The organism is Mixta theicola (assembly GCF_002895925.1).
Lineage (GTDB): Bacteria > Pseudomonadota > Gammaproteobacteria > Enterobacterales > Enterobacteriaceae > Mixta > Mixta theicola.
In genome coordinates this window covers 57,672-173,014 of sequence record NZ_NWUO01000006.1, presented here as the reverse complement: position 1 = coordinate 173,014, position 115,343 = coordinate 57,672, and the positions used below count along the sequence as shown (strand labels likewise).

The following is a 115,343-nucleotide window of genomic DNA, read 5'->3' as shown; positions in this document are numbered from 1 at the left end:
ATTTGCGGCAGGCCCGCTGCGGCTTGCGTAGCCGATGGCAATATCGGTCCCAGACAAAACAGCCCGATTAACAGGCAACGCGGCAAGCTCATTTAATGAATCCTCCCTGTTCAACAAACTCCCGTGCCATTTGGCGCGAGCGCTGGTTATCGATAGCGTCGAAATTGAGAAAGCGGGCCCAGGTAGAGGTGCGCTGAAAGTCCGGCAACATCACCTGATGGCTGCCGATCGGCTTCACCAGGCTGACCGTCGCCACCACCATCAGCTCGCTTCGGACGCGCTCGGTGCTGGTGTTGCGAAATAGCGCGCCTAACACGGGCACATCGCCAATAAAGGGCAGCTTAGCGAGCTCTTCACGCTCGTTGTTGCTGATCAGGCCGCCCAGCAGGAAGCTGTCGCCGTCGGCCAGTTCTACCGTGGTGCGCGCCCGGCGCGTCTGGAAAGTGGGGAAACTTTGCCCGGCGCTGGTGGTATAGGTGCTGCTGATGCTGCTCACCTCTTCGCCCAGCGTAACGCGGATGCGTTTATTGCTGTTTACCCGCGCGCCGACATTAAGCTTGATGCCGAAATCTTTGTACTGCACGCTGATGCCGTTGTTAGAAGAGCTCACTACCGGCACCTCGCCGCCCACCAAAAACTCGGCGGTTTCACCAGAAATCACTGATAAATTGGGCTCGGCCAGCACGCGGGCCACGGTATCGTTGCTGATGGCGTGGACCAGACTAACCAGCTTATCGGCGTTAAATTTTACAAAGGAGAAGGAGCCGGGCAGACCGTCAGCGTTGCCCCAGTCAATTCCCACGTTATCGGTAAAGGATTTTGTCACCTCCACTACCGTGAGTTTGACGTTGACCTGATTGGTGGCCGGAATCTGCAGCTGATTGATAACGTTCGGATAGCTCACCTCATTCAGCCAGCTGGTGCCGCTATCCTGACCACCGCCTGCGTCGGCGTTGCCAACTGCCGCCGGTGATTTATTCGTGACTGTCCGGCTGGCGCCAATGCCTTCCCCCACTATCCGATAGATTTTTTCACGATCTTCTTCGTTAGCGGCGGTGCCGTTAATCACATAACTTTTACCCAGCCTGGTAATGGATACCTCGCTGTCCGGCACCAGCCGGGAAATCTGTTTCTGTACCGCGCTCAGCAGCGGATCGATAACCAGCGTGACCTTGATCAGTTGATTGCCGCTGTTATCAAACACCAGCAGATCGGTGCGTCCTGACGCTTTGGCATAAACCATTACGCCGTGTTCACCGATCAGTTCATAATCCGCCACCTCCGCAGAGGAAATAAATACGGTGTCGATATTATCCTGTACCTTGACGACATGGGTATCGCCCGGCTCCATATAGATTTCCCGCGCCTGAGAGCAAAACGTCAGCAGCAGCCCGACGGTCGCCAGCAATAACCGCACCGCAGTTATTTTTGCGGGCAGAAATAAAGTTAAACCTGCAGGGTAATTCACTTCCCACCTCTTAATTCTTTTACTACGCGGAATTGCTTTAATACCTCATCCATACTGAGTTTTTTGTAGCTCTCTTTATCGCCATCCGCCGGGAACAGCAGAACTTCTCCGGCCTTCTCCACTACACGCAGCTCAGCAAGCTGCTCGCGACTGATGCGCAAAACAACGCTGCCTACCGTTTCATCGTGGCTATAGCCGCCTCTTTCCTCCTGATTTTTACCTTTTTTAATCTCAATAACGCTTAACGGACCGGAAATACGACTGATAACATATTTCTGTATATTTTTATTCAGAGCGGAGCCGGTTTCCGACGCGACAGCCGCGCTGCTTAGCTGTCCTTTTTCATTTTCAACCAGGCGAAGATAAAGAGACACTTTATCGCCAACGGATAAGCTCGTGAGCAGGCTTTCATCCTGGGTTCGAACCCGATAATCATAAGGAATCTCATTCTCTTTCAGGCTGTGTAATATAAATGTCTCGCTGTTCGGCGCCTCTACCATATCCGGCAAAATAGCGCTATTTTTCGGCAAATTATGCAGAATAAGATAGCCATTAAGGTTATTGGTACCTAACGGAGAAATATTTCGAATATCCTGAATTTCTTCATCAATTTCGATAGCCCTTATTTGATAATCTTTCTCACTTAAAATATCGTGAGTTTTAATCTCTCTTAGCGTTTCGGCTATCACGATAACCTTCTTTTTTCCTTGCTGATGAACAACCGGTGCATTTTCATCCGTGGAAAACTGTTTTTTTTGCATAAAAATGCCGGTAAGCCCGACAGCAATAATGATTATTGAGAGGAAAAAAAGTATTTTATGATTCATTCAATCGTCCTAATCGAATTATCAGAAATCGTGGTGACAGGGAATAAGGAAAATAAAGGCAAGTGAAATAGCCACGCCATAGGGAACCCCGTGCTCACGGATCTGCCGCCGAAAAAAAATCAGACCAAATAAGACTATCGCGCCGCCAATAAAGGCGGTAAGTAATAAAAAATCCGTAAGCATTTTTTCAGGCATAAAAAGCGCAAGGAGCGCCATCAGCTTTACATCGCCACCGCCAATAACCCTGACATAAAAAAGAACAAAGCCAATAATAAAAATCAAAATCGCTGCGAAAAAATTTAACTGCCAGTTTGGCAAAAATAATAAAGGAAGCAGGCAAAAAAACAAACAAAGCAGGCTACGATGAGTAATCGTCCGTAACAGGATGTCCTGCCATGCTATAAACAGCAGTACAAGCATTATAATAATAAAATTAACATCGAACAGCCAAAGCATGTCTGTGACTCTTATAGATCATTATTACAATAGATAAAAACTGCGAGAATACCGTTGGGTATTCTCGCAGCAGTATCAGCGCAGGTGAATTATGATCCCTTGCTCGCTCCAAGGGTAACGCCGGTAATCGCGTCAGAAATCGCCGTAAAGGTTTTATTCAGCGCGCCGAGGAAACCAGAGTCCTGATTGCCCAGGATTAAGGCCAGCAGCGTTGCCATTGCAACGGCAATCAACGCATATTCAATAGCGGTAACGCCACGGCTATCTTTACCAAACTCAGCCATACGAAGACGGGTTGCAACATAGCATTTGATCATTAAATTGTTCATCTATTTTCCATACAATAACTAAAATTTTTAGAGGGTATTGTCATTAGCCTACCTGCTGGTAGGAGACGCAATAATTAAAGCACCTCAACGTCTCTGGAGTCCTCAATGAAATCCTATTGTTTCTTATAAACTATCAACGTAAAATTAATTACCGTCACTTTAAAAAAACAGGTAAATAATCGCGACAAATAACGTAGTAAGCCAGCATACCGCCAGCACGGCCAGAATAGAGATAAGCAGGTTCCAGCGCTTACTGTGAAACAACTCATTATGCGGCGCGCTTTTCCGCGCTCCCTGCGGCCCGCTCCCGGCAGGCTTTAACTCATAATTAATCTTAAGCGACTCCTGCGGCAGACAATTCTCCCCATCCACCGTTTGCGCATTGCACATTTCTACTTCAAGATCAGGGTCGGCCTTTATCTTCCCGACCTTCCCCATATATTTTACGCCCTTGCGCGGAATCGTTTTGATGAGCGAACTGGATAGCCCGACCAGCTCGAATGCTTTGCGCAGCATATATATTTGGCCGTAATAGCTACTATCGCTTACCGACCCACGCTGTTCATGCCATACCTGATTAATAATGTTTTGCTTATCCGTTTCACCGTTCAGTAACAGTAATAAGAAGCGGTAGTTATTTTCAGACAGGCTGATAACCGTACCGGTTTGATTGATAATGCATCTTTTTCCGGGTAAAAATTGTATTCCGTCATTCAGGATAAAACTAAGTTCATCATTATCCATGACGTTATCACAGGCTTCTTCCATTTGCCTCAAGCTCCAGTGACCCTTTATATAGCGTTTTGCATCTCTTTCAGGATGCCTCTGTTATAACCTTATATATGATTATATAATTTTTCGCGCAGCACAACCTTTCGCCTGCCGCTGATTGTTAAAGCATAAAAAATCTTATTTTAATTAAGTTAGTTTGATAAAACCTTATTCACATAAACCCCCTCCTCCTTTACTGGCCTGATAAAAGCTTAAAAAAACACGCTAAATGTTAATAATTCTTATAAAAACCCGCTAAAAAACGCCCGCTGTAATTTCACTCAAATAAAATTAACCCAGCCTGCTCCGGGTGAAAGCCAGAATAAATAACTTTTCTACGCCATTAGGTTAACGCTTAAGCACCATTTTCCGGCTTAAGTCGGCCAGACTAAACGTTAAGGAAGGTTGCCCGGTAAGCAGGCGTTTGGGCGGTGAGATCGGGCGAGGAGAAATAGCCGGCCCGGCGATAAAAGCCGGGCCGCTAAAGGTTACTCTACAGTCGGATCGGTGAAATATGCCAAATCTCGTCAGCGTATTCCTGGATGGTACGGTCTGAAGAAAAATATCCCATATTGGCGATATTCAGCGCCGCACGTCGCTGCCACTCTTCCGGCTGACGATACAGCTCATCGACTTTATCCTGCGTATCTACGTAGCTGCGATAGTCAGCCAGCAGCTGATAATGATCGCCCAGCCCAATCAGCGAGTCGTAGATGTTGTGATAGCGTCCCGGCTCCTGCGGGCTGAACACGCCGGTGGCAATCTGCGTCAGCGCCTGGCGCAGCTCTTCATCCTCTTCATAATACTGTCGCGGGTTGTACCCTTCGCGCCGCAGCTTTTCCACCCGATCGGCAGTATTGCCGAAGATAAAGATGTTCTCTTTCCCTACGTGTTCAAGCATTTCGACGTTCGCGCCATCCAGCGTGCCGATGGTTAACGCGCCGTTGACGGCAAACTTCATGTTGCTGGTGCCGGATGCTTCGGTGCCTGCCAGCGAGATCTGTTCGGAGAGGTCGGCGGCCGGGATAATAATTTGCGCCAGGCTTACGCTGTAGTTGGGAATAAAGACCACCTTTAGCTTATTTTTCACCTGCGGATCGTTATTAATCACCTGCGCCACATCATTAATTAAATGAATAATATGCTTCGCCATATAGTAGGCGGAGGCCGCCTTACCGGCGAAAATATTCACGCGCGGCACCCAGCTGGCGTTCGGATCGGCCTTAATGCGGTTATAACGCGTGATCACATGCAGCACGTTCATCAGCTGACGCTTATATTCATGGATACGCTTAATTTGCACATCAAACAGCGCGTTAGGATCGAGCACAATATCCATGTTTTTCGCCACCCAGGCCGCCAAACGCTTTTTATTCTCCAGCTTGGCATCGGCGATTTTTTCAATAAAGGCGGGGAAATCGATTTGCGGCTTGATCTCCTCCAGCTGGCTAAGATCGGTGCGCCAGTGCCGTCCAATGCTCTCATCCAGCACTTCAGAGAGCGCCGGATTAGCCAGCGCCAGCCAACGGCGTGGGGTAATGCCGTTGGTTTTATTGCAGAAGCGTCCTGGAAACAGTCGGGCAAAATCGGCAAACAGCGACTGTACCATCAGATTAGAGTGCAGTTCCGATACGCCATTAACCTTGTGGCTGACCACCACCGCCAGCCAGGCCATACGCACCTGACGACCGTTATTTTCATCAATGATCGAAATACGCGACAGCAGTTCCCATTCGTCCGGATAGTGCTCCTGAATGGTACGCAGGAAGTAGTCGTTAATTTCAAAGATGATTTGCAGATGGCGCGGCAGAATCTTGCCGATCATATCCACCGACCAGGTCTCCAGCGCCTCGCTCATTAAGGTGTGGTTGGTATAGGAAAAGACCTGACATACCACTTCAAACGCATCGTCCCAGCTGAACTTATGCTCATCAACCAGCAAGCGCATCAGCTCCGGGATCGCCAGCACCGGGTGGGTATCGTTCAGATGGATAGCGATTTTGTCGGCGAGATTGTCAAAGGTCTGATGCATCTCCCAGTGACGGTTAAGAATATCCTGCACCGTCGCCGAAACGAGGAAATACTCCTGGCGCAGACGCAGCTCGCGGCCAGAGTAGGTAGAATCATCCGGGTAGAGCACGCGCGATACGTTTTCCGAATGGTTTTTATCTTCTACCGCAGCAAAGTAGTCGCCCTGGTTAAACTTCCCCAGGTTGATCTCATTACTGGCCTGCGCGCTCCACAGCCGCAGCGTGTTGGTGGCGTCGGTATCAAAGCCGGGAATAATCTGGTCATAGGCCATCGCCTGCACTTCTTCGGTTTCCAGCCAGCGCACCTTTGCGCCTTCATGCTGTAAACGTCCTCCGAAGCGGACTTTGTAGCGGGTGTTATAACGCTGAAACTCCCACGGGTTGCCATACTCCAGCCAGTAGTCCGGCGACTCCGCCTGGCGTCCATCCACGATGTTCTGCTTAAACATGCCGTAATCGTAACGGATGCCATAGCCGTGCCCCGGCAGCCCTAAAGTTGCCAGCGAATCAAGGAAACAGGCCGCCAGGCGCCCTAAACCCCCATTACCCAGCCCCGGATCGTTCTCTTCTTCAACCAGCTCCTCCAGATCCAGCCCCATCTCCTCCAGCGCGGTGCTGAGATCCTCATAGATCCCCATCGCCAGCAGCGCATTGGACAGGGTGCGGCCCATCAGGAACTCCATCGACAGGTAATAAACCTGGCGCACATCCTGCGAAAGCTGGGCGCGGCTGGAGCGCAGCCAGCGCTCCACCATGCGGTCGCGCACCGCCAACAGCGAGGCGTTCAGCCATTCGTGTTTATTGGCGGCGGATGGATCTTTACCCAGCGTGAACATCAGCTTATAGGCAATAGAGTGCTTTAACGCTTCAACCGTTAGCGTAGGTGAGGCATAGGTAAAAGGTGCGTTCATAGCAAGTATCCTAAATCAGGTTACAACAACCGTTGATAAAGATCCCGGTAGGCCTGTGCAGCCACCTGCCAACTAAAGTCCATCGCCATCGCCTGTCGCTGAACGTAGCGCCAAAGAGAAGGACGAGACCACAACACGAACGAACGTCGAATAGCGCGCAGCAGCGACCAGGCGTTGCTGTCCTCAAAGGTGAAGCCGCTGGCGATGCCGTCCGCCAGGTTCTCCAGAGAGCTGTCATTAACCGTATCCGCCAGCCCGCCGGTGCGTCGTACCAGCGGCAGCGTGCCGTACTTCAGGCCATAAAGCTGCGTCAGGCCGCAGGGTTCAAAACGGCTCGGCACCATGATGACATCCGCTCCGCCCATAATGCGGTGGGAGAACGCTTCGTGATAACCAATCTGTACGCCGACGCTGCCGGGGTTTTCCGCCGCCGCCGCCAAAAAGCCCTGCTGCAATACCGCGTCGCCCGCGCCCAGCAACACCAGCTGTCCGCCCTGCTCCAGCAGGCTCGGCAACGCTTCCAGCACCAGATCCAGCCCTTTCTGCTTAGTCAGACGGCTCACCACCGCAAATACCGGCACGCTGTCGTCAACCTTTAAGCCCATCGCAATTTGCAGCTGGCGTTTGTTCTCCGCCTTGGCATCCAGCGTATCGCGGTTGTAACGCGCGTTGAGCAGCAGGTCATGCGCCGGATCCCAGATCAGCGGATCGACGCCGTTAAGGATGCCGCTCAGGCGCCCTTCCCGCATCCGCTCCGCCAGCAGCGACTCCATGCTGTTGCCATATTCCGGCAGGGTTATCTCACGCGCATAGGTCGGGCTGACCGCCGTAATATGATCGGCAAAGAACAGCCCGGCCTTGAGGTAAGAGATCTGGCCGTAGAACTCCAGACCGTGCATATCGAAAAACGACCACGGTAGCTGGATTTCATCCATATGATGCGCGTAGAACAGCCCCTGATACGCCAGGTTATGCACGGTAAACACCGACTTCGCCGGACGTCCACGCGCCGCCAGATAGGCGCAGGTTAAACCGGCGTGCCAGTCATGCGCATGCACAATATCCGGACGCCAGCGGGTATCCAGCCCGCAGGCAAGCTCACATCCCATCCAGCCGAGCAGCGCAAAGCGCAGATAGTTGTCTGGATAATCGTACTGATTTTCATCGTGATAGGGGCTGCCCGCGCGGTCATATAACCCCGGAGCCTCGATAAGATAAATGCCGACCCCATTAAAATGTCCAAAGTGCAGCGTAACGAAGCCTGCGAAAGTTTGCAGCTCAGCGACGACTTCCGTGTCGGTAATTCCCTTGCGCAGATCCGGAAACGCCGGGAGTAAAACGCGCGTATCCATTCCTTCTGCAATCTGTGCTGCCGGTAATGCCCCCACCACATCAGCTAACCCGCCGGTTTTTAACAGCGGGAAAAGTTCTGAACAGACATGTAAAACCTGCATTCTCGGCTCCTTTAACGGAAATCTGGCGCGATCCTCGCGCAGATTGCGTGTATTACTGTTTTGTCGGTCAGGCGGAAGTGTCGGCCAATCTGGCCAGCATTTCGCGCGTTACCAGCACGATGCCCTCTTCGGAACGATAAAAACGGCGGCTATCTTCGTCAGGGTTTTCGCCGATTACCATGCCTTCCGGAATAACGCAGGCGCGATCGATGACGCAGCGGCGCAGACGACAAGAGCGTCCCACCACTACGTCAGGCAGCAGCACTGCAGAATCAATATTGCAAAATGAGTTCACGCGCACGCGTGAGAACAGCACGGAATGGACCACCACCGAACCGGAGATAATGCAGCCGCCGGAGACCAGCGAGTTCATGGTCATGCCATGACTGCCGGAGCGATCCTGGACAAACTTAGCCGGCGGCAAAGGCTCCATATGGGTGTGAATCGGCCATTCATGGTCATACATATCCAGTTCCGGCGTGACGGAAGCAAGGTCGAGGTTGGCGCGCCAGTAGGCTTCCAGCGTTCCCACATCACGCCAGTAGGGCTCCGCGTCGTCATCGTTTTGCACGCAGGAGAGGTTAAAGGAGTGCGCCAGCGCTTCGCCGCTGGCGACGATTTTCGGCAGCAGATCTTTACCGAAATCGTGGCTGGAGCCAGAGAGCTCCAGATCCTCTTCCAGCAGCTGATAAAGGTAGTCGGCGTTAAATACGTAGATGCCCATGCTGGCCAGCGCTTTGCTGTCATCGCCCGGCATTGACGGCGGCTGCGCCGGTTTTTCCACGAAATCCACCACGCGGTTTTTTTCGTTTACCGCCATAACGCCAAAGGCCGTCGCCTCATGCAGCGGCACCGGCAGGCAGGCGATGGTGCAGCGCGCATTGTTATCGACGTGGTCCAGCAGCATACGCGAGTAATCCATTTTATAGATATGGTCGCCCGCCAGGATCACGATATATTGCGCATCGTAACGCCGAACAATATCCAGGTTTTGCGTGACCGCATCGGCGGTGCCGCGATACCAGTGCTCGGTGCTAAAGCGCTGCTGCGCCGGCAGCAGATCGACAAACTCATTCATCTCTTCATTGAAGAATGACCAGCCGCGTTGAATATGCTGCACCAGCGAGTGGGACTGATACTGCGTAATCACCCCAATGCGCCGGATGCCGGAGTTGATGCAGTTCGACAGCGCAAAATCGATAATGCGAAATTTGCCGCCAAAATGCACCGCAGGTTTAGCGCGCGTCGCGGTCAAATCTCTCAGGCGCGTGCCGCGTCCGCCTGCAAGAATGAGGGCCACAGTTTGTGTTGGCAGCTGTCTCGCCAGCATCAGATGTTCGGTACGTTCTAACTTGACCATGTCTGACTCCTTATACTCGCTTTTGGAACACACACGCGTCGTGCGCAGGCCCATGCCAGACAGTCGACGAGACAGGATTATCTTCCCCGGCAAAAGGGGGAACCGCGCGCCATTCTCCGTCTGTTAGAGGTATTTCGCTCACGTCTTGCGTGGCATTAATCGTGATCAACCAACGTCCGGAAAGCAGGATTTGCAGCTTATGCTCTCCCTGCTCCCAGTCTTGCGCATTCATCGGCTCTCCCTGACCGTTAAGCCACTGAACGCTCCCGTCGCCTTCCGTCCACCAGCGATCCTGCGTCAGCGCCGGGATCTGCTGGCGCAGATGAATCAGAGCGGCGGTAAAGGCGTACAGCCCTTCATCCTGGTTTTCCCAGTCAAACCAGGTCAGTTCGTTATCCTGACAGTACGCATTATTGTTGCCGTGCTGCGTATGCCCGTGTTCATCACCGGCCAGCAGCATCGGAGTGCCCTGCGCCAGCAACAGTGAGGTTAGCAAGGCGTGCGCGCTGCGACGGCGGCGCTCCAGCACATTAAGCGATACCGTTAATCCTTCGCTGCCGTGATTGTGGCTAAAGTTGCCGTTGTGTCCGTCGCGGTTATCCTCGCCGTTGGCCTCATTGCGCTTACGCGTAAAGCTCAACAAATCGCGTAGGGTAAAGCCGTCGTGGGCGGTAATCAGGTTCACCGTGGCGGATGGCTGGCGGCCATCATGCTGGAAGGCGTCGCTGGAAGCGGCGAAACGGCGCGCAAAGTCGCCGTTGGATAACTCGCCGAGCAGCCAGTAGCGGCGCATATCGTCGCGGAAGCGATCGTTCCAGTCGGCAAACGGTGACGGAAAGCGCCCCATCTGATAGCCGTGCGGCCCAATATCCCACGGCTCGGCGATCAGCTTCACCGCTGAAAGAATCGGACAGGCTTTTAGCGCCGCGAGGAAAGGCGCATCGGCGCGAAAATCGGGCGTTCTTCCCAGTACCGACGCCAGGTCAAAGCGAAAACCATCGACGTGGCACACCGTAACCCAATAACGCAAACAGTCGAGCGCCCAGCTCATCACCTGCGGATGGCTGAGATTGAGCGTGTTACCGCAGCCGGTCCAGTTGTGGTAATGCCCGTCGTCGGTTAACCAGTAGTAGCTGGCGTTATCTATGCCGCGCATCGACAGCGTTGGACCAATCTCTTCCAGCTCGGCGGTATGGTTAAGCACCATATCCAGCACCACTTCAATGCCCGCCGCGTGCAGGGCTTTTACTGCCTGCTGGAACTCCTGTAGCGCGCTGCGTCCGCCCTCGCCGGAGGCGTAGCGCGGCTCTACCGACCAGAGCGCATACGGGTTGTAGCCCCAATAGTTACGCAGCCCCAGCTGCTGCAGACGCGGCTCATCGGCAAACTGCGCTACCGGCTGCAGCTGCAGCGTGGTGATACCCAGCCCTTTGAGGTAATTGACAATAGCAGGATGCCCCAGCGCAGCGTAAGTGCCGCGCTGCGTTTCCGGAATTTCCGGATGCCGCCGGGTTAATCCACGCACGTGCGCTTCATAGATCACCGTATTACCCCAGGGCACGCGCGGCGCGACGTCATCGCCCCAGTTAAAATCTTCCGCGACCACCACGCTTTTCGGCGCAATCGCTGCGTTATCCTGCTCATCGCGCTGCCATTCGCCGCCGTTAAACAGCGGGCTATCCACCACCTCGCCCTTGACGGCGCGCGCGCAGGGATCGATTAACAGCTTAGCCGGGTTAAAGCGATGCCCCTGCTCCGGCGCCCAGGGGCCATGTACCCGATAGCCGTAGCGCTGGCCCGGTTTGAGTCCCGGTACGTAGCCGTACCAGATGTTATGGGTGCGCGACGGCAGGTCATAGCGCGCTTCCTGCCCGTGTTCATCAAACAGGCAGAGTTCCACGCGCTGTGCGTGTTGAGAAAACAGCGTGAAGTTAACCCCGTTACCATCCCAGCTGGCGCCAGAAGGAGCGGGATTACCCGTACGCAAATGACTCATTCCGCCTCCCGGACCAACCAAATCGTCGCCAGCGGCGGCAATGTCAGCATCAGCGAATGCTCACGGTTGTGGCTGGGTAACGGATCGCTCCACACCACGCCGCCGTTGCCAGCGTTGCTGCCGTGGTAATGAACGGAGTCGGTATTGATGATTTCGCGCCAGCCGCCCGGCTGGTTGATGCCAAAGCGGTAGTTGGTGCGCGGAACCGGCGTAAAATTGCTGGCAACAATGATTTCGTTACCTTCACGATCGCGGCGCGCAAAGATAAATACCGAATTCTCATAGTCATCCACCACCAGCCATTCAAAGCCGCTGCCCTCGAAATCGCACTGATGCATCGGCGCATGGTGCCGATAGATAAAGTTAAGATCGCGCACCAGACGCTGTACGCCGTGGTGCCAGTTATCCTCGCCTTCCAGCAGGTGCCAGTCGAGGCTGGCGTCATGGTTCCACTCACGCCCCTGGGCAAATTCGCCGCCCATAAACAGCAGCTTTTTACCGGGGAATGCCCACATCCAGGCATAATAGGCGCGCAGATTAGCGAACTTCTGCCAGGCATCGCCCGGCATACGATCGAGGATCGAACGCTTACCGTGAACCACCTCATCGTGCGAAAGCGGCAGCACAAAGTTTTCGGTGTAGTTGTACAGCATACCGAACGTCATCAGGTGATGATGGTGGCTGCGATAAACCGGATCGAGCTTCATGTAATCCAGCGTGTCGTGCATCCAGCCCAGGTTCCATTTGTACCAGAAGCCCAACCCGCCCATTTCCAGCGGACGCGACACGCCGTGAAAATCGGTGGACTCTTCGGCGATAGTGACCGCGCCGGGTGCGGTGTTTCCCAACATCCGGTTGGTGTAACGAATGAAATCAATCGCTTCGAGATTCTCACGGCCGCCAAAGTGGTTCGGCACCCATTCGCCCTGCGGACGGCTGTAGTCGCGGTAGATCATCGAGGCCACCGCATCCACGCGCAGGCTGTCAATGCCAAAGCGCTCTACCCAGTAAAGCGCGTTACCGGCCAGGTAGTTGCTGACTTCACGGCGCCCGTAGTTATAAATCAGCGTGTTCCAGTCCTGATGAAACCCTTCGCGCGGGTCTTCATGTTCATACAGCGCGGTGCCGTCAAACTGCGCCAGGCCGAAATCATCGGAAGGGAAGTGGCCGGGCACCCAGTCAAGGATCACATTCAGCCCGGCGGCGTGCGCGGCGGCGACAAAATGGCGGAACTCATCGCGCGTGCCGTAGCGCCGGGTCGGCGCGTACATGCCCACCGGCTGATAGCCCCAGCTGCCATCAAACGGATGCTCGTTAATTGGCATCAGTTCGATATGGGTAAAGCCCATCTCTTTAACATAGGGAATAAGCTGTTCTTCCAGCTCTTTATAGCTCAGCCAGAAGTTGTTATCGGCATGGCGCCGCCAGGAGCCAAGGTGAACCTCATAAATGGAAATCGGCGCGTCAAAGGCGTTTGCCGCCTTGCGATCCTCGCGCATGACGACCTTTTCCGGCAGTCCGCAGATCACCGAGGCGCTGTCAGGCCGCATTTGTGATTCAAAAGCAAACGGGTCCGATTTCAGACGCAGCTGCCCTTTATTATCAACCACTTCAAATTTGTAGAGCTGTCCGGTGCGCGCCGCGGGCACAAACAGCTCCCAGACGCCGATTTCACGGCGGAAGCGCATCGGGTGACGACGGCCATCCCAATAGTTAAAGTCGCCTACCACCGAGACGCGACGAGCGTTGGGCGCCCAGACCGAGAAACGGGTGCCGTTAATGCCGTCAATCACTTCGGCATGAGCGCCCAGCGTTTCATAGGGGCGTAAATGGGTGCCTTCCGCCAGCAGCCAGCTGTCCAGTTCCTGCAACAGCGGGCCGAAACGATAGGCATCGTCAATCAGATTCTGCTCGCCATGCCAGGTGACGGCCAGCTGATAGCGGAACGGGTTTTTACGACGCGGGATAACGCCGTGAAAAAAGCCGCGTGAATCGAGACACTTCAGCTGAGCGCATTTACGTCCGGTGCTGGTTTCGATCACCCACACTTCAGTTGCATCAGGCAACAGCGCCCGCACCTCAAGTTTGTTACCGGTCTGATGCATTCCCAATAGTGAAAACGGGTCAGCATAGTGACCTTCAATAATCGCATTAATCGCCTGGCGATCCGGGAGCTCTGACATGACTTTCTTCCTGTGATGTATGGTAGCCGAAACGTTACGTGAGAAGACGTTAGCCTGACTACTCTTCAATGAGCCATGCGCACGCCGACAGAGCCGCACCTTTCCATGGAAAAAGCGTTGCCGCGCGCATCAACTTTTAATATTCAAAGCAGAAAAACAAAACAGTCTTGCTAAGCATAGACAAGGCAAACAATAAGCCTGCAAACTTTGCATAAAATAATTAGCACAATGCTGAAAAAGAGGATACGGATCACCTGACGGTTAAATTTACGCCAGCCTGATGAAAAAACAGGGAAAGAATGAAGCAATAAAGTGCGGATTAATAAGCGGGTGCTTGCGCGGGGAGTTCAGCCGATCGTAAAAACGCAAAAACCGTCATCCCTGACGGTTCGGCCCGCGCCGTTTATCTGAGCGCTGCCCCATCCGTAGGCCGAATGGGGCAGTAACCGCTTAATCGACCAGTAAGCGCAGCATGCGGCGCAGCGGTTCGGCCGCGCCCCACAGCAGCTGATCGCCAACGGTAAAGGCGGAAAGATATTCCGGCCCCATGTTCAGCTTACGCAGACGACCTACCGGCGTGGACAGCGTGCCGGTTACCGCCGCCGGCGTCAGCTCGCGCATCGTCAGCTCACGATCGTTGGGCACCACTTTGACCCACTCATTATGCGATCCCAGCAGCTGTTCGATCTCCGCCAGCGGCACATCTTTTTTCAGCTTGAGCGTGAAGGCCTGGCTGTGGCAGCGCAGCGCGCCAACGCGCACGCACAGACCGTCAACCGGAATGGTCTGCTGTGTACTAAGAATCTTGTTAGTTTCCGCCTGGCCTTTCCACTCTTCACGGCTCTGGCCGTTTTCCAGCTGTTTATCAATCCACGGGATCAGGCTGCCCGCCAGCGGCACGCCGAAATTATCCACCGGCAGCGTGCCGGAACGGGTGAACTCGGTGACTTTGCGTTCGATATTCAGAATCGCCGACGCCGGATCCTGCAGCTCTGGCGCAACGTGATCGTGCAGCATCCCCATTTGCGTCAGCAGCTCGCGCATATGACGCGCGCCGCCGCCGGAGGCCGCCTGGTAAGTGGCTACGGAAGCCCATTCAACCAGGTTGTGCGCAAACAGGCCGCCCAGAGACATCAGCATCAGGCTCACGGTACAGTTGCCGCCCACAAAGGTTTTAATACCTTTATCCAGCCCTTCGCGGATCACCTGATGGTTAACCGGATCGAGAATAATAATCGCATCATCCTGCATACGCAGCGTGGAGGCCGCGTCAATCCAGTAACCCTGCCAGCCGCTGGCGCGCAGCTTCGGATAGATCTCACTGGTATAGTCGCCGCCCTGGCAGGTGATAATAATATCCAGCGCGCGCAGCGCCTCGATATTAAACGCATCCTGCAGCGTACCGCCGTGGCCGCCAACCGTCGGCGCGGCCTGGCCGTGCTGGGAGGTGGAGAAAAAAACCGGACGAATCGCGTCAAAGTCACGCTCTTCACTCATGCGCTGCATCAGCACTGAGCCGACCATACCGCGCCAACCAATAAGACCTACATTTTTCATTGAACACCTGCTACAGGCTACCGGTGCGATGACTGCATCACCAGAGTAGCGCCTGACCGTCTGAAGAGTGAAAATATCGGTTCGCCAGAAAGCGAAGCCCGCCAGAGAAAATGGGTTTACCTGTAACCCTCAACTCTACAAAATGCAGCTCTGCTGGCAAGTGAATTAATTCGATTGAGTTAATCTTTTCAACAGCATTGCTAATAACGGCGCTGCTGACTCAAGAGTAAAGAGCAAAATAAATGACTGAAATGATCTCTGCGACCATATTATTGTTGTTGATTATGGATCCGCTCGGCAATTTGCCGATTTTTATGTCGGTTTTAAAGCATCTGGAGCCGAAACGGCGCCGCATCGTTCTGATCCGCGAAATGCTCATTGCGCTGGCGCTGATGCTGCTTTTTTTATTCGCTGGCGAAAAAATTCTGGCGTTTCTTAACCTGCGGACCGAAACGGTATCGATCTCCGGCGGCATTATTTTATTCCTGATCGCCATTAAAATGATTTTTCCGTCGGCGGAAAGCAGCAGTACCGGCCTGCCGGTCGGCGAGGAGCCGTTTCTGGTGCCGCTGGCGATCCCGCTGGTGGCCGGGCCTTCGCTGCTGGCGACGCTAATGCTGCTTTCGCATCAGTATCCGCATCAGATGGGCTATCTGGTCGGCGCGCTGCTGTGCGCCTGGGGCATTACGGTGGTGATTTTACTGCTTTCCGGCCTGTTTTTGCGGCTGCTGGGCGATAAGGGCGTCAATGCGCTGGAACGCCTGATGGGGCTGATTCTGATTATGCTGGCGACGCAGATGTTCCTTGATGGCATCCGCGCCTACCTGAAGATTTAGCGTACCGGGGATAAGTCACGGCAGAAGCGGATAGTCACTATAGCCTAAATAATTCGGGCTGCAGGCAGGCGGCAACGCAGTGAATCCCCGGCAGCTACCGCAGTAAGTGACCGGGGTGCACGAGGAAAGCCAACGCACCTGCAACCTGAAGTATGACGGGTATCTCCGCCCGTTACGATCAGGAGAGCAGTTCGAAAGCGATCATGCCGATGATGGCGCCTGTGGTTCCCAGAATGGTTTCCATCAGCGTCCAGGTTTTTAGCGTTTGCGCCTCGGTCGCGCCGGTAAAGCGGCCAAACAGCCAGAAACCCGCATCGTTCACATGACTGACCACAATCGATCCGCCAGCGATGCACAGCGACAGCGCCGCCATCTGCGCGCCGTTGTAGTGCAGCGGCTCAATGACCGGCATCACCAGCCCTACCGCCGTCAAACAGGCCACCGTCGCCGATCCCTGAATGATACGCACCGCCGCCGCGAGGATAAAGCAGGCCAGCGCAATCGGCAGTCCCGCGCCGGTTAAGGCGTTGCCCAGCGCCGGGCCGACGCCGGAATCTACCAGCACCTGCTTAAACACGCCGCCCGCGCCGATGACCAGCAGGATAATGCCCGCCGGCTGCAGCGCGCTGCCGCAAACCTGCATCACCTTCTCTTTATCCATGCCCTGACGCCAGGCCAGGCCATAAATCGCCAGCAGCAGCGCCAGCAGAATGGCGGTAAAAGGATGGCCGATAAATTCCAGCCATTCATACAGGCGCGATCCCTCAGAGGTAAAGCGCGCGCCGATGGTTTTCAGCCCCACCAGCACCAGCGGAAACAGAATCAGCGACAGGCTGAAGCCAAAGGAGGGCAGCTTATGCGCTTCCACTTCCGGCTGCGCCACCTCTGCCGGCACGTTAAAGCTGACGTGACGGCTGATAAAGTTGCCGAACAGCGGACCGGCGATCAGCATACCGGGCAGCGCCGCGCACAGTCCCAGCAGGATCATCCAGCCAAAATCAACGTGCATCTGCGAAGCCAGCAGCATCGGCGCCGGGCCGGGCAGCAGAAACGCCGCCGCCGCCGCAACGCCGGCAAACAGCGGGATCACCAGCTTGACCAGGTTATCGCCGGTGCGCCGTGCCACGGCGAAAGCGATGCTGATCAGCAGCACTACCGCCACCTCAAAAAACAGCGGCAGCGCGCAGATCAAGCCAGCTATCCCCATCGCATAATGCGCCCGGCTTTCGCCGAACGATTTCAGCATCCGAATAGCGATTTGATCGACCGCGCCGGTTTCATGCAGGATTTTGCCAAACATGGCGCCCAGCGCCACCACCACGGCGAGAAAGCCGAGCGTGCCGCCCATGCCTTTTTGCATGGTTTCGGCAATTTTATCCAGCGGCATCCCGGAAAACAGGCCAGCGCCAAAAGAAACTAATATCAGGGCGACAAACGCGTGCATACGCGCCTTCATCACCAGAAACAGCAGCAGAACAACCGAACCTGCTGCGGTTAAAACCAGGGTTGCGGTACTCATCAGAAACAACTAATCCTTTTTAATCGCACCCTCAATGGTTGCGATGGTGGCGGCAACGACATCTGGCAGGGTGTGATTAATATCAACCACCAGTACATCGCTTTCATCATTGCCAGGCTCTTCCAGGGTATCGAACTGGGAGACCAGCATTTGCGGCTTAAAGAAATGGCCTTTACGCGCCTTCAGGCGGCTTTCAATCGTGGCGAAATCGCCTTTCAGATAGATAAAAGAGAGGTTGTTATTCCCCTGACGCAGAATATCGCGGTAGCTTTTTTTCAGGGCGGAGCAGACGATAATCGAAACGGCCTGGGTACGCTGCATCGCAAATGCCGCATCGTTGACCGCCTGCAGCCAGGGGCAACGATCTTCATCGTTCAGCGGATGGCCTTCGGCCATTTTTTCGATATTCGCGCGCGGATGCAGAAAATCGCCGTCGAGAAATGCGGTTTTCAGCTGGTGCGAGACTTCATAAGCAACGGCGGATTTGCCGCTGCCTGATACGCCCATCAAAATAAATACGTGATGTGACGGCGACTGGTTTTGCATTGTTGTTAGCTCCGGCAGATGAAGAGGCGAATGTTACCGATAACATTGCCGCACCCATTCTCAGTACGTGCGTTTATTAGCGCAACCTGTCTGACAGGAAAAGCGTGGAATTGTGAGCGAGTTCAAAAAAACTGCAGATTCAGATGCTCTCCCCTTCCTGAATCTCAAATCCCACATCCACTGGTTGATGTTCGCGCCTTTCGCCGCCGATACGCGCCAGCAGCAGCGCGGCGGCCTCTCGTCCCATACGATCGCGCGGCGTCAGCACGGTGGCTAAACGCGGCGTGACCACGTGCGCAATATCGTGCCCGTGAAAGCCCGCAATCGCCATTTGCTGCGGCACGCGCAATCCCTGGCGCTGGCATTCAAACATAGCACCTATCGCCAAATCGTCATTGGTGCAGAACAGGCTGTCGGTCTGCGGATAACGCCGCCGCGCTTCACACAGCAGCATCGCGCCCGCGCTAAAAGAGGACGCCTCTTCCATCATGACGCTGCGCGGTTCCAGCCCCGCCTCGCACATCGCCAGCTCGTAGCCTCGTTGTTTTTGCAACGTGCGCTCGTCAAGCCGCGCGCCAAGATAAACGGTATGGCGATGCCCTTTCGCCAGAATCGCCTGCGTCATTTGCCGCGCCGCCTCAACGTTATCAAAACCCACCGCCATATCCAGGCAGGGCGAAACGCTGTCCATCATTTCAATCACCGGAATGCCGGCGGTTTCAATCATCCGCAGGCTGGCTGGCGTGTGGGTGCGCTCGGTAAGGATCAGCCCGTCGATGTTCCAGCCCAGCAGCGAGCGCAGCTGCAGCTCCTCCTTCTCCGGGTTATAGCCGAAATGGCCGACCAGCGTCTGATAACCTGCCGCGTCGGTTACGCTTTCAATGCCGCGCAGCACGTCGGCGAAAACCTGGTTAGTTAGCGAAGGCAGCAGCACGCCAATCGCGCGGCTGGTGGCGTTAGAGAGCATATCGGGGGCGCGGTTAGGAATGTAGCCCAGCTCATCCAGCACCACGGCGATTTGCGCGCCCAGCGCGGCGGAGACCTGCTGCGGATTACGGAGATAGCGGCTGACGGTCATTTTCGTCACGCCGACGCGATCGGCAACATCCTGAAGCACGGGTCTTTTCTTCTTCATTATCATTCGCAGGCCAGAGGGAGATGACAGTGAGTTTACAAAAAAACCGCAGCAGTAACGAGCAGGGAAAACGCGCCTTATCCGGCGCTGTCGGCGCATTGTTAAATCGCAGGCAAAAAAAGGCCGCCGTCGGGTTGCGACGGCGGCCTGCGTCACGCTTAAACCGGCGGCAGATCGAACAGCAGGACCTCTGCATCGCTGCCTGCCTGCAGCGTCAGCGCGCTCTCTTCCCAGATGGCCAGCGCGTCGCTGGTAGCGATCGGCTGATCGTTAACCTGCACCTCGCCTTTTACTACCTGAATCCAGATGCGGCGTGACGGATCCAGCGCAATGCTATCGCTCTCGCCCGCTTTCAGTACCCAGCGCGACAGCGTCATATCCTGATAAACCTTCAGCGAACCGTCACGGGCATCCGGCGACAGAATCAGCTGGCGGCCGGAGACATCCGCAAATCGTCGCTGGTCGTAGCGCGGCTCAATGCCGGTTTTTTCCGGGATAATCCAGATCTGATACAGATGCAGCGGCTCGCTGCTGCTGGCGTTGTATTCGGAATGGCGCACGCCGGTGCCGGCGCTCATAATCTGGAACTCGCCCGCCGGGATCTGCTCTTTATTCCCCATACTGTCCTGATGCTCTACGGTGCCGGAAAGCACGTAGGTCAGGATTTCCATATCTTTATGGGGATGCGTACCGAATCCCTCGCCGCCCGCGATAACGTCTTCGTTAATTACCCGCAGCGCCGAGAAGCCCATAAAGTTGGCGTCGTAGTAGTTAGCGAATGAAAAAGTGTGCCAGCTGTCCAGCCAGCCGTGGTTAGCATGACCGCGCTCTTCAGCTTTGCGTAAGTAAATCATATTCAATGCTCCTCAACGTTTTTTTCTAGTCTGGGGCCGGAGCAGGCTGAATGATAGCTGAAAAAGTTCACGCCTCTGTTCAAAAAAAATGAACGGAAAATTAACTGAGATTCCGGTAAAAAGTAAACATGCACTTTTGGTGGCAGACCTGCCTGAAAGGTTACACAAAGATCCCTTTGATCGTCTTATTGTGGCTCAGGCTAAGCATGGACAGATGCCCTCTAACAGAAAAGCTGGCTTGCAGGTCACGCGAGATGGGCAAAAAAAAGCCAGCTCTTGGCTGGCTAAAAAATACTGGAAGCAATGTGAGCAATGTCGTGCCTTCGCAGAGAGTCCGATGTCAGCCTCGCTGGAGTGCATGGCAATAGTAATCATTATCATTCGTATTTGTAAAGCTTTTTTATTGCTGCTCTGGCGAGATGAGTTGAAACTCATCTGACGATCTTGCTGGTAAGTTCCAGTTCGGCGGCTCCGGCTCGACTTCTTCAACCTGAAGTCCATTTATGCCTTCAAACAGACGGAAGCGGACAATAAATTCTCTGCCCCAGGGAAAGCGCTTCTTTTTAAATTTTTTTTCTGAACTCAGAACAACCGAAAAAACGTAAGCAGTATCAGGACGAAACGGATAAGCGGCAATATCCAGACACTCATCAGCACGGACAGTGTAGGACCTGGGTATAAAAAGTTTTTCGCGGGCCATACCTGCCATTTCATAGATATGTATGGCGTAAACCTCTTCGTCACCCTCCGGCTGTACGGTCACGCACGGTTTATTATCTTTAATGTTCACCTGAGCAGGATAGTTAGGATGATAATAGTCGCCCGGCCCGGGGCAGCCGCTTAGAAAAAAAACGGCTGCTATTAAGAGTAATTTACGCATTGTTATCTCTGCCTGAGAAAATGGGTTAATACACGTTTATAATCCGCTTTGATATTTGGGTAAGCTTCACCTGTAAAAGTTCCAATAGATGGAAGCAGCTTGAGCCATGCCCCATATCCATAGCGATAAAGCAAAAAATAGTCAGCCACTATCTGCGCCTGCTGTTCCATAGAGTAATCCTGCAAATATTTATTTCCTTCAAAATCATAGTCATAATCAGCCGCCCAGCTAAACAATCCGCGGGTTCTGACCCACATCCCTTTCTGATATTGCCAGACATGAGTCAGCTCATGAATAAAAGCATGCTGTTTACCCATGTCGGAAATCGCCGAGAAATCAGCCGCATAGTAATAGTCACGCATGTAAATCTCCCCGTTGGGCGCCATCGCCACATTTTGGCCCTGCAGGCCAAACGGAAAGTAGCTGTCGTAGTGGATCCAAACGCGAGAATAGATAATCGCATTGCCAAATATCGTTTTAGCCATATTTATTTCGCCCGGCGTCATCAGGCGTAAGCTGCCTTCTTTTCCATTGTTTATCATACGGTATCCCTGCCTGTAGGTTAATAAGTCCAAACCCTAAGACCATAAGTTTCTTAATAATTAAAATTTAGCGGCAACCAAACTCTTCCTGACTTATTAATAGAATCTATTATTCACTCAGTTAATTAATTTAACCTAAACGGTTAGATGACACATTTTATCTATTGTAACTCTTTCACTCAGCAAGCCATTAATATACGAAGCCGTCTGTTAATATAAAATAACAGGTCAATTTACTCGATCCATTAACTAATAAAAAGAAAGCAGGATAGTTTAAATTATTCAGAGAGTTAGAAAATAAATAACCTCACTGCCATCGCAAAGCAATACGTATTTTCTATTATTCGACAGGCGCCTCACTTTTTACAATAAAATATCCCGTTAATAGTACGCATAATTTTATTAATTTTTTGTGGCAAAAGCGCATTGCTCATCAGCGGCCTGGCCACTATGCGCTGGTCGCCTTCCTTGAGAAGCGCGTAGTCATTAAAGGGAGACGGCGCTATGCCGTTTCCCAGGGATCAAGTAAGCCAGGTCCCATGTCGATAAAGTCTTTAGTATTGCGGGTAACAAGGATCATTTCATGCAGGTAAGCCGTGGTGGCAATGAGCGCATCATTTTCCGAGCGTTTGTCCGGGATATGCAGCTGCGCGCAATAGCGGGCAACCTGCACATCAATAGCCAGGATACGCTCTGCAAATTCAGTCAATACCCTTTGCTCAAACCACTGGCGTAATATTGCTGCCTGTGAAGCATCTTTACGTGCCAGATTAAGGATGCCTTTTTCAATCTCCATGACGGTAATAACAGAAATAAACAAATCGCCGGCATCAACTGACTCGGCCCAACGTGCAACGTTAGCATCAATTTTTTGCGTCCCTGCCTTTCTCAGTTCGGAAAAAACATTGGTATCCAGTAAATAGCGCATCAGAAATCAACGTCCCGGTTAATAATATTTCCACGCTCAGGTTCAAAATCTATATCAGCCGCCTCCACCATTTGCAAGGCATCAAGAATATTTCTACGTGAACCACTGAGCTTTTTAAATTCTTCCCAGCTCAATAATACATATGCCGGTTTACCACGATCGGTAATATAAACCGGGCCATTTTTAGATGATTTTTTAGCCTTTGATATTTCCTGATTAAAGGCACGGCTGGAAATTGTCGTAATGGTCATACCGCCTCCTGATTTGTAGCAACGATGCTACAAACCATAGGCAGCTCCTGCAGAAGTTTCAATCTATTATGCGGCTTTTGCGGTAACTTCCCTGCCCGTTCATCGCTGCGCGCCGTGCCGGAATTCAGGTTTCCGACACGGCTTATCCGTTAATATCCCGCCGTTAAATCATCTACCGTACGCGGATCGGACGCGCCGTACAGCGTGCCGTCAGGCCCGATCATAATGCTTTGCGTACTGCCCATCGCCGGTAATACTTTGACGTTCTGTCCTTTTGCGCTCAGCAATTTAAGCGTATCCGGGCTGAATCCCTTCTCAACGCGTAGCTGATCCGGCAGCCACTGATGATGGAAACGCGGCGCGTTGGTCGCTTCGGCAACGTTCATGCCAAAATCAATGCTGTTAATCACCATTTGCAGCACGGTGGTGATAATCCGGCTGCCGCCTGGGCTGCCGGTTACCAGCCAGGTTTTGCCATCCTTCACCACGATAGTTGGCGACATTGATGAAAGCGGACGCTTGCCGGGCTGGACGGCGTTGGCCTCGCCGCCGACCAGGCCATAAACGTTTGGTGTACCGGGGCGGGCGGAAAAATCATCCATCTCATTATTCAGCAGAATACCGCTGTTGCCCGCCACGATGCCGCTGCCGAAATTAGTATTCAGCGTATAGGTCACCGCGACCGCAATGCCCTGCTTGTCCACCACCGAAAAGTGCGTGGTCTGGTTGCTCTCATACGGCTCCAGTTTGCCCGGCTTGATCTGTTCCGAAGGCCGCGCTTTGGCTAAATCAATCTGCTGCGCCAGCGATTTAGCATAGGCTTTGCTGGTCAACGCCTGCCACGGCACCTTCACAAAATCGGGATCGCCGAGGTATTCCGAACGGTCGGCGTAGGCATATTTCTCCGCTTCGGCGGTAATCTGCATCGCGTCGGCGCTGCCGAAGCCCATTTTCGCCAGATCGAAGTTTTCCAGAATATTAAGGATCTGCACGATATGAATACCGCCGGAAGAGGGCGGCGGCATGGAAAAGATCTGATAGCCGCGATAGCTGCCGCTAATCGGCTGGCGCTCTATCGCGTGATAGCTGGCTAAATCCGCTTTGCTAATCAGGCCGCCATGCTGGGCCATTTCTGCGGCGATCCGATCGGCGATCTCCCCTTTGTAAAAGGCATCGGCTCCCTGGCGCGCAATCAGCGACAGGCTGTGCGCCAGGTTAGCCTGCACCAGACGTTCGCCTTTCTGATAAGGCGTGCCGTCCGGCTTAAAGAAAATAGCCCTGCTGTTGTCATGGGCAAGCAGCACTTCTTTACCATAGCTATTCAGATCGTCAGCCAGCGCATCGTTTACGATGATGCCCTTGCGCGCCAGTTCAATTGCGGGCTGCACCAGCTGGCTCAGCGGTAGCGTACCGTATTTCTTTGCCGCCAGCGCAAAGCCCGCTACCGTGCCGGGCGTACCGGAAGCCAGCGGCGAGGTCAGTGAAAGTTTGCTGTCCGCATTGCCCTGCTTATCCAGGAACATATCCCGGCTGGCGCGGGCGGGCGCAATCTCACGGAAATCAATAGCGGTAACGCGGCCAGAAGCGGTGCGCAACAGCATAAACCCTCCACCGCCCAGATTTCCCGCCTGCGGATGGGTCACCGCCAGCGCAAAACCCACCGCCACGGCGGCATCCACCGCATTCCCGCCCTGACGCAAAATATCCACGCCGATCTGCGTGGCAGTTGCATCCACCGATGCCACCATTCCCTGTTTAGCCCGAACCGGATGGAAGGTATCCGCCTCAATGCCATAGGAAACCGGCGGAGCATTTTGTACCAGCGCCAGCGCCGATCCGCCCCACAGCAGCGTTAGCAACGCAGCGGTGAGCCGCCATCCCTTTACTTTTTTCTGCATATCATCGCCCGTCTTGTTATTTACGTTGTGTTTACTTTTTTTAAACATGCACAAAATAAGCACAGAAAGCGAGCCCTAACGCAAATTAGCGCCCGGAGAGAGGCCGCTCGCTGAAGGTGAGTTAAACTTAGAGTGGGCAACCAACAGCGATGCCGCTCCGGCGTCGTCTACGCCGCGTTGCCAATGAAGGAGAACAGAAAGTGAAAAAACTACTGATGATTTTTATCGCTCTGCTGCCGCTGAGCGGCATGGCGAATATGCTGAATAATAACAACAACAATCCTAATCAGCCGGGTTACAACCCAAGCCAGCAGCGTTTGCAAAACCAGATGCAAACGCGCCAGATGCAGCAGCAAAGCAAGCTGCGTCTGGATCAACAGCAGCAGACGCAGCAGATGCAGCGCCGTATGCAGGAACAGCGTAACAGCACGCAGCAGCGCGTTTTACAGTCGCAGCCCGGTAGCAATACGCCGCCGCCGGTGTATCAGAACAATACCCGGTAACGCTTAAAAATCGGGGCCGATAATATCGATGCGATCGGTGCAGATCGCATCCACGCCCCACTCCAGCAGGGTTCGCGCACGTTCGGGCTGGTTCACGGTATACACCAGAATTCTCAGCCCCGCCTGTTTAATCGCGGCGGTGCGCTCCGCATCCAGCAAGCGATGATTCAGGTGAATAGAGACGCAATCCAGCACCTGGGTCATCGCCTGCCACTCTTCATGCCATTCGTCCAGCAGCAGTCCGCGCGGCAGTTCCGGTGCGGCCTGCATCGCCGCTTCCAGCGCGACCACAGAAAACGACGAAAGCAGCGGCGCGGTTTCGCCCTGCCACAGTTCACGCGCCGCCAGCGCTACCGCTTTTCCGGTCTGTGCTTCATAGCCGGTAGTCGGCTTAATTTCGATATTCGCCAGCAGGCGATGCTGACGGCAGCGCGCCGCAACGGCCTCCAGCAGCGGCAGCCGCTCGTTGGTAAAGGCTTTGCCAAACCAGCCGCCAACGTCCAGCTGCGCCAGCTGATGCCACGGCAGCTCACCCGCAATGCCCCAGCCGTTGCTGGTACGATCGAGCGTGTCGTCGTGCAGCAGGAAAATATGCTCATCGCGCGACAGCTTAGCATCGAATTCAATCATGGTATGGCCGTAACGCGCGCCGGTATCAATCGCCGCCAGCGTGTTTTCCGGCGCCAGCTTGCCGCCGCCGCGATGGGCCACAACGTGTGGATAGGGCCACTCTTTCTTCATTCCAGACGCGCTCCGTGTTTAGCCGAGAAAAAGTGTAGCGCCTCGACGGGCAGATGCAGCCACAGCGTGCTGCCCGGCACCGGACGCTCAAGATGCGGCAAGCGTACCACAAGGCGTTGTTCGCCCCACCTGCCGTGCGCCAGATTATCCGCGCCGAGGATCTCCAGCGTTTCGACAATCAGCGGAATGCCGCCCGCTTCCCGGCTGCTGAGACCAATATGCTCCGGGCGAATGCCCAGCGTCGCCGCCTGATTCGCCCACTGACTTTTCGCGACGGACAGCGGCAGCGCCAGATTATCGCCCAGCATAAACGCGTTGCCGTCGCGGCTGAAGCAGCCTTCCAGCAGGTTCATCGCCGGTGAGCCGATAAAACTGGCGACGAAGCGCGTCGCCGGACGCTCGTAAACCTCAACCGGCGTGCCGACCTGCTCGACGACGCCTTTATTCATCACCATTACGCGCTGCGCCAGCGTCATCGCTTCCACCTGATCGTGCGTAACATACAGGCTGGTGGTGCGCAGCCGACGATGCAGCTGTTGTAGCTCCAGGCGCATCTGAACGCGCAGCCGCGCATCCAGGTTAGAAAGCGGCTCGTCAAACAAAAAGACCGCCGGCTCACGCACTATCGCACGCCCCATCGCCACGCGCTGCCGCTGCCCGCCTGACAGCTCGCGTGGATGCCTTTTCAGTAGCGCATCCAGCTCCAGGCTGCGTGCCGCTTCCAGAACGCGCTGGCGGATCAGCTCGCGTCCCATGCCGCGAATTTTCAGGCCGTACGCCATGTTCTCTTCAACCGTCATATGCGGGTAAAGCGCATAGTTCTGGAAAACCATCGCAATGCCGCGATCTTTCGGCTCCAGCTCGGTTACCCGCTGCGTATCGATATAAATATCGCCGCTGGTAACGCGCTCCAGCCCGGCCACCATACGTAACAGCGTCGATTTACCGCAGCCGGAGGGCCCTACCATCACCATAAATTCGCCGTTGCCAATCACCACATCCAGCGGCTGTATAATTTGCTGCTTGCCATCATAGGACTTGGTGACGGCCTGAAGGGTTACTGCTGCCATAGTCTATTTCTCGCTCTCTACCAAACCACGGACAAATGCCCGCTGCATCACCATCACCACCACCACCGGCGGGATCAGCGTCAGCAGCATCGCCGCCATCACCAGGTTCCATTGGGTAGTGCCTTCGCCGGAGGAAATCATGCTGCGAATGCCCGCCACCGCCGTGCCCATTTTGGTCTCGCTGGTGATCAGAATCGGCCACAGATACTGGTTCCAGCCGTAGATAAAGGTGATCACAAAAAGCGCCGCCAGGTTGGTGCGCGACAGCGGCAGCACAATATCGCGGAAGAAGCGCATCGGGCCTGCGCCGTCAATGCGCGCCGCCTCCAGTAGCTCATCCGGCAGCGACATAAAGAACTGTCGAAACAGAAAAGTGGCGGTGGCGGACGCCATCAGCGGCAGCGTCAGGCCGCTGTAGCTGTCAAGCAGCTGCAGATGAGCCACCACTTCCACCGTGGGGAAAATACGTACCTCAACCGGCAGCATCAGCGTGATAAAAATCATCCAGAACACCAGGTTGCGCAGCGGAAAGCGAAACCAGACCAGCGCAAAGGCGGAAAGCATCGAGACGGTGATTTTGCCGAAGGTGATAGCCAGCGCCATCAGCGTACTGTTAAACAGCAGCACGCTCATCGGCGCGCTGTTGCTGCTGACACCGTGCAGCCAGATCTCACGCAGGTTGTGCCACAGCTGCGTGCCGGGCACCAGGCTCATCGGCACCTGAAAAATCTGCTGGTTATCCAGCGTGGCGGCAACAAAGGCTACCCAGAGTGGGAACAGAATGGTCAGAATGCCTGAAATCAACATAACGTGACTGAAAATATCCAGCCCGCGACGGTGTTCAATCATTGATAACGCACCTTACGCTCGACGTAGCGGAACTGAATAATGGTTAAGATAATCACCAGAAACATCAGCACGACCGACTGCGCCGCCGATGAAGAGAGATCGAGACCGGCAAAGCCTTCCCGATAAATTTTATAAATCAGCGTGGTGGTGGCCTGTACCGGGCCGCCCTGCGTCGCGGCGTCAATTACCGGAAAGGTGTCAAAAAAGGCGTAAACCAGATTCACCACCAGCAGGAAGAAACTCACCGGCGCTATCAGCGGCAGCGACAGTTGAAAGAAACGGCGTACCGGCCCGGCGCCGTCAATGGCGGCCGCTTCAACCAGAGACTGCGGGATCGACTGCAGCGCAGCGAAGAAAAACAGGAAGTTATAGCTAATCTGTTGCCATACCGAGGCCAGCACCACCAAAAACATCGCCTGGCCGCTGTTCTGCGCGTGGTTCCAGCCGTAGCCGATGTCCCGCAGGAAGTGCGCAATCAGCCCGATGCCGGGGTTAAATAAAAACATCCACAGCACGGCGGCGATCGCGGGCGCAACCGCGTAAGGCAACAGCAGCAGCGTCTGATAAAAGCGTTTCAGGCGCAGCACATAATCGGTCAGTGCGGCGAACAGCAGCGAGATCGCCAGCCCAAAGCCGGTCACCAGCGCGCTGAAAATCAGCGTAGTCCAGAAGGAGGCAAGATAATAAGCGTCATCCAGCAGGCGGCTAAAGTTCTCCAGCCCGACAAAGGTACTGGAAAAGCCAAAGGGATCGACGCTTTGTACCGAATACCAGAGCGCCTCGCCGGCAGGCCAGATAAAAAAGATCAGGGTGATTAATAGCTGAGGAAAAACCAATACCCAGGGCAGCCAGCGTGACTGGAAAACGGGACGAGAACTCGACATGCGGTGGTTCCATAACAGATCGGCACAAGCGGTGCGTGACAGGGCGGAGCGATAGCCGGGCCGCCGCAGCAGCCCGACGTCTGCTTACTTCACCTGTTGTTCGAAGCGGCGCAGCAGCAGATTGCCGCGCTGGACGGCGGAATCAAGCGCGGCCTGCGGCGTTTTACTGCCGTTCCAGACGCCTTCCAGCTCCTCATCAACAATGGTGCGGATCTGCGGCATATTGCCGAGGCGTAAGCCTTTGGTGAAAGGCAACGGCGGCTTGTTCAGCATCTGTCGCGTAGCGATATCCGCGCCCGGATTCTTCTCATAGTAGCCCTGCTGGCGCGTCAGATCGTAAGCGGCCTTAGTGATCGGCAGATAACCGGTTTTCTGATGCCATTCGGCAGCGATTTCCGGCTGGGCGAGATACTGTAAAAACTCCGCCACGCCTTTGTAGGTCGCGTTGTCCTTGCCCTGCATGACCCACAGGCTGGCGCCGCCGATAATGGCGTTCTGCGGCGCGGCCGGAACGCTTTCGTCATACGGCATCATGCCGACGCCATAACTGAATTTGGCATGCTGACGAATATCCGCCAGCGAACCGGATGAGGCGGTGGTAATCGCGCAGTCGCCGTTATAGAACTTCTCGGTAGACTCATCCTTACGGCCAAAATAGCTGAAGCCCCCTTTTTTGTTCATCTCTTCCAGCATGGCGATATGACGCACCTGCTCCGGCTTATTGAAAATCAGCTCGGCGCTGGTGCCGCCAAAACCGTTATTCTCGGTGGCTACCGGCAGCCCGTGCCAGGCGCTGAAGTTTTCAATTTGAATCCAGCCCTGCCAGCCGCTGGCGTAGCCGCACTGCATGCCCGCTTTACGCAGCGCCGCAGTATCTTTTGCCAGCTGTTGCCAGGTTTTTGGCGGCTGCTCCGGATCTAACCCGGCTTTCCTGAAGGCGTCTTTGTTGTAATAGAGTACCGGCGTGGAGCTGTTAAACGGCTGCGACAGCAGATGGCCGCTTTTCGCATCGGTATAGTAACCGGAGACGGTCGGGACAAACTGCGATTCGTCGAACCTGATGCCCGCATCGTTAAATACTTCATAGACCGGCTTGATCGCTTTGGACGCCATCATGGTAGCGGTGCCCACTTCGTAAACCTGCAAAATCGCCGGCGCTTTGCCGGTGCGTACCGCGGCGATACCGGCCGCCAGGCTCTGCTCATAGTTGCCTTTATAAACCGGTACGATTTTATAATCGGGGTGCGCCTGGTTAAAACGTTGTGCCAGTGAGTCAACTTCTTTGCCTAATTCGCCTTCCATAGAGTGCCAGAACGGAATTTCCGTCGCGGCCAGGGCGTTGCCGCTCAGTGCCAGTCCCAGCACCATGCTGAGAGCGGTATGACGAAACGTAAAGTAGGACATAGCGTTTTCCTGTGACATTGTAGGTATACGTAAAAACACGCTTTTTTTGTTCGCAACGTAACATGACACGGAAAAATGACGGTGAGATAACCGTAAGGTGACGGAAAGATGACGGCGAGGTTGCAAAGAACCGCCCGCCGAACGACGGGCGGCCTGAAGGTTACGCGCCGAGGTAGGCGCTGCGAACTGCCTCGTTAGCCAGCAGCGCATCGCCGCTGTCCTCCAGCACCACGTGACCGTTTTCCAGCACGTAGCCGCGATCGGCCAGCTTTAATGCCTGGTTGGCGTTTTGCTCCACCAGGAAGATGGTCATGCCTTCCTGACGCAGCTGCTCAATGGTATCGAAGATCTGTTGAATGATAATCGGCGCCAGCCCCAGCGAAGGCTCATCCAGCAGCAGCAGCCGCGGCTGGCTCATCAGCGCGCGCCCAATCGCCAACATTTGCTGTTCGCCGCCCGACATGGTGCCCGCGCGCTGAACTCGCCGCTCATGCAGGCGCGGAAACAGTTCGTAAACCTGCGCAATCCGCTGCTGATACTGCTGGCGGCTGGCGAAAAAGCCGCCCATCGCCAGATTCTCTTCCACCGTCATGCGCGAGAAAACCCGTCGTCCTTCCGGCACGATAGCAATCGCCTCGCGCATAATACGCGCCGTTTGCCAGTCGGTAATATTTTTGCCATCGAAGGAAATGGTGCCTTCAGAGGCGCGCGGCTCGCCGCACAGCGTGCCCAACAGCGTGGTTTTTCCCGCGCCGTTCGCGCCAATCAACGTGACGATTTCGCCCTGATTAATCTCCAGGCTAACCTGATGCAGCGCCTGTATCTTGCCGTAATGCGCGCTGACCTTGCTAAGCGTTAACATCGGATTCGCCATTTTATGCCTCACCTAAATATGCACGGATCACGTCCGGGTTGTTACGTATCTCTTCCGGCGTGCCGTTTGCCAGCGGCGTCCCCTGGTTAACCACATAGATGCGATCGGAAATACCCATAACCAGCTTCATATCATGCTCAATGAGCAGCACCGTGACCTTATGTTCGCCGCGCAGCTCCGCAATCAGCTCATCCAGTTCATGCGTCTCTTTCGGGTTAAGGCCCGCCGCCGGTTCATCCAGCATCAGGATTTCCGGGCGCGTCACCATGCAGCGGGCAATTTCCAGCCGCCGCTGCTGACCGTAGGCCAGATTGCCCGCCTGCCGGTTAGCCATCTCCAGCAGCCCAACGCGCTGCAGCCAGCTGGCTGCCTGATCCAGCGCCTCGCTTTCGCTACGACGAAAAGCCGGCGTTTTCAACAGCCCGGAAAACAGGCCGCTTTTCAGATGCTGATGCTGCGCCACCAGCAGGTTTTCAACCACCGTCATTTCGCGGAACAGACGGACATGCTGGAAGGTACGCACGATGCCCATACGCGCAATCTGCTGGCCCGGCAGCCCGGCCAGCTGGCGATCGCCTAACCGAATCGATCCGCCGGTCGGCTTATAAAAGCCGGTCAGGCAGTTAAATACCGTGGTTTTTCCCGCACCGTTCGGGCCAATCAACGAAACGATCTCCTGCGGATGCAGCTTCAGCGCCACGTTATTTACCGCCAGCAGGCCGCCGAAGCGCATCATCAGGCCTTCTACCGTTAATAAAGGCTGACTCATGCCTGCTCTCCTTGTTGATCGCGCTTCAGCTTCAGATGCGGACGCTGCATCGGCAATAGTCCCTGCGGACGCCAAATCATCATCAGCACCATTAGCGCACCCAGCACTAACATGCTGTATTCATTCAAATCGCGCATCAGTTCACGCGAAACCACCAGCAGGATCGCCGCCAGGATCACCGCAAACTGTGAGCCCATGCCGCCCAGCACCACAATCGCCAGCACAAAGGCCGATTCGGCAAAGGTAAAGGATTCCGGACTGATAAAGCCCTGACGCGCGGCAAACAGGCTGCCGGCGAAACCAGCAAACGCGGCGCTGATGGTAAAAGCGGTCAGCTTGATGCGCGTTGGGCTGAGGCCCAGCGAACGGCAGGCAATTTCATCTTCACGCAGCGCTTCCCAGGCGCGGCCCAGCGGCATACGCAGCAGGCGGTTAATAACAAACAGCGTCAGCACCACCAGCAGCAGCGCGACCAGATACAGGAAAATAATACGGTCGCTGGGATCGTATTTCAGGTTAAAGAAGTGATGGAAAGTATCCCAGCCGCCGTCGCGCGGGCTGCGGTTAAACTCCAGGCCGAAAAAAGTCGGCTTCGGGATCTGGCTGATGCCGTTCGGGCCGCCGGTAATGGCGGTGTTGTTCAGCAGCAGGATACGGACGATTTCACCAAAGCCGAGCGTGACGATCGCCAGATAGTCTCCGCGCAGGCGCAGCACCGGAAAGCCCAGCAGTAGACCAAACATGGCGGAAACCAGACCCGCCAGCGGCAGGCATTCCCAGAATCCCAGGCCGTAATAGTGGTTAAGCAGCGCAAAGGTATAGGCGCCGATAGCGTAAAAGCCGCCGTAGCCCAGCACCAGCAGGCCGGAAAGCCCCACGACTACGTTCAGCCCCAGCCCAAGCATGACGTAAATCAGCGTTAGCGTCGCAATATCCACCGTGCCGCGCGAGACGATAAACGGCCAGATAACCGCCGCCACGATAAACAGCAGCGCCAGCAGCTTCTGCTTCGGCGTACTGCCGTCAAAGCCTGGCAGCACCAAGCCGCCGTGGCCGCTGCGCTTCAGGCTGCGTCCCACCAGCGGACGCAACAGCTGAAAGACAAATACCACGGCGCAGCCGATAGCGATCCAGTTCCAGCGCACGCTGCCTGCGTTATTGACCACCAGCCGCGTGCCGTCAAGGTTAAGACGCATACCCATAAAGAATGAGGCAAGGATTAACAGCATCAGTGCCGAAATAACGGCATTAACAAAGTGAGCGGGCTTCATACTTTTTCTACCTCCGGACGACCGAGGATACCCGTCGGCATAACCAGCAGCACCACAATCAGCAGCGCAAAAGAGACCACATCTTTATATTCCGTGCTGAAATAGGCGGAGGTCAGCGCCTCGGCAACGCCTAACACCAGACCGCCCAGCATCGCGCCGGGAATACTGCCGATGCCGCCCAGTACCGCGGCGGTAAAGGCCTTCATGCCCGCCATAAAGCCGATATAGGGGTTGATGACGCCATAAAACTGCCCCAGCAGCACGCCCGCAACCGCCGCCATCGCCGCGCCGATTACGAAGGTCAGGGAAATTACCCGGTCGGTGTTGATCCCCAACAGGCTGGCCATTTTTAAATCTTCGGCGCAGGCGCGGCAGGCGCGGCCCATGCGCGAATAGCGGATAAACAGCGTTAGCGCCAGCATGGCGAGGAAGGTAACCAGCCAGATAATCACCTGCATCGTGCTGATGGTGGCAGCGAACCCGTTGCTTTCGCCCAGCGTCAGTTGACCACTGACCAGGCCCGGCAGGGCGAGATCGCGTGAGCCCTGGGTCAGGCTGACATAGTTTTGCAGGAAGATAGACATCCCGATGGCGGAGATCAGCGCAATCAGGCGCTTAGAGGAGCGCACCGGCTTATAGGCGACGCGTTCAATACTCCAGCCGTAAGCGCTGGCAATCACAATCGCCGCCAGGAAACCGGCGCCGATTAATACCCAGCCCACATCAATGCCGACCATCATCAGGGCGGCAATCACGATAAACGAGACATAGCTGCCGATCATATAAACTTCGCCATGCGCGAAGTTGATCATGCCGATGATGCCGTAAACCATAGTGTAGCCAATGGCGATCAGCGCGTAGGTGCTGCCTAAGGTAACGCCGTTAAGCAACTGCTGTAGAAAATAGAGAAACTGCTCGGACATAAAATAAACCCCAACAAAGCTGCGCGGGCACCGCCGACAGCAAAAAATCGTCCGTCTTCACGAAATGCAGGATGGAACAGGGGTCAGGCGCGCCTGACCCCGGACTGCCGCTCCTCAAGTACCGTGCTTTATTTCACGGCGGTTGAGGTGCCGTCGGCGTGCCATTTGAATACGCCAAATTCAAAGCCTTTCAGGTCGCCTTTCTGATCCCAGCTCAGGTCGCCCATCACAGTAGGAACCGGCTGGCCTTCTTTCAGGTTTTTAGCAATATCCGCCGGTTCTTCGCTTTTGCTGCGCTCAATACCGGCAACCAGCGACTGCAGCGCCGCGTAGGTTGTCCAGACGAACGGGCCGGTTGCGTCCAGTTTTTTAGCCTTAATCGCATTCACAATCGGCTGGTTCGACGCCACCTGGTCATAGCGTTTTGGCAGGGTTACCAGCATCCCTTCGGACGCCGCGCCGGCAATGTTAGAGAGGGAAGCGTTGCCCACCCCTTCCGGGCCCATAAACTGCGTTTTCAGGCCGGCAGCGCGTGCCTGGCGCAAAATCTGGCCCATTTCCGGGTAGTAACCGCCAAAGTAAACGAAGTCGATGTTCTCTTTTTTCAGGCGCGCAACCAGCGTGGAGAAGTCTTTGTCGCCTGCGGTGATCCCTTCAAACATCGCGATCGGCGCGTTGGCTTTTTTCAGGCTCTCCTGTACCGAGCGCGCCAGGCCTTCGCCGTACTGCTGCTTGTCATGCACGATGGCAATGTGCTGGGGTTTAATGGTATTGAGGATGTATTTGGCGGCGGTCGGGCCCTGATCGGAATCCAGGCCGGTGGTGCGCATAATCAGCTGATAGCCACGGGAAGTCAGATCGGCTGCGGTGGCGGCAGGCGTAATCATCAGTACGCCTTCATCCTCATAAATATCGGAGGCGGGCTGGGTGGAAGAAGAACAGAGGTGACCAATAACATAACGGATACCTTCGTTAATCACTTTGTTAGCAACCGCTACCGCCTGCTTGGGATCGCAGGCATCATCATATTTTACCGCCACCAGCTTATTGCCGTTCACGCCGCCTTTGGCGTTAATATCGGCAATCGCCTGCGTAGCGCCGGTAAACTGCATATCGCCGTACTGCGCTACCGGGCCTGACATTGCGCCAACGATAGCAACTTTAATATCTTCCGCCAGCGCAGCCTGGCTCATTGCCAGCGCCATACATCCTGCCAGCATCATGCGACCTTTACTTATTTTCATCCTGACTTCCCCATCTGTTGTGATGTGCGTTGTGATTATTTTGGGCGGGCTATAGAACAAAACTTGTTTAATGTGAACGAGTTAGGAATATATCCACGCTGTTTTTATAAATAAGGCTTTATTTTTCAGTCCATTAAACAGGAATTTTATTCTGTAAATCAACTGAGATAATCAAAATCGCGCCTTTGCTACAGGACAATCATCTGGCAGTTACGGTGGCATTTTAGCCGTTTAACCAGCGCGTTATGCTGGCACCATGGCTTAACCTAAGTGTTTACCCGGAATATCCGGGCGGCAAAAAACAGATTGCTTCGTTTTCGTACAGAAAAAGTTACACGTCATTTTTTGAACATTTTCGCTACAATATGCCTTTTACCCTGGGGCTGGTTATTTCATGAAATTGACAATTATCCGACTGCAACAGCTGAGCGCGCAGGATCGTATCGATCTCGGCAAAATCTGGCCTGACGTTGACTGTGATGCGCTGGAAAAAAAGCTGAACGAAAATCATCGACTGTACGCCGCGCGTTTTAATGAGCGCCTGCTGGCGGCGGTGGAGCTGAATATACGCGGCACGCAGGGCGAGCTTTCAAAGCTGGAAGTCAGGGAGGTCACCCGCCGTCGCGGCGTTGGGCATTATTTAATGGAGGAGGTGATCGCGCAGAATCCGTCGCTGACGCAGTGGTGGGTTGCCGATGACGGCAAGGCCGATCAGCAAGTTATTGCTGCTTTTATGCAGGCCTGCGGCTTTCGTACTCAGGCTGACGGCTGGGTGTATACCGTCGGGTAGAATCGCGCTTTTCGCTGAGGGCGGCTTAATGCCGCTAATAAGTGCCAAAAAAAAGGGCGGCCTGTTAAGCCGCCCCTGACCGCAATAAAGCATTATGCTTCTATTGCTATCCGCAATTTTTTCATCGCGTTTTTCTCAAGCTGACGCACGCGCTCCGCCGAGACGCCGTATTTATCGGCCAGCTCCTGCAGCGTGGTTTTATTGTCGTCATCCAGCCAGCGGGCACGAATAATATGCTGGCTGCGCTCGTCCAGTCCCTGTAGCGCGTCGCTCAGTTTATCAGCCGCATGGTTTTCCCAGTTGTCTTCCTCGATGCCGTCGGCAAAGTCAGACGTTTTATCCTGCAGATAAAGCACCGGAGCCATGCTTTTGCCTTCGCCTGATTCATCTTCAGAGGTCAGATCGAAAGTCATATCCTGAGCGGCCATACGCGATTCCATTTCACGTACGTCTTTGCTGCTCACGCCCAGCTCGCGCGCCACCATTTCCACTTCATCCTGATTAAACCAGCCCAGACGCTGCTTGGTTTTACGCAGGTTAAAGAACAGTTTGCGCTGTGCTTTAGTGGTCGCGACCTTCACGATACGCCAGTTACGCAGCACGTATTCATGAATTTCCGCTTTGATCCAGTGAACAGCAAACGAGACCAGGCGCACCCCAACTTCAGGATTAAAGCGACGTACTGCTTTCATCAGGCCGATATTGCCTTCCTGAATCAGATCCGCCTGCGGCAGGCCATAGCCCGCGTAGTTACGAGCGATATGAACAACAAAGCGGAGGTGAGACAGGATCAGCGTTTTAGCCGCATCCAGATCGCCCTGGTAATGCAGCCGTTCAGCCAGCGCTTTTTCCTCTTCTGCCGTTAGCATCGGCCAGGTATTGGCAGCCCGAATATAGGACTCCAGGTTACCAAGAGGAGCAATAGCTAAAGTATGCATTTCTTTGGTCATTCAAACCCTCACATAATTAATAATATTGCCGCACGATTTCCTTTTGCACGATTCACCAGGGTACAGGAACCGGCAACGAAACCTCAAAGCAATCTGTGCTGCTTTATTAGATAATAAAGTTATCCACAAGTTCAATTTACAACGTGAATATTTTATACACAAGTGATGAACGATATGATTGTGACAGGCAGGAAGAGATCCGGGCGGACTTCCTCTGCAGCACAAGCGTCATGCAGCAGAGGAAGATTATACCAAAAAATCGTTACTGTGGCGTAAAACGACGTAAATGTTGTACCGTCGCCAGCCAGGCGGCAATCCAGCCGATCATCGCCGACAGCAGCAACAGCAGCAGGCTTTCATCCCACGACAGCCCGCTCAGGCGGAAAGTGGTGCCAAATACCGCCGCCACCTGCGCCACCACCGACTCCAGCCGGAAGACCAAAATTTCAGACAAAACCAGTGACAGCAACGCCCCGCCAAATCCCAGCAGCGCGCCGCCATACAGGAAAGGACGCAGGATAAAACCGTCGGTAGCGCCGATCAGCTTCTGGACGTTAATGGTATCGCGTCGGGCAAAGATGCTAAGGCGCACGCTGTTGCCAATCACCAGGAACACCGCAATCACCATCAGGATACCGATCATCGTTGCGACCTGTCCGACCAGGCCGGTCAGCGCGGCCAGACGCGCAAACCAGCTATCGTCCATGCGCACATCGTCAACGCCTTCAACGTGCTGCACGCGGTCGCGCAGCGTTTGCAGCGTTTTCTCGTTCTGGAAATTCATTTCCGGCGTAATGATCACCACCGCCGGCAGAGGATTCTGCTCCAGCATATCCAGCGCGCCGCCAAAGCCTGACCAGTTACGGAATTCGCCTAACGCCTCTTCGCGCGACAGATAGTTAACTTTCGCCACGCCCGGTTCTTTCTTCAGCGTCGCCACGACGTTTTCCGCAGCGCTGTCGTCCAGCGTTTTCGACAGATAAAGCGTCAGCTGCGGCGCCGGATACCACTGCTCCGCTGCGTGACTGACGTTTTTCCACACCATATAGCAGACGCTGGGCAGCGTCAGCGAGATGGCGATCACCATCACCGTTAGCAGCGTTGCCAACGGCTGACGCCACATATCAGAGAGCGTGCCGCGCCAGGCGTAGCGCCACTGTTCCTGCCAGCCGCCCTTTAGCGCTTTGCTTTTCGACGGCTGTTTGGTTTTCGGCGCCGGTACGCGCTTGTTGCGTTTATTAGCCACGATCGCCTCCGTGCAGTCTGCCATTGCTGAGCGTCATTACCCGATAGCTGCGCTGGCCGATTAGTCCCCTGTCGTGCGTAGCCATCAGCACCGTTACGCCAACGCGGTTGAACTCTTCAAACAGACGCAAAATATCGTTCGACAGCGCATCATCCAGGTTACCGGTCGGCTCATCGGCCAGCAGCACCGCAGGTTTATTCACCACCGCGCGCGCTATGCCAACGCGCTGCTGTTCGCCGCCTGAAAGCTGGATGGGAAAGTTTTTCGCTTTGTCGAGAAGGCCAACTTTATCCAGCGCCGCCGAAACGCGACGACGAATATCTTCGCCGCTGGCCCCGGCAATAATCAGCGGGATGGCCACGTTGTCATAGACCGTGCGATCCATCAGCAAATGGTGATCCTGAAAGATCATGCCAATCTGACGGCGCAGAAAAGGCACCTCGCTATTTTTCAGGCGGCTAATATCGTGCCCGCTGAACCAGATATGGCCCGCGCTGGGACGCTCAATGCCGCAAATTAGCTTCAACAGGGTGCTTTTCCCTGCGCCGGAATGTCCGGTCAGAAACGCCATTTCGCCCGGATGCAGATGAAAATCTACCCCTTGCAGCGCTTGCCGACCGCCGAGATAAGCCTTACTGACCTCTTCAAAGCGAATCATCCTGGTTAATCCTCTCGGGCAAACAGTGCCTCAATAAAATCTTCGGCCTTAAACGGCCGCAAATCATCGATGCCTTCTCCGACACCGATAAAGCGAATCGGGATACCAAACTGATCCGCTACCGAGAAGATGACGCCACCTTTTGCGGTACCATCCAGTTTAGTCAGGGTAATCCCGGTCAGACCTACCGCCTCATGGAACAGCTTAGTCTGACTGACCGCATTCTGGCCGGTGCTGGCGTCAATCGTCAGCATCACCTCGTGCGGCGCATTTTCATCCAACTTCTTCATCACGCGGGTGATTTTTTTCAGCTCTTCCATCAGATGCGCTTTATTCTGCAAACGACCTGCGGTATCGGCGATTAACACATCCACGCCGCGCGCTTTGGCGGCCTGAATCGCATCGAAAATCACCGAGGCGGAATCCGCGCCGGTATGCTGCGCCACCACCGGAATATGGTTGCGTTCGCCCCATACCTGCAGCTGCTCGACCGCCGCCGCACGGAAAGTATCGCCCGCCGCCAGCATCACCGATTTGCCTTCTGCCTGGTACTGACGCGCCAGCTTACCGATGGTGGTGGTTTTACCCACGCCGTTAACGCCAACCATTAAAATAACAAACGGCGTTTTGCCCGTCATATCCAGCGGCGCTTCGACCTTATGCAGAATCCCGGCCATGTCCGTTTTCAGCAGGCCGTACAGCGCCTCGGCGTCACGCAGCTGTTTACGGTTCGCCTGCTGCGTCAGGCTGGTGATAATGCGCTGAGTGGTATCGACGCCGACATCCGCGATCAGCAGCTGTTCTTCCAGCTCTTCAAACAGCTCATCATCGATTTTTTTGCCACGGAACAGGCTGATAAAGCCAGAACCAAGGTTCTGCCGCGTTTTGACCAGGCTGCGCTTTAAACGGGCAAAAAAGCCCTCTTTGGTCGGTCGATCCTGCTCAACGGGCGCGGCGGCAATTTGCGTCTCTTCTTCCGTCTCTTCTTCCGGCTCCTCAGCCAGCGCCAGCGCGGCCAGTTCCTCATCGGAAAGCGGCGCGTCATCCTGTTCTTCAGCCGGGGCCAGCTCTACCGCTGCCGCGACTTCCGCAGCGATTGCCGCATCTTTCTCTTCGGCAGGCGCCGTTGCTTCCGCAAGGATCTCGGCGACCGGCTCAGCAGCAACCGGTGGCATCACTTCCGGCAGAACTTCTTCTACCGGCGCAACGGCATCGACCGGCTGACTCTCTTCCGGCAGAACTTCTTCTTCTACCGGCGCAGCGGCATCGACCAGCTGCGTCTCTTCCGGCAGAACTTCTTCTTCTACCGGCGCAGCGGCATCGACCGGCTGACTCTCTTCCGGTAGAACTTCTTCTTCCACCGGCGCAGCGGCGTCAGCCAGCTGACTCTCTTCCGGCAGGATCTCTTCTGGTGGCGCGACAGCCTCTGTTTTTACCTCTTCCGGCTGCGCTTCGCGCGCCACGGCTTCGGTTGTCGCCACAATATCGGCAGCCAGCTGTTCGGAGTCCGGCTTTTCTGCCGCAGGCTCTGCGTTTTCGGCTGCATTTTCCGTTTGCTCCGTTAACGTCTCTTTTTGTTCTTCTGGCTGTACAGGCGTTTCTTCACGACCAAAACCCAGCCAGGAAAAAAAGCCACGCTTTTTCTCTTTTGCCATTGTGTGACTACACTCCTCGATGGCTTTCATCCGGTCGTCTGTTGCGCCGGGCTGAAAAAATAACCTGATAAAGAATTCATTAGTCTAACACTTTCCAGCGAACGCAACACCAGCACCCTTTTTAACGTTTCCTCAACCGCTTTCGCCCGTTAAACTACGCAACAAATTATGACGAGTTGTGAGCATCATGAATAAAAAACCCCGCGGCGGCGCCGGACAAATCCGCATAATTGGCGGTCAATGGCGTGGACGAAAACTGCCGGTTCCCGACAGCGCCGGGCTGCGCCCCACTACCGATCGGGTGCGCGAAACGCTGTTTAACTGGCTGGCGCCCGATATTCAGCAGGCTCGCTGCCTGGACTGCTTCGCCGGCAGCGGCGCGCTTGGGCTTGAGGCGCTGTCGCGCTATGCCGGTTCGACCACGCTGCTGGAACTGGAAAAGCCGGTGGCCCAGCAGCTGGTGCAGAATCTGCAGACGTTAAAAGCCAGTAATGCGCAGGTAATCCAGACCAACGCGCTTAGCTGGCTGGCGCAGCAGGGCGAGCCCTATCAAATTGTGTTTATCGATCCGCCCTTTCGCAAAGGACTGTTAGAGCAGACGCTGCAGCTGCTGGAAAACAACCGCTGGCTGGCTGACGGCGCGTTGATTTATGTCGAAAGCGAAGTGGAAAACGGCGCGCCGCCGGTGCCGGTTAACTGGCAGCTGCACCGGGAAAAAATCGCGGGACAGGTCGCCTACCGCTTATATCGCCGTGAAGAGGTATCACAGGAGCAGGAAGATGTGGCTTAATCTGGGTCGTTTATTAATGGTGTTCGTTTGGGCGTTTCTGCTGCTGAATATTGTGCATCCTTTTCCCAAACCGCTGACATATTTTGTTAACGTTGCGCTGATTTTTATGGTGCTGATGCATGGCCTGCAGCTGGTGCTGCTGAAAGCCACGCAGCCAAAAGATGGCGTCAGGCTAAGCCGTGTCACCCAGATTAAGATCTTCTTTTTCGGCGTGTTTGAGCTGCTTGCCTGGCAAAAAAAGCATTATCCGCCACGGTAGATTAATCGTTAACGGGCGTAAAAGAGATAAAGCGGCTGCCCTGCACTTTAAGCTCGCCTTTTGCGCCTTTATCCAGCTGATGATAATCGCTCGCCTTTACCGTCAGCTTAATATCGCTGCCGCCGTTTAACGGATGAAACCAGGCCTCATAGCGCATCTCTTCCCCGGCAATGACTTCACGCTGGCGTGAACGTCGGTTCGGCGCCGGAAACTCACGTTTACTTTTAATTTCTGCCAACAACAGGCGCACCGGCGAAGCCGCGTTTGCCGCATTTTCGCGCCGTTGCTTAATGAACTGACGCGAGGCCAGTACGGCAATAATCGCCAGCACGATGATAAAAATTAACGGCGGTTTGCTCATCTCTCTTCGGCTCCCTTTAAGCGCCCTGTCGCGCGAGAAGAATACAACCAGAACGCACCCATTGTCACATTGCGCGCCCCTAACCTAAACTCAGTGCAGGATGTTGCACATAACACGGTGGCCAGACCACCAGCGCTACGTATTGATGGTTGATTTTGCTGTCACCCCTTTCAGAAAAGGACAACGTAATGATTTGGTCGTTTCTTGCGGTACTTTTTTCCGGCTGGCTGTATGTCGACGCTTCTTATCGCGGTCCACAATGGCAGCGCTGGCTGTTTAAACCGGTCACCCTGTTGTTGCTGCTGGCCTGGGCCTGGCAGGCGCCTACGCTTAATCCCACCGACTATCTGATCCTGCTCGGCCTGTTGGCGACGATGGCGGGCGATGCGCTAACGCTGCTGCCGCGTCAGCGCATGATGTATGCGCTGGGCGCTTTTTTCCTTGCGCATCTGCTGTATACCATCAATTTTGCCAGTCATATGACGATGAGCTTCTTCTGGCCCATCCCGCTGACGCTGCTGATTATTGGCATCGTCTGGATCGCCGTAATCTGGTCGCGGCTGGAGGAGCTGCGCTGGCCGGTCTGTACCTTTATCGGCATGACGCTGGTAATGAACTGGCTGGCGGCCGAACTCTATTACTTCCGGCCCACCGATTACAGCTTTTCGCTAATGGCGGGCGCTTCTCTGCTGACGCTGGCTAACCTGGTCTGGTTTATCAGCCATTATCGCAAGCGCTTTACGGCGGACAACGCCATTGTCGCCGCCTGCTATTTCGCCGGACACTTTATGATCGCCCGCTCGCTTTGGCTGTTCTGACGAGAATATTGCCTCTTGACTCTGGAGGTAGCTCCAGAGTGTAGGATGCAGCTATCTTCATTTGCTGCATAATCCAGGAGGCGCAATGAGCAAACCTTCTTCCTGCGGTCCCGGACCTTCCAGGGCCGCACTCCGCCTTAACGGCGCGCAGGGAACAGCCCCGCTGCCGGCGGGACGCTTTACCCTTTCTCCGTCGTCGGTCTCGCCAGCCTGCCAACAGGACGCTGATGGCGCCAGCCCGCTTTTCACGCCAGCGCAACCTTCCCTGACGGGATGTCACTATCGCTGGATCATCAACGGGATGGACTGCCCCAGCTGCGCGCGCAAAGTGGAGAAAGCGGTCAGCGCGCTGACCGGCGTACGCGAAGTGCAGGTGCTGTTCGCCACGCAAACGCTGTTGGTTAACGCAGACGGAAATATCAAAGCCGAAGTGGAACAGGCGGTTAAGCAGGCCGGTTTTCGCCTGCAGGATAAGTCTGCTCCCGCCGAAAAACCGGCAGGGTTCTGGCAGGAAAATCGCCTGCTATTAGCACCAGGCCTGCTGATGCTGGCGAGCTGGCTGCTGCATTTTATCGGGCCAACGTTGGGCCAGGCGGCGTTTATTCTTACCACGCTGGCCGGGCTGTGGCCGATAAGCCGTAAAGCCTGGAAACTGACACGCAGCGGCAGCCCTTTCGCTATCGAAACCTTAATGACGGTTGCGGCGGTCGGCGCGCTGTTTATCGGCGCCAGCGCAGAGGCGGCAATGGTGCTGCTGCTGTTTCTGCTGGGCGAGCGGCTGGAGGGCATCGCCGCCAACCGTGCGCGGCGCGGCATTACCGCACTGATGGCGCTCAAGCCGGATAAAGCGGTGCGCGTGCGTAATGAACAGCGGGAAGAGATCGCTGCCAGTATGCTGCGTCCCGGCGATATTATCGAGGTTGCGGCGGGGGAACGTCTGCCTGCCGACGCGCGGCTGCTTTCGCCTTTTGCCAGCTTTGATGAAAGCGCATTAACCGGCGAATCCATTCCGGCGGAGCACCAGCAGGATGCGGTTATTTCTGCAGGCTGTATCAGTATCGATCGGCAGGTCAGGCTGGCGGTGATTTCCAAACCGGGTGAAAGCGCCATTGACCGGATTCTGCAGCTGATTGAGCAGGCCGAGACGCATCGTGCGCCGCTTGAGCGCTTTCTCGATCGTTTCAGCCGTATCTACACGCCGCTGGTTATACTGCTGGCGCTGCTGGTCGCCCTGCTGCCGCCTTTGCTGCTGGCCGCCGACTGGCAAACGTGGATTTATAAAGGGCTGACGCTGTTATTGATCGGCTGTCCCTGCGCGTTGGTTATCTCTACGCCAGCCGCGATTACCTCTGGCCTGGCCGCAGCAGCCCGACGCGGCGCGCTGATTAAAGGCGGCGCGGCGCTGGAAAAACTGGGCGGCATCCGTCTGCTGGCCTTCGATAAAACCGGCACTCTGACCATAGGCAAGCCAGAGCTGACCGATATGATCCCGCTTACCGATATTGATCATACGCAGCTGCTGCTGCATGCCGCAGCGGTAGAACAGGGCGCGACGCATCCGCTGGCGCTGGCGATTGTCGCGCAGGCCCGGCGGTTAAATCAGCCGCTGCCGCAGGCGCAGGATCGGCGCGTGCTGCCAGGGCGCGGCATCGAAGCGCAAATCAACGGACAGCGCTGGTTATTATCAGCGCCTCTGCCGGGCCTGACGGAAGCGCTGGCGGCGCGGATTAACCAGCTGGAAAGCGCAGGCAAAACGGTGGTGGTGGTTTACCGGGAGCAGCAGCCGCTTGGCCTGCTGGCCCTGCGCGATACGCTACGGGACGATGTTCGTTCGGCGCTGGCTGAGCTGCAACAGCTTGGGGTCAACGCCCTGATGCTGACCGGTGATAACCCACGCGCCGCCGCCGCTATCGCCGCAGAGATCGGCCTGGATTATCGGGCGGGCCTGTTGCCCGCCGATAAAGTCGCGGCGATCCGACAGCTAAGCCAGGCTCAGCCGGTGGCGATGGTTGGCGATGGCATTAACGATGCGCCAGCGATGAAAGCGGCAACGCTGGGGATTGCGATGGGCAGCGGCAGCGACGTGGCGCTGGAAACGGCTGACGCCGCCTTAACGCATAACCGCTTATCCGGGTTAGCCGCGATGATTCGCCTGTCGCGCGCGACCCGGCGCAATATTCGCCAAAATATCGCTATCGCGCTTGGGCTGAAAGCGCTGCTGCTGGTCACGACGCTGTTGGGTCTGACCGGCCTGTGGCTGGCAGTACTGGCGGACAGCGGCGCTACCGCGCTGGTCACCGCCAATGCATTACGCCTGCTGCGCCAGCGCTGAGCGCTTGCGCCCGGCGCGGGAAAACATTAAAACATCCTGTCGGCCGGTGTGGGCCGGGCCATAACATCAGTTAAGGAGGCGCCTTATGTCTGACATTTTAAATAAAATCCTGGCGGTGAAGCGCGAGGAAATCGGCGCGGCAAAACGTGCGTCCTCGCTTAGCGCGCTGCATGAGCGCGCGCAGCAGCAGACCCGGCGTGATTTTATCGCGGCGCTGCGTCAGCATAATCAGCAGGACAAACCGGGCGTTATCGCCGAGGTCAAAAAAGCCAGCCCGTCTAAAGGCCTGATCCGCGCTGATTTTAATCCCGCCGATATTGCCCAAAGCTATCAGCAGGGCGGCGCGGCCTGCCTTTCCGTCTTAACCGATGCGCAGTTTTTCCAGGGCAGCGAGCACTATTTGCAGCAGGCGCGCGCCGCCTGTTCGCTGCCGGTACTGCGTAAGGATTTTATGATTGATAGCTGGCAGGTTGCACAAGCACGGGCGATGGGCGCCGACTGTATTCTGTTAATTGTCGCCGCGCTGGAAGATAGCCAAATGCAGGAGCTGGAAGCGTGCGCGCATCAGCTGGGCATGGCGGTACTGGTTGAAGTACATGACGGCAATGAGCTGGAGCGGGCGCTGAACCTCACGACGCCGTTGATTGGGATTAACAACCGCAACCTGCGCAGCTTTGAAACCTCAATCGATACCACGCTTGGCCTGCTGACGCAGCTGCCGTCTGATCGTCTGGTGGTGACCGAATCGGGCATTGCCAGCGTACAGGATGTTCAGCGGTTACGTCAGGCGGGCGTCAATAACTTCCTGGTTGGCGAAGCCTTTATGCGCGCCGCCGAGCCGGGCGCTGAGCTGGCGAAGCTGTTCTTCTGACCGTCAGGAAAGGCCCTTACGCAGCAGATAGCGGTAGGGCTTTTCAGCCGTTTCCTGCGCCACCAGCGTATGTTCCATAAAGCGGCAGAAGCCCGGAATATCACGGGTGGTCGCCGGATCGTCGGCAATAATCAATAGCGTTTCCCCGTCCTGCATATGACGCACGGTTTTGCGCACCATCATTACGGGTTCCGGACAGCGCAGCCCAAGCGCATCCAGGGTTTGATCGGGGTTGTCGAATAGATCGCTCATCATTGTCTCAATAGCAGAATTCTGTTGCGTCCTATTCTACCCCCGGCATCCTGTTGCGCAAGCGGTCGGCTAAAGGTGAACGTTTGCGTTAAAATTAACCATTGCAATGCGATAACAACGCGGTAAGATGCCGCCGCTTTACACGAGTTAAACAATGGGTTCCCTCACCCCAACGTAAAAAGGTAAATTATGATCTCCTTTACACCGCGCCAGCGGAAGCATGCGCTTGTCTGGCTTTCTCTGTTTCATATTCTGGTTATCTCCTCCAGTAACTATCTGGTACAGCTTCCAATTTCCGTTTTTGGCTTCCATACCACCTGGGGCGCCTTCAGCTTTCCGTTTATCTTTCTGGCTACCGATCTGACCGTGCGTATTTTTGGCGCGCCGCTGGCCCGTCGCATTATTTTATCGGTCATGGTTCCGGCGCTGTTTATTTCCTACGGCGTCTCTTCGCTGTTTTATAACGGCAGCTGGCAAGGCCTGGGCGCGCTGGAAGAGGTAAACCTGTTCGTTGCCCGTATCGCCTGCGCCAGCTTTATGGCCTATGCGCTGGGACAGGTTTTGGACGTACACGTTTTTAACCGCCTGCGTCAGCTGCCGCAGTGGTGGATTGCGCCCGCCTGCGCCATGTTTTTAGGTAATATCAGCGATACCATCGCCTTTTTCTTTATCGCCTTTTATAAGAGTACGGATGCCTTTATGGCTCAGCACTGGGTGGAAATCGCCCTGGTGGATTACAGCTTTAAACTCTTAATCTGTATGGTTTTCTTTTTGCCAGCCTATGGCGTGCTGCTTAACGCGGCGCTTAAGCGCCTGGCGGAACGCTCGCAGCGAGCGCAATACAATTTCGGCTAAGCGGCAATAGCAAGCTGGCGTCAGCGCGTCTAAGATCGTGACACACGATTGGTTGCTTTTGGGCGCTGATTCAGTTTGTATTACGCCTTGTATTGCCAGGCAAATAGATAAAAGGGAACCTGATGCGTCAACTTACGAAATATCTTGGAATAGGTTTACTGGTAGTGGGTCTGGCCGCTTGCGATCGGCAGGATAAGGCCACGGCGGACGATAACGGCGCCAGCGCCAGCACCTCAGTGCAGACCGTGACATTAATGGATGGCAAGCTGAGCTTTAATTTGCCCGCCGGCATGTCGGATAAAAGCGGCAAGCTGGGCACGCAGGCCAACAATATGCACGTTTACGCGGACGAAAGCGGCCAGCGCGCCATTATCGTCATTGACGGCGACGCGACGAATGAAGGGCTGGACGTACTGGCTCAGCGTCTGGAGCAGCAGCAGCGCAACCGCGATCCGCAGCTTCAGGTTGTTACCAACAAGGCGATTAGCCTGAAAGGTGAAGCGGCTCAGCAGCTGGACACGGTGATTTCCGCCAATAACCAAACCGCCTGGTCCTCAGTGATATTAGCTAAGGTCGAAGGCAAACTGCTGACGCTGCAAATTACCCTGCCGGCTGATAATCAGCAGCAGGCGCAGACGCAGGCTGAAAACGTGATCAACACCATTACGCTAAAATAAGCCGGGCAAAGCCTGACATAAAAAAGCGCCGTCACTCTCTGACGGCGTTTTTATTTGTCAGCTTCAGGCAGGCCAACTCGCTGATGGCGCATCTGCAAAATAATGCGGCAGGTGTAGCGAAGCTGTTTAATCGTTGTGGCTGGCAGGAAAGGTAAAGCAAGGGATCAATGGCGGATTTGCGCCAGATCGTCTTCCGTCAGACCTGTCATTTTCATGACGGTGTTGCGGTCGAGGCCGTTCTGCAACATGGTACGGGCAATTTTAAATGTTGCTTCGCGCTCACCTTTTTCAATTCCGCGTTGTTCACCGAGCTGGATGCCCTTCTCGATACCTTTCTGTTCAAGCTGTTGTGCGATGGTCATCAGTTCGTTCTCATGTTGCGGCACCCGCTGTGCCAGTTCGCGTACAAAGGCCTCTGCGTCTGAAGTTTCGCCTACCTGTACCAGATAGTTTATCAGCGAAACCAGCTGCTGTACTGTCATGCGCTCTGTCATCAACAGTATGGCCAGATTGTCCAGCAGGTCTGCCAGATCCCGTCGGTAAATGTGTTTTTGCAGCAGCGTTAGTGCTGCCATACTGCGGTGGCCCATGATCTCATCGTCAGGTATGACCGTGACATCGACGAGCGGAAAACTACCGCTGTAGAGCTTTTGTGCCAGCCCTGGGTCGTTAAATTCATCCAGCCAGCGGGTTGAATACGGATAAGGGCTGCGCCTGCCCGTATAGAACAGCACCGCTACCGGGGCGCTGCCGTGCCGCCGCCAGGGCCAGCTTAAATTCCTGCGGTTTCGCGAATATATTTGCGGGCTTTTACCGCATATTCAAACGGATTAGCCAGCGCCGGGTCCTGCTCCGCTTCGACCACCATCCAGCCGCGATAGCCCGCTTCGTCCAGCAGCTTAAACACCGGCTTAAAATCAATCACGCCGTCGCCGGGCACGGTAAAGGTGCCGCGCTTAACGCCATCAAGGAAAGAGAGCCGCTGCTTACGCACTTCCGCCACCACCTCATCACGCACATCCTTCAGGTGAACGTGATTAATGCGTGACAGATGTTTCTTCAGCACCGCCAGCATCGCCTGTTCGCTGTTTTCTGAATAGTAAAGATGGCCGGTATCGTACAGCAGATAAACGTCGTCGTTGGTTAACGCCAGAAAACGGTCGATTTCAGCCGGCGTTTGAATGCCGGTGCCCATATGATGATGCAGGCAAACCTGCATATCCTTTTCCGCCGCGATTTTCGCCAGCTCGTTATAGCCTTCTACGGTTAAGCGCCACTCTTCATCGCTAAATACCGGCTTCTGATCGAACACCGCCAGCGAAGTGCCCTGAATACTTTTACTTTGCTCAGAGCAGCCGATCACTTTCGCCCCCATCGTATGCAGAAAGTTCATATGATTAATGAACTCATCGATGGTTTTCGCCTTTTCGCCGTTGGCGAAGAAGGTACTGAACCAGGCGTTACAGATCTGGATGCCGCGAATCTCCAGCATTGGCTTCAGCACCGTCGGATCGCGCGGATATTTGCTGCCGACTTCGCTACCGCTAAAGCCGGCCAGCGCCATTTCACTTACGGTCTGCTGAAAGGTATTCTCTTTCCCCAGCTCTGGCATATCGTCGTTGGTCCAGCCAATCGGCGCAATCGCCAGCTTCACGTCATCTTTGTTCATGATGAATTCTCTGTTCGGTACGGCGGCCTTTAGCCGTCATGCGGTCAGGCTCCGGCGGAGCTTAACCCCCCTGCTTACCCAGCAGTTCGCGCTCCATCAGCTCGCGCGTCTCAACCGCCTGGTATTTCATCTTTTCCGGATAGCCAAACAGCGCTGACGTAATAATCGACTCGCCGCCGACTTTCCAGCTACGGCTGGCAAAGTCCATTTCACGCAGGGTTTTAAACAGCGTGGTGAAATCCACCTCGCCTTCGCCCACGCCGACATGCTGATGCACCGCGGCATCAACGCCCGGCGGATTGACGATATAGCGACAGTGTTTGGTGTGATTCATGGTATCGGCAATCAGCACGTGCGACAGATCGTCGCCAACGTACTCCAGCATACTTTTCACATCGCCTTTACCATTGTCATAGAAAAAGGTGTGCGGCACGCTGTAGACATACTTAACGTTCTCGCTGCGGAAAGATTTAACAATGTCGGCGGTTTCATTGTTGCGTTCGCAGAAGTCCCAGGGATGCGACTGGATTTCAAGGCGGATCCCTTCGCGCTCGACGATCGGCAGCAGCTCTTCCATAGAGCGATAGAACATCTCTTCGCAGATCTCCGGCTCGTTCGGCGTACCGGATAGCTCGGTATTGATCACCTGCACGCCCATCTCAACCGCAATTTCAATCATGCGCTTCCAGTTTTTGACCGCCGCCTGGCGACGCAGCTCATCCGGGCCTGACCAGCGATAAACCACAATAAACGAGGAGATTTCCACGCCGGTCGCTTTCAGCGCGTTTTTATACTCCGTCATGATTTCCCGGCTGGCCTTCGGGTGCTTATAAAAGGGGTTAATCTGCGGATGCGGCGACTGTTCGATATATTTGTAGCCCCAGTCAGCCACCTGATGAACCATCTTTGTGATGCCTAAATCTTTAATGACATCCACATCGAAAGCGATCTTCATAACCTTCTCCCTGATTGCTCAGTGCATGATGCGCGCTCTTCCCACCGGGGCGGGAAGAGCACGGGAAATTAAGCCTTATCGTAAAAAGCCGGACGCGGCGGCAGTTCAACCTGCTCGATAGCGCCGCTGTTCTGCGCCTTCAGACAGGCATCGGCGGCCACCGAAGCGGCATAGCCATCCCAGGCTGACGGGCCGCTCAGGTTGCCGCTGCGGACGTCATTAATAAAAGCCTGTAGCTCAACGTCATAGGCATCGATAAAGCGATCTTTCCAGTCGGTAAGAATGGAGGTGGCAAGCTGGGCGCTTTTGCGCATCTGCACCGCAGAAGGTTCCGGCAGTTTGGCAATGCCCTCTTCGCCAACCACTTCGCACTGAATGTCGTAGCCGTAGGCGCAGTTAACAAAGATTTCTACGTCGATGCGGATGCCCTTCTGGGTTTCAAACAGGACGATCTGCGGATCTTTCAGGCGAGCATGGCTCTTTGACGTAACGCGCGGGAAGACAACCTGTACGGTTTTATAGTCATCGTTGGTCAGCCAGCGCAGCACATCCAGTTCATGAATCAGGGTGTTGGTGATAGCCATATCGGTGGTATAGCTTTCCGGTACCGTTGGGTTTCGGTGCGCGCAATGCAGCATCAGCGGCTCGCCGATTTCACCGTCAGTAATCACTTTTTTCAGCGCACGGTAACCCGTATCGTAAGGACGCATAAAACCAACCTGCACCAGACGCTTGCCGAATTTTATTTCGGCATCAACGATACGACGGCAGCCTTCAGCCGATAAGGCCAACGGCTTTTCGCAGAAAACCGGCTTGCCGGCGGCAATCGCGGCCAGGGTATATTCTTCATGGGTAGGATCCCATGAAGTCACCAGCACCGCGTCAACCTCAGGTGAATTCACCACGTCGTGACCGTTGGCATAAACCTCCGCCTGCAGGCCAAGACGCGTCAGCGCCGCCTTCGCGCCCTCAAGATTAATATCAGAGACCGCCACTACGGTGGCTCCCTGCAGAACTTTGCTGCAGCGACGAATATGTTCCTGGCCGATTGCGCCGGTGCCGATAACGCCAAGTTTCAGAGTCATGGTATCTCCAGAATTCAGGGTAAGCGCGAATCCGCCAGCCTGGCCGGCAAGATTCGCTGTCAGGGTAGATGTCAGATAGTTAAGGGCTAAATTTTTATTAATTAATATTTACGCGCCTGCTCAATATGCTCGTTCAGCATTTTAGCGACGGCGTCGATGCGCTCAGAGGTCGAAACCTGCGCGCCGCCTACGTGCCACCAGCTGAAGTACTTATGCACCATGGTTTTAGGCAACACTTTCACATCAATCAGGGTTGATACGGTTTCTTTACGCGCCGCTTCCAGCGCATGGCTTAGCTCTTCCAGCGTGGTAACGCGCCAGGTTTTACAGCCGTAGCCGGCGGCGATGGCGGCGAAATCAACCGGGATAAAACCGCCGTCCAGCTTGCCGCTGTCGTTATCGCGAAAGCGGAACTCGGTGGTAAAGCTGTCCATGCCGTGTTCCAGCTGCAGGTTATTGATGCAGCCGTTGGTCATATTGTCGAACAGCACCACGTTAATTTTGGCTTTCTCCTGAATAGAGGTCACCAGCTCGGAATGCAGCATCATAAAAGAGCCGTCGCCCACCAGCGCATAGACTTCACGCTGTGGTTCAGCCAGCTTTACGCCGAGCGCGGCGTTGATTTCATAGCCCATGCAGGAGTAGCCATATTCAACGTGGTAGCCGTTCGGCGCTCTGGTGCGCCAGACCCGCTGCAGATCGCCCGGCAGGCTGCCCGCCGCCGCGACGATAACCGCATCTTCCGGCAGCTGCTCATTCAGCGCGCCCAGCACGCTGCTCTGGGTCAGAAAGGAGCCCGTCAGGCGGTTGAACTCGGCAAACAGCGCCTCGCGATCGATGCTGTCATCAATTTCCGGCACAAAATTTTCTTCGCTGTACGCCACCTGATAAACGCGTTGCGTTTCCTTTAACAGTTTGCTTTGCGTCTGTTCGATTTTCGCGCCCCACTCGCTGCTAAAGCCCTGCGCGGTCAGACGCTCATTCAGCGCGGTTAAGGCTTCGCGGGCATCGGCAACCACCTGAACGCCATCCAACTTATAAGCGTCAAAATTGCTGATGTTAATGTTGAGAAAGCTGACGTCAGGATGCTGGAATATCCATTTCGATGCGGTGGTGAAATCGGTGTAGCGTGTCCCGACGCCAATCACCAGATCGGCCTCTTTCGCCAGTAGGTTAGCCGCCAGGCAGCCGGTTTCACCAACGCCGCCCACGTTCAGCGGGTGATCGGAAATCAGCGTGCCTTTCCCCGCCTGCGTTTCTGCGAAGGGGATGTGATGCTGCTCAGCAAACTGGCGCAGCGCGTCGCCAGCGCCGGAATATTTCACGCCGCCGCCGCAGACGATCAGCGGCTTACGCTTACGCGCCAACAGCGCCAGCGCGTCCTGCAGCTGCGCTTCGGTGACGGGACGACGATCTAAACGGTGTACGCGCTTCTGGAAGAAATAGTCGGGATAATCCCAGGCTTCGCCCTGTACATCCTGCGGCAGCGATAGCGTTACCGCGCCGGTTTCCGCCGGATCGGTTAATACGCGCATGGCATTGATGCAGGCGGACATCAGCTGTTCAGGACGGCTCACGCGATCCCAGTATTTGCTGATGGCGCGAAACGCATCGTTGGTAGTCAGGCTCAGATCGTGGCTCTGCTCAATTTGCTGCAGCACCGGATCGGGCTGGCGCGTGGCGAACACATCGCCAGGCAGCAACAGCAGAGGAATGCGGTTAGCCGTTGCGGTTGCGGCGGCGGTAATCATATTGGCCGCGCCGGGGCCAACGGAGGAGGTGCAGGCAATGATTTCGCGGCGCAGTTTCTGCCTGGCGTAGCCGGTAGCGGCATGCGCCATGCCCTGCTCGTTACGCCCCTGATGCACGACCAGATCGCCGCTATCCTGTTCCAGCGCCTGGCCAAGCCCCAGCACATTACCGTGACCGAAAATTGCAAAGATGCCTTTAACAAATTTAGTTTCAACCCCGTCAACGGACAGGTACTGATTATCAAGAAATTTCACCAGCGCCTGTGCCGTGGTTAATCTGATCTTGCCCATTTGCTTATCCTTTACCCGTGGCGGAACCGTTAACAGGGCGCGCCGTAATTCGCATATGTCGGCGACCAAAACGGGAATCGCCCGACGGCTCATTAGTGAAACGTGAGGCGATTATAAACAAATATTTTTTTCATAAAATACGATTACAGAAGAAACATTTCATTTTGCGAGTGAGATCAAATAATAGGTTCAGCCAGCCCGGAAAGCGGCTTGGTTGCAGCGCGAACTGAAACTTCAGCAGAAGGCCAGGCCAAAAACAAATATTCCATTCCATTTCTTCATCAAGCCTAACTTCTTCAATATTCGCGATAAATCCGCAATACTCCGCCCTTCGAACTACAGTAACGCGCGTTTTAACGGTGGCCAAATAGCAGAGAGATTTTTACCCGCTTCACAGTTTTGGGTTGTTAATTTCATTTCATATTGTTTTTGGAATATTTATTCCCCATACTGCCAATACAGTTGATCCGGTGCGATCGGGTTAGCGGGATTTCCCGCAAGATCTCTGGAGACGCTCGACAGTGACTGCTTATCACAGAAGGAAACAACAGGTATGAGTACACAACAGAAGCGGCTTGATGTGATTTGTATTGGCCGTATTGCCGTTGACCTCTACGGTCAGCAAATCGGTGCGCGTCTGGAAGATACCAGCACCTTTGCTAAATATCTCGGCGGCTCCTCCGGTAATGTCGCTTACGGCACCGCCATTCAGGGCCTGAAATCAGCGATGCTGGCACGCGTCGGCGATGAGCATAATGGCCGTTTCCTGCGTGAAGAGCTGCAGCGCGTGGGCGTCGATACCAAATTTTTGCTTACCGATAAGAACCGTTTAACCGGCCTGGTGATATTGGGCATTAAAGATGAAGATACTTTTCCGTTAATTTTCTATCGCGATAACTGTGCGGATATGGGCCTGACGCCGCAAGATATTGATGAAGATTATATTGCTTCTGCCCGTGCGGTCGCGGTTACCGGCACCCATCTTTCCCATCCCGATACGCGCGCGGCGGTATTAAAAGCGCTGGAGCTAGCCCGGCGGCACGGGCTGCGCACGGCGCTGGATATTGACTATCGTCCGGTGCTGTGGGGGCTGACTTCGTTGGGCGATGGCGAAACCCGTTTTATCGAATCAGGACGCGTTACCCGGCAGCTACAGGAAGTGCTGCACTATTTTGATTTGATTGTTGGAACGGAAGAGGAATTTCATATTGCCGGCGGCAGCACCGATACGCTGACGGCGTTGAAAGCGGTACGGCAGGCCAGCAAAGCGACGCTGGTGTGCAAGCGCGGCCCGTTAGGCTGCGTGGTTTTTGAGGGTGATATTCCAGACAGCTGGGATCAAACGACGCTGCAAAGCGGCGTGCGGGTAGATGTGTTAAACGTGCTGGGCGCGGGCGATGCCTTTATGTCCGGCCTGCTGCGCGGCTGGCTTAATGATGAAGGCTGGCAGCAGGCGTGTCGCTATGCCAACGCCTGCGGCGCGCTGGTGGTGTCACGCCACGGCTGCGCGCCGGCAATGCCGACCAAAGCGGAGCTGGACGATTATCTCAGCCGCGATAGCGAAGTGAAACGTCCCGACCGCGATGTGCGGCTTAATCATCTGCATCGGGTCACCACCCGGAAGCAGAACTGGCAGGAGCTGTGCGTGTTCGCCTTCGATCACCGCAAACAGCTGTCTGATATGGCTCAGGAGGCCGGGGCCGATCCGTCCCGTATTCCGCAGTTAAAAATGCTGCTGCTGCAGGCGGCTGAAGCGGCAGCCGCCGAGGCTGGCTTAGAAAACCACAGCGGCATCCTGGCCGATACCACCTACGGACAGCAGGCGTTGAATGCGATTACCGGTAAAGGCTGGTGGATCGGACGGCCGATTGAATTACCAGGTTCGCGTCCGTTGCGCCTTGAGCATGGCAATATTGGCTCGCAGCTTATCGACTGGCCGCAGGAGCATGTCGTGAAGTGCCTGGTCTTTTATCATCCGCATGATGATGCCGAACTGCGCGAACAGCAGGACGCCCTGATTCTTGATGTCTGGCGCGGCTGTAATAAATCAGGCCATGAACTGCTGCTGGAAGTGATCCTGCCGGAAAATAACCCGGATCGTCAGGAAAGTTACTACCTTGATATTATTCAGCATTTTTACCGGCTTGGCGTACAGCCCGACTGGTGGAAACTGCCTCCGCTGTCGCTGGAAAGCTGGCAGGCGCTTGGCGCGATTATTGAGCAGCAGGACCCGTGGTGTCGGGGCATTCTGCTGTTAGGGCTGGATGCGCCGGAAGATAAGCTGAAAGCGGGATTCCGCAACGCGGCTCAGGCTCCGTGGGTGAAAGGTTTCGCCGTGGGCCGAACCATTTTCGGTCAGCCGTCACGTCAGTGGCTGCAGGGCGAGCTGAACGACAGCCAGCTGATTGAGCAGGTGAAAAATAACTACCTGACGCTAATCGGCTACTGGCGTGAAGCCCGTCCGGTACGCCAGGCCAGTTAATTTCCCATCGCGTAACGCCGTCGATGCAGCATATCGGCGGCGTTAATTTTTTAAGGCGAAATAACGCTGAATTACCGGCTTTTATGCTCTCTTATCGCCCAAAGGTAAGGTATTTAGCGCCACTTTTTGTGAGTCAATTCATATTGCGATGAAATAAAGAGTGCTAATCGGGGATTCAAATGAAATTTTCCATTCGTCTGGTAGAATAACGCTCAGCAAAATGCCAATCATTTTTAGCAGGCCGAAGTAATGACAACTAATCCTACCCAGCTTTCCCTGTTACAGGACGACATTCGTCGTCGTTACGATACGCTCAGTAAGCGCCTGAAGCAGGTCGCGCGCTATATACTTGATAACAGCAACAGCATCGCTTTTGATACCGTCGCGTCTATTGCCCAGCAGGCTGACGTCCCGCCTTCCACGCTGATTCGCTTTTCGAACGCTTTTGGCTTCAGCGGCTTTAACGAAATGAAGCAGGTTTTCCGCCAGCATTTGATGGAGGAAACGGTTAACTATACCGAGCGGGCACGGCTGTTCCGACAAACGGCGACCGACGAGGCTGCCGCCTCCCCGGAAAACCCGGCGGAAATCCTGAATGTGTTCACTATGGTGAATTCTCAGGCCCTACAGCAGCTGGCTATGCAGACCAACCCTGAGCAGCTTAATAAAGCGGTGGAGATGCTTAATAAGGCTGAAAACATTTATGTTATTGGCCTGCGCCGCTCCTTTAGCGTGGCTTCTTATCTGACTTACGCCCTGCGCCATCTGGAACGCCGCGCTTTTCTTATCGACGGTTTGGGCGGCATGTTCACCGAGCAGCTCAGCCTGGTGAATCCTAAAGATGTGGTGATTGCCATCAGCTATTCGCCTTACGCGCGTGAAGGGGTAGAGCTGGTAGAGATGGGAGCCCGACGCGGCGCGCAGCAAATAGCCATTACCGATAGCCAGGTTAGCCCGCTGGCCGCCTTCAGCGATGTCTGCTTTGTGGTGCGCGAGGCGCAGGTGGACGGTTTCCGTTCCCAGGTCGCCTCTCTCTGCCTGGCCCAGACGCTGGCGGTATCGCTGGCGTTAAGCAATGCCAAAGAGTAGCTCTGCGTTACATCCTGATAGTAAAAAGCAGCCCGTGCGGCTGCTTTTTTCTGTTATTGCTCTTTAGCAGGATAGCTGTCGCTGTTAACCCAGGCATGATCTTTCTCCCAGGTAAATTTCCACTTCCGCACCGGCCCGGCCATCACGTTCAGATAATAGTTATCGTAACCGGCAAGCGTGGCAACCGGGTGGTAGCCGCGCGGCACCATAACTACGTCGCGATTATAGGGAGCCATACATTCGTCCAGCGAACGATCGTCGGTATAGACGCGCTGCATGGCGAAGCCCTGCTCCGGCTGAAAGCGATGGTAGTAGGTTTCTTCCAGGTAGGTTTCATCCGGTGAATCTTCCTGGTCATGCTTGTGGCTGGGATAAGAACTGGAGTCGCCCTCATCGGTATAAACTTCTACCACCAGCAGGCTGTCGGCAGGCTTATCGTCCGGCAGGATATTATGCACCAGCCGCTTGTTGCGCCCTTTACCGCGATGTTCAACGCCTACATCCTGTGGCGCAATCAGACGCGCCGGCAGATTGCCCTGCCCCGGAGCGCTGCATACCGCCAGCTCCAGATCGGAATCAGCGACCACCTCAACGCGATCGTGATGCGGCACATAAACAGAGTAAGGCGGCGTGCGCTCGAAAGGCGACTGGCGTTTGCCGATGCCAGGGAACTCCGCATGTTGCGTTTTCACCGATGCCAGCCCGGCAACCAGCACCAGGCACAGCTCCTTATCCCCGCTTTCCAGCGTCAGGGTTTGTCCTTTTTTCAGCAGACAGACATCAAAACCAACAAAGCGCCAGCCGGCGCTTTCTGGAGTGATATGCTGGATACGCCCGTTGGCATCAGGCGGCTGAGGTTTCGCAAGCAAAGACATACGTTCCCCCTTGTCAGGTAGTTAGCCTTAGCCCAACGTTGGCATACTGAACTCGGATACCGTCTGTTGGCCGCTCGGCCAGCGTGCCGTTGCGGTTTTCATTCGCGTATAGAAGCGCACGCCGTCCGGGCCATGAACGTTAAGCGCACCAAATACCGAACGCTTCCAGCCGCCAAAGCTATGGAAAGCCATCGGCACCGGCACCGGAACGTTTACGCCGACCATGCCAGCCTCTACGTTTTGTACAAAATCACGGGCGGTGTGGCCGTTGCTGGTAAAGATGGCGCTGCCGTTGCCAAATTCATGGCTGTTCACCAGCGCCAGCGCGCTCTGGTAATCAGGCGCGCGCATAATGCCCAACACCGGTCCGAAAATCTCTTCGCGCCAGATAACCATGTCCGTGGTGACGTGATCGAACAGCGTGCCGCCAACGTAGTAGCCTTCTGCGTGACCCGGCACCTGGAAATTACGTCCGTCAACCACCAGCGCAGCCCCTTCCGCTACGCCTTTATCGATATAGCCCAGTACCTTCTTCTGATGGACGGCAGAAACCACCGGCCCCATTTCATTTTCTTCACTGCCTTTTTGCATGCCCGGCCCTACGCGCAGCGCTTTTACCAGCGGCGTCAGACGCGCAATCAGTTTATCGGCGGTATCATCGCCGACCGCTACCACGACCGGCAGCGCCATGCAGCGTTCGCCCGCAGAGCCGTAAGCGCCGCCCATAATGGCATTTACGGTAGCATCCAGATCGGCATCCGGCATGACGATGGCATGGTTTTTGGCCGCGCCGAACGCCTGGACGCGCTTGCCGTAAGCGCTGGCGGTTTTATAGATATGCTCCGCCACGCCCGACGAGCCCACGAAGCTGACCGCCTGCACGCGGCTGTCGGTATACAGCTGTTCGGCATCTTCATTAGAGCAGTGCACCACGTTGAACACGCCATCCGGCAGTCCGGCTTCGCTCAACAGCTCAGCCATGCGCACGGCAGCGGAAGGATCAAGCGCGGGCGGCTTCAATACAAAGGTATTGCCGCAGACCAGCGCGATTGGGAACATCCACATCGGCACCATCGCCGGGAAGTTAAACGGCGTAATGCCCGCTACTACGCCCAGCGGCTGCATCAGCGAATAGCTATCAACGCCGGTGCCGACGTTCGGCGAGTATTCCCCTTTAATCAGATGCGGGATGCCGCAAGCGAACTCCACCACCTCCATGCCTCGCGTAAGCTCGCCCAGCGCATCCGACCACACCTTACCGTGCTCGCTGACGATCAGTTCTGCCAGTTCATCGCGGTGCTTTTCCAACAGCATTTTGAAATTGAACATGACGCGCGCACGGCGCAGCGGAGAGGTTTTAGACCACTCCGGGAACGCGTTATGCGCTACTTCTATCGCCTGCGCAACCTCATCCGCCGTGCTTTGCGTTAGCTCGCGCACCACTTTACCGGTAGCAGGATCGTAAACCGGAATAGTTTCATTGCTGGCGCTATGGGTGATTTTGCCGCCAATAAAGTTTCCAACGATATTCATGTTCATGCCTCATTGATGTGGTGGTCCCTGCCGGACGGCCCGTTTCGCTTCGCCATCGGCTATCGGAATTTAGCCCGTTTCTGTGCATTGACCCTATTGTATTGAAATAAATTTTTCAAATAGTTAAAGCTGGAAAATTCATTTTTAGTGGGATAGATCGCATTTTTTCGGTAACGTAACGGAGCCGTTTCAGTCATCTAAGCCCATCAATACGCTGTTATCACACATGCTGGATCACTGCTCGCCCAGGGCCTTAAGCCCCTTTACTGTGTTCACCCGAATGCAAAATGAAATTTTTGCGAAGCAGATCCAAAAACTATAATTTCATTATTTCATCTTTTTGAAATAAATGTTCTCTTTATGCTAACCGCCCGGCACGTAACCGCGTCGGCTTTTATTTAACGTTTTGCAGGAGCACATCATGGCCATCGATCCCACCCGTTTCTGTATCAACCGCAAAATCGCGCCTGGCCTCAGTATTGAGTCGTTTTTCAAACTGGTTCAGCGGCTTGGCCTGAATAAGGTGGAATTGCGCAACGACATGCCCAGCGGCAAGGTGACCGATAACCTGAGCCATCAGCAGGTAAAAGCGCTGGCGCAGCAGTACGGCATGGAGATTGTTACCATCAACGCGCTTTATCCCTTTAACCGAATGGATGACGCGCTGCTGGCGCAGGCGGAAGCGCTATTGAAAGAGGCGCAGGCGATTGGCGCAGGCGCGCTGGTGCTTTGCCCGTTAAACGATGGCCAGCCGATCGCTGCAGAAAAAACCATCGCCGCGCTGCAAAAGCTCGCGCCGCTGTTTGAGCAGTATGGCGTTAAAGGCCTGGTGGAGCCGCTGGGCTTTCCGCAAAGTTCGCTGCGCTCTGCCGTCCAAACCCAGACGCTGATCCGCGATGCGCAGGTTCCCTTTAACGTGCTGATCGATACTTTCCATCATCACTTATATGAGCAGGCCGAGCAGGAATTTGCGACCGGTATTGATATAGATCGCATCGGGCTGGTTCATCTCTCCGGCGTAGAAGATTCGCGGCCAACAGCGGAGCTGACCGATGAAGAACGTATTATGCTCAGCAACGGCGATGTGCTGAACAGCGTAACGCAGGTACAACGCCTTGAGCAGATGGGCTATCGCGGCGTTTACGCTTTTGAGCCTTTTTCGTCGGATTTGGCGAACTGGAGCGAGGCGGATATTGAACGTGAAATCCGTCAAAGCATTGAACTGTTGCAGGCTTAAGGCCGGCACTGTACTACAGAAGTTATCTGTTATTTGTGTCTTTGCATTTTTTGGCCTTCGTTGGAGGCCTTTTTTATGGCGCCACGTCGGGCCGCTGGCGCATTCGCCACGTTAGCAGCAGCGCCAGGCAAACCAGCAGGCCGCTCAGCAGATAGATAACCGACACTTCCGCATAGCTCATGATAAAACCGGCTACGGGCCCGGTAATACCCAACGACAGATCCATAAACGCCAGGCTTATTAACGGCCAGCCGGCGCTAAGGGCGGCCAGTGCGTAACAAATACCGCTAAGCAGGCAGCCGAACAGGCCAAAAATCACCACTTTTTTCGGCCCCCATAAATCAGCATAACGACCGGCGTGGGGGCGGCTGAGCAGCGTAGAAAGATATTGCAGGCTAATCACCAGTCCCGCCCAAAACGCGCTATAACCCATGACGTCATGAACGTAGCCGGGCAATACCGCCAGCGGCAGCCCGATGGTTAGATAGCTGGCAAAGTTGAAAGCGACTATCGAGAGAATCCGCTGATTCAGACGAAAAGCGCCTGGAGCGGCTTCCGTCTCAGGCTGTCCAGACATAATGTTTTTCTCGTTACGGGCAATCATTAACCGGCTAAGTTCTTACTATACGCAGGTTAGTGAAAATGATCGGTTCGTTAGCCATTGTCAGCAGCTACAATTGCTGTGCTGAAATTATTTACCGGGAAAATTATGCTCGCACCGCAGCAGGAAAAAATGGGGCAAAATATGTTGCTCAAAATGGCAACGCTGGTGGTCATTCTGGCGGGGATCCGGGCGGCAGCAGATATTATCGTTCCTTTTCTGTTGGCAATCTTTCTGGCGATAATCCTCAATCCGCTGGTCAACATCTTGATGCGACGCGGCCTGAGACGCAGCTGGGCGATTACGCTGGTTATGGTGGTGATGCTGCTGGTTATTTTGATGCTGGTCGCCATGCTGGCCAGCTCGGTGAATGAGTTTTCCCTGGTTTATCCGCAAATACGCACCATTCTTGAGCAGAAGCTTACCGTGATTCAGCATTACGCCGGGCGGCTGCATATTCCCGTTTCTTCCCGTGCGCTGGCGGAACAGCTCGATCCCAACGCCATTATGAACGTGGCGACAACCGTGCTACGGCAGTTCTCCGGGGCGATGAGCAACTTTGTCCTGCTGATCATGACGGTCATCTTCATGCTGTTTGAGGTGCGCCATCTGCCCTATAAACTGCGTAACGCGCTGGTTAATCCACAGATTCGCATCGCCGGCCTGCACAAGGCGCTGAAAGGGGTGACTCATTACCTGGCGTTAAAAACCCTGATCAGCCTGATTACCGGCCTTACCGTCTGGATAACCTTGCTGCTGTTGGACGTGCAGTTCGCGCTGTTTTGGGGCGTGGTCGCTTTTGCCCTGAACTTTATCCCTAATATCGGGCCGATTATCGCCGGGGTCCCGCCTTTCATTCAGACGCTGGTCCTGAATGATTTCTATGATGCGCTGCTGGTGGCCGCGCTGTTTAGCGCCATTCATATGGTATTTGGCAATATGCTGGAGCCGCGCGTTATGGGACGCGGCCTCGGCTTATCGACGCTGGTGGTGTTTCTGTCGTTAATTTTTTGGGGCTGGCTACTCGGCCCGGTGGGGATGCTGCTGTCAGTGCCGCTGACCAGCGTCTGCAAAATCCTGATGGAAACCACGCCGGGCGGCAGCAAGCTGGCTATTTTGTTGGGTAATGGTCGGCCGCCGCTGAAGCGTTAACGGCTAGGTATCAAACAGATGATCGTAAACATGCTGCAAATGCAGCGCCATACTGTCGCGGGCAAGCTGCGGATTCTGCTGCACGATGGCGTTGGCAATCAGCTGATGATCATGGTTTAGCGCCTGTGGAAAATCCCGATCGGCAAAGTGGCTCTCCAGCCGTACAAAGCGCTGGCTTTTACGTCGGTTCCACAGCTGCTCCATCATCTCCCGCAACACGTCATTTCCGGTCATTTCGCTGATCAGCAGATGAAAGCGTTTATCCTGGCGCAAAAAGGCGTCGTCATTAACCGCATGCTGCGCCAGCTGATGAGCAACGTCGAGTAGCTCACGCCGCTGTTCTGCCGTACCGTGACGCGCCGCCAGTTCAGCGGTCATCGCTTCAAACGCCTGACGTGCTTTAATCAGATCGCGCAGGCTAAAGGTATCCACGGGTTCTGGCGGCTGGCCTGGCAGCGGGTTAGCCACCAGCACGCCGTTCCCGCTACGGATCTCCACCCAGCCGGTAACTTCCAGCGCAATCAGCGCTTCACGCACTGACGAACGGCTGACGTTAAGCTGCCTGGCCAGTTCACGTTCCGGCGGCAGCAGCGTACCGGGGGCAAACTCGCCGCGCGCGATCGCCGCGCTTAGCAGGCTGGAAATTTGCCGGTAAAGCCGCTCGGTTTTGATGGCGGGTAGGGTCATAAATATTCTCTCTAACCGGTTAACGCTGCTTTAAAGTCCGTTTCACGAGGCGTTATTGTTGCAGCCAGTTTGGATTTGGACAGCACGCAGGAACCGGAGCGTACACCAGGTACGTGAGGATTCCGGGTACTGCCCAGATTCAAAATGACAAATAAAATAGCCTGGTGGGAAAGGCTCTGAATGCACCCTATTTTATCGGGCGCTTCGCCTGATAATGCGATAAACGTCACTCTTTCAGGCAAAAAACTGCCCTATTCTGGCCCAGCGGCCTGACCAATGGCCCCTGCGTTAACCGGCTGGCCGGCTGTTTTGACCCGCCGTTCCGTGAAAAATTGAATACAGGAGAGCTTATGGAACACACCTGGCGCTGGTATGGCCCTAACGATCCCGTCACGCTGGATGATGCCAGGCAGGCGGGCGCTACCGGCATTGTTACCGCTCTGCATCACATTCCGAATGGTGAAATCTGGACGACAGATGAAATCAAAGCGCGACAGGCGCAGCTGGCGGAAAAAGGGCTTTACTGGTCGGTGGTGGAGAGCGTTCCGGTACATGAAGCGATTAAAACCCAGCGCGGCGACTGGCAGCGTTATATCGCTAACTATCAGCAGTCGCTGCGTAATCTGGCCGCCTGCGGCATTGATACCGTCTGTTATAACTTTATGCCGGTGCTTGACTGGACGCGCACCGATCTGGGCTGGCTGTTGCCTGACGGCGCGCGCGCCCTGCGCTTTGACGCCGTCGCTTTCGCCGCTTTTGAATTGCATATTCTGCAGCGTCCCGGCGCTCAGGAAACGTACAGCGAAGAAGAGCAGCGTCGTGCGGCCGATTACTATGCCGCAATGACGCCGGAAGCGATCGCCACGCTGACGCGCAACATTATCGCCGGGCTGCCCGGCGCGGAAGAAGGCTATACGCTGGAACAGTTTCAGGCGCAGCTGTCGCAGTATGACGGCATTGATAAGGCGCGCCTGCGCGAACATATGGCGACGTTCCTGCGCGCTATCGTGCCGGTGGCGGAAGAAGTCGGCATTATGCTGGCGGTACACCCGGACGATCCGCCGCGCCCTATTCTTGGCCTGCCGCGCATTATTTCTACCGAGGAAGATATGCAATGGTTAACCGAGACGGTCAGCAGCCGACATAACGGTTTCACTTTTTGCACCGGCTCTTACGGCGTGCGCGCCGATAATAACCTGGTGCGGATGGCAAAAACCTATGCCGACCGCATCCATTTTATCCACCTGCGCGCCACGCAGCGCGAAGAAAACCCCAACAGCTTTCATGAGGCCGCGCATCTGACAGGCGACGTGGATATGGTCGGCGTGATTAAGGTGATTCTGGCAGAAGAGCAGCGCCGCCGCCGTGTCGGCCAGGCACGCGCTATTCCCATGCGTCCCGATCACGGTCATCAAATGCTGGACGATCTGCATAAACAAACCAACCCCGGCTACTCTGCCATTGGTCGCCTTAAAGGGCTGGCCGAGCTGCGCGGCGTCGAGCTGGCGCTAAAACAGTGCTTTTTTGCCGATTAACGGCGCTAACGTTTCTTCCTTCAGGTTACTGCCCCCAAAGCGCCAGACTCAGGCGCTTTGTTATCCCGCTTCCTTCTTTTAATCCTGTTAATAGCGGAAAAAACAGGCCGTTACTGCCAGGCTTTAAGTAAGCCATCGGCTACAGCAGAGTATGCTGTCTGCGTGGCTAACGGTTACTTTTCATACGCCTTTAACCGCTGCTTTTAGCGCAGATGTAACATTTTCCGCATTCTGACGATATACTGTGAAATCATAACGTAAACATTCCGTTACGTGATTATCGCGAATGATGTCGAAAAAAGCTGGCGTTGCGCCAGAGAAAAAATTTCCTCAACGCCGCGATCTGACCGTTTTTCGCTTCGGTTCGCGCCGTTGAAGAAATTAAATCAATCAGCAAATACAGGGCGAATGATATGAAACTACGTAGGAAGCGCGTAAGACCTATTGCGCTTGATGACGTTACCATCATCGATGACGCACGATTACGCAAAGCAATTACCGCCGCATCGTTAGGCAATGCGATGGAGTGGTTCGATTTTGGGGTCTACGGCTTTGTGGCCTATGCCTTAGGTAAAGTCTTTTTTCCCGGAGCCAACCCCGGCGTCCAGATGATCGCCGCGCTGGCCACCTTCTCCGTTCCTTTCCTGATTCGCCCGCTGGGCGGCCTGTTTTTCGGCAGGCTTGGCGATAAGTACGGACGCCAGAAAATCCTCTCGGTTACTATTATCATCATGTCGCTCAGCACCTTTTGTATCGGCCTGATCCCGTCTTATGCCTCAATCGGCATCTGGGCGCCGGTACTGCTGCTGCTGGCGAAAATGGCCCAGGGGTTCTCCGTGGGCGGCGAATATACCGGCGCATCTATCTTCGTGGCGGAATACTCGCCTGACCGCAAGCGCGGCTTTATGGGAAGCTGGCTCGATTTCGGCTCTATTGCCGGCTTTGTGTTGGGCGCGGGTCTGGTGGTGCTGATCTCAACGATCATCGGCGAAGAAAGCTTTCTGTCGTGGGGCTGGCGTCTGCCTTTCTTTGTGGCGCTGCCGCTGGGCATCATTGGGCTTTATCTGCGCCATGCGCTGGAAGAAACGCCAGCGTTTCAGCAACATGTGGAAAAACTGGAACAGGGCGATCGTGACGGCCTGCGCGAAGGGCCAAAAGTCTCTTTCCGTGAAATTGCCACCAGGCACTGGAGAAGCCTGCTGGCCTGCGTTGGTCTGGTCATTGCCACCAACGTCACCTATTACATGCTGCTGACCTATATGCCGAGCTATCTCTCGCATAACCTGCACTACCCCGAAGATCACGGCGTATTGATTATTATCGCCATCATGATCGGCATGCTGTTTGTTCAGCCGGTTATCGGCCTGCTGAGCGACCGCTTTGGCCGTCGTCCGTTTGTGATTATCGGCAGTATCGCCCTGCTGGTTCTGGCTATTCCCGCCTTTATGCTGATCAACAGTAACGTGCTGGGGCTGATTTTTGCCGGTCTGCTGATGCTGGCAATCGTGCTTAACTGCTTTACCGGCGTGATGGCATCCTCGCTGCCGGCGATGTTCCCGACGCATATCCGCTACAGCGCCCTGGCCAGCTCCTTTAACATTTCAGTGTTAATTGCCGGTCTGACGCCAACCGTTGCGGCCTGGCTGGTAGAAGCCTCGGACGATCTTTATATGCCCGCTTACTATCTGATGGTCATCGCAGCGATCGGTTTAATCACCGGTATTACCATGAAAGAGACCGCCAACAAGCCGCTGAAAGGCGCGACTCCGGCGGCCTCCGATATACATGAGGCGCGCGAGATCCTGCAGGAACATCACGATAATATCGAGCAGAAAATCGAGGATATTACCGAAGAGATCGCTAAGCTGGAGGAGAGACGTAAGAATCTTATTCAACAGCATCCGCATATCAACGAATAACCAAAAAGCCCCTCTCCGTGAGGGGCTTTTTTCAGGCCGCCCGCTTTAATTTTGCGGCAGCAGTTCCGTTTTAATCCAACCCGGCTCGCGCTTATCAAACGCTTCATAGGCCGAAATCACGTCGCTGAGCGGCTCTACCTGCGTTAGCACCTCAACCGGATCGATTGCGCCCATCCGCACCAGCTCCAGCAGCTGCGGAATAATGGTGTGATGGTTACAGTTGCCCATTCGCATCGTCAGGTTCTTATTCATCGCCATGCCGACAGGAAACGTTTCCGCTTCCGGCGGATAGACACCGATAATACTCAGCGTGCCGGCTTTTTTCAGCGAGGCAATCGCCCACTCCAGCGCCTGAGTCGGCGCATCGCCCGGCACCCAGTTCCCTTCGTCAACGTGCTGATGCTCAGCATTCTCCGGCGCTACCTGCGCGACTTCCTGGCGGAACTTATCCGCTTCCTTATCAGCCTGCGCCGCCGCCGGGCCGCTGTGAGCGTGCTGGCTGTCCACGCCTACGGCATCTATTGCACGATCAGCGCCGATGCCGCCGGTCAGCTTTTTGATCGTAGCGACCGGGTCCTCTTTTTCGAAGTTGATGGTGAACGCGCCCTGACGACGTGCCATCGCCAGCCGATCCTCGTGGCAGTCGATGGCAATCACGCGCGACGCGCCCATTAACAGCGCGCTGGCTACGGTAAACTGCCCGACCGGCCCGGCCCCGAAAACCGTCACAATATCGCCGCGATCAATCTTCGCCATCTCAGCGCCGAACCAGGCGGTAGGGAAAATATCGCTGATCAGAATGGCCTGTTCGTCACTGACTTCAGGCGGCACTTTTATCAGCGTATTGGAGGCAAAAGGAATACGCGCTTTTTCCGCCTGTAGGCCGTTTACCGGTCCGGTCGCCTGCGGGCCGCCGAAGAAACAGGTGCCAGCCTCCGGGCCGTTGGGGTTGGCATTATCGCACTGGGCGGTATTGCCTTCGCGACAGGGAGGACAATAGCCGCAGGAAATCGTGGAGCAGACCACCACCCGATCGCCAATATCGAAATTGCGTACGTTATCACCCAGCGCTTCGACAATCCCCACTCCTTCGTGGCCCAGAATTGTCCCCTGGCGCATATTACTGAAGGTGCCGCGAATAAAGTGTAAATCGGTGCCGCAGATGGCCGATGCGGTCAACCTGATAACCGCATCATCAGGGCTTTCAATACGTGGTTCAGGGACATCATCCAGGCGAATATCGCCAACGCCGTGCCAGACAAGAGCTTTCACAGAACCTCCGATTACGCGTTGCGTTAATTAATGCGGGCCGTTTTACCGGGCCCATAAAAGGTTAAGTGTAGAAACGATTCAGACGATCAACAGACGCAACGGTGTTAAAACGCGCCCTGGCGCCGCCCGACCGTTCTGAAAGCTGCCGTCTGGCTTGCTGGCGTATTAGCGCCCACACTTAAAGTTTACGTTTAAGGAGAAAGGCTATGCGGGTACACCACCTGAGCTGTGGTTCGATGTGTCCTTTTGGCGGTGCGTTATATGACGGCTTCAGTAAAGGGCTGCACGCCCATTTAGTTTGCCACTGCTTACTGATTGAAACCGAGCGCGACGGGCTGGTACTGGTGGATACCGGCTTTGGTGAGCAGGATCTCCGTCACGACTCGCGTATCGCCCTCTTCTTTCGCCAGTTTAATAACATCCAGCGCCGTCCCGAACTTAGCGCGCTGGCGCAGGTTCGGCGTCTGGGCTTTCAGGCGCAGGATGTACGCCATATCGTGCTGACGCATCTCGATTTCGATCACGCCGGTGGGCTAACCGATTTTCCCCATGCGCATGTTCATCTGCTGCAACAGGAGCTGGAAACCAGCCGTCACCGCGACAGCTGGCTACAGCGACGGCGCTACCGCCCGGCGCAATGGCCTGGTAACGTCCAGTGGCAAACCTATCAGCCGCAGGGTGAAAGCTGGCAGGGATTTGCCGCAGTGAAAGCGCTAAACGGGCTGCCGCCTGAAATCCTGTTAATTCCGCTGCCAGGCCATACGCCAGGCCATGCGGGCGTCGCTATTCAGCAAGACGACGGCTGGCTGTTGCACGGCGGCGACGCCTGGTTTTATCGCGGAGAAATGTATCAGCAGCAGCGCCATTGCACTCCAGGGCTGCGTTTTTATCAGTGGATGATGGCGGCCGATAATGCGGCGCGGCGGGAAAATCAGCAGCGGCTGCGGGCATTGTCGCTTAATCAGCAGGAAAATATCACTCTGTTTTGCAGTCACGATGCGCAAGAGTTGGCAAGAATGCAACGCGAATAATGCTTTGCATCGAAGCGTTTAATTAAGGGAAGCCGCCTTCCTGACCGCTGTTTAACAGGCCGCCAGTGCTTTTTCAAACGGCGGTTAAACCAGATATTTTTTTATATTAAAAACGGCTATACAGATCCGGCTGGAATATTAAACGGCAGAATGTTGCATCTCTGTTAAATATAACCGTTAAGGTAACGGTGCGGTTAATTATTGCCTGCAAGGCCGCACGGGAAGTTTCGCCCGTTAATATAAAAGCGCGTACACTAAGATAACTTTTTCACCTGTACAGCAAATAATTATGTCTGATATTTCCCTGATTAATCGTCCCAGAAGATTACGTAAAAGCGCCGCGCTGCGCGATATGTTCCAGGAAACCACGCTGAGCCGCAACGATCTGGCCCTGCCGATCTTTGTGGAAGAAGGCGTGGATGATTACAAAGCTATTGAAGCGATGCCGGGCGTCATGCGCATCCCGGAAAAACGCCTGGCTTATGAAATTGAACGCATTGCTAAAGCCGGTATCCGCTCGGTAATGACTTTCGGCATTTCACACCACACCGACGCCACCGGCAGCGATGCCTGGCAGGAAAATGGTCTGGTGGCGCGTATGTCGCGCATCTGCAAAGATGCGGTGCCGGAAATGATCGTCATGTCCGATACCTGCTTCTGCGAATATACGTCGCACGGTCACTGCGGCGTATTATGCGATCACGGCGTAGATAATGACGCGACGCTGATTAACCTTGGTAAGCAGGCGGTCGTTGCCGCGCAGGCGGGCGCTGACTTTATTGCCCCTTCTGCGGCGATGGATGGTCAGGTAGCGGCGATTCGTCGGGCGCTGGATGAAGCGGGCTTTACCGATACCGCTATTATGTCTTACTCCACCAAGTTCGCCTCATCGTTCTACGGTCCGTTCCGCGAAGCCGCCGGCACCGCGCTGAAAGGCGATCGTAAAACCTATCAGATGAACCCCATGAACCGTCGTGAGGCGATCCGTGAATCATTAATCGATGCGGCGGAAGGCGCCGATTCGCTGATGGTAAAACCGGCTGGCGCCTACCTCGATATTCTGCGCGATATTCGCGAACGCACCGAACTGCCGCTGGCGGCTTATCAGGTGAGCGGTGAATATGCGATGATCAAGTTTGCCGCTCAGGCTGGCGCGATCAATGAAGATGCGGTGATCCTTGAAAGCCTGGGCGCAATCAAACGCGCCGGCGCCGATATTATCTTCAGCTATTTTGCTCTCGATCTGGCGGAACGTAACCTGCTGTAATTCCCCTCAGGCAGCCGCCCGGCTGCCTGAATTCTTCCTGTTTGTATCGTTTTTCCCCCGCAATATTTTACCTATTCCCGCTGGCAAACTAAGGTAACTGTTCAGGTCAGATTGCCGACAAATTCACGGCGAGACGTTCAGGTTTGGTATTGCTGCATATCATCAACGCTGTTTCGTCCTGAAGTTGTGCCTTTTCTGTCCGATACTGTCACGGAGGGTAAATAAATTAAATAATGTTAAAATTTGAAGGATTTTTATGAAAGTACCTGAAATCCCTGCAAATGAGTCGCAGCGCCTGTGTGAGCTTCATGCGCTGAAAATATTAAACACGCCCGCCGAGGAGCGTTTTGATCGCCTGACGCGTCTGGCGAAACGGCTGTTCAACGTTTCAATTGCGGTTGTCAGCCTGCTGGATGCGCAATATCAATGGTTTAAATCGAGAGAGGGCATCAGCGTCACCCAAACGACACGCGACATCTCTTTTTGCGGCCATACCATCCTGCAGGATGAGGTGATGGTGGTGGAGAACGCGTGCGAAGATCTACGTTTCTATGATAATCCGCTGGTGGCCGGCGAGCCGCATATTCGCTTTTATGCTGGCTACCCGCTGCGCGCGCCTGGCGGTTCGAAAGTCGGGACGCTGTGCATTCTGGACACCCAGCCCCGCTCGTTTGATGCCGAAGACATCAGCGCCCTGCGCGACCTGGCCTCGATGGCTGAGGCGGAGCTGGTGAATTTCCAGCAGGCCACCTCCGATGAGCTGACGCAAATATCTAACCGACGCGGCTTTATGACGCTGGGACAAATGCTGCTGAAAGAGTGCGCGCTGCGCCACTGTTTCGCCTGCCTGGCTTTTTTCGATCTCGATCGGTTTAAGCAGATCAACGATGAATTTGGTCATCGGGAAGGCGACCGGGCGCTGATGGACTTTGCCGACGCGCTGAAAATCAGTTTTCGTCATTCGGCGCTGTTCGCTCGTCTCGGCGGCGATGAATTTGTCGTGCTGTTTATCGATATGAACCAGCAGCAGGCGAATGAACGGCTGGAGAATTTTCGCACCGAGCTGGAACAGCATATACAGCCGCTTGAGCGACGCTATCGCCTCGATTTTTCGGTAGGCATGGTGGAATTTGATCCGGCCCGGCCGCAGCCGCTAACGGGACTGCTTAATCAAAGCGACAGCATTATGTATCGGCATAAAAAAGCGCGGCGTCAGCGGCATTAAGCCGTTTTATCCAGCCTCAGCCGCGCATTGCCACCAGTGGGCGCCGTTGCAGAGCGCGCGATGCCATTCAACCAGCCTGGGCGCATCCAGACTTTCCAGCAGGCTGCGCGCCGCCGGAGAAGCCAGATCGGGAAAAGCCAGCGTCTGTCGCGCCTGTTCCAGCGCATCGCCGTCTGGCTGTAGCCGCTGCCACAGCCGCTCACGCTTTTCCACCAGCTCATCAGCGGCAAGTTGGGCAATCTCGCCCTCCATCGCCAGCAAAAAGCGCTGAATATGCGTCAACAGCGCGGCGGCCTCGATTTGCGGCGACTGCAGCGCAAACAGCACGCCTGCACTGTTGGCGACGTGATGAAAACTGCAGCTGACAACATAGCCGACCTGCTGTTCTACCCGCAGGCGCTGAAAAAAGGCGGGCTGATAAATCAGCGCCAGCATCCGCCACGCCAGCTGTGCTTCCAAGTCAGGCTGCGTCAGCGGGCAAAACAGCAGCAGCGCCGTATCGCCCTGCGTCAGGCGCAGATAGTGCTGCTGCCCCGGCTGCGGCTTGCACTGCTGCCAGCCGGCTGCATGTTGTACGCGCCCCGGCATCCGGCTCAGCAGGCGGGCCAGCTTCTGCGCCAGCGCCTGGCTACCGCCCACCAGCGCCGCCTGCCACACCGTCTTGTCCAGCGTCGTACAGGCTGGCTGCTGCGCCAGCAGCCAGCCCGGCAGCCGGTTAAGGAGCCGACGCACCGGAATTTCACCCTGTTCTTTTTGCTGCTCCCGTTGCCACGCGCGCGCGCCTGCCTCTGACGGAGTAAACGCCTGCAGCCGCGCAACGACGGCCGCCAGCTGAGCCAGCATTAACGTCGGCTCACCGCTCAGCTGAAGCTGCCAGATACCCTGCTGACGCTCGACGTTTAGCCTGCCGCCCTGATGCGCGAAACTGGCCGATAGCGCACGCAGCGCCGCCTGTAAGGCATATCCCAGCGGGTCGGTAATAGGTTTGTCCGGCACAGGACGCAGCGTTAATACCGCCGGCGCAGACGACGGCAGATGCAGTAAGGGAACCGCGTCGTCGGGCAGGATATGCGGCGCGGGCAGCGGCGGAAAAGGCCAGAAACGCAGCGGCAAAGCGCCAGACCGTGGGATAGACGTCCAGGGCGCGCTGATAAACTCAAATCCCGCCGACGAAGTCAACTCGCCCTGTACGGTTTCATCCAGCCACAGGCGGCTGACTGCGGCGTTCTGAAGCTGTTTCAGCCAACGCTGCCACTCCTCTGACGTAACCGACGCTGGCGGCGCAAAGCCAAACGCCTGCTCGCGTAAGCGATCGAGCGCGCTTTTGCCTGCAAACTGGCGCTGCGCCAGCTGCAAATAGTGGTTTAGCTGCGAAGAGGTGAAGGCCGCAAGCTGAGCAAGCCACTGGCGCAGCGCGCCTTCCAGCAGCGCGGAAAGTGGCGGGCGCGGATGCGCCGGTAAAAAACAGACGGCAATCAACGCCGCGCCGCCGCCGCGCCAGACCTCCTGCAAACTCACGCCATCACAGGCGTCAGCGGCCCGTAGCTGCGCCAGCAGACCGCCTTCCGCCTCATCAAGCAGCAGCTGCTGTAGCAGCGCGCACCAGCCCGCATCGCTCTCCTGCCAGCGGTTAAGGGCAAAGGTCAGCGTTAGCTGCGTCGCACCCGCCGTGCGCACCGTTGCATCCGCGCGCGCCTGTAAATGGGCAGACGGCAACAGCGCAGAGCCAGCGGACGCGGGCAGGCTTGCCCCGCAGCGCCGGGCGATCGCTTCCAGTTCTGACAGCGGCTGCGGCCCGGAAAGCCAAAGCGTCATTGCGCCGGCGTGATAGCGCTGCTGATGAAAATCTTCCAGCGCCTGACGCAGCCGGGGTATCTCTTCGCCAAAACTGGCGCGGCTGCCGACGTGAAAGCGCTGCATCGCTGGCGGGCCGTGAAAAAAGTGCCGCTGCGCAACGCCGCTTAGCGTCTGCGTATCCTGCCGCAACAGCCGATATTCGGCGTCAATTACCGCCGTTTCCTGCATGATGGCCTCTGATGCCAGCAGCGGATGCGCCAGCATATCCACCAGCCGCGCCAGCCCCGCTTCCAGCCCGCTGGCGGGCAGGCTAAAGAAATAAGCGGTGCGATCGGCGCGGGTCGTCGCGTTAAGGCGGCCGCCCTGCGCGGGTACCCAGCTCATCAGCCGCTGCTGACCGGTATAGCGCGCGCTGCCGGTAAACAGCAGATGCTCCAGCAGATGCGCCAGGCCAGGCCACTGCTCCGGCTCGTTGTCGCTGCCGCTGGCGACCTGCAGCAGCGCCGCCGCTTCTGACGCCTGCGCGTCGTGCAGCAGCCGCACCGTCAGGCCGTTATCCAGCCGTAACGAGGCCGCTGGCGACATTACGCGTTCGCCTTAAAGATCAGCTGAGAATTAACCCGATTACGGAACTGCAGCTGGCTGATTTGCATCTGGGTACAGTTGGCTTCCTCGCGCGCCGCAAGGATTTTGCCGTGATGCGGCGATTTAGCGCAAACCGGGTCGGCATTATCGGCGTTACCGGTCAGCATAAAGGCCTGACAGCGGCAGCCGCCGAAATCCTTCTCTTTTTCGTCGCAGGAACGGCAGGGTTCCGGCATCCAGTCGAAGCCGCGATAGCGGTTAAATCCGAAGGATTCATACCAGATATGCTGCAGACTGTGCTCCAGCACCGACGGAAACTGTACCGGCAGCTGTCGCGCGCTGTGGCACGGCAGCGCGGTGCCTTCCGGCGTCACGCTGAGGAAAATCGCGCCCCAGCCGCCCATACAGCCTTTGGGACGCTCTTCATAATAATCGGGCGTCACAAACAGCAGATTGGTCAGGCTACCGCTCTCCGCCATGCGCTGGCGGTACTGTTTCACCACCTGTTCGGCACGCTCGATCTGCTCACGCGTTGGCAGCAGGCCTTCGCGGTTCAGCTGCGCCCAGCCGTAAAACTGACAGGTCGCCAGCTCGACGTCATCCGCCTCCAGCTCAATGCACAGTTCAATAATGCGATCGATCTGGTCGATATTATGGCGATGCAGCACAAAGTTCAGCACCATCGGATAGCCGTGCGCCTTGACCGCCCGCGCCATTTCCAGCTTCTGCCGGAACGCTTTTTCCGAACCGGCCAGCGCGGCATTCAGCGTTTCATCGCTGGCCTGGAAGCTGATTTGAATATGATCCAGCCCGGCCTCGGCAAAGCTATCCAGCTTTTTCTCGGTCAGCCCGATACCGGAGGTGATCAGGTTGGTGTAAAAACCGAGATTGCGCGCGGCGGCGATCAGTTCCGGCAGATCTTTGCGCACCAGCGGCTCGCCGCCGGAGAAGCCGATCTGTACGCTGCCCATCGCCCGCGCCTGCCGAAATACCTCAATCCATTGTTCGGTGGTCAGCTCTTTATCCTGCTGGGCAAAATCGAGCGGGTTGGAGCAGTACGGGCACTGCAGCGGGCAGCGGTAGGTTAACTCCGCCAGCAGCCACAGCGGCGGATTAACTGCCGGTTTCCGTTCAGTCACGGAAGATGATCCACTTCTGTTCATAGGCCTTGCCAAAAAAATCAGTTACGTCATTGCCCAGATCGGGCACGTCAGGGAAGCGCGCGTTCAGTTCGGCGATAATCTCGCCCAGCGTCCGCTTACCGTCCACCAGCAGTAAAATTTCAGCGGCGCTGCCGTTCAGTCGCGCCATCCCTTCCGGGTAGAGGATGACATGACAGTTTTGCGCCTCTTCCCACTGCAGGCGAAAGCCGCGGCGGAACTGCGGCGTCTGTGAAGCGTTGATTTCCATTACACCAGTCTCGTTTTATGCCAGGCGAGATCCGCCGTTACCGTATGGTAAGGCGGTCGTTTCATTTCGTAAGCCATCGTCATCGCATCCAGCATGCTCCACAGAATATCCAGCTTGAACTGCAGGATTTCCAGCATCCGCTGCTGCTTCTCTACCGTATCGCAATACTCCAGCGCCAGCTGCAGACCATGCTCCACGTCGCGGTTTGCCTGGCTCAGCCGACTGCGGAAATAGTCATAGCCTTCCGCTTCGATCCACGGATAGTGCTGCGGCCAGCTGTCGAGCCGCGCCTGATGGATCTGTGGCGCAAACAGCTCGGTCAGCGAGCTACAGGCCGCCTCCTGCCAGTTGGCGCGGCGGGCGAAGTTGACATAGGCATCTACGGCGAAGCGTACGCCAGGCAGCACCAGCGCTTCCGACTGCACCACTTCGCGATCCAGACCTACCGCCTCGCCCAGCCGCAGCCAGGCCTCGATGCCGCCTTCGCTGTCGCCGTAGCCGTCGTGATCGAGAATGCGCTGCACCCATTTGCGACGTACCTCCGGATGCGGGCAGTTAGCCATAATGGCGGCATCCTTCAGCGGAATATTGGTCTGATAGTAGTAGCGGTTCGCCACCCAGCCCTGAATTTGCTCACGCGTCGCTTTGCCGTTGTGCATCGCGATGTGGTAGGGATGATGAATATGGTAATAAGCGCCTTTAGCGCGCAGCGCCTGTTCAAAAGCCTGCGGCGAGAGCGGCTGTGTCTGCGTCATGGTTATACCTCGATTAACATGCCATCCCAGCTCACTTCAATGCCCTGCTGCGTCAGGCTTTGGCGCTCGGCAGACGCTTCATCCAGGATGGGGTTGGTGTTGTTAATATGAATCAGGATTTTGCGTTCTGCCGGTAGCGACGCCAGCAGCGCGGCCAGGCCCTGTTCTTCCGACAGCGCCAGATGGCCCATATCTTTACCGGTATTTTTGCCAACGCCGGTCGCCGCCAGCTCGTTATCACGCCACAGCGTGCCGTCGATCAGCAGGCAATCCGCCTTTTGCAGCCACGGCATCAGCGCATTGTCCGGCTCGCCCAGCCCCGGCGCATACAGCAGGCTTTTACCGCTGTTGCCGTCTTCGATAAACAGCGCCACGTTGTGGCCCGGCAGCGGACGGTCGCGATACGGCGAGTAAGGCGGCGCGTTGCTCAACAGCGGAATGGCGGTAAAGCGCAGGCTTTGGCATACGCTGACGCTGAACGTCTGTTCCGGCACGATGGCATGATGGATCAGGCCGCCGTTCCAGTGGGAAAGCATGGTGAATACCGGAAAGCCGGTAGTAAGATCCTGATGGACCTCATCTGTACACCAGACATGGTGCGGACAGCCTTCACGCAAATTGAGTAAGCCCGCGCTGTGATCGATTTGGCTGTCGGTGAGGATAATGGCGCCAATGCCGGTGCCGCGCAGCACGTCGGGATTATTCAATTCGGGCGAAGCCAGCAGCTGATGGCAAATATCGGGAGAGACATTGCACAGCACCCAATCTTTTCCGTTGTCGCTAATCGCGATAGAGGATTGCGTACGCCGTGAGGTTTTCATCGTGCCGTTACGCACGCCCTGGCAGTTTTTACAGTTACAGTTCCATTGCGGGAACCCTCCGCCAGCCGCGGAGCCAAGAACTTTGATCTGCATGTGTTAACCGGGAAAGGAAAGAAACAGGCCCGCGACGAACGCGGGCACAGGGATTAACGGTTGGAAATGTACAGAGTCACTTCCAGACCCAGACGTAAATCTTCAAATGCAGGTTTGATCCATGCAGACATAAGGTTGCTCCTCTTGATGTTGAAATGACGGATTGTCGCTATTAATTGCGGCAGGCAATCCGTAAGTTGTCAAATATGAAAATTTGGCAGCGCAGATGTTGCTCTAATGTGACCTTGATCGCAACTTTTCTATTGACCCCACGTGCGCTTTAACACCCGCAGCCAGTTGCGCCAGGCCAGCTTCTCCTGCAGATCCGCATCAATGCCTGCGGCCGTTAACGCGTTAAAAAGCGAGGGCATACCGGCGACGTCGCCCAGGCTTTCCGGCACGCTAATACCGTCAAAATCAGAACCAAAGCCAACGCGATCTTCCCCTAATTTATCAAGCAGAAAACACAAATGGTTAACAATCTCGTTAAGGGATGTGTCGGCGTTGCGTTGCCCATCGGCGCGCAGAAAGGCGTTGCCAAAGTTAACGCCGACAAAGCCGTCGCTGGCGGCAATCGCCTCCAGCTGCGCATTGGTCAGGTTGCGCGGCTGGGCGCAAAGCGCGTGCGCATTGGAATGCGTGGCCACCAGCGGCGCATCGCTCAGCTCCGCCGTTTGCCAGAACGTTTTCTCGTTCATATGGGAAAGATCAATCAGTAGCCGTCGCTGATTGCAGGCGCGGATCAGCGCTTTGCCCGCCGCCGTCATCCCGTCGCCGGTATCGGGCGAGCCGGGGAAGCCGCCGCTCACGCCGACGCCGAAGCGATTGGGCAAATTCCAGAACGGCCCAATGCTGCGCAGGCCGAGGTGATAAAAGCGATCCAGCAGCGTTAGCTCCTCATCAAGCATTTCCGCGCCTTCGATATGCATCACCAGCGCCAGCACATCCTGTTGCAGGCACTGTTCAATCTCAGTGGCCGTCAGGCACAACCGCGCCCGGCCTGCGGACGCCTGCGCCAGCTGGTGCAGAATGGCGATTTGCGCCTCGGCAATCGCCAGCGCGTCGTGCTGCGCCTGCACGCGGGCAACCTCCTGACCGCGCTCTCCGGCCAGCCAGGCAACCGGCGGCACAAAGACCGCAAACAGGCCGCCAGCAAAACCGCCCTGACGCATACGTGGAAAATCGAGATGCCCCTGCTCCCGTCCGGCAAAAAAGGCCGACGCCGGATTATCCGCATGATTTACCCACAGGCGCAGCAACAAATCGTTGTGGCCATCAAAAAATTTTCCCGCGCTTATCATATTAACGTTGCTAAATCCCGATCGACATCTGATGAAATGTATCCGGCCTTCATTGTACGCCAAAATATAAGCGCCATCAGGCCGACCAGGCACGCTGCTCAGGTAAAGGCAGATGGAAGCGATAAGGTCAGAAGCTAAAGCGATAGCCAGCGTTGAACCGCCGCTGATTAAACTGCTGACCGGTAGAACTGTCGCCCTCAACATAGATAACGTGCTGTGAGGCAATATTTGCGCTAACGCCCACGCCGTGATGCCACCAGCTGCCTTTAAAGCTGTGTCGCTCCGGCGAACCGTTAAGACGGTAACCGGCTTCGCCTTTAAATTCGCGCACGATGCCGCTTTTCAGGTAGAGATTAAGCCGTAAGCCGTTCTGCTGCATACGATAGCCGAGCTGCGCGCTGGCGCGCCCCAGCAGGGAATCATAGCCGTCGAGGTCGATACGCAGGCCGTTGGAGGCTGCCAGACGATCCCTGTTTTGACGGCTCCAGCTTAGCTGCAGCTGCGGCTCAAGATAGAAGCCCTGCCGGGCCGATGTCAGGTTAATGCGTTTTCCGCTCTCCAGTGATGCGCTGTAGTTATCCGTTGCGCCATAGCCGACGACCGTTTTCCCCTGAGAGTCCCTGACGTTAAAGCTGTTTTTCATCTGCGCATATTTTACCAGGCCATCCAGCCACAGGCCGTTATCCGCCAGCGCGGTGATATACAGGCCGACATGTTTCGACGTTTGATCGCCGCTGCCGGAAGCGTAATGGGACTTGCCGTTGGTTACCCCCATAAAAACGCCCAACGTGACGGGCGTTGCAGGCGCAATCTGTTTATCAACGCCAAACTGCATGCCGGAATAGCTCAGGCTAAAGCGGCTTAGCCTGCTATCGGCAAAATCATTGAAGCGTCCGCTGATGCCGCGGATCCAGCCGTTGCCCGTACTATTTTTTTGCCGTAGATCGCCAAAGCGCTGCATCAGCGTCTGCATCTGCGCGTAGTTAATCAGATAATTGCTATTCAGGAAGTTAGCGCCTGCATCGGCCGTGCTGGTTAGCTCCGGCTGCGTAGGTGCGGGAGCCGGTTCTGGCGTCAGATCGGGGGCAGGTTCCGGTTCCGGTTCTGGCGCAGGCCCCGGCGGCGCGGGCGTATCTGCCACGCCGGTGGCAGCCAGCTGCCAGTTCGCTCCTGTCTGTTGCAGTCCATAGAGATAGCCGCCCATCTCCACTTTTTCCGTAGTGGTTGAAAGCGTAAAGCGCGCCAGGCCATCCTGCGTTTCCACTACCGTCAGCACTTCCTGGCCGGTAGTCTGCATATCGCCGCGATTGCGTATCTGCAAATAATGGCTGCCTGTGCTGCTGCCGGTCACCACCAGCCGATCGCTGCGGCCAGCCATAATATCCGTCATCAGCGCGAAGGTGCCGCTTCCCGCCAGGTTACCGACCGTAAGGCGCGATCCGGCCTCTCCGGCCATAAAGTTAACCGTGCTGTTGTTCAGGGTTAAATGATCTACTACCGAGTTACCCGGCATATTCCACTGGCTGTGGTCCATTTTCATGTTCAGATAGCCGCCGTTAACCCCGTCGCTGGCGGTCACGCCCGTCAGTTGCGAACCCGCCGCCATATCCAGAGCGATCTTGCCGCCAGCGGCATTGACGCTGCCGACAATATCGATCAGCCCGCTCAGGCTGATGCGGCTGGCGCGATAGCCGGAGTTATGCTGCGTGCCCAGCGCCATATCCAGCGGCGAGGCCATTCGAATCTCCGTTTTCCCGGTTAAATCAACCTCGCTGTCGGACATGGCATACACGCCAATCGTCCCGCTGTTGCCGGTAATCGCCAGGTTATCGCCCTGCACCTGTCCGCCGCCCAGCGCCCAAATGCCTGTTGCCAGCCCGTTGCTGCTGCGGATAACAATATCGCTCCAGGAGAGATTGACTCTGGCCCCGTCAAACTGCGCCGAGACGGCATACGAGCCGCCGGAAAAAATCTGGTTACGCTGCGTTTCGCTACCGTTAAAGTTCGCCGTCGCCGCATCGCCGCTGGCAACCAGCGCGCCGCTGTTTTCACTGTAAAGCGAACTGCCGGCGCCAATGCTCGCCACGCCCTGCTGCCGTACTTCCAGCGCGTTAGCGCGATTACCGCCTGCGGTTTTAATATGCAGTTCATCCGCCGTCAGCACCCCCAGATTCCAAATCCCCATCGCGCCTTCGCCAAGGGTTTCAATCCGGCTTCCACGACCTAAATTCACCGCTGCATTGGCCTGAATATTCATACCGTAGGCTAAATCGCCTGCGGTCGTAACGGTAAGCCGGTTCGCCTTCAGGCTGGCCGGTACGCCGGAAGCGCTATTATTCCGGCCAAAAATATAGATGCCGGTTGCCTGCGCGCCCTGCGTCTGAATAAGCGAATTCTCGCCAATATCCACCCGGCTTCCCGCATCGGAAATATATAACCCGCTGCCCACGCCATGAGTAATAATAGTTAGCGCATCCGCTGATAAAAAAGAGCGATTACTAAGATAAATTCCGTTGGCCATCAGCGTATTATTATTTAATTCAATCCGGCTGCCGCTACCTAAATTAATTTGCGCATCCTTTGCATCCACCTGAATGCCATATTGGCCATTAACATTAACCTTTAACTGATTAGCCTGTAGCGTGGAATTATTGCCCTTCAGCATAATACCACCCGCTACCGGCCCATTAACATTAATGCTAACATTATTACCTAAATTAATCGTGCTATTCGTTGCGCCGGTGCCGTTGCATATACCACAAAGATTATTTTCGCTACCCGTCACCGTTATTTGATCGCCATCGTTCAGCCGCAAAATAGCATTCTTTTCAACGGAAACGGCCGTAAGCAAGGCCGCATCACATACGGCAGGAATAAAGGAGAATAATGAAATCGATAACGTGCCGCTAAGCGTAACCCGGTGCCGGATAAATCTGACTAACGGAGTTGTTTTAAATAAAAGTGTAATCATTGCTGTTCATTCCTCTTAGTCCTCGTTTATTTTCTGCCGACAAGAGAAAAAATACCGCCCGAAGCCAGGAGGAGATAATCATTACTCATTTATAAAGCAGAATTTAAACAGTAAAAAGGCGCGCACAAAAATATCATTGTTATTAATACAATAGCATGATTACGGGTTACTTATTTATTAACCAATAATAAATAATATTTCATTCCATCTTCTGTTATTGACTGATTAAGCAAATCAAGAAATATCACGTGGTTAATTCACGCATCGATCAATAGCCAGAATAATCAGCCCAGCGCATCACGAATTTTCTGAATTAGGTAATAGATTTATTCCCGCTAAAATAAAGCGCGTCTTCTACACTTAGTTTATTCACCCGTGTAAGGAGAACGAGAATGAATGAACAACTGCGGCAGGCTGCTTCACAGCTGGGAGAAATGCTTACGGCAGCCAAGGTTAAGCTGGCAACGGCAGAGTCCTGTACCGGCGGGCTGGTCAGCATGTCGATGTGTTCCGCCAGCAGCAGCGCCGACTATTTCAGCAGCGGCTTCGTAACCTATACCAATGAAGCCAAAATGCGCCTGTTGAAGGTTGACGAACGGACGCTGGAAAAATTTACCGCCGTCAGCCAGCCAACCGCCAGAGAGATGGCGGCGGGCGCAAAGGCGCAGTCCGGCGAAGCGGTGAGCCTGTCGGTTACCGGCTATGCCGGGCCTGACGATGGCCCGGACGGTACGCCAGCCGGCACTATCTGGTTTGGCTGGGGCTTACCTGACGGGACGATAAAGGCGGAGATGAAGCATTTTAGCGGTGACAGCGAATCCGTTATCAACCAGGCGGCGCTTTTCGCCCTCACCCGACTGATGGCGCTGCTGAAAGAAGCGAACGGCTAACGATGACATTCTCCCCGCCATCAAAGACGGGGAATTTTACGGCGCAGCGGATAAAACAGGGGTTTCAGCATTGCGACTGAAACCCGTGGATAAAACCTGAACCGGCGGCTAAACGTGACGTAGCGTTTCCGTCAGGCCCGGCACCAGAATAACTTTGCGGCACTCTTCCTCACGCTTTTCAAAAATCTTATAGGCTTCTTCCGCCCGCTCCAGCGGCATATGGTGGGTAATAATCTCTTCCGGCTTGATAAAGCCCTGCTCAATCAAATTCAGCAGCTCCGGCAGATAGGCCTGAACGTGCGTCTGGCCCATTCTAAACGTCAGTCCTTTATCAAACGCATCGCCAAACAGGAAGCCGTGGATAAAGCCCGCGTAAACGCCCGGTACGCTAACAATCCCGCCGCGGCGCACTGCGGCAATGCACTGGCGTAACGCTTTGCCGCTGCTGCCTTCCAGCTTCAGATTGGTCATCACGGTTTCGGTCAGGCTACCTTTCGCTTCAAAGCCCACCGCATCAATCACCGCATCGACGCCGCGATGATTAGTGGTGTTCTCAATAATGAAGGCGGCCGGATCGTCGTTTTCATCAAAGTTGATGGGAATGACATCATAGCGATCGCGGGCAAACGCCAGCCGATAGGGATGGTGATCCACCATAAAGATCTTTTCCGCGCCCAGCATACGTGCGCAGGCGGCGGTCAACAGGCCCACCGGGCCGGCGCCAAAAATTGCCAGGCTGCTGCCCTTAGTCACCTGCGCATTTTTCACTGCCTGCCAGGCCGTCGGTAAAATGTCGGATAAAAACAGCACCTGATCATCGGCCAGAACCGGCGGCACTTTAAAGGGGCCGGTATTCGCTTTTGGTACGCGCACGTATTCCGCCTGGCCGCCCGGCACGCCGCCGTACAGCTTGCTGAAGCCAAACAGCGCAGCCGGTGAGGTAATCTGTTTTTTATTCAGAATCGCGCCACGGCCAGGATTAGTGGTTTCGCAGGCGGCGTATTCTTGCAAACGGCAGAAAAAACAGTCGCCACAGGCAATGACGAAAGGAATAACCACCCGGTCTCCCTTCTGTACCGCCGTCACTTCCGGGCCAGCCTCAACCACTTCGCCCATAAACTCATGGCCAAAAATATCACCGTGGGAAGTGCCAGGGATCTTGCCGCGATAGAGATGCAGATCGGAACCACAAATCGCCGTCGCCGTCACACGCAAAATAATATCATCCGCCGCTTCGAGGCCGGGGTCGGGAACATTATCTACTTTGACGCGATGCGGGCCATGATAAGTCAATGCTTTCATTGCCTTTCTCCATATTGGGAAATAAATGAGATGACCATCTCTTGACGCAGACAATATAAAAAAAACCCGCATCAAGCGGGGAGCGCATCTGCGCCAACACCAGGGAATCTATTAGTTAAAATTTAGTATTTTGTGGCGATTCCGCAAGTGACGGCAGATAAAAAACGTGAGATTTGCGGGCAGGAAAGGCGCTTAAAAAGCCGGGCGGAGCGGCCCGATAGCAAAGCTGAGAGGATAAGCCATAAAAAAAGCGATGCCAAAGAAAGGGGCGCAGCATCGCTTTGTTAGCAAGATTAATGTTTTTGCAAACATAATCCGCCACTAAGTAGCACTAAGGAAACTAAATACCGTTATTCCGGCAGGTGTGGCGCCGATCATTTTAACGTTGAAAAAACGCGCCGGGTTAATAAACCGGCCGGTTTAGATAATGTGGATGCTTTTGCCGATTAATATGCTCTGAAACCAACAGTGATTTATAGATAAAATCAGCCATACAGTTCAGCGAGCGTGCGTTCATTTTTTTCAGGCCGAAGTTCATCATCACCTTACGTTTATGGGCCGATACGGTTTTAACGGAGATATTCATCACCCGGGCAATCACGCCAGGCGTTACGCCGCGTATCAGATACTGCAGCACCTTACGCTGTTGAACGGTGAGTAAAAACTCCAGCGGCCTGACGCCAGCCGCACTTTTAGCAAGGTTGCTTAACAGCTCTGCAGCGGTAATTTTGCGCGGGATAACGCCCTGAAACGGACGACGAATTTCCTGCGGTTCTAACAGATCGTCGGTAATAAAGAACACTTTTAGCGGCTTTTTACCCAATGATGCAAACAGATGGCGTAAAGGTTTTCTTTCATTGGTATCAATGATGATAACGAATTCTTCATCTTCTTTTTCGGAAACTTTCCTTTCAGGTTGATAGAAAAAATCCCAGGTATCATGACCCGCTTCATTCAGTAATGCGGTTATTCCTTTGGCAAAAAAGAAGTTGTCAGAACACACGATGACTTTCATAATATTTCAACATCCCTTTCTGAATAATTACGTAAAATTGCTTTCGGAATTCTCGCTTTTTCCAATAAAGCGATTATTTTCCCGTTCCCTGCATATAACGCTTTATGCCAAATAAGTTTCGTTGTTCAGGACAGCGTCGTAAGCGCCGCGATAACCAAATTGATATTACCTTTACCGTTAACTCAGACAATACCAACTGCTTTAAATAAGATTTTTCCCTCGCTTAAGAAGTTAAACCAGGGGGTTAAGATTAATTACAAAGCAATGCCCGCAGGCCTGTTACTGGCGGATATTTACCTGATTGGTGAAGGAGAGCGGTTAAACGATTTTGTCACAAATATAAGGTAACTTATGCCGCCTTTTCACTAAATAAAGCCTTAATTTTATGCCGTCGCATGAAATAACGAAACTTCTGATGCTTTATAAACGATTCGTTTCCTTCACATAACTTATAAAAGGACATGCACATTTTTATAAAAGCGTGATAGTGTCTTAACCAGCAAAAACACATAAAATGACTTAGCAAACAGGATGTGGCTATGGGTCCAGTTTATCTTATTTATAAATCTATTTATTTTTATCCAAAGGAGCACAGGCTTGTTTGTCATTCTCAGGGTAAAGAGGACACGACATTAACCCAGCCGGCAGCAAAATGCCTTGAATTATTAGTTAAAACCGACGGTTTGGTATCACAAAATAATCTGTATGATTACGCCTGGGGAGAAAACAGCCATAGCGTTACGCCTAATACGCTTTACCAAAATATTTCTCTGATCCGCAGGGCGTTAAAAAACATCATGCCCGGAGCGGACAGATGGATTATTACCGTACCACGTAAAGGATTCAGGTTTGATCACAGCATCTCCACCAGGCTGTTGGCCGCTGAAGAAACGCTGCCTGTAACCGCTGAAGATACGCTGCCTGCTGTCGCCCCAGCCCAACTCCTCAATCCGGAGCGAATAGCCAGAGCTAAACCGCTCAGATCGTTTATCTCTGTTTCCCTCGTTGTACTGTTCTTTAGCCTTACTTTCTTTATTAATCCCGTTAGCGCCGAATTTAAAAAATTAACGGGCAGCTATGACAAAATAGCCGAGGATGGCACCTGCCAGCTCTATGTTTACCGCAATGACCAACCCCTGAAAGAACAGATAAACAGCAGAGTAAATAAATATGTTAACTGTGACACTCATCCCCATATTTATATTTCTTACGATAAGTTCATCAAAAACATCTCACTATTTTCCTGCCAGGACCCGCTCACTGAAAACAGTACATCCTGTGCGTCATGGTCGTTAGGAGAGACTATATGAAAAATAAATTTAAATTTTTAGCCGCAGGATTAACAATCATTGGCGCAGCTGCGTTTTATTTCAACTTTAGCACCGATAACCGTCATTTCTCCTGCCTGGCGCAGTATCATGTTCAGAATAACGGTCTACGCGCCAATATGCTGATGCGTTTCTTTTTTGATGGCCCGTCCGGTTTCGTGACCATGAACGGCGAGTTTATCAATGCCTCAGGAATTCACAAGGTGATAAGCAGAAAGGTTTTATTTGATTTCACCACCACTAAAAGTAATTATTTACTAACTTCAAAAGCCATTATTCCCGCCGCGTTTGATGAAACAGATAACCATTCATTAGCCTATTTGCTTGAAGGGTTTTATACAAATATCAATCAGCTGGCGCAATATAATATCCATTATGATGGTAACGGCGGCTATATCTTTATGAACGGTAATGTTCCTGTTCTGCTCTGCGCCGGAAGCTGAGGAAATATCTGAAACGATGCCGGATTAATTAACCTTACCAACAAAGCATTTCGATTGCAGACGGAAAATATCGTTCACCTTAGCGTTTCGCTGGTTTATTTTCAGGCCCCGCCAAAGTGCGCCATAACGGGGCCTGCTTTTTTGCACTACCTTATGCAGCACGCCAGACTGATTTAAATCGGGTTCTGCTGTGCCCCAACTTAATGCCGACCTTGCCGTTGTTACTGCGTGGAATACGCTTATCGCTTCTTCGGCATATTTACAGCGCCTGCGCGCATGCCCAGGCGGAACTCCAGGCCCACTGAAAGTTATAACCGCCCAGCCAGCCGGTGACATCCACCACTTCGCCGATAAAATACAAACCGGGCACGTCACGCGCTTCCAGGGTTTTCGAGGAGAGCTGCGTAGTATCCACGCCGCCCAGGGTCACTTCCGCCGTGCGATAACCTTCGGTGCCGTTGGGCTGTACGCGCCAGGCATGCAGGCTTTCGGTTAGCTCGCGCTGCTGCTTAGCGTTGAGCTGCTTTAAGGTGACCTCCGGTATGGTGCCCAGCGACTGCAGCACGTCCACCAGCCGCTTCGGCAACGGCTTCGCCAGCGTATTTTTCAGGCTTTGATTCGGGCGCGCCTGGCGCTCTTCATCAATAAAGGCCGCCAAATCACGTTCCGGCGACAGATCGATCGTGACAAATTCGCCCGGCTGCCAGTAGCTGGAGATTTGCAGCACCGACGGCCCGGACAGGCCACGGTGAGTAAACAGCATCGCTTCTTTAAAGCGCTTGCCGTTCGCCGCTTCAATGGTGGTCGGCAGCGAGACGCCCGACAGTGTCTGTAGCTGTTCCAGCAACGGTTTATGCAGCGTAAACGGCACCAGCGCCGCGCGCGTGGGGTAAACGCGCAGGCCAAACTGCTCCGCCAGCCGGTAGCCGAAGGGCGAAGCGCCCAGTCCCGGCATCGATAGCCCGCCGCTGGCGATAACCAGTTTACCCGCCCGCACTTCCGCGCCGTTCAGCTGGACCAAGTAACCCTCATCATCGCGCCTGACCGCCAGCACTTCGCTACGCAGCCGCAGCGTCACGCGCCCTTTCTCGCACTCCGCCATCAGCAGATCCACAATCTGCTGCGCCGAGTCATCGCAGAATAGCTGGCCAAGCGTTTTTTCGTGATACGCAATGCCGTACTGGTTAACCAGCGCGATAAAATCCCATTGCGTATAGCGCGCCAGCGCTGATTTACAAAAATGCGGATTATGCGAGAGATAGGCCGCCGGCTCGGTATAAAGGTTGGTAAAGTTGCAGCGACCGCCGCCGGACATCAGGATTTTGCGGCCCGGTTTTTTGCCGTTATCCAGCAGCAGCACGCGCAGGCCGCGTTGCCCAGCCTGAGCCGCGCAAAACAGCCCGGCGGCGCCTGCGCCAATAATGATAACGTCATACTTTTCCACTGCTGACTCCTGCCGACGGGGCAAAGACCGCGATTGTAATAGGTTGTCCCCGCCCAGGCCAGCGTAACCAAACGGAACTGAAAGTAACACAATGTAACTAATGGATTTGCGGACTGTTTTCATCCCTGATGACGCGAGTTTTACGCTTTTATGGCAAAAAAAGTCTATATTTTTCTTTCCCCAGGCGCGGTTTGTCGCTGATAATGCGCCGCGTTCATGTCCCCGAAAATGGCGTAACGCTTATGCTACATCTGTTTGCTGGTCTCGATTTTAATACCGGCCTGTTATTAGTACTTGCTCTGCTGTTTGTACTGTTCTACGAAGCCATTAACGGTTTCCATGACACGGCTAACGCAGTTGCGACGGTAATCTATACGCGCGCGATGCGTGCGCAACTGGCCGTAGTGATGGCTGGGGTTTTCAACTTTTTTGGTGTGTTGTTAGGTGGTTTGAGCGTCGCTTATGCCATTGTACATCTGCTTCCTACCGACCTGCTGTTGAATGTCGGTTCGGCGCACGGGTTAGCTATGGTCTTCTCCATGCTGCTCGCCGCTATTATCTGGAACCTGGGAACCTGGTATTTTGGTTTGCCGGCGTCCAGCTCCCATACGCTTATTGGCGCAATCATCGGTATTGGCCTGACCAATGCCCTGATTACCGGCACCTCGGTGGTGGATGCGCTCAATGTCCCGAAAATGATCAATATTTTCGCCTCGCTGATCCTGTCGCCAATTATTGGTCTGGTGGTAGCGGGCGGATTGATCTTTCTGCTACGCCGCTACTGGAGCAATACCAAAAAGCGTCGCCGTATTCATATGACGCCCGCCGATCGTGAAAAGGAAGACGGTAAGAAAAAGCCGCCGTTCTGGACGCGTATCGCGCTGATTATTTCCGCCATTGGCGTCAGCTATTCCCACGGCGCGAATGACGGACAGAAAGGTATCGGCCTGATTATGCTGGTGCTGATTGGCGTTGCGCCCGCAGGCTTCGTGATTAACATGAACGCCTCCGGCTATGACATCACTCGCACCCGTGACGCGGTAAATCATCTGGAACAGTATTACAGCCAGCATGGCGATACGCTGCAGCACGTGGTCGAACTGGCGCCGCCTGCGCTGCCGACGCCGGAAGAAGTGACTACCGGGCCGAAAGAGTTCCACTGCGATAGTTCACGGGCGCTGGTTGCGATTAACCGTGCGCAGCTGCTGCTGAACAATCTTTCCAGCTACGATGCGCTTAGCGTTGAACAGCGCAGCCATCTGCGCCGTCTGCTGCTCTGTATTTCTGATACCGCTGAAAAAGCGGCCAGGATGCCGGACGTTAAGGCGGAAGATCAACGCTTCCTCGGCAAGCTGAAAGGCGATCTGCTGAATACCGTTGAGTATGCGCCGGTGTGGATTATCGTTGCGGTCGCGCTGGCGTTGTCGCTTGGCACGATGGTCGGCTGGCGTCGCGTTGCCACCACCATCGGCGAGAAAATCGGTAAGAAAGGCATGACCTATGCGCAGGGCATGTCGGCGCAGGTTACGTCGGCCTTGTCGATTGGCATAGCCAGCTATACCGGTATGCCGGTTTCTACCACGCATATCCTGTCGTCATCGGTCGCCGGCACCATGCTGGTTGATGGCGGCGGCGTCCAGAGCCGTACGATTAAAAGTATCGCGCTGGCGTGGATATTTACGCTGCCGATTTCGATTTTGCTCTCAGGCGCCCTCTATTGGGTGGCGCTACAGCTGATCTGATCTCTCTACGGGCCGGTTAATCCGGCCCGCTTCTTTTCTGGCGGCGCTTAATGCCAAATCGCCAGGCCCACCAGGCTGATGCCCACCAGAGCGCATAACGCGCTGGTCAAGACAAACTGCCCACGCACCCGCTCACAGCGGCGAATAAACTCTTCGTCATGATGATCGAGGTAGTACCTTTTCCAGATATAGCGCACCAGCCTGACCTGCTTACTTGGCTGACCGTGCGCGGTAAAAAAGCCTGCGCCGTCCACATACTGATACAGCAACGGATCGCACCCGCGCAGCACAATCAATAACGCACGCAGCGAAGAAAAATAGCGCGCCATATTCACCAAACAAATCACACATAAAGCCCAGAAAAGCGCGACGGTGCTAATCATATTTCCCCTCCCGGCTTACAACTGCCGAAGCGTGTGCAGCGGGGATACGCTGAATACGCCCCACCCTGACTCGCCAACCACCATTGAACCGGTCTGAATTATTTCTGAACAGAAGAGTACGGTATTCTGCCGAAGCAGAATCGTTAAGATTTAGTGTAGGAGATGTGTTTAAAATTTTTCCAGCTTCGATTTTCATTACGGCTGAAAAGCAGGTAAAACACTCCTTGATCCGGCTCGCAAAGCGGGCGTGCTGCAAGCACATTTGTTAACAACTGGCGCTATACTGACGCTATGTGACACATGGAAGGAGTTCCATCATGGCCTATAAACATATTCTGATTGCCGTTGATCTCTCACCGGAAAGTAAACTGCTGGTTGAAAAAGCGGTTTCTCTGGCGCGTCCTTACGATGCCAAAATTTCCCTGATTCATGTGGATGTGAATTATTCCGATCTCTATACCGGTTTGATTGACGTCAATCTCGGCGATATGCAAAAGCGTATCTCTGAAGAGACGCATCATGCGCTGACCGAACTGTCGCAGGGCGCAGGCTATCCGATTAGCGAAACGCTGAGCGGCAGCGGCGATCTGGCGCAGGTGCTGGTTGAAGCGATTAAAAAGTACGATGTCGATTTAGTGGTTTGTGGACATCATCAGGATTTCTGGAGCAAGCTGATGTCTTCCGCTCGCCAGCTGATTAATACGGTACATATCGATATGCTGATTGTGCCGCTGCGCGACGAAGACGACGAGTAAGCGGCAGTTTGTCGCGAAAACAGCGTGCCTGCCCAGGCAGGTATGCGTTAATCCTTCGCAAAACGGTGTGCCTGCGCGAGCCGTGCGCATATGCGTTGCTCCACCGTAAAACAGCGTGCCTGCGCGAGCCGTGCGCATATACGTTGCGCCACCGTAAAACAGCGTGCCTGCACGAGCCGTGCGCATATACGTTGCTCCACCGTAAAACAGCGTGCCTGCGCAGGGAGTGCAGGCCGATCGTAAAGTCGCAAACAACGTCATCCCTGACAGCTCGGCCCGCGCCCTCCATGGCGCGGGACGCTTTACTCTTCTGCCTGCACGCCCTGCGCTTTGAGTTGGGTGCTAATTTGTTGGATTAAAAATACAAATCTTTAATTTTGTTGTGCCGCCAGCCTGCCGGTTCTATGCCGTCAGTTTGCCAGCGGCGGGTAAATATCGAAGCGATGGCTTTTGGTGGTGACCGCCGACTGGGTTGCCACGCCTGCCAGCGGCGGCGCGTAGTCCGGGCGTTTCACCACCACCCGTTTTTCGCCAGCTGGCGCGCAGGCAGCAACAGGCCGTCCGCATCATTATCCGCTCCCACCAGTGACTGAAATACCCGCATCTCTTTCTTCACCAGCGCGCTTTTCTGGCGATGCGGATACATGGGATCGAGATAAACCACATCCGGCGCGGGCGTAATCGCTTCCAGCGCCGTCAGGCTGGAGGCGTGCAGCAGCGTCAGCCGTTGCCGTAGCCAGCCGCCGATTTCCGCATCCTGATAGCCGCGCTGCAATCCATCATCCAGCAGCGCCGCCACTACCGGATGGCGCTCCAGCATCCGCACCCGACAGCCGATCGCCGCCAGCACAAAGGCATCGCGCCCTAACCCGGCGGTGGCGTCCACCACGTCAGGCAGGTAATCCCCCTTGATACCGACCGCTTTCGCCACCGCCTCGCCGCGTCCGCCACCGAAGCGACGCCGATGTGCCATCGCGCCGCCGATAAAATCGACCCAGATACCGCCCAGCTTTGGCTCATCGCGCTTGCGTAGCTCCAGATGCTCCGGCGTCATTACTAACGCCATCACCGACTGTTCATCCTGCTCCAGCCCCCAGCGGGCGGCCAAAACAGATAAGGCACCGTCTCCGGTGCCTGATTCATCAACTAAAGCAATTTTCACGCCTGACGTTATCCCTGAATACCGTAGTGTTCCAGCATCGCATCAAGCTGCGGCTCACGGCCACGGAAGCGTTTGAACAGCTCCATCGGCTCTTCAGAACCGCCGCGGGTCAGGATGTTATCAAGGAACGACTGACCGGTTTCGCGGTTAAAAATGCCTTCCTCTTCAAAGCGGGAATACGCATCCGCCGCCAGCACATCCGCCCACAGATAGCTGTAGTAGCCCGCTGCGTAGCCGCCAGCGAAAATATGGCTGAAGGCGTGCGGGAAACGGCCCCAGGCCGGACTGGGCACTACCGCCACCCGCTTTTTCACTTCGGCCAGGGTTTCCAGAATCTGCGCGCCTTTCGCCGGATCGAACTCGGTATGCAGGCGGAAATCGAACAGGCCGAACTCCAGCTGACGCAGGATAAACAGCGCCGCCTGATAATTTTTCGCCGCCAGCATTTTGTCTAACAGCTCCTGCGGTAGCGGCTCGCCGGTCTCAAAATGACCGGAGATAAACGCCAGCGCTTCCGGCTCCCAGCACCAGTTTTCCATAAACTGACTCGGCAGCTCGACCGCATCCCACGGCACCCCGCTAATGCCGGAAACGCCCGGCACATCCACGCATGTCAGCATATGATGCAGGCCGTGTCCGAACTCATGGAACAGCGTGGTGACTTCATCATGGGTAAACAGCGCCGGTTTGTCGTTTACCGGACGGTTGAAATTACAGGTTAACCAGGCGACCGGCTTCTGCAGGCTGCCGTCCGCTTTACGCATCATGCCAACGCAGTCATCCATCCACGCCCCGCCGCGTTTGTTTTCACGCGCATACAGATCGAGATAGAAACTGCCGCGCAGCTCTCCGCTTTCGTCAAACAGATCGAAGAAACGCACGTCCGGATGCCAGACATCCACATCTTTACGCTCTTTAGCGCTGATGCCGTAGATGCGTTTCACCACTTCAAACAGGCCGTTAACCGCGCGCTCTTCCGGGAAATAAGGGCGCAGCTGCTCATCGCTGATCGCGTACAGATGCTGCTTCTGCTTCTCGCCGTAGTAGGTAATATCCCACGGCTGCAGCTCATCAATACCGTGCTGCTGTTTGGCAAAGGCGCGCAGACGCTCCAGCTCTTTCTCCGCCTGCGGACGCGCGCGCTGCGCCAGATCGTTCAGAAAGTCGATCACCTGCGCCGGATTTTGCGCCATTTTGGTCGCCAGCGATTTATGCGCGTAGGAGTCAAAGCCCAGCAGCTGTGCCAGTTCGTGACGCAGCGCCAGCTCTTCCGCCATAATCGGGCCGTTATCCCATTTACCGGCGTGCGGCCCCTGATCGGAAGCGCGCGTCGAGTAGGCGCGATACATCTCTTCACGCAGCGCCTGGTTATCGCAGTAGGTCATAACCGGCAGATAGCTGGGAATATCCAGTGTCAGCAGCCAGCCTTGTTGTCCTTTGGCTTCCGCCTGCGCTTTGGCCGCCGCCAGCGCGCTTTCCGGCATTCCGGCCAGCTCGCCTTCATCAGTAATCAGCTTGCTCCAGCCCATCGTCGCATCCAGCACGTTGTTGCTGTAGGTGGAACCCAGCTCCGACAGACGTGCGGCGATTTCACCGTAGCGCTGCTGCTGCTCTTTCGGCAAGCCGATACCTGACAGCTCAAAATCACGCAGCGCATTATCCACCGCTTTTTTCCGCTCCAGGCTTAGCTGCGCGTAATTGTCGCCCTCTTTCAGATTACGGTACGCCTGATACAGCCCTTCATGCTGGCCGACCCAGGTGCTGTATTCAGACAGCAGCGGCAGCGTCTGTTCGTAAGCCTGACGCAGCTCCGGGCTGTTTTTTACCGAGTTAAGATGGCTCACCGGCGAGAAAATACGGCCCAGGCGATCGTCCACCTCCGCCAGCGGCTGACACAGGTTTTCCCAGCTGTAGGGCGCTCCCTGAGCCACCACTTTTTCTACCGTTTCGCGGCATGTTGCCAGCGCCTGCTCAACGGCGGGCACGACATGTTCCGGCTGGATGGCAGAGAAAGGCGGAAGAGTAAATGGCGTCAATAATGGATTGGTCATCGCGCAGTCCTTTAGGTTTGATGTGGGCGCGCACGGGCGCAATGTCACTAACATGCGGTTAAGCCGCCCGAAAATCAATGGGGAGGCCTGCTGCTTTAGTGGTACTGATCTGTCTCGTTTGGTTTGTTATAGTCTCTACCTCGTTGATTTTTTAAGCTTAAGGAAGAGTACATCATGTGGTATTTACTGGCGGCGGCGCTGCTGGCGTTGCTGTTTTTCCGGCCAGCTGTAAAACCTCTGTTGCTGCTTACTCTGGCGCTGGCGCTCTGGCAGCAGACGCTGCTGTGGCCGGGCCTGCTGCTGCTGGCTGGCCTGGCGCTAACGGCGCAGGTGCGCAAACACTACGCGCACCATGCGCGGCTGATGCCGCTGCTGGAAGCGATACTGGTTGCCGGTGCCGTGGCGCTAACGCTCCATCTCGCCCCCGGATTTCATAATGCGCCAATAGTCATTAAACAGCAGGCAGGCCCGCTCAGCGCGCCTTTTACATTTTACTACAACCTTGATAAAGCGCTGGTGCCCTTCATTCTGCTGGCCTGTTTGCCGACGCTGGCGCAGGTGCCCGCCGCCGCGCCGCGCTGGCGTTTCGCCTGGCCTGCGCTGCTTGCCGCGATCCCGGCCCTGCTGCTGCTGGCTACGCTGGCGGGCGGGCTGCGCCTTGAGCCGCACGCGCCCGCATGGCTGGGTGAATTTATGCTGGCGAACCTGTTTTTCGTGTCGCTGGCGGAGGAAGCGCTGTTCCGCGCCTGGCTGCAGCAGCGGCTGAGCCAGTGGCTTGGCCGCTGGCCGGGTTTGCTGATTGCCGCGCTGCTGTTTGGCCTGGCGCACGCGGCCGGCGGCCCGCTGCTGATTTTCTTCGCGGCGCTGGCCGGGATTATCTACGGTCTGGCCTGGCAGTGGAGCGGTCGGTTATGGGTCGCGACGCTGGTGCATTTCGCCTTTAATCTGACGCACCTGCTGCTGTTTACTTATCCCGTGCTGCAACACTAGCCTGGTTAGCGATGCGTTGCAGAGGCAACCAGTGCGAATCCTTGTCAAATAACCAGATGATATAAACAGGCTAACTCTGGCTTTGGTATTTTAATTTACGTCTTGATTGTTGTAGTGACAGAAAGCCCAGAACTGTGCAGGGAATTTTAGCCTCACAGACAAAATGCTAATTTACATTTTCTATAGAAACAATATGCATATTTACGCGTTCTTATTAATCCGATCGCGTTTTAACGCGTGAATTAGGGATTTTTGCATCGCCACGGCTTTAACCGACAAAGGTACGGGTAAAACCAAAATACGATTAAAAGCACTGATTTGTTCTCACGCTTACAGCCCATCCCGCAACATCCCTGATATAATCCTCCGTTTCAAAAGGTTCTCATGCTTTTTCCTGCATCCGCTGCTGTGCGCCGTTCTGTGGGTAATCCGTGGGGTAATAATTGTAATAAATTGATTAAACACCAATTAAAACCTTATACATTCAACAGGATAAATAAAAATGCTCAGCTATCGTCATAGCTTTCACGCTGGCAACCATGCGGATGTGCTGAAGCACACCGTCCAAAGCCTGATCATCACCGCGCTGAAAGAGAAAGAAAAACCGTTTCTTTATCTCGATACGCACGCCGGCGCCGGCCGTTATTTGCTGAGCGGCGAACATGCGGAGCGTACCGGTGAATATCTGGAAGGGATTGCCCGCGTTTGGCAGCAGGACGATCTGCCGGAGGAGCTGGCTCCTTATATCAGCTGCGTAAAAGCGCTTAATCGCGGGCCGAACCTGCGCTATTACCCTGGCTCGCCGCTGATTGCTCGCCACCTGCTGCGTGAAGACGACAAGCTGGAGCTGACGGAGCTGCATTCCAGCGATTTTCCCCTGCTGCGCAGCGAGTTTCAGAAAGACAGCCGCGCCCGTCTGGCGCGTGCCGACGGCTATCAGCAGCTGAAAGCCAAACTGCCGCCGCCGTCGCGCCGTGGGTTGATTCTGATCGATCCGCCCTATGAGATGAAAAGCGATTATCAGGCGGTGGTGAAAGGCATTCAGGAAGGCTATCGTCGCTTCGGCACCGGCGTTTTCGCTCTCTGGTATCCGGTAGTGCTGCGTCAGCAGATCAAACGCATGGTTCACGATCTGGAAGCGACCGGCATCCGCCGCATTTTGCAGGTTGAACTGGCGGTGCGCCCGGACAGCGATCGCTTCGGCATGACCGGATCCGGCATGATCGTAGTTAACCCACCGTGGAAGCTGGAACAGCAAATGCGCGATCTGCTGCCCTGGCTACACCGCGTGCTGGTGCCGACAGGCACCGGTCATACCAGCGTTAACTGGATCGTCCCGGAATAAGCGCACGATATTCAGCCGCCCATTTGCTACAGGTTGAACACCGCGAAATCCCGCGCCATCTCGGTGGCGGGAAATATTGCCTGACACTCCGCCAGCAGCCGGGGCATATCCTCAAAACGATAGCGTGAGCTAAAGTGGGTAGCGATAAAGCGTTTCGCGCGCGCGTCTCTGGCTACGGTTGCCGCCTGCACGGTCGTGGAATGTCCCCGGCCGTTGGCTTTTTCTTCCATTGCCGCCTCCAGCGTAGCTTCATGCACCATCACATCCACCTCTGCCGCCAGCGCCAGCGCGGTCGCCGCCGGTGCGGTATCGCCAAAAATCGCCAGCTTTCTTCCCGGCGTGGCGGGACCAAGATAGTCACGTCCGTTAATCACCCGGCCATCTTCCAGCGTGACGATCTCGCCCTGTTTCAGCTGCTGGAACCAGGGGCCGCGCGGCACGTTATCCGCCTTAAGCCGCTGCGCGTCGAGAAAGCCGGGTTTGTCATGCTCCTCAATGCGGTAGCCAAAACACGGCAGTACGTGATTTAACGGCCAGGCGGTGACTTTGAATTTGCCATCATCAAACACTTCGCCCGCCTCGATCTCAACCACTTCCAGCGGATAGGTGACAAACGATCCGCTCAGGCTGAGCGTGGTCTCGACAAAAGTTTTCAGGCCAGCCGGGCCATACAGCGTCAGCGGCTCGCTGATGCCGCCCATCGAACGGCTGGTCAGCAGACCGGGCAGGCCGAAAATATGGTCGCCGTGCAGGTGGGTAATAAAAATTTTTTCCAGCTTGCCGGGCTTGAGCGCGCTGCGCATAAACTGATGCTGCGTCGCTTCGCCGCAGTCAAACAGCCAGCAGACGCCCCGGCGAGATAAGGTCAGAGCAATAGCGGTGACGTTGCGCTGCAGGCTTGGCGTTCCGGCGCTGGTGCCAAGAAAAGTCAGTTGCATAGGATTAACCTTGTTGATGGTGAATGGCTTCCCAGCTCAGCCCAAAGCGGGCCAGGTATTTACGTAGCCGATCGGCATCGTTCGGCCGCTTCTTATGCTGACGCGAAACGGCAGAAAGCGCTTTTCTTCAATGGCCTTCAGAAAGAAGCCTGTCGCCTGCTGCTCGCGTAAAAAACGGCTGGTTAGCGTGGTGTAGCGGCTAAAATCAAGATTGATAATTGTCTGTTCGCTCTGCGGCGCGGGCCGATCCTCGCTGCGGAAAGGCCAATTCTGATAGTTTTGATGAGTTTATCGGGTTAATCAACCTTCGCGGCTATAATTAAAAAAATTTAGTTATCAAAAACATAAACAGATTTATTCGTGCCATTTTGGTTTCGGCACGCTTCTGGCGCTGATCCTGTTAACCAAACATTCCTCCTTTTAACCAGAAATTTTGCCTCTGTTTGCCAGCCGCGAGGATGAATGATTTATCCCGGCCTGAAACAGCGGCCAGAAGGAAACGCACGATGAAATCGCAATATCAGGTGTTATCAGCGCCCAACGGCGCGCCGGTAAAAATGTGGACGAATGGCGTACCGGTTGAACCGGAGGCGCGCAATCAGCTGCTGAATACGGCAAAAATGCCGTTTATCTTTAAACACCTGGCGGTCATGCCCGATGTTCATTTAGGTAAAGGTTCGACCATCGGCAGCGTAATCCCGACGCGCGGCGCCATTATCCCGGCGGCGGTCGGCGTCGATATTGGCTGCGGCATGATTGCGGTGCGCACTTCGCTGGTCGCTGGCGACCTGCCCGATAATCTGTACGGCATCCGCAGCGCCATTGAGCGCGCGGTCCCGCACGGGCGCACCAGCAACCGCTCCGGCAACGATAAAGGCGCCTGGAAACACGCGCCGGACATTGTGGATCAACACTGGGCCAGCCTGCAGCCGGGGTTCAAACGCATTACCGATAAATATCCGGCGCTGCTGAAAACCAATAACTATGCGCATCTCGGCACCCTTGGCACCGGCAATCATTTTATCGAGCTATGCCTGGACGAGGCGGATCGCGTGTGGGTAATGCTGCACAGCGGCTCGCGGGGCGTAGGTAATGCTATCGGCACGCTGTTTATTAATCTGGCGCAGCAGGATATGCGCCAGCATATCGCCAATCTGCCGGATCGCGATCTGGCCTGGTTTGCAGAGGGCAGCCGCCATTTTAATGACTATATAGAGGCGGTCGGCTGGGCGCAGGACTATGCGCGTCATAACCGCGAGGTGATGATGCAGCAGGTGCTGGCAGCGCTGGCGCGGGAAATCAGCAAACCGTTCAGCGCCACGGCGGAAGCGGTTAACTGCCACCATAACTATGTGCAGCGCGAGCAGCATTTTGGCGAACAGGTGCTGGTGACCCGCAAAGGCGCGGTATCGGCTCAGCGCGGTGAGATGGGCATTATTCCCGGCTCAATGGGCGCAAAAAGCTTTATCGTGCGCGGGCTGGGCAATGAAGAAAGTTTCTGCTCATGCAGCCACGGCGCGGGGCGCACTATGAGCCGCGCCGCAGCCAAAAAACGCTTTACCGTTGCCGATCAGCAGCGTGCTACCGCGCATGTGGAATGCCGTAAAGACAGCGATGTGATTGATGAAATCCCGATGGCTTATAAGGATATTGATGCAGTAATGGCGGCGCAGTCTTCGCTGGTGGAAATTGTTCATACCCTGCGCCAGGTGGTCTGCGTAAAAGGATAAAAATAATGAAAACGGAAACCCCTGGCGTCAGCATGGCGATGCGTGAACGGATAAATAAGGTGCTACGCGAGGTGGAACAGCGCGGTCAGGGGCGCATTTTATACGCCTGCGAATCGGGCAGCCGTGGCTGGGGCTTTGCCGGGCTGCTGGCCGGAACGGTAAGCGACGCGGCGCTGGTGGCGTACATGACCAGCGGAGGCGCTTCGTCGGCCAAAAAGACGACTCCTGTTACAATCATAGGCGCAAACTTTGCGGGAAATCGCTGAGTAACGGTACACTTACGCCAGTTTTCTTTTCTTACTTTTGGAGTTCGCTCAATGACCCGACACTATGATTATCTCGCTATTGGCGGCGGCAGCGGCGGTATCGCATCCATTAACCGGGCGGCGATGTATGGGCAGAAATGCGCCCTGATTGAAGCCAAAGAGCTGGGCGGCACCTGCGTAAACGTAGGCTGCGTGCCGAAAAAAGTGATGTGGCATGCGGCTCAGGTTGCTGAAGCGATCCATAACTACGGCCCGGATTACGGTTTTGATACTACCGTTAATCATTTTAGCTGGCAGACGGTGGTAAAAAACCGTACGGCCTATATCGATCGCATCCATACCTCGTACGAAACGGTGCTGGGCAAAAACAACGTCGAGGTGATTAAAGGTTTCGCCCGTTTTGTTGATGCGCATACCGTAGAGGTTAACGGCGAGAAAATCACCGCCGACCATATTCTGATCGCGACCGGCGGTCGTCCGGTACATCCGACCATTCCGGGTGCGGAATATGGCATCAACTCCGACGGCTTCTTCGAGCTGGACGATATGCCGAAACGCACCGCTGTCGTTGGCGCGGGCTATATTGCGGTCGAGATCGCCGGCGTGCTGAATGCGCTGGGCTCTGAAACCCATCTGTTTGTCCGTAAAGAGGCGCCGCTGCGTCAGTTCGATCCGCTGCTTAGCGAAACGCTGGTCGAAGTGATGAACGCCGAAGGCCCAACGCTGCACACCCAGTCCGTGCCGAAAGCGGTGGTTAAAAACAGCGATGGCAGCCTGACGCTGCAGCTGGAAAACGGCAAAGAGCAAACCGTTGATTGCCTGATCTGGGCCATTGGCCGCGAACCGGCGACCGATAACCTGAACCTGGCCGCTACCGGCGTGGCGCTAAATGAAAAAGGCTATATCAAGGTTGATAAATTCCAGAACACCAGCGTTTCCGGCATTTATGCCGTGGGCGATAATACCGGCGCGGTTGAGCTAACGCCGGTGGCGGTGGCGGCGGGCCGTCGTCTCTCCGAGCGGCTGTTTAACAACAAGCCGGAAGAGCATCTGGATTACAGCAATGTCCCAACCGTGGTGTTCAGCCATCCGCCGATCGGCACCGTTGGCCTGACCGAGCCGCAGGCGCGCGAGCAGTACGGCGACGAGGCGGTAAAAGTCTATAAATCTTCCTTTACCGCGATGTATACCGCCGTTACGCAGCATCGCCAGCCGTGCCGCATGAAGCTGGTTTGCGTCGGCGCTGAGGAAAAAATCGTTGGGATCCACGGTATTGGCTTCGGCATGGATGAAATGCTGCAGGGCTTTGCGGTGGCGCTGAAAATGGGCGCCACCAAGAAAGACTTTGATAACACCGTCGCGATTCACCCGACCGCAGCGGAAGAGTTTGTCACCATGCGCTAACGCTGGTGAAAAGCGCAATACACTTTTCTTACCCAAAAAAGGTCGGCAACCCGGCCTTTTTTATTGCCGCAAAAAGGCTGCCACGTCAGCCGGTTAACTTAAGTTTATATTATCTTTGCCGATAAGATCTTACTCAGGCTCAATGCACCGCGTCAGCGCCCTACTCACGCGTCTGAACGCGACGTCAGGCAGGCCACCCGCATAGCGATTTACCCGCCACCGCATTTTTGGGACAGAAAGAGAATATATGCTCCACAAAAATAAATTAATGCTTAAGCCCGTCAGCGAACTTCTCGGCGAACAGTTTTTTATTCCTGCTTATCAGCGCGGCTACCGTTGGACGGCACGCCAGGTTCGGGATCTGTTAGAAGATCTCGCTGAATTTCAGCAAAACGTTCATGGAAAACCGACAGAACGCTTTTACTGCCTACAGCCAGTAGTAGTGAAGAAAAAAGCCGAAGAATGGGAGCTGGTCGATGGCCAGCAGAGGCTAATCACCCTCTACATTATTCTGCGCTATTTAACCAGCCTTGATGCCGTTCAGGGCCAACAGTGTTACAGCCTGCGTTTTGAAACCCGCCCCGATAGCCAGGAATTTCTACAGCATATCGATCCGACCAGAGCGGAAGACAATATCGATTTTTTCCATATTTCTCAGGCCAGGGAGACGGTTAAAACCTGGTTTAAGGAGCGGCCGGGGCGGGATAAAGCCATCCTGACCACCCTGCTTAATGACGACCGGGCGGGCAGAAACGTAAAATTCATCTGGTATCAGCTGCATGATGAGGCGGAAGCCACCACCGTTTTCTCGCGTCTCAACCGCGGTAAGATTCCTTTAACTAACGCCGAATTAGTTAAGGCACTGTTTCTTCATGCAGGGAATTTTAAGCGGTCTGGCGAAGCGGTGCGCTTTCAGCAGCTGAGGTTGGCTCATGAATGGGACAACATAGAACGGCGCCTGCAGCAGCCCGATTTTTGGTATTTCGTCAGTAATACGCCGCAGGAAGATAACCGCATTGAACTGCTGCTCAAGACGATTGCCGATACGCTCAAACCTCCGGTTCCCATGCAGGATCCCTACTATATCTTCCTCAAATTCTCGCATCATCTGAAAAACGCCAAAAGCGATCCGCAGGCAGTTGAACACCTCTGGATGCGTATTAAACATCTGTTCATGACGCTCAATGAGTGGTTCGACGATCAAAACGGCTATCACCTGGTCGGCTATCTGATTAGCCAGAAAGTCACGCTACAAACTCTGATTCATTGGCATGAAACCAGCCAGAGCAAAAACGCCTTTCTTATTCAACTCAGGAAAAAAATTAAGGCCATCGCGCTACCGGCATTAGCGCCTCAGGGCAATGCAACGGAAAATCCGCAGGAGGAGATTGCCGCCGCCATTTCCAGCCTGAGCTATGGCGATAAAAGCCTGCGCGCGCTGCTGCTGCTATTTAATATTGCCACCATATTAACCAATGCCAATTCCAGTATGCGTTTTCAATTCAGGCGTTATAAGCTGGATTCCTGGGATATTGAGCATATCAGCTCCGTGAGCTCGCAAATGCCGGAAAGTACGCCCGGGCAGAAAGCCTGGACGCAGACTATCCAACAGCATTTCCGCCCAGAGGACGATTCCGCCGCTCAAGACGAGCAGTATGGCGCCCTGCAAACCAAATTCTATAACCAGGCGAGAAGATTGCTGAATAAGGAGACCTTTGACAGCGACGCGTTTACCAAACTTTTCAACGAGGTACAAAAAAGCTTTAATAAAAATAGCCGAAAAGATCTGGAAAACAGCATTGGCAATCTAACCCTGCTGGATGCTGCCACCAACCGCAGCTATAAAAACGCTATTTTTCCCATTAAGCGCCAGCGAATTATCGCGGCGGATAAAAACACCACCTTTGTGCCTATCGCCACGAGAAATGTTTTTCTCAAATATTACAGCCAGCGCGTTCATGATATGACCTTCTGGAATCGGGAAGATCACGACAGCTATCAACGGGCGATTACCCAGACGCTTGCCACCTTTTTTAGCGAGGCATTATTATGAACCAGAACGCGATAATGACTTTCGCGGATATTTTTACCACCGTTGATGCCATCAACATTCCTGTGATTCAACGCGATTATGCCCAGGGGCGTCAGTCAGCACAGGAGATTCGCCAGCAGTTTCTGCATACGCTGGAGCAGGCGCTACGGCAGGGAAGTGAGACCGTGCCGCTCGATCTTGATTTTGTCTACGGCAGCCTGGAAAACGGCAATCTGTCGGTACTGGACGGCCAGCAGCGTCTGACAACGCTTTTTCTTCTGCACTGGTTGTTAGCCGGTAAAGAGAATGAGAGCGAAGCATTCCGCCAGCGCTTCACGCACAACGGCAAATCGCGCTTTAGCTATCAAACGCGCGCCAGTGCTGCGGAATTTCTCGACGCGCTGGTTATCGCCGATCCGGCGCGTTATGATTTTAGCTCCGACGCGACGCCCATTGATGAGCAGCTGATTGATAGCCCCTGGTTTTACCTTTCCTGGCTGCAGGATCCGACTGTCGCTTCCTGCTTAACCATGCTGTGCGCTATCCAGCAGCGCTTCTGCTTCCCGCAGGGCGATCTGTTTCAACGCCTGTGCGACCGTGAAAACAAACGCATCGTTTTTCACTACCTCAATCTGGAGAACTTTGGGCTTTCCGACGATCTCTACATCAAAATGAACGCTCGCGGTAAAGCGCTCACCGATTTTGAGAACTTTAAGGCCTGGCTCTCTGGCCGCATCAGCCAGTGGCCTACAGCCCACGAATTTAGCTTGCGGCTCGATCAGCAGTGGACCGATCTTTTCTGGCTGCGGCGGAATAAAGAGCTCCCGTTTGATACGCTCTATTTACGGTTTTTCATGCGTATGGCGTTCCTGCTGGCGTGTGGGCAGAGCGGTAAAACGGCGAATACGCTAACGGAAGATGACCTCGCGTGGTTTAGCCTGCTGCGTGACGCGCAAAGCACCTTCTCTCCGCTGGAGTTCGGGCAACACTCCGTCTTCACCATAGAAGATCTGGCTAAGATCAAGCAGGTGCTGGATTACTTCTGCTCCGATCGCGCCACTCCCGACGCGCATGCGCTGCTGACCCGCTTTATTACCACCAGCGATTATCTGGTGCAGGCACAGTTTTATGCGCTGACCCTGTTTATCCTGAGGCAGGACAACGATGATGGCGAAGCGCTGCGTCTGCAACGCTGGCAGCGCATCACCAATAATCTGCTACGCACCATGCGTCTTGATTACATTGATATATTTATCAGGGTATTGGCCGGACTCAACGCTATCGTGCCCCACGCGCACGCTCTTTATACCGACCTGACGCAGGCGCAGCAGCGGTGGCAGGCGGCGTTAGGCAGACATTCAGTGTCGAACGAGCAGTGGAAGGAAGAGATCCTCAAGGTGGGCTTGATAATGCAGAACATCGACTGGGAAACGGCGATGATGCATGCGGAAGACCACCCTTATCTACAGGGGCGCATCAGAGGCCTGCTGGCGCTGGCGTACCGTGCTAACGATGAATGCCACGATCGGGCGATGTTTACCCTGCTTGTTGAAAAGAGTTTTCGCGTTCTGGACAGGCGCATCGTTGAGCATCCTGAGCATCTGCTGGAACGCGCGCTGCTCACCCAGGATGACTACCTGGTGCAGATGAGCGGCGACCGCTATACCTTTTGCCATCCCGCTAACCACAGCTGGCGCGATCGCAGCAAAAGCTGGCTGGCAGTGGTGGAAAAACCGGTTTTCGGGCGGCTGCTGGCGCACATCGACGATAATGACGTTGCTGATACGCTGCGTCAGCTGATTGCTGAGGTTGACTGCGGCGGCTGGCGCGAGTTGATTGTTAAGCATCCAGAAGTAATCAGCTATACCGAAGAGCGACTGCTTGATAAGGAAGCAGAAAATATCTATCTGCTGAGCAAATCGACGCGGCGCGGTTATTTCTTCGAACTGCACAGTTATGTTCTGGCGGAACGCCTCAGGTATTTTATGGCGGAAAACGCTTTGCCCAAAGGGATTAAGGCGGTGAAATACTACTGGACTTACGGTGATGATCAGCCTTGGTTAGAGATAACGCTTAATGATGATACCATCCGCTATGCCTGTTATCTCAAGGGGAGATTCGCACCCTGGGAAGAGAAGGATAATGACGGCAGGATTAAGCCTCTGCCCGCCTCTTTTGCCCGGCAGGCGAAAAAGCTGATGCCGGAAATCTACCCGGCAGATTAAAGGCAGAGCAGGCTAAAACCCCCTTTTAGCCTGCTGCTTTCTGCGCGCCGCGCTACACCCGATGGCCCGGATTATTCTCCGCCAGCGCCTTAGCGGCACAAATCAGCGACAGGTGGCTCAGCCCCTGCGGCATATTGCCCATCCAGCTTTTGGTGCGGGTATCGAACATCTCATTGAAAATCTGGACGTTACCGCGCTGGCACAGCTGCTCAAGGATTTCATCCATAGTGCGCCGCGCCTCTTCCCGCTCGCCCAGCTCCGCCAACGCCTCGACCCGCCAGAACGCACAGGCGACAAACGTGGCCTCTTCTTTTTCCGCCTGCGAATAGCGATAAAGCATCACGTCGCCGTGGCCCAGTTCTTTACGTATCTGCGCCAGGGTCGATAACATCCGCTGCAGATTAACTTTGCTGCCATAGTAATGCGTCAGCGCGACCGCTGAATCCAGCCGATCGCTACCGGCATAAAAGGTGTAGGCCTGACGTTGTTCCGACCAGCAGTGCGTTTCGATCCAGTCGCGGATGCGATCCCGCTCGCGCTCCCAGCGGTGTATCCAGGTCGATTCGATATGGCTATCCTGTGCCAGCTGCACCGCCTGATCGAGCGCCAGCCAGCAGGCCATTTTAGAATGGGTATAGTGCTGCTCTTCCGGCAGTTCCCAGATACCGGAATCCTTTTGCCGCCAGCCGTCGGCGCAGTAATTAGCCAGCTTGCCCAGCAGGCGTGACGTTGAGAGATCCAGCACGTGCCCGGCCTGGATAAACAGCCGCGCGGTAGCCAGCATATCGCCATACATACTCAACTGCACCTGAGCGCGGGCGTTATTGCCCACCCGTACCGGCTGCGTGCCCTGATAGCCCGACAGCGGCGGATTATGCTCTTCCGGCACCTGTCCGCCTTCCAGCGTATAGCAGGTACGCAGGCCGCCGTCATAGCGCCGAATGGTGCTCGACAGCCAGGAAAACGCCGCCTTACAATCCTCCAGCGTGCCGAGATAGACAAAGGCTTTAATAATCAGGCAGGCATCGCGGATCCAGGCGTAGCGATAGTCATAGTTTTTGTCGTTGCCCAACTTTTCCGGCAGCGAACTGGTGGCGGCGGCGGCCAGCGCGCCGGTTGGCGAATACCAGAGAAACTTCAGCGCCAGCGCCGAGCGCCGCACATGGTTACCGTAAGGGCCGTCCCAGCTGAGCCCATTCACCCAGTCGCGCCAGGCGATGTGGCTGGTTTCAATCCGTTCGTCGATTTTTTCCGGCGGCGGGATCGCCAGCGGCTCACGTTCGGTGGTGACTAACGCGACCAGCGTGCGGGAATCGGGCGAGGCGGTAAAGGTAGCGGTAAAACGCTCATCGCCGCACGCGTTAATCTGTACATCATCCGTCAGCCGCAGCATCGCCATCAGTTCGCCGATGTGATAAATCGGATGTCCGTTGATGCGCTTTTGCCAGGGTGAACAGCTCTCCGCGCGGGTGCCGGGCTGAAAGATCACCTGCATCTCTACTGTTCCGCTGATGCCTTCCACGCGCCGCGCCAGCTCATTCCACGGCAGCCGTCCGGCCAGCGTACTGTTCAGCGACTCCGTAATCAGCACCTCGCCCGTTTCCGTGTGGTAGCGCGTCTCCAGCACATTGCTGTTTTCGCGATAGCTGCGCTGCATCTGCCATTCCCCTACCGGCGCCAGCTGGAAATAACCGCCCGTTCCGGCGTCAAGTATACGGTCAAACAACGGCGGCGAATCTATATTCGGCGCGCACCACCAGTCGATCGCGCCGTCGGGTGCAATCAGCGCCACGGAACGTCCTTCGCCAATAGCGGCATAGTCGCCCAGCCCGGCATAACCCTTTTGCCTGGCGGGGGAATGGTAGGTCATATTTTTCACAGGCGATGTTTTCCTTGTCTGGATGGCGGCACAGGCGCGCTTTTTAATCGTCGTGGCATCTCTCGCGCTACGCTGGCAGGCTCTTTAAAGCGTAGTACACCAGTGATCGTTGTCACATCCCGCTCAAACGCTTTGCCACCACTAACTCTTAATAGGTAGCATAGGACGACGGCAAAAAAGTTTTATACTCTGAATAATTTGCGTTGCAGGCCAACACAGTGAATCCCCAGGCGCTTACACCAGTAAGTGACTGCGGTGAGCGAGGAAAGCCAACGCACATGTAACGTGAAGTATGACGGGTATATCGTTAACTCATCTACGGATATGGAGTAGCCAATATGAAAGCAGCGGTTGTAACGAAAGATCATCGCGTGGCCGTAGTAGAAAAAACGCTACGGGCGCTGGAACATGGCGAAGCGCGTCTGAAAATGGAGTGCTGTGGCGTTTGTCATACCGATCTGCACGTTAAGAATGGGGATTTCGGCGATACCACCGGCATCACGCTGGGCCATGAAGGGATCGGGATTGTGGAGGAGGTCGGGCCGGGCGTCACCTCGCTCAAGCCGGGCGACCGCGCCAGCGTTGCCTGGTTTTATCAGGGCTGCGGCCACTGCGAATACTGCAACAGCGGCAATGAAACGCTCTGCCGCGAGGTTAAAAACGCTGGCTATAGCGTGGATGGCGGCATGGCGGAAGAGTGCATCGTGGTAGCCGACTACGCGGTTAAGGTGCCGGACGGACTTGAGCCTGCCGCAGCCAGCAGCGTTACCTGCGCGGGCGTTACCACCTATAAAGCGGTGAAAGTTTCCGGCATTCGTCCGGGCAAATGGATCGCCATTTACGGCCTGGGCGGTCTGGGTAATCTGGCGCTGCAGTACGCGAAAAACGTCTTTAACGCCAAAACGATCGCGGTGGATATTAATGACGATCAGCTCGCCTTCGCCCGCGAAATGGGCGCGGATATTGTCATTAACTCACGTAATGAAGATGCGGCAAAAATCATTCAGCAACGCGTGGGCGGCGCACATGCCGCCGTGGTTACCGCCGTCGCTAAATCTGCCTTTAACTCAGCGGTGGATGCCATGCGCGCCGGTGGCCGCATCGTGGCCGTTGGCCTGCCGCCGGAATCGATGAGCCTGAATATTCCGCGCCTGGTGCTGGATGGCATTGAGGTGGTCGGCTCGCTGGTGGGCACCCGCGAGGATCTGGCTGAAGCCTTCCAGTTTGCCGCCGAAGGCAAGGTGGTGCCGAAAGTTCAGCGCCGCGCCATTGAGGAGATCAACGAGATCCTGCACGAAATGGAAGAGGGTAAAATCCGTGGCCGTATGGTGATTGATTTTACCAGCAAATAACCGCCTGCTCCGGCGCGCTTCCTGCGCCGGACATTTAAATCATTTCCGTCACTACCGGCCTGCGTCGATGTTGATGCCGTTGCGATTGCAGCCAGCTCACATAGGCCCGATCCCAGATAGCCGCTGGCGTTCCCGCTTTCCCCAGGCCAAAGCCGTGGCCGCCTCGACTGATCTGAATCCATTCAACCGGCACGCCCACGCGACGACAGGCATCACGCATAATGATTGAGTTTTGCGGCGACGAGACGCGATCGTCTTCCGCCTGCGCCAGAAAGGTCGGCGGATAGGCTGCGGTGACAAAATTTTCTATCGACCACTCCGCCTCTTTCTGCGGCGTGGCGTGCTTGCCGGTCAGAATAAGGTGCGTGGTGGTGTGGTTATAGGGCTCCTCCAGCGTAATGACCGGATAGATTAGCCCCATGCTATCAATCACCGCCGCGCTGGCGTCCAGTTTGTCCTGTGGAGGATAGCTGGCGAATCCGGGCCGGGCCGCCGCCATGCCCAGCAGGTGCGCGCCGGCGGAAAACCCCAGCGCATGCACGCGCCCTTCCATCGCCCGCACCAGACGAATCGCCCGCTGCGCATCCTGTAGCGCCGCCAGCGGGCCCGCATGCCATTTTTCGCCGGGCAGCCGGTAGCTCAACACATAGGTGGTATAGCCAAAGCCGTTCAGCCAGCGGGCCACCGGCCAGGCTTCGCGTCCCATGCCGATCCAGCTATAGCCGCCGCCAGCGGCGATCAGCACCGCTTCGCCGTTGGGTGTTTCGGGCTGAAAACGCTGAATCGATGGCGAGACGATATTAAACCAGGAGCCGGACTTATTGATATGCAGCGCACCCGAAGGACCGCCGCCGCCCGGCGGCATCTCAGGCCACAGCGGAATCACATTCTGTCGGGCGAATAAATTACCGGTTTTTATCGAAAATAGACTGGCACCGGCTCCCAGAAGAAAACGCCGCCGACTTATCATGCTTTAATTCTGTCAACCTCAAACGTAAAACCCGCTAGCGGTAAGGCAACAGGCGGCCCGATCCGTTATAAAAAACGGCGCGTGAATAAAAGTCGGGAGTGGCCCATTAAGATCGACGCCGGACGGCGTCGCGAAAGGTAGTTTAGCGCGAAAAACGAGATCGCCGTCAGCCTTATTTAACGTTAGTCGATTGATTTCTTTATTCCCGCCGCGCCTGTTCCTCCCTTTGTTTTTCTTCTTCCGCTTTATGTCGCGCCTGCTGCCAGGCCTGGCGGCGGTTAAGCAGCGGCGTCACCGTAATGCCGTGGATCACCACGCTGGCGACGACCAGCGTTAACGCCATATCCACCATCGCATCGGCCTGCGGTCCGGTCATCCCGTGGACCCAGGCGTAAGCGATATAGTTAATACTGCCGATGCCGCGAATACCCAGCCAGCCAATCAATATGCGCCGCCAGAAAGGAATGCCGGTGCCGATGGTGGCCAGCCATATCGCCAGCGGTCGAATAATCAGGAACAGGATAGCCGCCAGCAGCAGGCCGGTGCTGTTCCAGTGCAGCGCCAGCGTTACGCCCAGCACCACCACCATCAGCGCCGCCAGCAGGCGTTCAACCGTATCGCCAAACGATAGCGCATCGCCCACCACCAGCCCTACCGAGTGCGCCGGATCGTAATCCTGCTGCATATGACGCTGGTTGGGATTAACCAGCACTTCCGCAGGCGGGATGCTCTCGCCTTTCGGCAGCTGCTCCGGCGGGAAAGTCCGCACCACGTAGATCTCAGCGTGGCGTAGCCCTACGCCCGCCGCAAAGGCCGCCAGAAAGCCGGATGCATCGACATACTGCGCCGACGCATAGGAAATGGCGATCAGCGCCAGCGCCAGAAAATCGTTCGGGGCGGTATCGCTATTCACGCTGCGCAGCCGGGTCGCCAGAACGCCAATCAGGCGGCCAAAACTGTAGCCAATCAGCGCGCCCATTCCGATCGCCCACAGCACATCTTTTGCCAGCCAGTGGCCAAGCAGATCGGCAGAAAACGGGGTGTCGTTATGTAACAGTAGCAGCGCCAGCATCAGCAGCGGCAGCGCCGAGCCGTCGTTTAATCCCGCCTCGCTGGAGAGCGCGACGCGCAGCGCATCGTCATCGCCCGCATGGCTGACGGAAATCAGGCTGGCCAGCACCGGGTCCGTCGGCGCGATAATTGCCGCAAACGCCAGCGACAGCGGCCAGGAAAATCCGGTAACCAGATGGATAACCAGCATCATTCCCAGCACCGTCAATAGCATGGCGGGAAATGCCAGCAGTATCCCATCGCGCCAGTTGGCGAACTTTAGCGGCAGGCGCAGCTTCAGGCCGGTAATAAACAGCGAGGCAGCCATGGTGATTTCAGTAATGTGCGCCGTCAGGTCGGGATGGCTTAAGAGATCGAGCGTGACAAAATTGAGTACCCAGGGTCCAAACAAAATGCCAATCAGCAGAAACAGGCCGAAAGAGGTCACCGGGCCGCGATGGATCCAGCCCGATGCTAAAGACATTATTAATAGTAACCCGCCGCTGGTGGCGGTCCACGCAAGGAAATCCATATTACTCCCGTGATAATCACAGACTGAATGGATTAAGCCTGGCATATTTTGCTGGCTGACGCGGGGAAATGCTCTGCTGTCGGTGGCACAACAGACGGGACGCCCGGCAGTGCCGTTAAGACGCCATGCCGGGCGGATGCGCGCCCAAAAAAGCCATGCCGGACATGGCTTCAGGACAACAATAAACAGGTTCAGCAAAGAAGCCGACAATCACTGTTTTTTCTTATCCTGACGCGTAATGAAATCAAGCCAGCCCATTAAAAACGCGGAGAAAACAAAGGTCAGATGAATAATCACGTACCACATCAGCTTATCATTGGGGACATGGCGCGCTTCCATAAACACCCGCAGCAGATGAATCGAGGAGATCGCCACGATTGATGCCGCCACCTTGTTTTTCAGCGAACCGGAATCCATTTTCCCCAGCCAGCTCAGTTTCTCTTTATGCTCGTCAATATCGAGCTTAGAAACAAAGTTCTCATAGCCGGAAAGCATCACCATGACCAGCAGGCCGCCGACCAGCGTCATATCCACCAGAGACAGCAGCAGCAGAATCAGATCGTTTTCCGCAATATCCAGAATATTGGGCAGCAGATGGATAATTTCCTGGAAAAACTTAATCGTCAGCGCCAGCAGACCCAGCGACAGGCCAATATAAACCGGTGCCAGCAGCCAGCGCGATGCATACATCAGGTTTTCGGTGAAACGTTCCATACAATCCAGTCAGTTGATTAACAAGACGCTCAGTATAACCGAAGCTTTGTGAAGTTATTTCAGCGCTTCGTGGTCGCTTTTCGGCAGCGTGGGCGGTGCGGCCCGCGACAGGCTTATCAAAAAACTGACGCCGCCCTGCGACCGTGGCCGAAGAAAATAGGCGGTTAACCGTGCAGAACGCCGCGCGTTTTTTTGCCGTTGCGCTGTCTGATTCAGACAGATCCCGCCCCAAAACGGCTATCCCTTCCTACACTTAAGGGCAAAGGAGGAAAGTGATGCTAAAGCTGATTCGTTCATTATTTACCAGCCCTGAAAAGCTACTGCAGGTTCTGTCTCAGGACGATGTCCAGGATTCGATTGACGATGGCGATCGCATCGTAATCGATGAAAATGGCAGCGCGATGGTTAATATTCACAGCAAAGAGGTGCAGAAGGATTTTGCCCGCCACGTCGAGGCGTTAAAGAGGGCATAAGATGGGAACCGCAATATTTATGGTGCTGATGGTTTGCGGCTACTGGTACAGCAGCCGCGATCTCTCTACGCGCTTCAAATTTAAACGTACCTTTGGCTGGGACGTCTATTTCCTGGTCGCGCTTTATGGCTGTATTTTCGTTATTCAGGGCGTAATTGCTACCGCGATTATCTGGCTGCTGCTGCTGACCACCTCAGCGGTGATGAATGAACTGCCGCAATATTTTGGCTCCGAACACCACCGCTACCATATCGAATTTATGAACTGGAGCTTTCTCGGCATCCAGGCGCCGGTGGTAATTATGCTGACCTTTGCCGTGCTGTTTTGCCTTTATCGCTCTAACTGGGCGGGCAGCGCGCGGCTTGACGGACACGGTCGCCGCGAGCTTTATAATGTACTTTCACGCACCAACGGCGTAGAGCACCTGCTTTATCAGTGTATGGATGGCGGCGAGCTGGCGTGGATTACCCTGACCTCCCGCCGCATCTATATCGGCATGATTATGTCCTCTTCTTTCGACAGCGCCGAAGCCAATAACGTGGTGGTAATACCGATGCTGAGCGGCTACCGTGACAGAAATAATCTCGATCTGGTGGTGGAGCATAACTACAGCGCCTGGTACGCTAAACACGATATTAGCCTGACGTCAGAGCCGCAGTCGGCGCTCGATTTTCGTAAGGTGATCCTGCTCGACCAGATTGAAAGCCTGTCGTTGTTCGATCCCGCCAGCGCGCTGGCGCTGAATCTGCGTGAAGACAGCGATTAAGCCGAATATGCTAAGGTGACGTTTCACTATCGGGCGGCCGGTTTACGGCTCGCCCGCCATCTGTCGGAGCCTGCTGATGTCGTTCTCCTTTCTCTCTTCGCTTGCCGCCGTTTCTGCCGCCGACTGGGATGCGCTACTGCCTGAGAACAATCCGTTTTTACGTTACGCCTTTCTGCGTTCGCTGGAAGAGAGCGGCAGCGTGGGCGCAGACAGCGGCTGGCAACCGGCGCATCTGGTCGCTTTCGAACAGGGCCGGCTGCGTGCGGCGCTGCCGGGCTATCAAAAAAGCCATTCCTGGGGCGAATATGTCTTCGATCACAGCTGGGCGGATGCCTGTCATCGTGCCGGTATTCCCTATTATCCCAAATGGCTGGGAGCGGTTCCGTTCAGCCCGGTCAGCGGGCCGCGTCTGCTGGGCGAAGCGTCGGCGCTGACGGCGTTGCTGGAAGAATTGCCCGATGCGCTGGCCCGGCGAGGTTTCTCCGGCGCCCACATTAACTTTACCGATGCGCGTAGCGATACGCTGTTGGCGGCGCATCCCGGCTGGCTATCACGCACCGGCTGCCAGTATCACTGGCATAATCCCGGCTACCGCGACTTTCAGGATTTTCTCGATACGTTGATGTCGCGCAAGCGCAAGCAGATCCGTAAAGAGCGCGAGCAGGTTGCCGCCAACGGTATTACCTTTCACTGGCTCAGCGGCGGCGAGCTGAATGAAGCCCGCTGGGATTTTGTATATACCTGTTACGCCAATACCTACGCGGTGCGCGGGCGGCGGCCCTATTTGACGCGTGAATTTTTCAGCCTGCTGGCGGAGCGAATGCCGGAGGCGATTCGGGTGGTATTGGCTCAGCGGGAGAGGCAGCCGGTGGCGATGGCGTTCAGCCTGATCGGCGACGATACGCTGTATGGCCGTTATTGGGGCTGTCTGGCGGAGTTTGACCGGCTGCATTTCGAGACCTGCTTCTGGCAGGGAATGGACTATGCCATTGCGCACGGCCTGCGCCATTTCGACGCGGGCGCCCAGGGCGAGCATAAGCTGGTGCGCGGGTTTGAGCCAACCATTACCCGCTCATGGCACTGGCTGCGCCATGAGGGACTACGCGCGGCGGTAGGCGATTTTTTACAGCAGGAGCAGGCGGATATTCTGGCCTGGGCGGAGGACGCGCGTCACGCGCTGCCCTACCGCCGTGGTGAAGCCTAATGATCGCCGACAAAGTTGCCGGTTTGATGACGCCACAGGCGGGAGTAAAGTCCGTTATGCGCCAGCAGCTGCTGATGGTTACCGGTCTCAACAATCCTGCCCTGTTGCAGCACCACCAGCCGATCGAGCCTGGCAATGGTAGAGAGCCGGTGAGCGATGGCGATCACCGTTTTGCCCTCCATCAGGGTTTCCAGGCTCTCCTGAATCGCCGCCTCTACCTCTGAATCAAGCGCCGAGGTGGCCTCATCCATAATCAAAATCGGCGCATCTTTTAACAGCACGCGGGCGATAGCGATACGCTGCCGCTGGCCGCCGGAAAGCTTCACGCCGCGCTCGCCCAGATGCGCATCCAGCCCGGTACGGCCCTGATTATCGGCAAGCAACGGGATAAATTCATCGGCGCGCGCCCGACGAATCGCCGTCCACAGCTCCTCTTCGCTGGCGTCCGGGCGGCCATACAGCAGATTATCGCGAATGGAGCGGTGCAGCAGCGAAGTATCCTGAGTGATCATGCCAATCTGCGCCCGCAGGCTGGCTTGCGTCACTTGCGCAATATTCTGCCCGTCAATGTTGATGCTGCCGCCTTCCAGGTCATACAGCCGCAGCAGCAGATTAACCAGCGTCGATTTCCCCGCGCCCGACGGCCCAATCAGCCCAATTTTTTCGCCAGGCTGAATATTCAGGTTCAGGTTATTGATCACCTGACGACCGCCGCCATAATCAAAATGGACATTTTCAAAACGGATCGCGCCCTGCGTTATGCGCAGCGGTTTAGCATCCGGCGCATCGGTGACGCTTAGCGGCTGCGCAATAGTGGTCAGCCCATCCTGAACCGTACCGATATTGTCAAAAATGCCGTTGACCACCCACATAATCCAGCCGGACATATTCACAATACGGATCACCAGCCCGGTAACCAGCGCAATCGCGCCGACGGTAATCAGCGACTCGCTCCACAGCCACAGCGCCAGCCCGCAGGTGGAACCAATCAGTAAGCCATTCAGCGTGGAGAGCGTAACGTCCATGCTGGTCAGCATTCGGCTGGCCTGCTGCGTTTTCTCCGTCTGCTCGCCAATCGCCTCCTGCGCATAGCGCCGCTCCAGATCGGTATGGGCAAACAGCTTCAGCGTGGTGATATTGGTATAGCCATCAACAATGCAGCCCATCAGCTTTGAGCGCGCCTCAGAGGAGATCACCGATCGCGCTTTAATGCGCGGCACAAAATAGCGCAGCGTGCTGGCGTAAGCGAAAATCCAGGCGATCAGCGGCAGCATTAGTCGCCAGTCCACTTCGGCAAACAGCACCAGCGAAGTGATGGCGTAAATAGAAACGTGCCACATGGCATCGACGGTCTGCACCGCCGAATCGCGCAGCGCATTACCGGTCTGCATAATGCGCTGGGCAATACGCCCGGAAAAATCGTTCTGGAAGAATTTCAGGCTCTGGCGCAGCACATAGCTGTGGTTCTGCCAGAGGATCAGGCTGCCCAGGCTGGGACTAATGCTTTGATGGATTAATAAATCATGCAGGCCGATAAACAGCGGACGCAGGATCATCGCCACCGCCGCCATCCACAGCAGCGCCCCCCAGTGCTCCTGAAAGAAGCTGGCAGGCGTTGAGGCGTTAACCATATCGATCAGCTGACTCAAATAGCGGTAGAGCGCCACTTCAATCAGCGAAGCGATCAGGCCGACCGCCAGCAGCGCGGCAAAACTGCGCCATACCTGACGTAAAAAATAACCATAAAAGGCACCAACGCGATCCGGCGGGGCTTCGCCGGGTGCATCCTGGA

At 55.2% G+C, this 115,343-nt stretch carries 99 protein-coding genes and 5 pseudogenes (2 of these 104 cut by a window edge); 36 read left to right on the top strand and 68 right to left on the bottom strand.

Features of this window, described 5'->3' with window-relative positions:
- From COO59_RS10160 to asd, 12 genes are all read right to left on the bottom strand, one after another.
- Positions 1-92, bottom strand: the 5' portion of a protein-coding gene (locus COO59_RS10160; protein ID WP_103059681.1) for a hypothetical protein. The gene continues 391 nt to the left of window position 1, outside the view; 92 of the gene's 483 nt are visible here — the first part of the coding sequence; it begins with the start codon at positions 90-92; the stop codon falls past the left edge of the window.
- On the bottom strand, positions 89-1,468 hold the full coding sequence (locus COO59_RS10155; protein ID WP_240614120.1) for a type II and III secretion system protein family protein: 1,380 nt from the start codon (positions 1,466-1,468) through the stop codon (positions 89-91). Before COO59_RS10155 ends, COO59_RS10160 begins: the two co-directional genes overlap by 4 nt.
- Complete coding sequence (locus COO59_RS10150; protein WP_240614119.1) at positions 1,465-2,229, bottom strand: pilus assembly protein CpaB; 765 nt, start codon at positions 2,227-2,229, stop codon at positions 1,465-1,467. Before COO59_RS10150 ends, COO59_RS10155 begins: the two co-directional genes overlap by 4 nt.
- 87 nt (positions 2,230-2,316) lie before the next feature.
- Positions 2,317-2,751, bottom strand: coding sequence for an A24 family peptidase (locus COO59_RS10145; RefSeq protein WP_103059679.1), 435 nt, complete (start codon positions 2,749-2,751; stop codon positions 2,317-2,319).
- 89 nt (positions 2,752-2,840) lie between these two features.
- On the bottom strand, positions 2,841-3,080 hold the full coding sequence (locus tag COO59_RS10140) for a Flp family type IVb pilin (RefSeq protein ID WP_103059678.1): 240 nt from the start codon (positions 3,078-3,080) through the stop codon (positions 2,841-2,843).
- A gap of 159 nt (positions 3,081-3,239) precedes the next feature.
- On the bottom strand, positions 3,240-3,848 hold the full coding sequence (locus COO59_RS10135) for a winged helix-turn-helix domain-containing protein (RefSeq protein WP_240614118.1): 609 nt from the start codon (positions 3,846-3,848) through the stop codon (positions 3,240-3,242).
- A 496-nt stretch (positions 3,849-4,344) separates the two neighbouring features.
- Positions 4,345-6,792, bottom strand: coding sequence for a glycogen phosphorylase (glgP, locus tag COO59_RS10130; RefSeq protein ID WP_103059677.1), 2,448 nt, complete (start codon positions 6,790-6,792; stop codon positions 4,345-4,347).
- A 20-nt stretch (positions 6,793-6,812) separates the two neighbouring features.
- The gene (gene glgA, locus COO59_RS10125) at positions 6,813-8,246 is read right to left on the bottom strand and encodes a glycogen synthase GlgA (RefSeq protein ID WP_103059676.1); all 1,434 of its coding nucleotides are present in this window, start codon (positions 8,244-8,246) and stop codon (positions 6,813-6,815) included.
- Positions 8,247-8,313: 67 nt separating this feature from the next.
- Positions 8,314-9,606, bottom strand: coding sequence for a glucose-1-phosphate adenylyltransferase (gene glgC / locus COO59_RS10120; protein ID WP_103059675.1), 1,293 nt, complete (start codon positions 9,604-9,606; stop codon positions 8,314-8,316).
- A 10-nt stretch (positions 9,607-9,616) separates the two neighbouring features.
- Entirely contained in the window at positions 9,617-11,602 is a 1,986-nt protein-coding gene (gene glgX / locus COO59_RS10115; RefSeq protein WP_103059674.1) for a glycogen debranching protein GlgX, read from the bottom strand.
- A complete protein-coding gene (glgB, locus tag COO59_RS10110) occupies positions 11,599-13,785 on the bottom strand; it encodes a 1,4-alpha-glucan branching enzyme (RefSeq protein ID WP_103059673.1) in 2,187 nt (728 codons plus the stop codon). Before glgB ends, glgX begins: the two co-directional genes overlap by 4 nt.
- 450 nt (positions 13,786-14,235) lie before the next feature.
- Positions 14,236-15,342: an aspartate-semialdehyde dehydrogenase gene (gene asd / locus COO59_RS10105; protein WP_103059672.1), complete on the bottom strand. Its 1,107-nt coding sequence runs from the start codon at positions 15,340-15,342 to the stop codon at positions 14,236-14,238.
- A gap of 242 nt (positions 15,343-15,584) precedes the next feature.
- On the opposite strand from asd, the gene COO59_RS10100 reads away from it, so the two are divergent.
- Positions 15,585-16,178 (top strand): YhgN family NAAT transporter, encoded by a 594-nt coding sequence (locus tag COO59_RS10100; protein ID WP_103059671.1) that lies wholly within the window; start codon positions 15,585-15,587, stop codon positions 16,176-16,178.
- Between the two features lie 178 nt (positions 16,179-16,356).
- Here the strand turns inward: COO59_RS10100 and gntU are convergent, their stop codons facing one another.
- From gntU to COO59_RS10080, 4 genes are all read right to left on the bottom strand, one after another.
- Complete coding sequence (gene gntU / locus COO59_RS10095; RefSeq protein ID WP_103059670.1) at positions 16,357-17,697, bottom strand: gluconate transporter; 1,341 nt, start codon at positions 17,695-17,697, stop codon at positions 16,357-16,359.
- Positions 17,698-17,706: 9 nt separating this feature from the next.
- Positions 17,707-18,243: a gluconokinase gene (gene gntK / locus COO59_RS10090; protein WP_103059669.1), complete on the bottom strand. Its 537-nt coding sequence runs from the start codon at positions 18,241-18,243 to the stop codon at positions 17,707-17,709.
- Positions 18,244-18,382: 139 nt separating this feature from the next.
- On the bottom strand, positions 18,383-19,378 hold the full coding sequence (gene gntR / locus COO59_RS10085; protein ID WP_103059668.1) for a gluconate operon transcriptional repressor GntR: 996 nt from the start codon (positions 19,376-19,378) through the stop codon (positions 18,383-18,385).
- Positions 19,379-19,536: 158 nt separating this feature from the next.
- Positions 19,537-20,232, bottom strand: coding sequence for a pirin family protein (locus tag COO59_RS10080; RefSeq protein WP_103059667.1), 696 nt, complete (start codon positions 20,230-20,232; stop codon positions 19,537-19,539).
- An 88-nt stretch (positions 20,233-20,320) separates the two neighbouring features.
- On the opposite strand from COO59_RS10080, the gene COO59_RS21035 reads away from it, so the two are divergent.
- Complete coding sequence (locus COO59_RS21035) at positions 20,321-20,671, top strand: PIN domain-containing protein (protein ID WP_205960862.1); 351 nt, start codon at positions 20,321-20,323, stop codon at positions 20,669-20,671.
- Here the strand turns inward: COO59_RS21035 and COO59_RS10065 are convergent.
- The 5 genes from COO59_RS10065 to ggt form a co-directional block, all read right to left on the bottom strand.
- Positions 20,633-21,112, bottom strand: coding sequence for a putative T6SS immunity periplasmic lipoprotein (locus COO59_RS10065; protein WP_103059666.1), 480 nt, complete (start codon positions 21,110-21,112; stop codon positions 20,633-20,635). The two genes, COO59_RS21035 and COO59_RS10065, sit on opposite strands and share 39 nt — an antisense overlap.
- A gap of 2 nt (positions 21,113-21,114) precedes the next feature.
- Entirely contained in the window at positions 21,115-21,654 is a 540-nt protein-coding gene (locus COO59_RS10060; protein ID WP_240614117.1) for a type IV secretion protein Rhs, read from the bottom strand.
- 502 nt (positions 21,655-22,156) lie between these two features.
- Positions 22,157-22,582: a type II toxin-antitoxin system VapC family toxin gene (locus tag COO59_RS10055; protein WP_103059665.1), complete on the bottom strand. Its 426-nt coding sequence runs from the start codon at positions 22,580-22,582 to the stop codon at positions 22,157-22,159.
- Entirely contained in the window at positions 22,582-22,833 is a 252-nt protein-coding gene (locus COO59_RS10050; protein ID WP_103059664.1) for a type II toxin-antitoxin system Phd/YefM family antitoxin, read from the bottom strand. The genes COO59_RS10055 and COO59_RS10050 overlap by 1 nt, the downstream gene beginning before the upstream one ends.
- Positions 22,834-22,982: 149 nt before the next feature.
- Complete coding sequence (ggt, locus tag COO59_RS10045) at positions 22,983-24,731, bottom strand: gamma-glutamyltransferase (protein ID WP_103059777.1); 1,749 nt, start codon at positions 24,729-24,731, stop codon at positions 22,983-22,985.
- A 200-nt stretch (positions 24,732-24,931) separates the two neighbouring features.
- On the opposite strand from ggt, the gene COO59_RS10040 reads away from it, so the two are divergent.
- Positions 24,932-25,234, top strand: a complete 303-nt coding sequence (locus COO59_RS10040; protein WP_103059776.1) for a DUF2756 domain-containing protein — start codon at positions 24,932-24,934, stop codon at positions 25,232-25,234.
- 3 nt (positions 25,235-25,237) lie between these two features.
- On the opposite strand, the gene ugpQ is transcribed toward COO59_RS10040, so the two are convergent.
- The 10 genes from ugpQ to COO59_RS09990 form a co-directional block, all read right to left on the bottom strand.
- Positions 25,238-25,975 (bottom strand): glycerophosphodiester phosphodiesterase, encoded by a 738-nt coding sequence (gene ugpQ / locus COO59_RS10035; RefSeq protein ID WP_103059663.1) that lies wholly within the window; start codon positions 25,973-25,975, stop codon positions 25,238-25,240.
- Positions 25,972-27,045 carry a sn-glycerol-3-phosphate import ATP-binding protein UgpC gene (locus tag COO59_RS10030; RefSeq protein ID WP_103059662.1) on the bottom strand — a complete coding sequence of 358 codons (1,074 nt, stop codon included), beginning with the start codon at positions 27,043-27,045 and terminating at the stop codon, positions 25,972-25,974. The genes ugpQ and COO59_RS10030 overlap by 4 nt, the downstream gene beginning before the upstream one ends.
- Positions 27,046-27,048: 3 nt before the next feature.
- Complete coding sequence (gene ugpE / locus COO59_RS10025; protein ID WP_103059661.1) at positions 27,049-27,894, bottom strand: sn-glycerol-3-phosphate ABC transporter permease UgpE; 846 nt, start codon at positions 27,892-27,894, stop codon at positions 27,049-27,051.
- On the bottom strand, positions 27,891-28,778 hold the full coding sequence (gene ugpA / locus COO59_RS10020) for a sn-glycerol-3-phosphate ABC transporter permease UgpA (RefSeq protein WP_103059660.1): 888 nt from the start codon (positions 28,776-28,778) through the stop codon (positions 27,891-27,893). Before ugpA ends, ugpE begins: the two co-directional genes overlap by 4 nt.
- An 84-nt stretch (positions 28,779-28,862) precedes the next feature.
- Positions 28,863-30,182: a sn-glycerol-3-phosphate ABC transporter substrate-binding protein UgpB gene (ugpB, locus tag COO59_RS10015; protein ID WP_103059659.1), complete on the bottom strand. Its 1,320-nt coding sequence runs from the start codon at positions 30,180-30,182 to the stop codon at positions 28,863-28,865.
- 160 nt (positions 30,183-30,342) lie between these two features.
- A complete protein-coding gene (livF, locus tag COO59_RS10010; protein WP_103059658.1) occupies positions 30,343-31,056 on the bottom strand; it encodes a high-affinity branched-chain amino acid ABC transporter ATP-binding protein LivF in 714 nt (237 codons plus the stop codon).
- Between the two features lies 1 nt (position 31,057).
- Positions 31,058-31,825 (bottom strand): high-affinity branched-chain amino acid ABC transporter ATP-binding protein LivG, encoded by a 768-nt coding sequence (livG, locus tag COO59_RS10005; protein WP_103059657.1) that lies wholly within the window; start codon positions 31,823-31,825, stop codon positions 31,058-31,060.
- Entirely contained in the window at positions 31,822-33,096 is a 1,275-nt protein-coding gene (locus COO59_RS10000) for a high-affinity branched-chain amino acid ABC transporter permease LivM (RefSeq protein WP_103059656.1), read from the bottom strand. Before COO59_RS10000 ends, livG begins: the two co-directional genes overlap by 4 nt.
- The gene (gene livH / locus COO59_RS09995; RefSeq protein ID WP_103059655.1) at positions 33,093-34,019 is read right to left on the bottom strand and encodes a high-affinity branched-chain amino acid ABC transporter permease LivH; all 927 of its coding nucleotides are present in this window, start codon (positions 34,017-34,019) and stop codon (positions 33,093-33,095) included. Before livH ends, COO59_RS10000 begins: the two co-directional genes overlap by 4 nt.
- A gap of 128 nt (positions 34,020-34,147) precedes the next feature.
- Positions 34,148-35,263 (bottom strand): branched-chain amino acid ABC transporter substrate-binding protein, encoded by a 1,116-nt coding sequence (locus tag COO59_RS09990; protein ID WP_103059654.1) that lies wholly within the window; start codon positions 35,261-35,263, stop codon positions 34,148-34,150.
- Between the two features lie 394 nt (positions 35,264-35,657).
- Here COO59_RS09990 and panM point away from each other — a divergent pair, with 394 nt between their 5' ends.
- Complete coding sequence (gene panM, locus COO59_RS09985) at positions 35,658-36,053, top strand: aspartate 1-decarboxylase autocleavage activator PanM (RefSeq protein ID WP_103059653.1); 396 nt, start codon at positions 35,658-35,660, stop codon at positions 36,051-36,053.
- A gap of 92 nt (positions 36,054-36,145) precedes the next feature.
- On the opposite strand, the gene rpoH is transcribed toward panM, so the two are convergent.
- The 4 genes from rpoH to ftsY form a co-directional block, all read right to left on the bottom strand.
- A complete protein-coding gene (gene rpoH, locus COO59_RS09980; protein WP_103059652.1) occupies positions 36,146-37,003 on the bottom strand; it encodes an RNA polymerase sigma factor RpoH in 858 nt (285 codons plus the stop codon).
- A gap of 262 nt (positions 37,004-37,265) precedes the next feature.
- Positions 37,266-38,249 carry a permease-like cell division protein FtsX gene (ftsX, locus tag COO59_RS09975; RefSeq protein ID WP_103059651.1) on the bottom strand — a complete coding sequence of 328 codons (984 nt, stop codon included), beginning with the start codon at positions 38,247-38,249 and terminating at the stop codon, positions 37,266-37,268.
- Positions 38,242-38,907: a cell division ATP-binding protein FtsE gene (ftsE, locus tag COO59_RS09970; protein WP_103059650.1), complete on the bottom strand. Its 666-nt coding sequence runs from the start codon at positions 38,905-38,907 to the stop codon at positions 38,242-38,244. The genes ftsX and ftsE overlap by 8 nt, the downstream gene beginning before the upstream one ends.
- A gap of 5 nt (positions 38,908-38,912) precedes the next feature.
- A complete protein-coding gene (gene ftsY / locus COO59_RS09965) occupies positions 38,913-40,562 on the bottom strand; it encodes a signal recognition particle-docking protein FtsY (RefSeq protein ID WP_103059649.1) in 1,650 nt (549 codons plus the stop codon).
- Between the two features lie 187 nt (positions 40,563-40,749).
- On the opposite strand from ftsY, the gene rsmD reads away from it, so the two are divergent.
- Together rsmD and COO59_RS09955 are read left to right on the top strand one after the other, a co-directional pair.
- Positions 40,750-41,352, top strand: a complete 603-nt coding sequence (gene rsmD, locus COO59_RS09960; RefSeq protein WP_103059648.1) for a 16S rRNA (guanine(966)-N(2))-methyltransferase — start codon at positions 40,750-40,752, stop codon at positions 41,350-41,352.
- Positions 41,342-41,611 (top strand): DUF1145 family protein, encoded by a 270-nt coding sequence (locus COO59_RS09955; protein WP_103059647.1) that lies wholly within the window; start codon positions 41,342-41,344, stop codon positions 41,609-41,611. Before rsmD ends, COO59_RS09955 begins: the two co-directional genes overlap by 11 nt.
- A 1-nt stretch (position 41,612) precedes the next feature.
- On the opposite strand, the gene COO59_RS09950 is transcribed toward COO59_RS09955, so the two are convergent.
- A complete protein-coding gene (locus COO59_RS09950; protein WP_103059646.1) occupies positions 41,613-41,972 on the bottom strand; it encodes a DUF2500 domain-containing protein in 360 nt (119 codons plus the stop codon).
- Positions 41,973-42,160: 188 nt separating this feature from the next.
- Here COO59_RS09950 and COO59_RS09945 point away from each other — a divergent pair, with 188 nt between their 5' ends.
- From COO59_RS09945 to trpC, 3 genes are all read left to right on the top strand, one after another.
- A complete protein-coding gene (locus COO59_RS09945; protein ID WP_103059645.1) occupies positions 42,161-42,790 on the top strand; it encodes a lysoplasmalogenase in 630 nt (209 codons plus the stop codon).
- An 85-nt stretch (positions 42,791-42,875) separates the two neighbouring features.
- Entirely contained in the window at positions 42,876-45,122 is a 2,247-nt protein-coding gene (locus COO59_RS09940; protein ID WP_103059644.1) for a zinc/cadmium/mercury/lead-transporting ATPase, read from the top strand.
- 85 nt (positions 45,123-45,207) lie between these two features.
- Positions 45,208-45,993, top strand: coding sequence for an indole-3-glycerol phosphate synthase TrpC (trpC, locus tag COO59_RS09935; RefSeq protein ID WP_103059643.1), 786 nt, complete (start codon positions 45,208-45,210; stop codon positions 45,991-45,993).
- 3 nt (positions 45,994-45,996) lie between these two features.
- Here the strand turns inward: trpC and tusA are convergent, their stop codons facing one another.
- On the bottom strand, positions 45,997-46,245 hold the full coding sequence (gene tusA / locus COO59_RS09930) for a sulfurtransferase TusA (protein WP_103059642.1): 249 nt from the start codon (positions 46,243-46,245) through the stop codon (positions 45,997-45,999).
- A 189-nt stretch (positions 46,246-46,434) separates the two neighbouring features.
- On the opposite strand from tusA, the gene COO59_RS09925 reads away from it, so the two are divergent.
- Positions 46,435-47,100, top strand: a complete 666-nt coding sequence (locus COO59_RS09925; RefSeq protein WP_103059641.1) for a 7-cyano-7-deazaguanine/7-aminomethyl-7-deazaguanine transporter — start codon at positions 46,435-46,437, stop codon at positions 47,098-47,100.
- 122 nt (positions 47,101-47,222) lie between these two features.
- The gene (locus COO59_RS09920) at positions 47,223-47,777 is read left to right on the top strand and encodes a DcrB family lipoprotein (protein WP_103059640.1); all 555 of its coding nucleotides are present in this window, start codon (positions 47,223-47,225) and stop codon (positions 47,775-47,777) included.
- 164 nt (positions 47,778-47,941) lie between these two features.
- On the opposite strand, the pseudogene COO59_RS09915 reads toward COO59_RS09920, so the two are convergent.
- From COO59_RS09915 to iolD, 5 genes and pseudogenes are all read right to left on the bottom strand, one after another.
- Positions 47,942-48,517 (bottom strand): annotated as a pseudogene (locus tag COO59_RS09915) (Rpn family recombination-promoting nuclease/putative transposase); the annotation flags it as partial.
- A 32-nt stretch (positions 48,518-48,549) separates the two neighbouring features.
- Positions 48,550-49,446 (bottom strand): myo-inosose-2 dehydratase, encoded by an 897-nt coding sequence (gene iolE, locus COO59_RS09910; protein WP_103059639.1) that lies wholly within the window; start codon positions 49,444-49,446, stop codon positions 48,550-48,552.
- Positions 49,447-49,507: 61 nt separating this feature from the next.
- Entirely contained in the window at positions 49,508-50,401 is an 894-nt protein-coding gene (locus COO59_RS09905; protein ID WP_103059638.1) for a sugar phosphate isomerase/epimerase family protein, read from the bottom strand.
- Positions 50,402-50,469: 68 nt separating this feature from the next.
- On the bottom strand, positions 50,470-51,486 hold the full coding sequence (iolG, locus tag COO59_RS09900) for a bifunctional inositol 2-dehydrogenase/D-chiro-inositol 1-dehydrogenase (RefSeq protein ID WP_103059637.1): 1,017 nt from the start codon (positions 51,484-51,486) through the stop codon (positions 50,470-50,472).
- A 101-nt stretch (positions 51,487-51,587) separates the two neighbouring features.
- Entirely contained in the window at positions 51,588-53,528 is a 1,941-nt protein-coding gene (gene iolD, locus COO59_RS09895) for a 3D-(3,5/4)-trihydroxycyclohexane-1,2-dione acylhydrolase (decyclizing) (protein WP_103059636.1), read from the bottom strand.
- Between the two features lie 553 nt (positions 53,529-54,081).
- Here iolD and COO59_RS09890 point away from each other — a divergent pair.
- The gene (locus tag COO59_RS09890) at positions 54,082-56,010 is read left to right on the top strand and encodes a bifunctional 5-dehydro-2-deoxygluconokinase/5-dehydro-2-deoxyphosphogluconate aldolase (RefSeq protein ID WP_103059635.1); all 1,929 of its coding nucleotides are present in this window, start codon (positions 54,082-54,084) and stop codon (positions 56,008-56,010) included.
- Between the two features lie 249 nt (positions 56,011-56,259).
- Positions 56,260-57,099 (top strand): MurR/RpiR family transcriptional regulator, encoded by an 840-nt coding sequence (locus COO59_RS09885; protein ID WP_103059634.1) that lies wholly within the window; start codon positions 56,260-56,262, stop codon positions 57,097-57,099.
- A gap of 53 nt (positions 57,100-57,152) precedes the next feature.
- On the opposite strand, the gene iolB is transcribed toward COO59_RS09885, so the two are convergent.
- Together iolB and COO59_RS09875 are read right to left on the bottom strand one after the other, a co-directional pair.
- A complete protein-coding gene (iolB, locus tag COO59_RS09880; RefSeq protein WP_103059633.1) occupies positions 57,153-57,974 on the bottom strand; it encodes a 5-deoxy-glucuronate isomerase in 822 nt (273 codons plus the stop codon).
- A 27-nt stretch (positions 57,975-58,001) separates the two neighbouring features.
- Positions 58,002-59,507: a CoA-acylating methylmalonate-semialdehyde dehydrogenase gene (locus COO59_RS09875; protein ID WP_103059632.1), complete on the bottom strand. Its 1,506-nt coding sequence runs from the start codon at positions 59,505-59,507 to the stop codon at positions 58,002-58,004.
- A gap of 421 nt (positions 59,508-59,928) precedes the next feature.
- Here COO59_RS09875 and COO59_RS09870 point away from each other — a divergent pair, with 421 nt between their 5' ends.
- Entirely contained in the window at positions 59,929-60,744 is an 816-nt protein-coding gene (locus COO59_RS09870) for a TIM barrel protein (protein WP_103059631.1), read from the top strand.
- A gap of 199 nt (positions 60,745-60,943) precedes the next feature.
- On the opposite strand, the pseudogene COO59_RS09865 reads toward COO59_RS09870, so the two are convergent.
- Positions 60,944-61,321 (bottom strand): annotated as a pseudogene (locus COO59_RS09865) (MFS transporter); the annotation flags it as partial.
- A gap of 132 nt (positions 61,322-61,453) precedes the next feature.
- Here COO59_RS09865 and COO59_RS09860 point away from each other — a divergent pair.
- Complete coding sequence (locus COO59_RS09860; protein WP_103059775.1) at positions 61,454-62,497, top strand: AI-2E family transporter; 1,044 nt, start codon at positions 61,454-61,456, stop codon at positions 62,495-62,497.
- A gap of 3 nt (positions 62,498-62,500) precedes the next feature.
- On the opposite strand, the gene COO59_RS09855 is transcribed toward COO59_RS09860, so the two are convergent.
- Positions 62,501-63,184, bottom strand: a complete 684-nt coding sequence (locus tag COO59_RS09855; protein ID WP_103059630.1) for a FadR/GntR family transcriptional regulator — start codon at positions 63,182-63,184, stop codon at positions 62,501-62,503.
- A 350-nt stretch (positions 63,185-63,534) separates the two neighbouring features.
- Between COO59_RS09855 and uxuA the strand changes: the two genes are divergently transcribed.
- Together uxuA and proP are read left to right on the top strand one after the other, a co-directional pair.
- On the top strand, positions 63,535-64,719 hold the full coding sequence (uxuA, locus tag COO59_RS09850; RefSeq protein ID WP_103059629.1) for a mannonate dehydratase: 1,185 nt from the start codon (positions 63,535-63,537) through the stop codon (positions 64,717-64,719).
- Positions 64,720-65,132: 413 nt separating this feature from the next.
- Positions 65,133-66,638, top strand: a complete 1,506-nt coding sequence (gene proP / locus COO59_RS09845) for a glycine betaine/L-proline transporter ProP (RefSeq protein WP_103059628.1) — start codon at positions 65,133-65,135, stop codon at positions 66,636-66,638.
- 45 nt (positions 66,639-66,683) lie between these two features.
- Here proP and COO59_RS09840 read toward each other — a convergent pair whose 3' ends face one another.
- Positions 66,684-67,910, bottom strand: coding sequence for a zinc-dependent alcohol dehydrogenase (locus tag COO59_RS09840; RefSeq protein WP_103059627.1), 1,227 nt, complete (start codon positions 67,908-67,910; stop codon positions 66,684-66,686).
- 206 nt (positions 67,911-68,116) lie between these two features.
- On the opposite strand from COO59_RS09840, the gene COO59_RS09835 reads away from it, so the two are divergent.
- The 3 genes from COO59_RS09835 to COO59_RS09825 all read left to right on the top strand — a co-directional run bounded on the left by COO59_RS09835 (position 68,117) and on the right by COO59_RS09825 (position 71,433).
- The gene (locus tag COO59_RS09835; RefSeq protein WP_103059626.1) at positions 68,117-68,941 is read left to right on the top strand and encodes an MBL fold metallo-hydrolase; all 825 of its coding nucleotides are present in this window, start codon (positions 68,117-68,119) and stop codon (positions 68,939-68,941) included.
- A 289-nt stretch (positions 68,942-69,230) separates the two neighbouring features.
- Entirely contained in the window at positions 69,231-70,208 is a 978-nt protein-coding gene (gene hemB / locus COO59_RS09830; RefSeq protein WP_103059625.1) for a porphobilinogen synthase, read from the top strand.
- A 256-nt stretch (positions 70,209-70,464) separates the two neighbouring features.
- Positions 70,465-71,433 carry a GGDEF domain-containing protein gene (locus COO59_RS09825; protein ID WP_103059624.1) on the top strand — a complete coding sequence of 323 codons (969 nt, stop codon included), beginning with the start codon at positions 70,465-70,467 and terminating at the stop codon, positions 71,431-71,433.
- A 6-nt stretch (positions 71,434-71,439) separates the two neighbouring features.
- Here the strand turns inward: COO59_RS09825 and pqqF are convergent, their stop codons facing one another.
- The 8 genes from pqqF to COO59_RS09785 form a co-directional block, all read right to left on the bottom strand.
- Positions 71,440-73,815, bottom strand: a complete 2,376-nt coding sequence (gene pqqF / locus COO59_RS09820) for a pyrroloquinoline quinone biosynthesis protein PqqF (RefSeq protein ID WP_103059623.1) — start codon at positions 73,813-73,815, stop codon at positions 71,440-71,442.
- Positions 73,815-74,978 carry a pyrroloquinoline quinone biosynthesis protein PqqE gene (gene pqqE / locus COO59_RS09815; RefSeq protein WP_103059622.1) on the bottom strand — a complete coding sequence of 388 codons (1,164 nt, stop codon included), beginning with the start codon at positions 74,976-74,978 and terminating at the stop codon, positions 73,815-73,817. The genes pqqF and pqqE overlap by 1 nt, the downstream gene beginning before the upstream one ends.
- The gene (pqqD, locus tag COO59_RS09810) at positions 74,947-75,225 is read right to left on the bottom strand and encodes a pyrroloquinoline quinone biosynthesis peptide chaperone PqqD (protein WP_103059621.1); all 279 of its coding nucleotides are present in this window, start codon (positions 75,223-75,225) and stop codon (positions 74,947-74,949) included. The genes pqqE and pqqD overlap by 32 nt, the downstream gene beginning before the upstream one ends.
- Positions 75,225-75,980: a pyrroloquinoline-quinone synthase PqqC gene (pqqC, locus tag COO59_RS09805; RefSeq protein ID WP_103059620.1), complete on the bottom strand. Its 756-nt coding sequence runs from the start codon at positions 75,978-75,980 to the stop codon at positions 75,225-75,227. Before pqqC ends, pqqD begins: the two co-directional genes overlap by 1 nt.
- Positions 75,981-75,982: 2 nt before the next feature.
- Positions 75,983-76,894 carry a pyrroloquinoline quinone biosynthesis protein PqqB gene (pqqB, locus tag COO59_RS09800; RefSeq protein WP_103059619.1) on the bottom strand — a complete coding sequence of 304 codons (912 nt, stop codon included), beginning with the start codon at positions 76,892-76,894 and terminating at the stop codon, positions 75,983-75,985.
- A 53-nt stretch (positions 76,895-76,947) separates the two neighbouring features.
- Positions 76,948-77,025, bottom strand: a complete 78-nt coding sequence (gene pqqA / locus COO59_RS09795; RefSeq protein WP_071883753.1) for a pyrroloquinoline quinone precursor peptide PqqA — start codon at positions 77,023-77,025, stop codon at positions 76,948-76,950.
- A gap of 129 nt (positions 77,026-77,154) precedes the next feature.
- Entirely contained in the window at positions 77,155-78,195 is a 1,041-nt protein-coding gene (locus COO59_RS09790; RefSeq protein WP_103059618.1) for a dipeptidase, read from the bottom strand.
- 127 nt (positions 78,196-78,322) lie between these two features.
- A complete protein-coding gene (locus COO59_RS09785) occupies positions 78,323-81,166 on the bottom strand; it encodes an autotransporter outer membrane beta-barrel domain-containing protein (RefSeq protein ID WP_103059617.1) in 2,844 nt (947 codons plus the stop codon).
- A gap of 392 nt (positions 81,167-81,558) precedes the next feature.
- Between COO59_RS09785 and COO59_RS09780 the strand changes: the two genes are divergently transcribed.
- Positions 81,559-82,056, top strand: coding sequence for a CinA family protein (locus COO59_RS09780; protein ID WP_103059616.1), 498 nt, complete (start codon positions 81,559-81,561; stop codon positions 82,054-82,056).
- A gap of 108 nt (positions 82,057-82,164) precedes the next feature.
- Here the strand turns inward: COO59_RS09780 and COO59_RS09775 are convergent, their stop codons facing one another.
- Both COO59_RS09775 and COO59_RS09765 read right to left on the bottom strand, forming a co-directional pair.
- On the bottom strand, positions 82,165-83,358 hold the full coding sequence (locus tag COO59_RS09775) for a zinc-dependent alcohol dehydrogenase (protein ID WP_103059615.1): 1,194 nt from the start codon (positions 83,356-83,358) through the stop codon (positions 82,165-82,167).
- 403 nt (positions 83,359-83,761) lie between these two features.
- Complete coding sequence (locus COO59_RS09765; RefSeq protein WP_103059613.1) at positions 83,762-84,373, bottom strand: helix-turn-helix transcriptional regulator; 612 nt, start codon at positions 84,371-84,373, stop codon at positions 83,762-83,764.
- A gap of 539 nt (positions 84,374-84,912) precedes the next feature.
- Between COO59_RS09765 and COO59_RS09760 the strand changes: the two genes are divergently transcribed.
- Complete coding sequence (locus COO59_RS09760; protein WP_103059612.1) at positions 84,913-85,683, top strand: winged helix-turn-helix domain-containing protein; 771 nt, start codon at positions 84,913-84,915, stop codon at positions 85,681-85,683.
- Positions 85,680-86,144 (top strand): hypothetical protein, encoded by a 465-nt coding sequence (locus tag COO59_RS09755; protein ID WP_165786507.1) that lies wholly within the window; start codon positions 85,680-85,682, stop codon positions 86,142-86,144. The genes COO59_RS09760 and COO59_RS09755 overlap by 4 nt, the downstream gene beginning before the upstream one ends.
- A gap of 259 nt (positions 86,145-86,403) precedes the next feature.
- On the opposite strand, the gene COO59_RS09750 is transcribed toward COO59_RS09755, so the two are convergent.
- Positions 86,404-87,588: a BaiN/RdsA family NAD(P)/FAD-dependent oxidoreductase gene (locus COO59_RS09750; RefSeq protein ID WP_103059610.1), complete on the bottom strand. Its 1,185-nt coding sequence runs from the start codon at positions 87,586-87,588 to the stop codon at positions 86,404-86,406.
- A gap of 242 nt (positions 87,589-87,830) precedes the next feature.
- Between COO59_RS09750 and pitA the strand changes: the two genes are divergently transcribed.
- Positions 87,831-89,330, top strand: a complete 1,500-nt coding sequence (gene pitA / locus COO59_RS09745) for an inorganic phosphate transporter PitA (protein WP_133158602.1) — start codon at positions 87,831-87,833, stop codon at positions 89,328-89,330.
- A 47-nt stretch (positions 89,331-89,377) separates the two neighbouring features.
- On the opposite strand, the gene uspB is transcribed toward pitA, so the two are convergent.
- Positions 89,378-89,713 carry a universal stress protein UspB gene (gene uspB, locus COO59_RS09740; protein ID WP_103059608.1) on the bottom strand — a complete coding sequence of 112 codons (336 nt, stop codon included), beginning with the start codon at positions 89,711-89,713 and terminating at the stop codon, positions 89,378-89,380.
- A gap of 317 nt (positions 89,714-90,030) precedes the next feature.
- Between uspB and uspA the strand changes: the two genes are divergently transcribed.
- Positions 90,031-90,468 (top strand): universal stress protein UspA, encoded by a 438-nt coding sequence (gene uspA, locus COO59_RS09735; protein WP_103059607.1) that lies wholly within the window; start codon positions 90,031-90,033, stop codon positions 90,466-90,468.
- A gap of 410 nt (positions 90,469-90,878) precedes the next feature.
- Here the strand turns inward: uspA and rsmJ are convergent.
- Positions 90,879-91,630, bottom strand: a pseudogene (gene rsmJ / locus COO59_RS09730) (16S rRNA (guanine(1516)-N(2))-methyltransferase RsmJ).
- 8 nt (positions 91,631-91,638) lie between these two features.
- Positions 91,639-93,681 carry an oligopeptidase A gene (gene prlC / locus COO59_RS09725; protein WP_103059606.1) on the bottom strand — a complete coding sequence of 681 codons (2,043 nt, stop codon included), beginning with the start codon at positions 93,679-93,681 and terminating at the stop codon, positions 91,639-91,641.
- 174 nt (positions 93,682-93,855) lie between these two features.
- Here prlC and COO59_RS09720 point away from each other — a divergent pair, with 174 nt between their 5' ends.
- Both COO59_RS09720 and COO59_RS09715 read left to right on the top strand, forming a co-directional pair.
- Positions 93,856-94,671 carry a CPBP family intramembrane glutamic endopeptidase gene (locus COO59_RS09720; RefSeq protein ID WP_103059605.1) on the top strand — a complete coding sequence of 272 codons (816 nt, stop codon included), beginning with the start codon at positions 93,856-93,858 and terminating at the stop codon, positions 94,669-94,671.
- 502 nt (positions 94,672-95,173) lie between these two features.
- Positions 95,174-96,016, top strand: coding sequence for a 23S rRNA (adenine(2030)-N(6))-methyltransferase RlmJ (locus COO59_RS09715; protein WP_103059604.1), 843 nt, complete (start codon positions 95,174-95,176; stop codon positions 96,014-96,016).
- Between the two features lie 26 nt (positions 96,017-96,042).
- Here COO59_RS09715 and rnz read toward each other — a convergent pair whose 3' ends face one another.
- Positions 96,043-96,954: a ribonuclease Z gene (rnz, locus tag COO59_RS09710; protein ID WP_103059603.1), complete on the bottom strand. Its 912-nt coding sequence runs from the start codon at positions 96,952-96,954 to the stop codon at positions 96,043-96,045.
- 144 nt (positions 96,955-97,098) lie between these two features.
- Positions 97,099-97,206: pseudogene (locus tag COO59_RS21635) on the bottom strand (hypothetical protein); the annotation flags it as partial.
- 254 nt (positions 97,207-97,460) lie between these two features.
- Between COO59_RS21635 and COO59_RS09705 the strand changes: the two are divergent.
- The 5 genes and pseudogenes from COO59_RS09705 to COO59_RS09685 all read left to right on the top strand — a co-directional run bounded on the left by COO59_RS09705 (position 97,461) and on the right by COO59_RS09685 (position 104,611).
- Positions 97,461-98,684 carry an RtcB family protein gene (locus COO59_RS09705; RefSeq protein WP_103059602.1) on the top strand — a complete coding sequence of 408 codons (1,224 nt, stop codon included), beginning with the start codon at positions 97,461-97,463 and terminating at the stop codon, positions 98,682-98,684.
- 5 nt (positions 98,685-98,689) lie between these two features.
- A pseudogene (locus COO59_RS21245) lies at positions 98,690-98,824 on the top strand (DNA polymerase beta superfamily protein); the annotation flags it as partial.
- Positions 98,825-99,001: 177 nt separating this feature from the next.
- A complete protein-coding gene (gorA, locus tag COO59_RS09695; RefSeq protein ID WP_103059600.1) occupies positions 99,002-100,354 on the top strand; it encodes a glutathione-disulfide reductase in 1,353 nt (450 codons plus the stop codon).
- 247 nt (positions 100,355-100,601) lie between these two features.
- Positions 100,602-102,407, top strand: a complete 1,806-nt coding sequence (locus COO59_RS09690) for a DUF262 domain-containing protein (RefSeq protein WP_103059599.1) — start codon at positions 100,602-100,604, stop codon at positions 102,405-102,407.
- Positions 102,404-104,611, top strand: a complete 2,208-nt coding sequence (locus tag COO59_RS09685; RefSeq protein ID WP_103059598.1) for a DUF262 domain-containing protein — start codon at positions 102,404-102,406, stop codon at positions 104,609-104,611. Before COO59_RS09690 ends, COO59_RS09685 begins: the two co-directional genes overlap by 4 nt.
- 52 nt (positions 104,612-104,663) lie before the next feature.
- Here the strand turns inward: COO59_RS09685 and COO59_RS09680 are convergent, their stop codons facing one another.
- Positions 104,664-106,490 (bottom strand): glycoside hydrolase family 15 protein, encoded by a 1,827-nt coding sequence (locus tag COO59_RS09680; protein ID WP_103059597.1) that lies wholly within the window; start codon positions 106,488-106,490, stop codon positions 104,664-104,666.
- Between the two features lie 338 nt (positions 106,491-106,828).
- On the opposite strand from COO59_RS09680, the gene adhP reads away from it, so the two are divergent.
- Positions 106,829-107,842, top strand: coding sequence for an alcohol dehydrogenase AdhP (gene adhP, locus COO59_RS09670; protein WP_103059595.1), 1,014 nt, complete (start codon positions 106,829-106,831; stop codon positions 107,840-107,842).
- Between the two features lie 34 nt (positions 107,843-107,876).
- Here the strand turns inward: adhP and COO59_RS09665 are convergent, their stop codons facing one another.
- The 3 genes from COO59_RS09665 to COO59_RS09655 form a co-directional block, all read right to left on the bottom strand.
- Positions 107,877-108,812 carry an alpha/beta hydrolase gene (locus COO59_RS09665; protein ID WP_103059594.1) on the bottom strand — a complete coding sequence of 312 codons (936 nt, stop codon included), beginning with the start codon at positions 108,810-108,812 and terminating at the stop codon, positions 107,877-107,879.
- 199 nt (positions 108,813-109,011) lie between these two features.
- On the bottom strand, positions 109,012-110,394 hold the full coding sequence (locus COO59_RS09660; RefSeq protein WP_103059593.1) for a cation:proton antiporter: 1,383 nt from the start codon (positions 110,392-110,394) through the stop codon (positions 109,012-109,014).
- Between the two features lie 210 nt (positions 110,395-110,604).
- Positions 110,605-111,108, bottom strand: coding sequence for a TIGR00645 family protein (locus COO59_RS09655; RefSeq protein WP_103059592.1), 504 nt, complete (start codon positions 111,106-111,108; stop codon positions 110,605-110,607).
- Positions 111,109-111,383: 275 nt separating this feature from the next.
- Here COO59_RS09655 and COO59_RS09650 point away from each other — a divergent pair, with 275 nt between their 5' ends.
- From COO59_RS09650 to COO59_RS09640, 3 genes are all read left to right on the top strand, one after another.
- On the top strand, positions 111,384-111,581 hold the full coding sequence (locus tag COO59_RS09650; protein ID WP_103059591.1) for a hypothetical protein: 198 nt from the start codon (positions 111,384-111,386) through the stop codon (positions 111,579-111,581).
- A 1-nt stretch (position 111,582) separates the two neighbouring features.
- Positions 111,583-112,347 (top strand): hypothetical protein, encoded by a 765-nt coding sequence (locus COO59_RS09645; RefSeq protein ID WP_103059590.1) that lies wholly within the window; start codon positions 111,583-111,585, stop codon positions 112,345-112,347.
- A gap of 76 nt (positions 112,348-112,423) precedes the next feature.
- The gene (locus COO59_RS09640) at positions 112,424-113,551 is read left to right on the top strand and encodes a GNAT family N-acetyltransferase (protein WP_103059589.1); all 1,128 of its coding nucleotides are present in this window, start codon (positions 112,424-112,426) and stop codon (positions 113,549-113,551) included.
- Here COO59_RS09640 and COO59_RS09635 read toward each other — a convergent pair.
- Positions 113,548-115,343, bottom strand: partial view of an ABC transporter ATP-binding protein gene (locus tag COO59_RS09635; protein WP_103059588.1) — the 3' portion only. Its footprint extends 37 nt past the window's final position; only the last 1,796 of its 1,833 coding nucleotides appear in the window; the start codon falls outside the window, past its right edge — the gene reads right to left on this strand; the stop codon is at positions 113,548-113,550. The genes COO59_RS09640 and COO59_RS09635 overlap by 4 nt on opposite strands.

What these genes read in the sequence shown, in the direction of transcription:
- COO59_RS10150 (WP_240614119.1), bottom strand. Translation starts at nt 2,229, where the DNA reads ATGCAAAAAAAACAGTTTTCCACGGATGAAAATGCACCGGTTGTTCAT.
- COO59_RS10145 (WP_103059679.1), bottom strand. Translation starts at nt 2,751, where the DNA reads ATGCTTTGGCTGTTCGATGTTAATTTTATTATTATAATGCTTGTACTG.
- COO59_RS10140 (WP_103059678.1), bottom strand. Translation starts at nt 3,080, where the DNA reads ATGAACAATTTAATGATCAAATGCTATGTTGCAACCCGTCTTCGTATG.
- COO59_RS10135 (WP_240614118.1), bottom strand. Translation starts at nt 3,848, where the DNA reads ATGGAAGAAGCCTGTGATAACGTCATGGATAATGATGAACTTAGTTTT.
- glgP (WP_103059677.1), bottom strand. Translation starts at nt 6,792, where the DNA reads ATGAACGCACCTTTTACCTATGCCTCACCTACGCTAACGGTTGAAGCG.
- glgA (WP_103059676.1), bottom strand. Translation starts at nt 8,246, where the DNA reads ATGCAGGTTTTACATGTCTGTTCAGAACTTTTCCCGCTGTTAAAAACC.
- glgC (WP_103059675.1), bottom strand. Translation starts at nt 9,606, where the DNA reads ATGGTCAAGTTAGAACGTACCGAACATCTGATGCTGGCGAGACAGCTG.
- glgX (WP_103059674.1), bottom strand. Translation starts at nt 11,602, where the DNA reads ATGAGTCATTTGCGTACGGGTAATCCCGCTCCTTCTGGCGCCAGCTGG.
- glgB (WP_103059673.1), bottom strand. Translation starts at nt 13,785, where the DNA reads ATGTCAGAGCTCCCGGATCGCCAGGCGATTAATGCGATTATTGAAGGT.
- asd (WP_103059672.1), bottom strand. Translation starts at nt 15,342, where the DNA reads ATGAAAAATGTAGGTCTTATTGGTTGGCGCGGTATGGTCGGCTCAGTG.
- COO59_RS10100 (WP_103059671.1), top strand. Translation starts at nt 15,585, where the DNA reads ATGACTGAAATGATCTCTGCGACCATATTATTGTTGTTGATTATGGAT.
- gntU (WP_103059670.1), bottom strand. Translation starts at nt 17,697, where the DNA reads ATGAGTACCGCAACCCTGGTTTTAACCGCAGCAGGTTCGGTTGTTCTG.
- gntK (WP_103059669.1), bottom strand. Translation starts at nt 18,243, where the DNA reads ATGCAAAACCAGTCGCCGTCACATCACGTATTTATTTTGATGGGCGTA.
- gntR (WP_103059668.1), bottom strand. Translation starts at nt 19,378, where the DNA reads ATGAAGAAGAAAAGACCCGTGCTTCAGGATGTTGCCGATCGCGTCGGC.
- COO59_RS10080 (WP_103059667.1), bottom strand. Translation starts at nt 20,232, where the DNA reads ATGATTTACTTACGCAAAGCTGAAGAGCGCGGTCATGCTAACCACGGC.
- COO59_RS21035 (WP_205960862.1), top strand. Translation starts at nt 20,321, where the DNA reads ATGAACGGAAAATTAACTGAGATTCCGGTAAAAAGTAAACATGCACTT.
- COO59_RS10065 (WP_103059666.1), bottom strand. Translation starts at nt 21,112, where the DNA reads ATGCGTAAATTACTCTTAATAGCAGCCGTTTTTTTTCTAAGCGGCTGC.
- COO59_RS10060 (WP_240614117.1), bottom strand. Translation starts at nt 21,654, where the DNA reads ATGATAAACAATGGAAAAGAAGGCAGCTTACGCCTGATGACGCCGGGC.
- COO59_RS10055 (WP_103059665.1), bottom strand. Translation starts at nt 22,582, where the DNA reads ATGCGCTATTTACTGGATACCAATGTTTTTTCCGAACTGAGAAAGGCA.
- COO59_RS10050 (WP_103059664.1), bottom strand. Translation starts at nt 22,833, where the DNA reads ATGACCATTACGACAATTTCCAGCCGTGCCTTTAATCAGGAAATATCA.
- ggt (WP_103059777.1), bottom strand. Translation starts at nt 24,731, where the DNA reads ATGCAGAAAAAAGTAAAGGGATGGCGGCTCACCGCTGCGTTGCTAACG.
- ugpQ (WP_103059663.1), bottom strand. Translation starts at nt 25,975, where the DNA reads ATGAAGAAAGAGTGGCCCTATCCACACGTTGTGGCCCATCGCGGCGGC.
- COO59_RS10030 (WP_103059662.1), bottom strand. Translation starts at nt 27,045, where the DNA reads ATGGCAGCAGTAACCCTTCAGGCCGTCACCAAGTCCTATGATGGCAAG.
- ugpE (WP_103059661.1), bottom strand. Translation starts at nt 27,894, where the DNA reads ATGATTGAACACCGTCGCGGGCTGGATATTTTCAGTCACGTTATGTTG.
- ugpA (WP_103059660.1), bottom strand. Translation starts at nt 28,778, where the DNA reads ATGTCGAGTTCTCGTCCCGTTTTCCAGTCACGCTGGCTGCCCTGGGTA.
- ugpB (WP_103059659.1), bottom strand. Translation starts at nt 30,182, where the DNA reads ATGTCCTACTTTACGTTTCGTCATACCGCTCTCAGCATGGTGCTGGGA.
- livF (WP_103059658.1), bottom strand. Translation starts at nt 31,056, where the DNA reads ATGGCGAATCCGATGTTAACGCTTAGCAAGGTCAGCGCGCATTACGGC.
- livG (WP_103059657.1), bottom strand. Translation starts at nt 31,825, where the DNA reads ATGAGTCAGCCTTTATTAACGGTAGAAGGCCTGATGATGCGCTTCGGC.
- COO59_RS10000 (WP_103059656.1), bottom strand. Translation starts at nt 33,096, where the DNA reads ATGAAGCCCGCTCACTTTGTTAATGCCGTTATTTCGGCACTGATGCTG.
- livH (WP_103059655.1), bottom strand. Translation starts at nt 34,019, where the DNA reads ATGTCCGAGCAGTTTCTCTATTTTCTACAGCAGTTGCTTAACGGCGTT.
- COO59_RS09990 (WP_103059654.1), bottom strand. Translation starts at nt 35,263, where the DNA reads ATGAAAATAAGTAAAGGTCGCATGATGCTGGCAGGATGTATGGCGCTG.
- panM (WP_103059653.1), top strand. Translation starts at nt 35,658, where the DNA reads ATGAAATTGACAATTATCCGACTGCAACAGCTGAGCGCGCAGGATCGT.
- rpoH (WP_103059652.1), bottom strand. Translation starts at nt 37,003, where the DNA reads ATGACCAAAGAAATGCATACTTTAGCTATTGCTCCTCTTGGTAACCTG.
- ftsE (WP_103059650.1), bottom strand. Translation starts at nt 38,907, where the DNA reads ATGATTCGCTTTGAAGAGGTCAGTAAGGCTTATCTCGGCGGTCGGCAA.
- ftsY (WP_103059649.1), bottom strand. Translation starts at nt 40,562, where the DNA reads ATGGCAAAAGAGAAAAAGCGTGGCTTTTTTTCCTGGCTGGGTTTTGGT.
- rsmD (WP_103059648.1), top strand. Translation starts at nt 40,750, where the DNA reads ATGAATAAAAAACCCCGCGGCGGCGCCGGACAAATCCGCATAATTGGC.
- COO59_RS09955 (WP_103059647.1), top strand. Translation starts at nt 41,342, where the DNA reads ATGTGGCTTAATCTGGGTCGTTTATTAATGGTGTTCGTTTGGGCGTTT.
- COO59_RS09950 (WP_103059646.1), bottom strand. Translation starts at nt 41,972, where the DNA reads ATGAGCAAACCGCCGTTAATTTTTATCATCGTGCTGGCGATTATTGCC.
- COO59_RS09945 (WP_103059645.1), top strand. Translation starts at nt 42,161, where the DNA reads ATGATTTGGTCGTTTCTTGCGGTACTTTTTTCCGGCTGGCTGTATGTC.
- COO59_RS09940 (WP_103059644.1), top strand. Translation starts at nt 42,876, where the DNA reads ATGAGCAAACCTTCTTCCTGCGGTCCCGGACCTTCCAGGGCCGCACTC.
- trpC (WP_103059643.1), top strand. Translation starts at nt 45,208, where the DNA reads ATGTCTGACATTTTAAATAAAATCCTGGCGGTGAAGCGCGAGGAAATC.
- tusA (WP_103059642.1), bottom strand. Translation starts at nt 46,245, where the DNA reads ATGAGCGATCTATTCGACAACCCCGATCAAACCCTGGATGCGCTTGGG.
- COO59_RS09925 (WP_103059641.1), top strand. Translation starts at nt 46,435, where the DNA reads ATGATCTCCTTTACACCGCGCCAGCGGAAGCATGCGCTTGTCTGGCTT.
- COO59_RS09920 (WP_103059640.1), top strand. Translation starts at nt 47,223, where the DNA reads ATGCGTCAACTTACGAAATATCTTGGAATAGGTTTACTGGTAGTGGGT.
- iolE (WP_103059639.1), bottom strand. Translation starts at nt 49,446, where the DNA reads ATGAACAAAGATGACGTGAAGCTGGCGATTGCGCCGATTGGCTGGACC.
- COO59_RS09905 (WP_103059638.1), bottom strand. Translation starts at nt 50,401, where the DNA reads ATGAAGATCGCTTTCGATGTGGATGTCATTAAAGATTTAGGCATCACA.
- iolG (WP_103059637.1), bottom strand. Translation starts at nt 51,486, where the DNA reads ATGACTCTGAAACTTGGCGTTATCGGCACCGGCGCAATCGGCCAGGAA.
- iolD (WP_103059636.1), bottom strand. Translation starts at nt 53,528, where the DNA reads ATGGGCAAGATCAGATTAACCACGGCACAGGCGCTGGTGAAATTTCTT.
- COO59_RS09890 (WP_103059635.1), top strand. Translation starts at nt 54,082, where the DNA reads ATGAGTACACAACAGAAGCGGCTTGATGTGATTTGTATTGGCCGTATT.
- COO59_RS09885 (WP_103059634.1), top strand. Translation starts at nt 56,260, where the DNA reads ATGACAACTAATCCTACCCAGCTTTCCCTGTTACAGGACGACATTCGT.
- iolB (WP_103059633.1), bottom strand. Translation starts at nt 57,974, where the DNA reads ATGTCTTTGCTTGCGAAACCTCAGCCGCCTGATGCCAACGGGCGTATC.
- COO59_RS09875 (WP_103059632.1), bottom strand. Translation starts at nt 59,507, where the DNA reads ATGAATATCGTTGGAAACTTTATTGGCGGCAAAATCACCCATAGCGCC.
- COO59_RS09870 (WP_103059631.1), top strand. Translation starts at nt 59,929, where the DNA reads ATGGCCATCGATCCCACCCGTTTCTGTATCAACCGCAAAATCGCGCCT.
- COO59_RS09860 (WP_103059775.1), top strand. Translation starts at nt 61,454, where the DNA reads ATGCTCGCACCGCAGCAGGAAAAAATGGGGCAAAATATGTTGCTCAAA.
- COO59_RS09855 (WP_103059630.1), bottom strand. Translation starts at nt 63,184, where the DNA reads ATGACCCTACCCGCCATCAAAACCGAGCGGCTTTACCGGCAAATTTCC.
- uxuA (WP_103059629.1), top strand. Translation starts at nt 63,535, where the DNA reads ATGGAACACACCTGGCGCTGGTATGGCCCTAACGATCCCGTCACGCTG.
- proP (WP_103059628.1), top strand. Translation starts at nt 65,133, where the DNA reads ATGAAACTACGTAGGAAGCGCGTAAGACCTATTGCGCTTGATGACGTT.
- COO59_RS09835 (WP_103059626.1), top strand. Translation starts at nt 68,117, where the DNA reads ATGCGGGTACACCACCTGAGCTGTGGTTCGATGTGTCCTTTTGGCGGT.
- hemB (WP_103059625.1), top strand. Translation starts at nt 69,231, where the DNA reads ATGTCTGATATTTCCCTGATTAATCGTCCCAGAAGATTACGTAAAAGC.
- COO59_RS09825 (WP_103059624.1), top strand. Translation starts at nt 70,465, where the DNA reads ATGAAAGTACCTGAAATCCCTGCAAATGAGTCGCAGCGCCTGTGTGAG.
- pqqF (WP_103059623.1), bottom strand. Translation starts at nt 73,815, where the DNA reads ATGTCGCCAGCGGCCTCGTTACGGCTGGATAACGGCCTGACGGTGCGG.
- pqqE (WP_103059622.1), bottom strand. Translation starts at nt 74,978, where the DNA reads ATGAACAGAAGTGGATCATCTTCCGTGACTGAACGGAAACCGGCAGTT.
- pqqD (WP_103059621.1), bottom strand. Translation starts at nt 75,225, where the DNA reads ATGGAAATCAACGCTTCACAGACGCCGCAGTTCCGCCGCGGCTTTCGC.
- pqqC (WP_103059620.1), bottom strand. Translation starts at nt 75,980, where the DNA reads ATGACGCAGACACAGCCGCTCTCGCCGCAGGCTTTTGAACAGGCGCTG.
- pqqB (WP_103059619.1), bottom strand. Translation starts at nt 76,894, where the DNA reads ATGCAGATCAAAGTTCTTGGCTCCGCGGCTGGCGGAGGGTTCCCGCAA.
- pqqA (WP_071883753.1), bottom strand. Translation starts at nt 77,025, where the DNA reads ATGTCTGCATGGATCAAACCTGCATTTGAAGATTTACGTCTGGGTCTG.
- COO59_RS09790 (WP_103059618.1), bottom strand. Translation starts at nt 78,195, where the DNA reads ATGATAAGCGCGGGAAAATTTTTTGATGGCCACAACGATTTGTTGCTG.
- COO59_RS09785 (WP_103059617.1), bottom strand. Translation starts at nt 81,166, where the DNA reads ATGATTACACTTTTATTTAAAACAACTCCGTTAGTCAGATTTATCCGG.
- COO59_RS09780 (WP_103059616.1), top strand. Translation starts at nt 81,559, where the DNA reads ATGAATGAACAACTGCGGCAGGCTGCTTCACAGCTGGGAGAAATGCTT.
- COO59_RS09775 (WP_103059615.1), bottom strand. Translation starts at nt 83,358, where the DNA reads ATGAAAGCATTGACTTATCATGGCCCGCATCGCGTCAAAGTAGATAAT.
- COO59_RS09765 (WP_103059613.1), bottom strand. Translation starts at nt 84,373, where the DNA reads ATGAAAGTCATCGTGTGTTCTGACAACTTCTTTTTTGCCAAAGGAATA.
- COO59_RS09760 (WP_103059612.1), top strand. Translation starts at nt 84,913, where the DNA reads ATGGGTCCAGTTTATCTTATTTATAAATCTATTTATTTTTATCCAAAG.
- COO59_RS09755 (WP_165786507.1), top strand. Translation starts at nt 85,680, where the DNA reads ATGAAAAATAAATTTAAATTTTTAGCCGCAGGATTAACAATCATTGGC.
- pitA (WP_133158602.1), top strand. Translation starts at nt 87,831, where the DNA reads ATGCTACATCTGTTTGCTGGTCTCGATTTTAATACCGGCCTGTTATTA.
- uspB (WP_103059608.1), bottom strand. Translation starts at nt 89,713, where the DNA reads ATGATTAGCACCGTCGCGCTTTTCTGGGCTTTATGTGTGATTTGTTTG.
- uspA (WP_103059607.1), top strand. Translation starts at nt 90,031, where the DNA reads ATGGCCTATAAACATATTCTGATTGCCGTTGATCTCTCACCGGAAAGT.
- prlC (WP_103059606.1), bottom strand. Translation starts at nt 93,681, where the DNA reads ATGACCAATCCATTATTGACGCCATTTACTCTTCCGCCTTTCTCTGCC.
- COO59_RS09720 (WP_103059605.1), top strand. Translation starts at nt 93,856, where the DNA reads ATGTGGTATTTACTGGCGGCGGCGCTGCTGGCGTTGCTGTTTTTCCGG.
- COO59_RS09715 (WP_103059604.1), top strand. Translation starts at nt 95,174, where the DNA reads ATGCTCAGCTATCGTCATAGCTTTCACGCTGGCAACCATGCGGATGTG.
- rnz (WP_103059603.1), bottom strand. Translation starts at nt 96,954, where the DNA reads ATGCAACTGACTTTTCTTGGCACCAGCGCCGGAACGCCAAGCCTGCAG.
- COO59_RS09705 (WP_103059602.1), top strand. Translation starts at nt 97,461, where the DNA reads ATGAAATCGCAATATCAGGTGTTATCAGCGCCCAACGGCGCGCCGGTA.
- gorA (WP_103059600.1), top strand. Translation starts at nt 99,002, where the DNA reads ATGACCCGACACTATGATTATCTCGCTATTGGCGGCGGCAGCGGCGGT.
- COO59_RS09690 (WP_103059599.1), top strand. Translation starts at nt 100,602, where the DNA reads ATGCTCCACAAAAATAAATTAATGCTTAAGCCCGTCAGCGAACTTCTC.
- COO59_RS09685 (WP_103059598.1), top strand. Translation starts at nt 102,404, where the DNA reads ATGAACCAGAACGCGATAATGACTTTCGCGGATATTTTTACCACCGTT.
- adhP (WP_103059595.1), top strand. Translation starts at nt 106,829, where the DNA reads ATGAAAGCAGCGGTTGTAACGAAAGATCATCGCGTGGCCGTAGTAGAA.
- COO59_RS09665 (WP_103059594.1), bottom strand. Translation starts at nt 108,812, where the DNA reads ATGATAAGTCGGCGGCGTTTTCTTCTGGGAGCCGGTGCCAGTCTATTT.
- COO59_RS09660 (WP_103059593.1), bottom strand. Translation starts at nt 110,394, where the DNA reads ATGGATTTCCTTGCGTGGACCGCCACCAGCGGCGGGTTACTATTAATA.
- COO59_RS09655 (WP_103059592.1), bottom strand. Translation starts at nt 111,108, where the DNA reads ATGGAACGTTTCACCGAAAACCTGATGTATGCATCGCGCTGGCTGCTG.
- COO59_RS09650 (WP_103059591.1), top strand. Translation starts at nt 111,384, where the DNA reads ATGCTAAAGCTGATTCGTTCATTATTTACCAGCCCTGAAAAGCTACTG.
- COO59_RS09645 (WP_103059590.1), top strand. Translation starts at nt 111,583, where the DNA reads ATGGGAACCGCAATATTTATGGTGCTGATGGTTTGCGGCTACTGGTAC.
- COO59_RS09640 (WP_103059589.1), top strand. Translation starts at nt 112,424, where the DNA reads ATGTCGTTCTCCTTTCTCTCTTCGCTTGCCGCCGTTTCTGCCGCCGAC.